Source organism: Mesorhizobium sp. M1342, from assembly GCF_040317955.1.
In the GTDB taxonomy this organism is placed as follows: domain Bacteria; phylum Pseudomonadota; class Alphaproteobacteria; order Rhizobiales; family Rhizobiaceae; genus Mesorhizobium.
On the sequence record NZ_JAMYLI010000017.1, the window covers coordinates 1 to 113,321 of the forward strand.

Annotated in this window: 101 protein-coding genes and 1 pseudogene (1 of these 102 running past the window's edge); 42 read left to right on the forward strand and 60 right to left on the reverse strand. The window is 63.6% G+C overall.

Annotated elements, in window-relative coordinates:
• Positions 1-97: 97 nt before the first annotated feature.
• The 4 genes and pseudogenes from NKH06_RS18450 to nhaA all read left to right on the forward strand — a co-directional run.
• Positions 98-1,123 (forward strand): annotated as a pseudogene (locus NKH06_RS18450) (ATP-dependent helicase C-terminal domain-containing protein); the annotation flags it as partial.
• A 26-nt stretch (positions 1,124-1,149) separates the two neighbouring features.
• Positions 1,150-2,481, forward strand: coding sequence for an ActS/PrrB/RegB family redox-sensitive histidine kinase (locus NKH06_RS18455; RefSeq protein WP_352439741.1), 1,332 nt, complete (start codon positions 1,150-1,152; stop codon positions 2,479-2,481).
• Positions 2,482-2,566: 85 nt separating this feature from the next.
• A complete protein-coding gene (locus NKH06_RS18460; protein ID WP_013528072.1) occupies positions 2,567-3,130 on the forward strand; it encodes an ActR/PrrA/RegA family redox response regulator transcription factor in 564 nt (187 codons plus the stop codon).
• A 63-nt stretch (positions 3,131-3,193) separates the two neighbouring features.
• Positions 3,194-4,402, forward strand: coding sequence for a Na+/H+ antiporter NhaA (gene nhaA / locus NKH06_RS18465; RefSeq protein ID WP_023811625.1), 1,209 nt, complete (start codon positions 3,194-3,196; stop codon positions 4,400-4,402).
• 16 nt (positions 4,403-4,418) lie between these two features.
• Here the strand turns inward: nhaA and NKH06_RS18470 are convergent, their stop codons facing one another.
• From NKH06_RS18470 to cueR, 5 genes are all read right to left on the reverse strand, one after another.
• Positions 4,419-4,919, reverse strand: coding sequence for an MmcB family DNA repair protein (locus NKH06_RS18470; RefSeq protein WP_023811626.1), 501 nt, complete (start codon positions 4,917-4,919; stop codon positions 4,419-4,421).
• Between the two features lie 93 nt (positions 4,920-5,012).
• A complete protein-coding gene (locus NKH06_RS18475) occupies positions 5,013-5,201 on the reverse strand; it encodes a hypothetical protein (RefSeq protein ID WP_127289952.1) in 189 nt (62 codons plus the stop codon).
• Positions 5,202-5,527: 326 nt separating this feature from the next.
• Complete coding sequence (locus NKH06_RS18480; protein WP_352673406.1) at positions 5,528-5,860, reverse strand: SMR family transporter; 333 nt, start codon at positions 5,858-5,860, stop codon at positions 5,528-5,530.
• A 951-nt stretch (positions 5,861-6,811) separates the two neighbouring features.
• The gene (locus NKH06_RS18485) at positions 6,812-7,243 is read right to left on the reverse strand and encodes an OsmC family protein (RefSeq protein WP_352673409.1); all 432 of its coding nucleotides are present in this window, start codon (positions 7,241-7,243) and stop codon (positions 6,812-6,814) included.
• A gap of 57 nt (positions 7,244-7,300) precedes the next feature.
• Positions 7,301-7,723: a Cu(I)-responsive transcriptional regulator gene (gene cueR, locus NKH06_RS18490; RefSeq protein WP_352439737.1), complete on the reverse strand. Its 423-nt coding sequence runs from the start codon at positions 7,721-7,723 to the stop codon at positions 7,301-7,303.
• A gap of 226 nt (positions 7,724-7,949) precedes the next feature.
• Between cueR and NKH06_RS18495 the strand changes: the two genes are divergently transcribed.
• Positions 7,950-8,567: a L,D-transpeptidase gene (locus NKH06_RS18495; RefSeq protein WP_013528066.1), complete on the forward strand. Its 618-nt coding sequence runs from the start codon at positions 7,950-7,952 to the stop codon at positions 8,565-8,567.
• 107 nt (positions 8,568-8,674) lie between these two features.
• On the opposite strand, the gene NKH06_RS18500 is transcribed toward NKH06_RS18495, so the two are convergent.
• The 3 genes from NKH06_RS18500 to trpS form a co-directional block, all read right to left on the reverse strand.
• Positions 8,675-9,244: a NifU family protein gene (locus NKH06_RS18500; RefSeq protein ID WP_352893639.1), complete on the reverse strand. Its 570-nt coding sequence runs from the start codon at positions 9,242-9,244 to the stop codon at positions 8,675-8,677.
• A gap of 156 nt (positions 9,245-9,400) precedes the next feature.
• Positions 9,401-9,892 (reverse strand): universal stress protein, encoded by a 492-nt coding sequence (locus NKH06_RS18505; RefSeq protein ID WP_013528063.1) that lies wholly within the window; start codon positions 9,890-9,892, stop codon positions 9,401-9,403.
• A gap of 93 nt (positions 9,893-9,985) precedes the next feature.
• Positions 9,986-11,053: a tryptophan--tRNA ligase gene (gene trpS, locus NKH06_RS18510; protein WP_352893641.1), complete on the reverse strand. Its 1,068-nt coding sequence runs from the start codon at positions 11,051-11,053 to the stop codon at positions 9,986-9,988.
• A 546-nt stretch (positions 11,054-11,599) separates the two neighbouring features.
• On the opposite strand from trpS, the gene NKH06_RS18515 reads away from it, so the two are divergent.
• A complete protein-coding gene (locus NKH06_RS18515) occupies positions 11,600-11,797 on the forward strand; it encodes a hypothetical protein (protein ID WP_352893643.1) in 198 nt (65 codons plus the stop codon).
• A 61-nt stretch (positions 11,798-11,858) separates the two neighbouring features.
• On the opposite strand, the gene murJ is transcribed toward NKH06_RS18515, so the two are convergent.
• From murJ to NKH06_RS18530, 3 genes are all read right to left on the reverse strand, one after another.
• Entirely contained in the window at positions 11,859-13,457 is a 1,599-nt protein-coding gene (murJ, locus tag NKH06_RS18520) for a murein biosynthesis integral membrane protein MurJ (protein ID WP_023811635.1), read from the reverse strand.
• 46 nt (positions 13,458-13,503) lie between these two features.
• A complete protein-coding gene (locus tag NKH06_RS18525; protein WP_023811636.1) occupies positions 13,504-16,305 on the reverse strand; it encodes a [protein-PII] uridylyltransferase in 2,802 nt (933 codons plus the stop codon).
• Between the two features lie 78 nt (positions 16,306-16,383).
• Positions 16,384-17,202 (reverse strand): glycosyltransferase family 25 protein, encoded by an 819-nt coding sequence (locus tag NKH06_RS18530; RefSeq protein ID WP_128302885.1) that lies wholly within the window; start codon positions 17,200-17,202, stop codon positions 16,384-16,386.
• Positions 17,203-17,389: 187 nt separating this feature from the next.
• Between NKH06_RS18530 and NKH06_RS18535 the strand changes: the two genes are divergently transcribed.
• The 3 genes from NKH06_RS18535 (at position 17,390) to NKH06_RS18545 (ending at position 21,261) form a co-directional block, all read left to right on the forward strand.
• Positions 17,390-19,894: a heavy metal translocating P-type ATPase gene (locus NKH06_RS18535; RefSeq protein WP_128302886.1), complete on the forward strand. Its 2,505-nt coding sequence runs from the start codon at positions 17,390-17,392 to the stop codon at positions 19,892-19,894.
• Positions 19,895-19,936: 42 nt separating this feature from the next.
• Entirely contained in the window at positions 19,937-20,329 is a 393-nt protein-coding gene (gene copM / locus NKH06_RS18540; protein ID WP_128302887.1) for a CopM family metallochaperone, read from the forward strand.
• An 86-nt stretch (positions 20,330-20,415) separates the two neighbouring features.
• The gene (locus tag NKH06_RS18545; RefSeq protein WP_128302888.1) at positions 20,416-21,261 is read left to right on the forward strand and encodes an aldo/keto reductase; all 846 of its coding nucleotides are present in this window, start codon (positions 20,416-20,418) and stop codon (positions 21,259-21,261) included.
• A gap of 205 nt (positions 21,262-21,466) precedes the next feature.
• Here NKH06_RS18545 and mutS read toward each other — a convergent pair whose 3' ends face one another.
• Complete coding sequence (gene mutS / locus NKH06_RS18550) at positions 21,467-24,190, reverse strand: DNA mismatch repair protein MutS (RefSeq protein WP_352893644.1); 2,724 nt, start codon at positions 24,188-24,190, stop codon at positions 21,467-21,469.
• Positions 24,191-24,403: 213 nt separating this feature from the next.
• Here mutS and NKH06_RS18555 point away from each other — a divergent pair, with 213 nt between their 5' ends.
• Positions 24,404-26,683: an NADP-dependent malic enzyme gene (locus NKH06_RS18555; protein WP_352439731.1), complete on the forward strand. Its 2,280-nt coding sequence runs from the start codon at positions 24,404-24,406 to the stop codon at positions 26,681-26,683.
• 33 nt (positions 26,684-26,716) lie between these two features.
• Here NKH06_RS18555 and NKH06_RS18560 read toward each other — a convergent pair whose 3' ends face one another.
• A complete protein-coding gene (locus tag NKH06_RS18560; RefSeq protein ID WP_128304819.1) occupies positions 26,717-27,418 on the reverse strand; it encodes an antitoxin Xre/MbcA/ParS-like domain-containing protein in 702 nt (233 codons plus the stop codon).
• Between the two features lie 337 nt (positions 27,419-27,755).
• Positions 27,756-28,748, reverse strand: a complete 993-nt coding sequence (locus tag NKH06_RS18565) for an adenosine kinase (RefSeq protein ID WP_352893646.1) — start codon at positions 28,746-28,748, stop codon at positions 27,756-27,758.
• A gap of 229 nt (positions 28,749-28,977) precedes the next feature.
• Here NKH06_RS18565 and NKH06_RS18570 point away from each other — a divergent pair, with 229 nt between their 5' ends.
• Together NKH06_RS18570 and NKH06_RS18575 are read left to right on the forward strand one after the other, a co-directional pair.
• Positions 28,978-29,910, forward strand: coding sequence for a DMT family transporter (locus NKH06_RS18570; RefSeq protein WP_352893648.1), 933 nt, complete (start codon positions 28,978-28,980; stop codon positions 29,908-29,910).
• A gap of 170 nt (positions 29,911-30,080) precedes the next feature.
• Positions 30,081-30,791: a sulfate transporter family protein gene (locus tag NKH06_RS18575; protein ID WP_352673434.1), complete on the forward strand. Its 711-nt coding sequence runs from the start codon at positions 30,081-30,083 to the stop codon at positions 30,789-30,791.
• Between the two features lie 9 nt (positions 30,792-30,800).
• Here the strand turns inward: NKH06_RS18575 and NKH06_RS18580 are convergent, their stop codons facing one another.
• The 6 genes from NKH06_RS18580 to NKH06_RS18605 all read right to left on the reverse strand — a co-directional run bounded on the left by NKH06_RS18580 (position 30,801) and on the right by NKH06_RS18605 (position 35,543).
• On the reverse strand, positions 30,801-31,799 hold the full coding sequence (locus tag NKH06_RS18580; RefSeq protein ID WP_352893650.1) for a proline racemase family protein: 999 nt from the start codon (positions 31,797-31,799) through the stop codon (positions 30,801-30,803).
• Between the two features lie 13 nt (positions 31,800-31,812).
• Positions 31,813-32,616: an isocitrate lyase/PEP mutase family protein gene (locus tag NKH06_RS18585; RefSeq protein WP_352893652.1), complete on the reverse strand. Its 804-nt coding sequence runs from the start codon at positions 32,614-32,616 to the stop codon at positions 31,813-31,815.
• A gap of 80 nt (positions 32,617-32,696) precedes the next feature.
• On the reverse strand, positions 32,697-33,551 hold the full coding sequence (locus NKH06_RS18590) for a hypothetical protein (protein WP_352893654.1): 855 nt from the start codon (positions 33,549-33,551) through the stop codon (positions 32,697-32,699).
• Positions 33,552-33,623: 72 nt separating this feature from the next.
• Positions 33,624-34,286 (reverse strand): HAD family hydrolase, encoded by a 663-nt coding sequence (locus tag NKH06_RS18595; RefSeq protein WP_128304824.1) that lies wholly within the window; start codon positions 34,284-34,286, stop codon positions 33,624-33,626.
• Entirely contained in the window at positions 34,286-34,771 is a 486-nt protein-coding gene (dut, locus tag NKH06_RS18600; RefSeq protein WP_128304825.1) for a dUTP diphosphatase, read from the reverse strand. Before dut ends, NKH06_RS18595 begins: the two co-directional genes overlap by 1 nt.
• A gap of 301 nt (positions 34,772-35,072) precedes the next feature.
• A complete protein-coding gene (locus tag NKH06_RS18605) occupies positions 35,073-35,543 on the reverse strand; it encodes an Lrp/AsnC family transcriptional regulator (protein ID WP_023811653.1) in 471 nt (156 codons plus the stop codon).
• A 114-nt stretch (positions 35,544-35,657) separates the two neighbouring features.
• On the opposite strand from NKH06_RS18605, the gene NKH06_RS18610 reads away from it, so the two are divergent.
• The 3 genes from NKH06_RS18610 to NKH06_RS18620 all read left to right on the forward strand — a co-directional run bounded on the left by NKH06_RS18610 (position 35,658) and on the right by NKH06_RS18620 (position 38,424).
• Positions 35,658-35,906 carry a DUF6356 family protein gene (locus NKH06_RS18610; protein WP_023811654.1) on the forward strand — a complete coding sequence of 83 codons (249 nt, stop codon included), beginning with the start codon at positions 35,658-35,660 and terminating at the stop codon, positions 35,904-35,906.
• A gap of 15 nt (positions 35,907-35,921) precedes the next feature.
• On the forward strand, positions 35,922-36,722 hold the full coding sequence (locus NKH06_RS18615; protein ID WP_352439724.1) for a class II glutamine amidotransferase: 801 nt from the start codon (positions 35,922-35,924) through the stop codon (positions 36,720-36,722).
• Positions 36,723-37,050: 328 nt separating this feature from the next.
• Positions 37,051-38,424 (forward strand): amidase, encoded by a 1,374-nt coding sequence (locus tag NKH06_RS18620; protein WP_023811656.1) that lies wholly within the window; start codon positions 37,051-37,053, stop codon positions 38,422-38,424.
• On the opposite strand, the gene NKH06_RS18625 is transcribed toward NKH06_RS18620, so the two are convergent.
• A complete protein-coding gene (locus NKH06_RS18625) occupies positions 38,418-39,491 on the reverse strand; it encodes an NAD(P)/FAD-dependent oxidoreductase (RefSeq protein ID WP_352439723.1) in 1,074 nt (357 codons plus the stop codon). The genes NKH06_RS18620 and NKH06_RS18625 overlap by 7 nt on opposite strands.
• A gap of 237 nt (positions 39,492-39,728) precedes the next feature.
• Between NKH06_RS18625 and NKH06_RS18630 the strand changes: the two genes are divergently transcribed.
• Positions 39,729-41,321: a peptide chain release factor 3 gene (locus tag NKH06_RS18630; RefSeq protein ID WP_352439722.1), complete on the forward strand. Its 1,593-nt coding sequence runs from the start codon at positions 39,729-39,731 to the stop codon at positions 41,319-41,321.
• Between the two features lie 174 nt (positions 41,322-41,495).
• Here the strand turns inward: NKH06_RS18630 and NKH06_RS18635 are convergent, their stop codons facing one another.
• Complete coding sequence (locus NKH06_RS18635; RefSeq protein ID WP_352439721.1) at positions 41,496-41,966, reverse strand: VOC family protein; 471 nt, start codon at positions 41,964-41,966, stop codon at positions 41,496-41,498.
• 250 nt (positions 41,967-42,216) lie between these two features.
• Here NKH06_RS18635 and ilvD point away from each other — a divergent pair, with 250 nt between their 5' ends.
• Complete coding sequence (gene ilvD / locus NKH06_RS18640; protein ID WP_023811662.1) at positions 42,217-44,061, forward strand: dihydroxy-acid dehydratase; 1,845 nt, start codon at positions 42,217-42,219, stop codon at positions 44,059-44,061.
• Positions 44,062-44,220: 159 nt separating this feature from the next.
• Here ilvD and NKH06_RS18645 read toward each other — a convergent pair whose 3' ends face one another.
• Entirely contained in the window at positions 44,221-45,975 is a 1,755-nt protein-coding gene (locus tag NKH06_RS18645; protein ID WP_352439720.1) for an ABC transporter ATP-binding protein, read from the reverse strand.
• Positions 45,976-46,144: 169 nt separating this feature from the next.
• On the opposite strand from NKH06_RS18645, the gene NKH06_RS18650 reads away from it, so the two are divergent.
• Positions 46,145-47,425 (forward strand): amidohydrolase family protein, encoded by a 1,281-nt coding sequence (locus NKH06_RS18650; protein ID WP_352439719.1) that lies wholly within the window; start codon positions 46,145-46,147, stop codon positions 47,423-47,425.
• 106 nt (positions 47,426-47,531) lie between these two features.
• Positions 47,532-48,455 (forward strand): DMT family transporter, encoded by a 924-nt coding sequence (locus tag NKH06_RS18655; protein ID WP_023811665.1) that lies wholly within the window; start codon positions 47,532-47,534, stop codon positions 48,453-48,455.
• A 5-nt stretch (positions 48,456-48,460) separates the two neighbouring features.
• Here the strand turns inward: NKH06_RS18655 and NKH06_RS18660 are convergent, their stop codons facing one another.
• Positions 48,461-49,363 carry a phosphotransferase family protein gene (locus NKH06_RS18660; RefSeq protein WP_023811666.1) on the reverse strand — a complete coding sequence of 301 codons (903 nt, stop codon included), beginning with the start codon at positions 49,361-49,363 and terminating at the stop codon, positions 48,461-48,463.
• Positions 49,364-49,464: 101 nt separating this feature from the next.
• Here NKH06_RS18660 and NKH06_RS18665 point away from each other — a divergent pair, with 101 nt between their 5' ends.
• On the forward strand, positions 49,465-50,097 hold the full coding sequence (locus NKH06_RS18665; protein WP_164893001.1) for a class I SAM-dependent DNA methyltransferase: 633 nt from the start codon (positions 49,465-49,467) through the stop codon (positions 50,095-50,097).
• Between the two features lies 1 nt (position 50,098).
• Here the strand turns inward: NKH06_RS18665 and NKH06_RS18670 are convergent, their stop codons facing one another.
• Positions 50,099-52,552, reverse strand: a complete 2,454-nt coding sequence (locus NKH06_RS18670) for a GcvT family protein (protein ID WP_128304830.1) — start codon at positions 52,550-52,552, stop codon at positions 50,099-50,101.
• Entirely contained in the window at positions 52,549-53,436 is an 888-nt protein-coding gene (locus tag NKH06_RS18675; RefSeq protein ID WP_128304831.1) for a phosphotransferase family protein, read from the reverse strand. Before NKH06_RS18675 ends, NKH06_RS18670 begins: the two co-directional genes overlap by 4 nt.
• 403 nt (positions 53,437-53,839) lie before the next feature.
• Between NKH06_RS18675 and NKH06_RS18680 the strand changes: the two genes are divergently transcribed.
• Positions 53,840-54,616, forward strand: a complete 777-nt coding sequence (locus NKH06_RS18680) for a DeoR/GlpR family DNA-binding transcription regulator (protein WP_127290028.1) — start codon at positions 53,840-53,842, stop codon at positions 54,614-54,616.
• Here the strand turns inward: NKH06_RS18680 and NKH06_RS18685 are convergent.
• Together NKH06_RS18685 and NKH06_RS18690 are read right to left on the reverse strand one after the other, a co-directional pair.
• On the reverse strand, positions 54,613-55,512 hold the full coding sequence (locus NKH06_RS18685; protein WP_128304832.1) for an NAD(P)/FAD-dependent oxidoreductase: 900 nt from the start codon (positions 55,510-55,512) through the stop codon (positions 54,613-54,615). The genes NKH06_RS18680 and NKH06_RS18685 overlap by 4 nt on opposite strands.
• A complete protein-coding gene (locus NKH06_RS18690; RefSeq protein ID WP_128304833.1) occupies positions 55,502-55,951 on the reverse strand; it encodes an RrF2 family transcriptional regulator in 450 nt (149 codons plus the stop codon). The genes NKH06_RS18685 and NKH06_RS18690 overlap by 11 nt, the downstream gene beginning before the upstream one ends.
• An 88-nt stretch (positions 55,952-56,039) precedes the next feature.
• Between NKH06_RS18690 and NKH06_RS18695 the strand changes: the two genes are divergently transcribed.
• The 6 genes from NKH06_RS18695 to NKH06_RS18720 all read left to right on the forward strand — a co-directional run bounded on the left by NKH06_RS18695 (position 56,040) and on the right by NKH06_RS18720 (position 63,021).
• Complete coding sequence (locus NKH06_RS18695) at positions 56,040-56,951, forward strand: LysR family transcriptional regulator (protein ID WP_023811673.1); 912 nt, start codon at positions 56,040-56,042, stop codon at positions 56,949-56,951.
• Between the two features lie 219 nt (positions 56,952-57,170).
• Positions 57,171-58,325, forward strand: a complete 1,155-nt coding sequence (locus NKH06_RS18700; protein ID WP_023811674.1) for an ABC transporter substrate-binding protein — start codon at positions 57,171-57,173, stop codon at positions 58,323-58,325.
• A 172-nt stretch (positions 58,326-58,497) separates the two neighbouring features.
• Positions 58,498-59,508, forward strand: a complete 1,011-nt coding sequence (locus NKH06_RS18705; RefSeq protein WP_352893658.1) for an ABC transporter ATP-binding protein — start codon at positions 58,498-58,500, stop codon at positions 59,506-59,508.
• A gap of 223 nt (positions 59,509-59,731) precedes the next feature.
• Positions 59,732-60,697, forward strand: coding sequence for an ABC transporter permease (locus tag NKH06_RS18710; RefSeq protein WP_023811677.1), 966 nt, complete (start codon positions 59,732-59,734; stop codon positions 60,695-60,697).
• A complete protein-coding gene (locus NKH06_RS18715) occupies positions 60,687-61,502 on the forward strand; it encodes an ABC transporter permease (RefSeq protein WP_127320604.1) in 816 nt (271 codons plus the stop codon). The genes NKH06_RS18710 and NKH06_RS18715 overlap by 11 nt, the downstream gene beginning before the upstream one ends.
• 91 nt (positions 61,503-61,593) lie before the next feature.
• On the forward strand, positions 61,594-63,021 hold the full coding sequence (locus tag NKH06_RS18720) for a gamma-aminobutyraldehyde dehydrogenase (protein WP_128304835.1): 1,428 nt from the start codon (positions 61,594-61,596) through the stop codon (positions 63,019-63,021).
• A gap of 124 nt (positions 63,022-63,145) precedes the next feature.
• On the opposite strand, the gene NKH06_RS18725 is transcribed toward NKH06_RS18720, so the two are convergent.
• The 10 genes from NKH06_RS18725 to NKH06_RS18770 form a co-directional block, all read right to left on the reverse strand.
• Positions 63,146-63,460, reverse strand: coding sequence for a hypothetical protein (locus NKH06_RS18725; RefSeq protein ID WP_127290045.1), 315 nt, complete (start codon positions 63,458-63,460; stop codon positions 63,146-63,148).
• 55 nt (positions 63,461-63,515) lie between these two features.
• Positions 63,516-63,878 carry a nuclear transport factor 2 family protein gene (locus tag NKH06_RS18730; RefSeq protein WP_023811681.1) on the reverse strand — a complete coding sequence of 121 codons (363 nt, stop codon included), beginning with the start codon at positions 63,876-63,878 and terminating at the stop codon, positions 63,516-63,518.
• Between the two features lie 77 nt (positions 63,879-63,955).
• Entirely contained in the window at positions 63,956-64,435 is a 480-nt protein-coding gene (locus tag NKH06_RS18735; RefSeq protein ID WP_352439714.1) for a carboxymuconolactone decarboxylase family protein, read from the reverse strand.
• A 110-nt stretch (positions 64,436-64,545) separates the two neighbouring features.
• Complete coding sequence (locus NKH06_RS18740) at positions 64,546-66,099, reverse strand: alpha/beta fold hydrolase (protein ID WP_352439713.1); 1,554 nt, start codon at positions 66,097-66,099, stop codon at positions 64,546-64,548.
• 111 nt (positions 66,100-66,210) lie between these two features.
• A complete protein-coding gene (locus NKH06_RS18745; protein ID WP_023811684.1) occupies positions 66,211-66,522 on the reverse strand; it encodes a formate dehydrogenase subunit delta in 312 nt (103 codons plus the stop codon).
• Positions 66,512-67,342 (reverse strand): formate dehydrogenase accessory sulfurtransferase FdhD, encoded by an 831-nt coding sequence (gene fdhD / locus NKH06_RS18750; RefSeq protein WP_352439712.1) that lies wholly within the window; start codon positions 67,340-67,342, stop codon positions 66,512-66,514. Before fdhD ends, NKH06_RS18745 begins: the two co-directional genes overlap by 11 nt.
• Before the next feature lie 2 nt (positions 67,343-67,344).
• Positions 67,345-70,257, reverse strand: coding sequence for a formate dehydrogenase subunit alpha (gene fdhF / locus NKH06_RS18755; protein WP_352439711.1), 2,913 nt, complete (start codon positions 70,255-70,257; stop codon positions 67,345-67,347).
• Between the two features lie 10 nt (positions 70,258-70,267).
• A complete protein-coding gene (locus tag NKH06_RS18760) occupies positions 70,268-71,824 on the reverse strand; it encodes a formate dehydrogenase beta subunit (protein ID WP_352751783.1) in 1,557 nt (518 codons plus the stop codon).
• A complete protein-coding gene (locus NKH06_RS18765; RefSeq protein WP_352439709.1) occupies positions 71,821-72,300 on the reverse strand; it encodes a formate dehydrogenase subunit gamma in 480 nt (159 codons plus the stop codon). The genes NKH06_RS18760 and NKH06_RS18765 overlap by 4 nt, the downstream gene beginning before the upstream one ends.
• 176 nt (positions 72,301-72,476) lie before the next feature.
• The gene (locus NKH06_RS18770; protein ID WP_352439708.1) at positions 72,477-73,391 is read right to left on the reverse strand and encodes a LysR family transcriptional regulator; all 915 of its coding nucleotides are present in this window, start codon (positions 73,389-73,391) and stop codon (positions 72,477-72,479) included.
• A 151-nt stretch (positions 73,392-73,542) separates the two neighbouring features.
• Between NKH06_RS18770 and NKH06_RS18775 the strand changes: the two genes are divergently transcribed.
• Positions 73,543-74,184: a DUF47 family protein gene (locus NKH06_RS18775; RefSeq protein ID WP_352439707.1), complete on the forward strand. Its 642-nt coding sequence runs from the start codon at positions 73,543-73,545 to the stop codon at positions 74,182-74,184.
• Between the two features lie 3 nt (positions 74,185-74,187).
• Positions 74,188-75,192 (forward strand): inorganic phosphate transporter, encoded by a 1,005-nt coding sequence (locus NKH06_RS18780; RefSeq protein WP_352439799.1) that lies wholly within the window; start codon positions 74,188-74,190, stop codon positions 75,190-75,192.
• A 3-nt stretch (positions 75,193-75,195) separates the two neighbouring features.
• Here NKH06_RS18780 and NKH06_RS18785 read toward each other — a convergent pair whose 3' ends face one another.
• On the reverse strand, positions 75,196-75,573 hold the full coding sequence (locus NKH06_RS18785) for a VOC family protein (protein WP_352439706.1): 378 nt from the start codon (positions 75,571-75,573) through the stop codon (positions 75,196-75,198).
• Positions 75,574-75,842: 269 nt separating this feature from the next.
• Between NKH06_RS18785 and NKH06_RS18790 the strand changes: the two genes are divergently transcribed.
• Positions 75,843-77,024, forward strand: a complete 1,182-nt coding sequence (locus tag NKH06_RS18790) for an Mrp/NBP35 family ATP-binding protein (RefSeq protein ID WP_352439705.1) — start codon at positions 75,843-75,845, stop codon at positions 77,022-77,024.
• Positions 77,025-77,039: 15 nt separating this feature from the next.
• Here the strand turns inward: NKH06_RS18790 and NKH06_RS18795 are convergent, their stop codons facing one another.
• Positions 77,040-77,489, reverse strand: a complete 450-nt coding sequence (locus tag NKH06_RS18795) for an SRPBCC family protein (RefSeq protein ID WP_023811497.1) — start codon at positions 77,487-77,489, stop codon at positions 77,040-77,042.
• A 146-nt stretch (positions 77,490-77,635) separates the two neighbouring features.
• On the opposite strand from NKH06_RS18795, the gene NKH06_RS18800 reads away from it, so the two are divergent.
• The 4 genes from NKH06_RS18800 (at position 77,636) to NKH06_RS18815 (ending at position 82,357) form a co-directional block, all read left to right on the forward strand.
• On the forward strand, positions 77,636-79,441 hold the full coding sequence (locus NKH06_RS18800) for an IlvD/Edd family dehydratase (RefSeq protein ID WP_352893662.1): 1,806 nt from the start codon (positions 77,636-77,638) through the stop codon (positions 79,439-79,441).
• A 250-nt stretch (positions 79,442-79,691) separates the two neighbouring features.
• The gene (locus NKH06_RS18805; protein ID WP_127290063.1) at positions 79,692-80,510 is read left to right on the forward strand and encodes a chromate resistance protein ChrB domain-containing protein; all 819 of its coding nucleotides are present in this window, start codon (positions 79,692-79,694) and stop codon (positions 80,508-80,510) included.
• Positions 80,507-81,895, forward strand: a complete 1,389-nt coding sequence (chrA, locus tag NKH06_RS18810; RefSeq protein WP_352439703.1) for a chromate efflux transporter — start codon at positions 80,507-80,509, stop codon at positions 81,893-81,895. Before NKH06_RS18805 ends, chrA begins: the two co-directional genes overlap by 4 nt.
• A 63-nt stretch (positions 81,896-81,958) precedes the next feature.
• Positions 81,959-82,357, forward strand: a complete 399-nt coding sequence (locus NKH06_RS18815) for a hypothetical protein (protein ID WP_023811493.1) — start codon at positions 81,959-81,961, stop codon at positions 82,355-82,357.
• A gap of 46 nt (positions 82,358-82,403) precedes the next feature.
• On the opposite strand, the gene NKH06_RS18820 is transcribed toward NKH06_RS18815, so the two are convergent.
• The 3 genes from NKH06_RS18820 to pdxR form a co-directional block, all read right to left on the reverse strand.
• Positions 82,404-83,633 (reverse strand): aromatic ring-hydroxylating oxygenase subunit alpha, encoded by a 1,230-nt coding sequence (locus tag NKH06_RS18820; RefSeq protein WP_023811492.1) that lies wholly within the window; start codon positions 83,631-83,633, stop codon positions 82,404-82,406.
• A gap of 64 nt (positions 83,634-83,697) precedes the next feature.
• Positions 83,698-85,287 (reverse strand): trimethylamine methyltransferase family protein, encoded by a 1,590-nt coding sequence (locus NKH06_RS18825; protein ID WP_352439702.1) that lies wholly within the window; start codon positions 85,285-85,287, stop codon positions 83,698-83,700.
• A 189-nt stretch (positions 85,288-85,476) separates the two neighbouring features.
• Entirely contained in the window at positions 85,477-86,970 is a 1,494-nt protein-coding gene (gene pdxR / locus NKH06_RS18830) for a MocR-like pyridoxine biosynthesis transcription factor PdxR (protein ID WP_352439701.1), read from the reverse strand.
• Positions 86,971-87,240: 270 nt separating this feature from the next.
• Between pdxR and pgi the strand changes: the two genes are divergently transcribed.
• Both pgi and NKH06_RS18840 read left to right on the forward strand, forming a co-directional pair.
• On the forward strand, positions 87,241-88,890 hold the full coding sequence (gene pgi, locus NKH06_RS18835) for a glucose-6-phosphate isomerase (RefSeq protein WP_502895826.1): 1,650 nt from the start codon (positions 87,241-87,243) through the stop codon (positions 88,888-88,890).
• A gap of 5 nt (positions 88,891-88,895) precedes the next feature.
• Entirely contained in the window at positions 88,896-89,618 is a 723-nt protein-coding gene (locus NKH06_RS18840; protein ID WP_128304850.1) for an HAD family hydrolase, read from the forward strand.
• A gap of 26 nt (positions 89,619-89,644) precedes the next feature.
• Here NKH06_RS18840 and NKH06_RS18845 read toward each other — a convergent pair whose 3' ends face one another.
• Entirely contained in the window at positions 89,645-90,373 is a 729-nt protein-coding gene (locus tag NKH06_RS18845; RefSeq protein WP_352439699.1) for a class I SAM-dependent methyltransferase, read from the reverse strand.
• Positions 90,370-92,376 carry a long-chain fatty acid--CoA ligase gene (locus NKH06_RS18850; RefSeq protein WP_352439698.1) on the reverse strand — a complete coding sequence of 669 codons (2,007 nt, stop codon included), beginning with the start codon at positions 92,374-92,376 and terminating at the stop codon, positions 90,370-90,372. The genes NKH06_RS18845 and NKH06_RS18850 overlap by 4 nt, the downstream gene beginning before the upstream one ends.
• Before the next feature lie 454 nt (positions 92,377-92,830).
• Between NKH06_RS18850 and NKH06_RS18855 the strand changes: the two genes are divergently transcribed.
• From NKH06_RS18855 to NKH06_RS18875, 5 genes are all read left to right on the forward strand, one after another.
• Positions 92,831-94,423 carry an ABC transporter substrate-binding protein gene (locus NKH06_RS18855; RefSeq protein ID WP_023811486.1) on the forward strand — a complete coding sequence of 531 codons (1,593 nt, stop codon included), beginning with the start codon at positions 92,831-92,833 and terminating at the stop codon, positions 94,421-94,423.
• Positions 94,424-94,473: 50 nt separating this feature from the next.
• Positions 94,474-95,481 (forward strand): ABC transporter permease subunit, encoded by a 1,008-nt coding sequence (locus tag NKH06_RS18860; RefSeq protein WP_023811485.1) that lies wholly within the window; start codon positions 94,474-94,476, stop codon positions 95,479-95,481.
• A gap of 70 nt (positions 95,482-95,551) precedes the next feature.
• Entirely contained in the window at positions 95,552-96,406 is an 855-nt protein-coding gene (locus NKH06_RS18865) for an ABC transporter permease subunit (RefSeq protein WP_224618710.1), read from the forward strand.
• A 2-nt stretch (positions 96,407-96,408) separates the two neighbouring features.
• A complete protein-coding gene (locus NKH06_RS18870) occupies positions 96,409-97,263 on the forward strand; it encodes an ABC transporter ATP-binding protein (protein ID WP_023811484.1) in 855 nt (284 codons plus the stop codon).
• On the forward strand, positions 97,263-98,093 hold the full coding sequence (locus tag NKH06_RS18875; RefSeq protein WP_023811483.1) for a dipeptide ABC transporter ATP-binding protein: 831 nt from the start codon (positions 97,263-97,265) through the stop codon (positions 98,091-98,093). The genes NKH06_RS18870 and NKH06_RS18875 overlap by 1 nt, the downstream gene beginning before the upstream one ends.
• 34 nt (positions 98,094-98,127) lie before the next feature.
• Here NKH06_RS18875 and NKH06_RS18880 read toward each other — a convergent pair whose 3' ends face one another.
• The 4 genes from NKH06_RS18880 to NKH06_RS18895 form a co-directional block, all read right to left on the reverse strand.
• On the reverse strand, positions 98,128-99,402 hold the full coding sequence (locus tag NKH06_RS18880; RefSeq protein WP_023811482.1) for a cysteine desulfurase-like protein: 1,275 nt from the start codon (positions 99,400-99,402) through the stop codon (positions 98,128-98,130).
• Between the two features lie 46 nt (positions 99,403-99,448).
• Positions 99,449-100,123, reverse strand: coding sequence for an amino acid ABC transporter permease (locus NKH06_RS18885; RefSeq protein WP_023811481.1), 675 nt, complete (start codon positions 100,121-100,123; stop codon positions 99,449-99,451).
• Positions 100,124-100,275: 152 nt separating this feature from the next.
• The gene (locus NKH06_RS18890) at positions 100,276-101,073 is read right to left on the reverse strand and encodes an ABC transporter substrate-binding protein (protein WP_023811480.1); all 798 of its coding nucleotides are present in this window, start codon (positions 101,071-101,073) and stop codon (positions 100,276-100,278) included.
• A 78-nt stretch (positions 101,074-101,151) separates the two neighbouring features.
• The gene (locus tag NKH06_RS18895) at positions 101,152-101,469 is read right to left on the reverse strand and encodes a hypothetical protein (protein ID WP_164893002.1); all 318 of its coding nucleotides are present in this window, start codon (positions 101,467-101,469) and stop codon (positions 101,152-101,154) included.
• Between the two features lie 112 nt (positions 101,470-101,581).
• Here NKH06_RS18895 and NKH06_RS18900 point away from each other — a divergent pair, with 112 nt between their 5' ends.
• Positions 101,582-102,673, forward strand: coding sequence for an LLM class flavin-dependent oxidoreductase (locus tag NKH06_RS18900; protein WP_023811479.1), 1,092 nt, complete (start codon positions 101,582-101,584; stop codon positions 102,671-102,673).
• Positions 102,674-102,957: 284 nt separating this feature from the next.
• On the opposite strand, the gene NKH06_RS18905 is transcribed toward NKH06_RS18900, so the two are convergent.
• The 11 genes from NKH06_RS18905 to NKH06_RS18955 all read right to left on the reverse strand — a co-directional run.
• Positions 102,958-103,353, reverse strand: a complete 396-nt coding sequence (locus tag NKH06_RS18905; protein WP_023811478.1) for a RidA family protein — start codon at positions 103,351-103,353, stop codon at positions 102,958-102,960.
• Positions 103,354-103,417: 64 nt separating this feature from the next.
• A complete protein-coding gene (locus NKH06_RS18910; protein ID WP_352893668.1) occupies positions 103,418-104,566 on the reverse strand; it encodes an acyl-CoA dehydrogenase family protein in 1,149 nt (382 codons plus the stop codon).
• 210 nt (positions 104,567-104,776) lie between these two features.
• A complete protein-coding gene (locus NKH06_RS18915) occupies positions 104,777-105,589 on the reverse strand; it encodes an enoyl-CoA hydratase family protein (protein ID WP_352610795.1) in 813 nt (270 codons plus the stop codon).
• A complete protein-coding gene (locus NKH06_RS18920; RefSeq protein ID WP_023811475.1) occupies positions 105,586-106,056 on the reverse strand; it encodes a MarR family winged helix-turn-helix transcriptional regulator in 471 nt (156 codons plus the stop codon). Before NKH06_RS18920 ends, NKH06_RS18915 begins: the two co-directional genes overlap by 4 nt.
• Positions 106,050-106,808, reverse strand: a complete 759-nt coding sequence (locus NKH06_RS18925) for an SDR family NAD(P)-dependent oxidoreductase (protein ID WP_352893670.1) — start codon at positions 106,806-106,808, stop codon at positions 106,050-106,052. Before NKH06_RS18925 ends, NKH06_RS18920 begins: the two co-directional genes overlap by 7 nt.
• Before the next feature lie 202 nt (positions 106,809-107,010).
• Complete coding sequence (locus NKH06_RS18930) at positions 107,011-109,299, reverse strand: bifunctional salicylyl-CoA 5-hydroxylase/oxidoreductase (protein WP_352893672.1); 2,289 nt, start codon at positions 109,297-109,299, stop codon at positions 107,011-107,013.
• Between the two features lie 141 nt (positions 109,300-109,440).
• Entirely contained in the window at positions 109,441-110,040 is a 600-nt protein-coding gene (locus NKH06_RS18935; RefSeq protein WP_352893673.1) for a VOC family protein, read from the reverse strand.
• A 77-nt stretch (positions 110,041-110,117) separates the two neighbouring features.
• Complete coding sequence (locus tag NKH06_RS18940) at positions 110,118-110,954, reverse strand: ATP-binding cassette domain-containing protein (protein ID WP_128305666.1); 837 nt, start codon at positions 110,952-110,954, stop codon at positions 110,118-110,120.
• A complete protein-coding gene (locus NKH06_RS18945) occupies positions 110,947-111,825 on the reverse strand; it encodes an ABC transporter ATP-binding protein (RefSeq protein ID WP_352893674.1) in 879 nt (292 codons plus the stop codon). The genes NKH06_RS18940 and NKH06_RS18945 overlap by 8 nt, the downstream gene beginning before the upstream one ends.
• A complete protein-coding gene (locus NKH06_RS18950; protein ID WP_352439690.1) occupies positions 111,822-112,670 on the reverse strand; it encodes an ABC transporter permease in 849 nt (282 codons plus the stop codon). The genes NKH06_RS18945 and NKH06_RS18950 overlap by 4 nt, the downstream gene beginning before the upstream one ends.
• On the reverse strand, positions 112,663-113,321 hold the 3' portion of the coding sequence (locus NKH06_RS18955) for an ABC transporter permease (RefSeq protein WP_023811468.1). It continues 349 nt past the right edge of the window; 659 of the gene's 1,008 nt are visible here — the last part of the coding sequence; the start codon falls outside the window, past its right edge — the gene reads right to left on this strand; it ends in the stop codon at positions 112,663-112,665. Before NKH06_RS18955 ends, NKH06_RS18950 begins: the two co-directional genes overlap by 8 nt.

Below are 113,321 nucleotides of genomic sequence, written 5' to 3' on the forward strand. Positions count from 1 at the left end.
CGTCGCGTGGCTCCCTGCCCGGTCGGGGGGGGGGGTGGGGTCGCGGCGGGGGGGGGGGGGGGGGGCGCCCCCCTGGCCGAGCGCTGCACCCCCACCCCGTCTCCCTCGCCTTGCTGCGCAAGGCGCGCTCGCCGACCCTCCCCACAAGGGGGAGGGTAAGTCAGCCGGTTCCCTGCTCGTCCACGCCTGGCCGGATCGGGTGGCGAAGGCGCGTGGCGAGCGTGGCCGTTTCGTGCTGGCCAACGGCTCTGGCGCCGTGCTCGACGCCGCCGATCCGCTGGCGGGCGAGCCGTTTTTGGTCGTCGCCGACTTGCAGGGCAAGGCACAGAATGCGCGCATCACGGCGGCGGCGGCGATCGGCGAGGACGATGTCCGCGCTGCGCTGGCGGACAGGATCGAGGTCCGCCGTGAAACGAGCTTCGACCGCGACAAGCGCGCCGTGCGCGTCCGCGAAACAGTGCGCCTTGGCGCCATCACGCTTGCCGAGCGCATGCTGCCGCCGCCAATCGGTGCTGACGCTGATCGCGCCGTCCTCGATGCGGTGCGCCAGCACGGGCTGTCGCTGCTGAATTGGAGCAAGGAGGCGCAAACGCTGCGCCAGCGGCTTGGCTGGCTGCATCGCGGCCTTGGCGCGCCCTGGCCCGACATGGCGGATGCCGCCCTCATCGAGCGCCTCGACGACTGGCTGCTGCCTTACCTCGCCGGCGCGGCATCGTTTGCCGCCATCGATGCGGGCGTTGTCTCGGCCGGACTGACCAGCCTCGTGCCGCATGATCTGCAGCGCAGGATCGATACGCTGGCGCCGACCCATTTCGATGCCCCGTCGGGCAGCCATGTGCCGATCCGCTATGACGGCGAATGGCCGGTGCTGGCGGTTCGCGTGCAGGAGCTGTTCGGCCTCGACCGCCATCCTTCGATCGCCAATGGCGCCGTGCCGCTGACGCTCGAACTCCTGTCGCCGGCGCACCGGCCAATCCAGACGACGCGCGACCTGCCCGGCTTCTGGCGCGGCTCCTGGGCCGATGTGCGCGCCGACATGCGCGGCCGCTATCCCAAGCATGTCTGGCCGGAAAACCCGCTGCTCGCCGCCGCCACCGCCCGCGCCAAACCGCGCGGGACCTAGCGTTCCTGGTCCTACGGCTGTAATTCATGGCCATGATCAACGTTTTGCGTTCGCCCGATTTCCAGCAGAGCCAGAGACTGCGCCTCAACACGCTGATCCGGTTGCGCTGGCTTGCCATTGTCGGGCAGAGCCTGACGGTGCTCGTCGTCGCCTATGGGCTGAAGTTTCCGCTGCCGGTCAGCCTCTGCTTTGCCCTGATCGCCTGTTCGGCCTGGATGAACCTGTTTCTCGCCTTTCGCTTTCCGGCGGCGCACCGGCTCACGCCGCTTGCGGCCTTCGGCATCCTCATCTTCGACAGCCTGCAGCTTGCCGGCCTGCTCTACATGACCGGCGGCCTCACCAATCCGTTCTCGCTGCTGATGACCGTGCCTGTCGTCATTTCGGCGACATCGCTGCCCCTGCGCCTGACCGCCATCCTCGGCGGGCTGGTCATGTCGGCGGCGACCTTTCTGGTCTTTGTCCGTCTGCCGCTGCCCTGGCATGAGGACGCGCCGCTGGCGATGCCTTTTCTCTATGTCGCCGGCATGTGGATGGCGGTGCTGTCCTCGATCGCCTTCACCGCCATATACGCCTTCCGGGTGGCCGCCGAAGCCCGGCTTCTGGCCAATGCGCTCGCCGCAACCGAGCTGGTGCTGCAGCGCGAGCAGCACCTTTCGGCACTCGACGGGCTGGCCGCCGCGGCCGCGCACGAGCTCGGCACGCCGCTCGCCACCATCGCGCTTGTCGCCAAGGAGATGGAAAAGGCGCTCGGCAAGGATCCGAAATACGGGGAAGACGTGACGCTGTTGCGTTCGCAGAGCGAGCGTTGCCGCGAGATTCTCAAGCGGCTGACCAGCCTGTCGTCCGAGGGTGAAGCGCATCTTTCGCGGCTGCCATTGACCTCACTGGTCGAGGAAGTCACCGCCCCGCACCGCGACTTCGGCATCTCGATCAAACTTCGGCCCGGCGAACGCATCGGCCCCGAGCCGGTCGGGCGCCGCAATCCTGGCGTCATCTACGGCCTCGGCAATCTGGTCGAGAACGCCGTCGATTTCGCCCGCAAGAGCGTCACCGTGCGCTGGAGCTGGGACGAGGCCACCGTCACCTTCTCGATCATCGATGACGGGCCCGGCTTTCCGGCCGAGATCATCGACCGCATCGGCGAGCCCTATATGTCGACGCGCCAGGGCAATGAAGCCGGCGGCGGTCTGGGCCTCGGCCTGTTCATCGCCAAGACCCTGCTCGAACGCTCTGGTGCCGTGCTCGATTTCCGCAATTCGAGCGGCCTGGGCGAGGGCGCCATGGTACAGATATCGTGGCCTCGTGGTGTGTTCCTCAATCCGGAAATCACTTCGGCCAGCATGTTCGACACCGCCTGAGAGCCTTGAAGGACCTCTAAAAATTGGACAAGGAGGCTCAGGAACTATATTTGCGTAAAATTAAGGCAGCAGGAATTTTGAGACTATGACAGGCGACGAGAATATTGGCGCAATGGTTGAAGGCGAGGACACCTCGCTGCTTGTCGTCGATGACGACAAGCCGTTCCTCACGCGTCTGGCCCGCGCCATGGAAGCCAGGGGCTTCGTGGTCGAGACGGCCGAGAGCGTCGAGGAGGCGGTTGCCAAAGCGCGCGCCAATCCACCCGCCTACGCCGTGGTCGACATGCGGCTTGGCGACGGCAACGGCCTCGACGTGGTCGCGGCCATCCGCGAAAAGCGCGAGGATTCCCGCACCATCATCCTGACCGGCTACGGCAACATCGCCACCGCGGTGACCGCGGTGAAGCTCGGTGCGGTCGATTATCTCTCCAAGCCCGCCGACGCCGATGATATCTTCGCGGCACTCACCCGCACCGCCGGCGAGCGCGCGGCGCCGCCGGAAAACCCGATGTCAGCCGACCGCGTTCGATGGGAGCATATCCAGCGCGTCTATGAGATGTGCGAGCGCAACGTCTCCGAGACAGCGCGCCGGCTCAACATGCACCGACGCACCTTGCAGCGCATACTGGCCAAGCGGGCGCCGCGTTAAGGCCGCCGTTTGCCATCTTGCGGGATCGAAGCCCGCCAAAACAGACGGCATGACGGAGGCGACATGCAGGACTTGAAGCATCGGCCGGTTTCCGTCTTCCGCGAATTCCTCGATAGTGAAGCGGCTGGCGGCATCATCCTGATGGTGGCGGCGGCACTGGCCCTGATCGTCGCCAATTCGCCGCTCGCCGAAACCTATTTCTCCGCGCTCCACGCCTATCTCGGCCCGCTCAGCGTCTCGCATTGGGTCAATGATGGGCTGATGGCGGTGTTCTTCCTGCTCGTCGGACTGGAGATCAAGCGCGAGATGCTGGACGGCCAGCTCTCCACCTGGCCCCGGCGCGTGCTGCCCGGCATTGCAGCCGCCGGCGGCATGGTGGTTCCCGCACTCGTCTATGTGGCCGTCAACCGCGACAATGCGGCCGCCCTGTCCGGCTGGGCGATCCCGACCGCCACCGACATCGCTTTCGCGCTCGGCGTGCTGTCGCTGCTCGGCAGCCGCGTGCCGGCTTCGCTGAAGGTGTTCCTCACAGCACTGGCGATCATCGACGACCTCGGTGCCGTCATCATCATCGCCATCTTCTACACCAGCGGCCTGTCGCTGGCTTATCTGGGTGCTGCCTTCGCCGTCATTGCCGCGCTTGTCGTGCTCAACCGCATGCGGGTGATGACGCTGGTTCCCTATCTCGTGCTCGGCGTCATCTTGTGGATGCTGGTGCTGAAATCCGGCGTCCATGCCACGCTCGCCGGCGTGGCGCTGGCGCTGACCATCCCGCTTGAGCGCTCCGCCGGCATCGGCCACGATCTCGACCATTCGCCGCTGCACCGGCTCGAGCACGGCCTGCACAAGATTGTGGCCTTCGTCGTCATCCCGATCTTCGGCTTTGCCAATGCCGGCGTTTCGCTGGCCGGCCTCAGCGTCAGTGCGCTGATCGAGCCGTTGACGCTGGGTGTCGCCGCCGGCCTGGTGGTTGGCAAGCTGGTCGGCGTGTTCGGCTCCTCGGCACTTGCGATCCGGCTCGGTCTTGCCGACCTGCCCGCCAATGCCGGCTGGACGCACATGATCGGCATATCGCTGCTGTGCGGCATCGGCTTCACCATGAGCCTGTTCATCGGCCTGCTCGCCTTCGCCGGCGACGTGGCGCTGCAGGACGCGGTCAAGGTCGGCATCCTCGCCGGCTCCTTCATCGCCGCCATTCTGGGTGCTGCCGTGCTGCTCATGGCGCCCGCCAAGGGTGGCGTGGAGGACGATGAAGAGCAGAGCCGGTCATAGACTGAAGGACGGGCCGTTACTCGCTCTCACCCTCCAGCGCCGGCACCGACACGCCGGCAAGCTCTGCCGCCAGCAGCCGCGAAGCGCCGGCCCGCGCGACCCGCAGCATCAGCGCCTTGCGCGTTGCCGCTGCCATGCGGTGCTCGGGCGCATCGCGCAGGATCTCGGCGCCATAGCCGTCGGAAAGGATGAAGCCGCATTCCTGCGGAAAGATTTCCGAGGGCACGCCGGGATGGGTGGCGAAGAAGAAGCGGTCGGAATGCAGCCGGTAGTCGGGCCATTTGCGGTCGACCCTGAAATCCTCGATCGAGGATTTAATCTCGATGATCCAGATATCGCCCTGCCGGGTCAGCGCGACGAGGTCGGCGCGGCGGCCCGTGGCCAGCGACAGTTCGGGCAACACATGTGCGCCCATATCCATGAGCAGCCGCTGTACGCCGCGCCGCACCAGCATGGCGCGTTCGGACTGGCGGCCGTCGATGAGAGGATTGATGGGGATGGGGGAGATGATCGGCATGCCAGGCACCATGCCAGATTCTGTTCACGGTTTGAACCTGTTTTATGTGGGCGCTTTCAGGTAATCGTCGGGCTTCCACTCTTTCATCGCGGGCTACTTCCGCGCGATCCATTCCGCTAAACCGGGCTCAATGTCGTCGCTATCCGTATACTCCCGGATCAAAAGCTCGGCCTCGGCCCGCCATTTGTCCTCTGGAATGTTCTTCTGGATGACGATTTTTATGAACGCGCTGCGCAAAATATCGCAGTCAAAAGCCGATACCGAGCTATCGAACTGAGACATGGCCAACCTCCCATCCATAAGGGCGGGAGCTTAGCGTTACTCTCAACCACCGGTGCGCCGTTAACCCGTAGCCGGTGACCTTGGGATTTTAATACGCTGTGAGGTGGCTTCAATAAGGATTTACTGTACGTTTTTAACCAAGCGGCTGGGCCTCAATTGCCGGCCAATTCGCGCGCTCTAGCTCCCGGCAGGCGGCAACCCCTCAAAGAAGCCGCAGTGGCCGGCGCGGATCATCATTCATCCGGCAACCTGCGCCGGCCATTTTGGCGTTAGGCCTGTCAAATATATAACCGCCTTTATGTAGGCGATCGTGTAGTTGTCGGACCTCAATGAACGCCCGTTTTGGACAGCAGGTTTAAAACCAGCACTCCAGCCAAGATCAGGCCCATGCCGACAAAACCTGCCACGTCGGGCCGTTGCCCGTAGACAATCCAAGCGACCAGCGCGACCAGAACAATGCCGCCGCCCGCCCATACTGCATAGGCAACGCCGACCGGTATGCGGTCCAGCACCTGGGACAGAAAGAAAAACGCCGTGGCGTAACCGAGCAGCACCAACATCGACGGGCCAAGCCTGGTGAAGCCTTCCGAGGCCTTCATCGCGCTGGTCGCGATGACCTCACCGACAATAGCCAGGGCAAGAATGGCATAAGCAGGCATTTGATGAACCTCCAGTGGCGGGAGGCATCTAATGATCAGAACGCTACGATGGCGTCACGTTCACTTTCCCGTGATCGTGCCTCGCCGCGAGCGGCGCAGGGTCTCGTCGATTGCAAGGGCGCGCGCCTGTCCGATGAGGCCCACCCAGCTACACTCCGGGCTGCGTCGCTCCTGTTAATTAGCTAGAGATAATATAAGTGAAAGGTGATATTTTGGAAGCAGCCGGGGCTCCCCCAATACACCCCGCTCCGGCCAGGCCCGGTGGCGGTCCACCCAAAGGAAGGCTACCGGGCCGATCCCTGCAACCAACCGGTGACCCGCTCGTTGATCCCATGCCGGGTTGATCCCCCGGCACTCCAGGACCTGCCCGCTGCCGAGGGGCGGCGGGCTTTTTTTGCCGATTGGGTTCAAGCCTGCAGCGATAGCGAAGGCGCCGGCGGACTCCGGGACCTTCGCGTTGCAGGTCTCGTCAGAAGTGGATCCAGAAGGATCTGCGGAAACACCTGCGGCGCCAGGAACCGTGGCGCCAATAGCGACGGCAAACCCGCCTCCACCCGCGTCGACGACGGCGGCGGTGCCACCTGCGGTGCCGCACGAACTCGACGCCGTCCTGAACATCGGGACCATCCGGGTCGAGAATGTCGTCGGACGGTTTGTCGAGCTCATCGAGAATGCCGGGCCCCGTATTCGGGATGCCGGCCAAGGCGGTGGCAGGACGCGCGATTGCGACGACGGTCGCGGCCCCTGCCAGCCCAAGCATTCCAGTCAGAAACAATCGCCGATCCATGCCAACCTCCATCGTTGATCATTGCAACAAGGGAAGACATAGCGCGTCAGATTGACGCGCCCAGATGCCGAAGAAAATTGGATCAATCGCTCTGCCGTGCCGGCGGTGGGCCTATTTAGCGATCTCTGACAATCCACGCGGCCAAATGCGCCTGTTCCCGGGGATCATTCCTCCGACAAGCCGGTCGCCGTTGCGTCCGTTTCGATGCTCACCGGCACGCCCTGGCGCAGGGAGTTGCTGACCGTGGAAATCGCCGCGGCCCTTGTGATGATCTCCGCCGGGTCGGAGCCGTCCAGCGTCGTGCAGGAAACCGTCATGGTTGACGAAGTCGCGAGCAAAGGCTTGCCTTCGAGGTTCAGCGTCACGGTCACGGCGATCTTGTTGAGCGTTATGCCCATTTCCTCGGCAACGTAGCGAAGGTCGTTGCAGAAGCAGCCGCCGATCGCCAGGGCGAGCAGCTGGCCGCCATTGAAGCCCAGGCCCATGCCGCCGGCCTTGCCTTCGGGCCGGTCGACGATGATCGTGTGGCCGCCTGCCCAGCCCATGGCCGCCTGCGTGTCCCCAACATTGCGCAGTTCGACGGTCATCGAAACCATTGTGGACGTCCTCCCGGCAGGAGTCGACCGGGCGCGGGCCTCGTCGACGTAGGGTCATTATGCAGGCGCAGAGGTGCCCCTGTCGCTGAGCAACGCCGCTCCCGCCATGTCATCAAGGATCGGACAATCCGGCCTTTCGTCGCCGTGGCAGGCATGGATCAGTTTCTGCAGCGTTGAGCGCATCGACTGCAACTCGCGCACTTTCTCCTCGATCGCCGTGACATGGGCGGCGGCGATTTCGCGCACGTTGTGGCTGGCGCGGCTGCGATCCTGGTAAAGCGCCATCAACTGGCGGCAATCGTCGATGGAAAAGCCGAGATTGCGCGCGCGGCGCAGGAAGGCCAGCCGATGGATGTCGTCTCCGGAATAATCGCGGTAGCCGTTGGCGGCGCGCGCCGGGGCGATCAGGCCGATCTCTTCATAGTAGCGGATAGTCTTGGCCGGCAGGCCGGAGCGGTGGGCGGCGTCACCGACATTCATGACGGTTCTCCTCGATTTCCAAGAGCCCATGGAGCAGGCCCCTTGAATTTGCTTCACAATCCTGTGAGTCCTGTTGCCAAAATGCCATAGTGATACGCTTACCGGTACTTCAAGGCAGGCATATAGGCATCGCGCGCTTGGCAAGCAAAGCAAATGCCAGCATGAATGATGATGAGAGAGCGGCCGACTCGTGCCGCCGAAGTTGGGCGGGGCACCGGATCACCTGATGCGCATGAAGTCATTTGCAATCATCGCCGCACTGGCGCTCTCCACTGCTATCGCCGGTTGCAGCACCATCGGCTCGCAGATCTTCTCCAACGACTACGGCGCGGTCACCGACGCCGGTTATCAGCTGCCGCGCATCCCGATCGAGAAAGTGCCGATGAAGTACCATCGGCAGGAAGTGAACTACGACAGCCCGGAAAAGCCGGGCACGATCATCGTCGATACGCAGAACAAGTTCCTCTACTTCATCGAGGGCGACGGCAGGGCCATTCGCTACGGCATCGGCGTCGGCCGCGAGGGCTTCGAGTGGCATGGCACCGCCCACATTGCGCTCAAGCGCGAATGGCCGACCTGGACGCCGCCGAGGCAGATGATCCAGCGCCAGCCGGAATTGGAAAAGTTTGCCGGCGGCATGGAGCCGGGCCTGAAGAACCCGCTCGGCGCGCGCGCCATGTACCTGTTCAACAAGGGCGGTGATTCAGGCTATCGCCTGCATGGCAGCCCGGAGTGGAATTCGATCGGCAAGGCTATGTCGTCTGGCTGCATCCGCCTGATGAATCAGGACATTATCGACCTCTATGACCGCGCCTCGGTCGGCGCCAAGGTCATCGTTCTCTAGATTTCGTACGCGGACCGTCTAGGCAACAACGGACGTCCCAAGCAGAAAACCGGGCAATTCGGCCCGGTTTTTTGTTGTTTGCCTCTAATGCCTCGAGAAGGAGGTTTCTACGAGACCTGCTCGACCTGCTGCACTTCCGGCACGAAATGGCGCAGAAGGTTCTGGATGCCGTGCTTCAGCGTCGCCGTCGAGGACGGGCAGCCGGCGCAGGCGCCCTTCATGTGCAGGAACACCGTGCCGTTCTCGAAGCCGCGGAAGGTGATGTCGCCGCCATCCTGGGCGACCGCGGGGCGCACCCGTGTATCGAGCAGTTCCTTGATGGTGATGACCAGATCCTCGTCGGCCTTGTCGTAGAACTCACCGGTCTGGCTGGTCTCGGCGGCCGGGCCGGCCTTGGCCATGACGGGCGCGCCGGACATGAAATGCTCCATGATGGCGCCGAGGATCGCCGGCTTCAAATGCTGCCAGTCGGGGCCATCCTTGGTCACGGTGATGAAGTCATAGCCGAAGAAAACGCCGGTGACGCCAGGAATTTCGAACAGCCGGCCGGCCAGCGGCGAGGCGACGGCGGCGCTGTCGGCATCGCGGAAATCGGCGGTGCCTTCCAGAAGCACTTCCTTGCCGGGCAGGAATTTCAGCGTCGCCGGGTTTGGCGTCGATTCGGTCTGGATGAACATGGCCGTCTCCGTGCCCGTTTGGGCATCTAGTTTGGAACAATTCTAAATAGGCTCAATTGGATGGACATTCAAGCGAAACGCATCGCCGGAACGGCTGGCTGGCGGAATGTTTTTTCGCGCCCAAAATCGGAGCGGCATCACCTGAAGAGCAAAATCTCAGGCCAGGCTGTCTATTTCCTCGTCCGACAGGTTCTGCGGCACGACAGTCACCGGGATCGGGAAGGCGGCACCCTTGCCGGCCACGGCGCCGACCAGCGGCCCCGGGCCTTCCTTGCCCGCACCGGCGGCCAGCACCAGGATGGCGATGTCCTGGTCTTCCTCGATCAATTTGTGGATCTCTTCCGTCGGCTTGCCTTCGCGCACCACCATCTCGGGCTCGATGCCGAGCTTCTGGCGCACCTTGTTGGCATAGCTGTCGAGTGCGGCGCGCGCCGTGGCGTTGGCTTCCTCGCGCATGATCTTCTCGACACCCAGCCAATGCTGGAAATCGTCCGGCACGATGACATAGAGCAGCACCAGCGTGCCGCTGGTGCTCTGCGCCCGTTTCGAGGCATAGGCGACGGCGCGCTCGCATTCCGGCGTGTCGTCGATGATCGTCAGGAATTTCCTGCGATGGCCGGCTTCGCGGCTGAGGCGTTTGGAGACCATGTCTATCTACTCGGTGTCGTGCGGCCGCAATCTGCCACTGCGGGGGACCGGCGGCAAGCCGCCGGCCTTGTGCCAGTGCACCCGATGTCGCGATCAGCCCTGCAGCAGGCCGATAATGTCGCGCACCGTCTTCATCGTCGCTTCGGCCAGCACGCCGGCGCGCTCGCCGCCATCCTTGAGCACCGCGTCGACATAGGCGCGGTCATCCGAAATGCGGCGCATCTCGCTGGCGATCGGCGCCAGTTTTTCCACTGCAAGATCGGCCAAGGCCGGCTTGAACACGGAAAACTGCTGGCCGGCGAATTCCTTGAGTACATCCGCCTTCGACATCTCGGCGAGACCCGCATAGATGCCGACCAGGTTCTCCGCCTCGGGCCGGCCGGCCAGGCCGTCCAGCTCGCTCGGCAACGCTTCCGGGTCGGTTTTGGCCTTGCGAATCTTCTTCGAGATGTCATCGGCATCGTCGGTCAGGTTGATGCGCGACAAATCCGACGGGTCCGATTTGGACATTTTCTTGGAGCCGTCGCGCAGCGACATGATGCGCGCCGCCGGCCCGCCGATGACCGGTTCGGTCAGCGGGAAATAGCCGTTCACGGTCTCTTGGCCGACCTGCATCTCGACGCCGACACCAAGGGCCGCGATGCGGTCGGAGAAGTCGTTGTTGAATTTCTGCGCGATGTCGCGTGTGAGTTCCAGATGCTGCTTTTGGTCCTCGCCCACCGGCACGTGGGTGGCACGGTAGAGCAGGATGTCGGCAGCCATCAGCGAAGGATAGGCTAGCAGGCCGAGCGACGCGTTCTCGCGGTCCTTACCGGCCTTGTCCTTGAACTGCGTCATACGGTTCATCCAGCCGATGCGCGCCACGCAATTGAAGATCCAGGCAAGCTCGGCGTGCTGCATGACCCGCGACTGATTGAAGACGATGTGCTTCTTCGGGTCGATGCCCGAGGCCAGGAACGCAGCGGTGATCGACCGCGTCTGGTCGGCTAGGTCTTCATAAACGAGTTGGGCTGTCAGCGAATGCAGGTCGACGACGCAATAGATGCAATCGGAGGTGTCCTGCAGGGCGACGAATTTCTTGATGGCGCCGAGATAGTTGCCGAGGTGCAGATTGCCGGTCGGCTGGACACCGGAAAAGACGAGTGGCTTGAAGGCGGTCATGATTGTCCTCATGGCTTGTGGAGGGCCGTATAAGCGTGATTCCGAAAAGTTGCAGACTTTTCGGAGCCAATCACGCGGCTGGAAACCGCGCGCGGCGAAAGTCTTGCGACGGCGCGCTTATGGACGAGAGCGGTGAGAGGATCAAGAGGCCATTGGGCCTTGGAGCAGACTATAAGGAACAGGGACAAGAAACCGGGAGTGTCTCGGTTTGAAATTTGAAATATGCGAAAGCACCTATATGCTTCGCGGAAAGCAGGGGCCGGAGACTTGGCGCGAGTTTGGAAGATTGTACGCCACGGGGCGCCCGATCAATGGGAGGATTCCATCCCAGAGAAGTCGCTGGCCGAAGGGCAATTAGTCGTGCTTCTATCGCGGCTAGCCGCGAGCCATCTGCCACCCGTCGCCACGACCCCATTGCCACGAAACGCTCCGCGGTTCACTACGTCGCTCACTGTCAAAAACGACCGCTTTGGCAACAAGCACTTCATCATGTACGCGAGCGGCAGCCGGGTGCATTACATAGCGACCTTGGAGGAGACGCCTTGAATGCCCAGCGGATCTGAAGGTCAGAAGCGCCCCGCCGGCGTGGTCGGTATGCAAGAGGCACTGCAGCGCAGGCGCAGCCGCGAGACGCCGCTGGAGACCGCGGCACGGCTTCGGGCCGAACTCGGAATTGAACTGAGGGGGCGGGCGCGCAACACCTTGCCACCCTCCGTCTACGACGAATTGTCTGGAGAAGACTAATGTTTGTCGAAGCAGCCGCTATCGTCGCAATGAGGGGTGGGACATTGCAATAAATTCCGGCTCACGGATCTGGAGACTGTTCCCTAGTCGGCGGCGATCCTTTCCGTCCGACATTGCGCCGGATCATCCCGAAATCGGCGCCGCCGGTGGCAAACGCGGTGATGAAATAAAGCAGCGCCCCACCGGCAACCAGCGACAGCAGCGTCGCCGCCTTGACCACCAGCGGCGAGCCCGGCCCAAGCCTGATGGCGAACCAGTGTTCGGCAAAATAGAGCGCAGCGCCCATCACCACGGCGGACAGCACCAGACGTGGAATGCGCTTCATCAGCGGTACGTCGCGGCCCCAATGGCCGCGCCGGATCAAGACGCCGAGCAGCATCACCGCGTTGACCCAGCCGGCGACGGCCGAGGCCACCGCAATGCCGGGCGCCCCCATCCGTGGAAACAGCGTCAGCGCCGTGGTGACGTTCACCGCCACCGAGATGGCGGCAAAGATCATCGGCGTGCGCGTATCCTCACGGGCGAAATAGCCTGGGGTGAACGCCTTGATCAGCACGAAGGCCGGCAGGCCGAGGCCGAAGATGGCCAGGATCGCCGCCACCGTCGGCGTCGATCCGTTGGCGGCGAACGCGCCGCGCTCATAGACCAGCCGCACGATCGGTTCCGACATCACCCAGAGTGCCGCGGCTGCCGGCAAGGTCAGGAACAGCGTGAACTCGACCGAGCGGTTCTGCAGATTGGCCGCCTCGATCAGATTGCCCGACTTCAGCGCCCGCGACAGTTCGGGCAACAGCACGATCGCCACCGCAACGCCGACCACGCCGAGCGGCAACTGGTAGATGCGGTCGGCGTAGGCGAGCGAGGACACCGCGCTGTTCTGCGCCGAGGCGATCGCCGTACCGATCAGTTGGTTGATCTGGGTGATGCCGCCGGTGATGGCCGCCGGCAGCGCCAGGATCAGCAGCCGCTTGACCGCGGGCGTCATTTTGGGACGGCGAAAGCCGATCGAGATGCCGGCATGGCGCACCGCCACCCAGACGATCGCCAACTGCACCAGTCCGGCGGCAAGCACGCCCCAGGACAGCCCGTAGCCGACTGTCAGGGCATCCGAGCCCTTGTACCAGGCATAGGCGAGCACGCCGATCAGGATGATGTTGAGGAACACCGGTGCCACCGCGGCGGCGAAATAGCGGCGCAGCGAATTCAGCATGCCCGCCATCATCGCGCCCAGCGACATGCAGATCAGATAGGGAAACATGATCGTCGCCAGCGTCACCGTGGTGTCGAACTTCCCCGGCGTGCCGGCAAAACCCGGCGCCACCAGATAGCGGACGATCAGCGGCATCGACAGTTCCATGATGATCGTCAGCGCCAGCAGCGCCGTGAACAGCACGCCGAACACTTCCTCGGAAAAGCGCTTGGCGCCTTCGGTACCGTGGGTCTCGATCTCCTTGGCGAACAGCGGCACGAAGGCGGCGTTGAAGGCCCCCTCGGCAAACAGCCGGCGAAAGGTGTTGGGAAACTGGAAAGCGGCGTTGAAGGCATCGGCAACCGGTCCGGTACCGAGTGCAGCAGCCATCAGCATCTCGCGGCCGAAACCGAGCGCGCGGCTCATCAGCGTGCCGGAAGCGACCGTTGCGAATTTCTTGACGAGGCTCATGCTTTTGGGAACTGCCTGCGCAATTGGGACAAAGTGATGGTCGTTGTCACTCGGCCGCCGCCCTGGGCTTGCCGCCGCGTTCGGGCACGATGCCTTCGAGCGTTGCCATCAGCCGATTGCGGATGGTGGCGATGCGGGCCGGGCTATCTATCTTCTGGCCAGTGAGATCGGTGACATAGAAAGTGTCGATGACCTTTTCGCCGAAGGTGGTGATGTGGGCCGATGCGATGTCGAGCGACAGGTCGGAAAGCGTTCCGGTGATCTCTGACAGCAGTCCCGGCCGGTCGAGGCCCTCGACCTCGATGACCGAAAAACGGTTCGACAGCGTGTTGCGGATTTCGGCACGCGGTGGGATCTTGAACACCTTGGAGCCGCGCCGCGGCTTGGTGCGCTTCTCGATCATTTCCGGCAGCCAGCTCTTGCCCGACAGCACGTCCTCGATCAGCCGGCCGACACGTTCGGCGCGCCGGCGCTCGTCCTCGTCGCGATCGAATTCTCTGCTGATCAGGATCGTGTCGAGCGCGCGGCCATCCGACGTCGTGAAGATCTGCGCGTCGACAATGTTGCCGCCGGCTCCGGCGCAAGCCCCGGCGATGACAGAGAGCAGGCGGGGGTGGTCCTGCGCCAGCACGGTGATTTCGGTCACCGCCTCGAACTGGTGGGTCTTGACCATGGTGGCAAGCTTGTTGCCTGACACGTCCGCTTCGCGGATGAACTCGGCATGGCGCAACTGGTCTGCGAGATCGACGGTCAAAAGGTAATTCTCGTAGTGTTGGCCGACATAGCGCTTGCGGGCCTTGTCCGGCCAGTCGGCAAGCGCCTCGGCCAGGCGCTCGCGCGCCGCCGCCGTGCGCTGCGCGCGCGACACTTCCGAAAACCCGCCGGTCAGCAGCAATTCGGTCTCGTAGTAGAGCGTGCGCAGCAGCTGGCCCTTCCAGCCGTTCCAGACACCGGGTCCGACGCCCCTGATGTCGCAGACGGTGAGGATCAAAAGCAGCTTCAGCCGCTCGACCGACTGCACGATCGCGGCAAAATCCTCGATGGTCTTGCGGTCGTTGAGGTCGCGGGTCTGCGCCGTCATCGACATCACGAGGTGGTTCTCGACCAGCCAGGCCACGGTTTCGGTATCGGCAGGCGACAGCCCCATATGCGGGCAGATCCGACGGGCGATCCTGGCCCCCGCCTCGGAATGGTCCTCCGGCCTGCCCTTGGCGATGTCGTGCAGCAGTACGGCGACATAGAGCGCTTCGCGGCTCTTCTTCAGGCTCGGCATCAGCGTGTGCGAGAGGGGGTGGACCTTTTCGCCGTCGCCGCGCTCGATCTCGGCCAGCACGCCGATGCAGCGGATCAGATGCTCGTCCACCGTGTAGTGGTGGTACATCGAGAACTGCATCATGGCGACGATCTTGCCGAAATCCGGGATCAGCTTGCCGAGCAGTCCGGCTTCGTTCATGCGACGCAGATTGAGTTCGGCATTGCGATCCGAGGTCAATATGTCGAGGAACAGCCGGTTGGCCTCCTCGTCGCGCCGCAGCGACTTGTTGACCAGGCCGAGCGAACGGGTCAGCAGCTTGAGCGCGTCAGGGTGGAATTCCAGACCGTGCTTGTCGGCGAACCAGAACAGCCTGAGCAGATTGACCGGATCGCGCTCGAACACCTGGTCGTCGGCGATGTTGATGCGGTGGTTGTCGACAATGAAATCGGAGGTGCCGGCCAGCTTGCGTTTGCGCCTGGAGAAAGTCAGGAAGATGCGGTTGAAGCCAGGAACGTGCTTGGCCTGCTCCTCCTCGAGCGCCGCGCAGAAGATGCGGGTCAGGTCGCCGACGTCCTTGGCAACGAGGAAGTAGTGCTTCATGAAGCGCTCGACCGCCGACAGGCCGGGGTGTGTGGTGTAGCCGAGCCGTTCGGCGATCTCGCGCTGGATGTCGAAATGCAACCGCTCTTCGGCCTTGCCGGTGAGGAAATGCATGTGGCAGCGTACCGCCCACAGGAAATCCTCCGCCTTCTGGAACTCGCGGTATTCGCCCTCGGTGAAGACGCCCTTGTCGACCAGTTCCTCGCCGGTACGCACCCGATAGAAATATTTGCCGATCCAGAACAGCGTCTGCAGGTCGCGCAGGCCGCCCTTGCCGTCCTTGACGTTGGGCTCGACCAGATAGCGGCTTTCGCCGGCCTTGGCATGGCGGTCATCGCGTTCGGCAAGCTTGGCCTGGACATATTCGGGGCCGGTCGTGCGCACCACCTCATGATCGAACCGCAGCATCAGTTCATCATAGAGCTTTTCCTCGCCCCACAGGAAACGTGCTTCGAGGATCGAGGTGCGAATGGTGACATCGGTGCGCGACAGGCGCAGGCATTCGTCGATGTTACGGGTGGCGTGGCCGACCTTCAGCCCCAGGTCCCACAGCATGTAGAGCATGTATTCGACTGTCTGTTCGCCCCACGGCGTCTGCTTGTAGGGCAGCAGGAACAGAAGGTCGATGTCGGATCCGGGCGCCAGCGTTCCACGGCCGTAGCCGCCGACAGCGACGACGGCCATGCGCTCCGCCGAGGACGGGTTCTTGACCCGGTAGACATGGGTGACGGCGAAATCGTAAAGCGCCCGGATGATCTCGTCCATGAGATGCGACAGCCGCGCCGCGCAGGCGCTGCCGCCGCCATCGTCCATCAGCATTCGTTCGGCAATGGCGCGCCCTTCCGCCAGTCGTCCCTTGAGCAGTTGGAGCACGCCATTGCGCGCGGCCTGCCCTGAGCCATCATCCGCCGTGGCCGCGGTCAGCGCGGTCATCTCGCGGCGCAAGGCTTCGCCGTCGATCAATTCGTCGAGCTTCAGGGAGATTCTTGCCATATATCCAGTCGGCCTTGCCGTTCGGCGGCGTCTATAGCGCGTTTTCGTGGCGCTGGGTATGGGGCGTTGAAAGCCGGTTCAAGACCCGGTTGAGCTTTGGCTCGGATAAGTAAATGGAATAACCATTCTCCGCTTCAGTCGACAGAAATCGACAATGCGCTTGCCTATCCGCCGAGCCTCGGCTTTGACCTTCGCTATGGCTGTCTTTCTGCGTTTCCCGGTCCCGGCGGCGCACTGGATATCCCGCTTTTCCCTGAGCAGGCTTGGCAATTGGAGCGCCCTGTCGCCAAGGAACTGATCTTGCGCGCAGAGCGCAGGAACAAGCTGATAGATTGTCTCGCCTCGCAAAACCGAAAACTCGGGGTTGAAGACAAGGTCGTCGACAGCGATGCCGATCTCCTCGGTGGCCTTGATCAGGTCGAGCGCGGTTTGCCTGGAGATGATGTAGCCGGCGGTTCCTATATGTCCAGCGTCGAGTTTGGATGTGGAAAAGCCGTGACCGATGTCAATGCGCTTGCGTCGGATCACGGTCTTGCAAAAATAGCTTTCGAGCTTGACGACTTCGGCATCGGCTGGAATCCAGTTGCTGTCGCGAAGCAATGCGCCGGCTTTCGCGGCAAAGACGATGTCGTCCTCGAAGATTGCCCCGTAGCGAGCGTCGCCTTGCGCTATGGCGGCCCAGCAGGCCCGGTGACTGAGCAGGCAGGCGATCTCGCCGTCAGTCAATGGCAGCCTGTTCCGATATCCGACATTTTGCGGCAGCTGGTCCAGGTCCGGCCGATCCCGTGCGTCGATGGCCTGAACGCGTTCGAACGGGACGCCGATGCGGGCAAACTCCGCCGTCACACGGGCAAGGCGATCGGGAGACCGATCGAGATTGATGACCAGACGCTTCATTGCCAAAGAAAATCTCACCCCCGGGACGCTCGCTCTCTAGCAGGCGTGGTGTTGCCGCGTGAGACTTTTTCTGGGGGAGGATGGACGCGCCGTGGACCGGAGAAGAAAAGTCGAAACAGCCCTTGACCTTCCAGTTACTGGAAGCCCTATCTCCACGTCACACGCCGATAAATCAAGGCATTTTCGAATGACGCATTCCGATCACGATCATCACGCGCATAGTAGCTGCTGCTCGACAAAAGGCGCCGTGCCCACCACGAAGAGCGTCGTCCGCGATCCGGTCTGCGGCATGACTGTCGATCCGGTCGCCGGCAAGCCGACGACCGAGCATGATGGCCATCCCTATCATTTCTGCAGCCAGGGCTGCCGCACGAAATTCGTCGCCGAGCCGGAAAAATTCCTGACGGCCACCGATCCGGTCTGCGGTATGAGCGTCGATCGCGCGACAGCCAGGCACTTTGCCCGCCACGAAGGCCAGGGCTTTTACTTCTGCTCGGCCGCCTGCCAGGCGAAATTCGAGGCGGAGCCGCAAAAATATCTCGGCGACAGGCCGGCACCGCAGCCGATGCCCAAAGGCACGCAATACACCTGCCCGATGCATCCCGAAATCATCCGCGACAAGCCAGGATCCTGCCCGATCTGTGGCATGGCGCTGGAGCCGATGGGCGTGCCGACGGGCGATGAAGGGCCAAATCCCGAGCTGGTCGATTTCACCAGGCGGTTTTGGGTGAGCGCTGTCCTTTCGGTCCCCCTTCTGATCATCGCAATGGCGCCCATGATCGGCTTGATGTTTGAAGGCCTGGTCGAGGACCGGACAAAGGTCTGGATCGAACTGGTCCTGGCAAGTCCGGTGGTGCTTTGGGCCGCCTTTCCCTTCTTCCACCGCGGCTGGGACTCGCTGGTCAACCGCAGCCCCAACATGTGGACGCTGATCTCGCTCGGCGTTGGCGCTGCCTATCTCTACAGCGTCGTCGCCACGCTGTTTCCGGACATTTTCCCGCATCAGTTCCGCGGCCATGGCGGTGCGGTGCCCGTCTATTTCGAGGCTGCCGCCGTCATCGTTGCGCTGGTCTTCCTTGGTCAGGTGCTGGAGCTGCGCGCCCGTGAAAAGACCGGTTCGGCGATCCGCGCCTTGCTCGATCTGGCGCCGAAGACCGCGCGGCTGATTGCCGCCGATGGTTCCGAAAACGACGTGCCCCTCGACGCCGTCAAGGCCGGCGATCGCCTGCGCATACGCCCCGGTGACGCCGTGCCGGTCGATGGCACGGTGCTGGAAGGGCGGTCCTCGATCGACGAATCGATGATCACGGGCGAGCCGTTGCCGGTCGAGAAGGTCGAGGGCGATGCGCTGACCGGCGGCACGCTCAACAAGAATGGTGCGCTGATCATGCGCGCTGAGAAGGTTGGCGCCGAGACGACGCTGGCGCGCATCGTCGAGCTCGTCGCCAAGGCGCAGCGCTCGCGCGCCCCGATTCAAGGGTTGGCCGATCGCGTTTCTTTCTACTTTGTCCCGGCCGTCGTCCTTGTCGCGATTGTCGCTTTCACCGCCTGGGCCGTGTTTGGACCCGAGCCCAGCCTGATCTTTGCCATCGTCTCGGCGGTGTCGGTGCTGATTATCGCTTGCCCCTGTGCGCTCGGCCTTGCCACGCCGATGTCGATCATGACCGCCACCGGGCGCGGAGCGCATGCCGGTGTGCTGATCAAGGAGGCCGCAGCACTCGAACGCTTCGCTTCCGTCGACACGCTGATCGTCGACAAGACGGGGACGCTGACCGAAGGCCGGCCGAAGCTGACCGATGTCGTTGCGGCAAACGGTTTTTCCGAGGAGGAATTGCTGGCGCTTGCCGCCGGTCTGGAGAAGGGGTCGGAGCATCCGCTGGCTGAAGCCATCGTCGACGGCGCCGCTACGCGCGGCGTGACAGTTGCCGAGGCCAGCGCCTTCGAGGCGGTCACCGGCAAGGGCGTGTCCGGTTCGGTCTCGGGAAAGACGGTCGCGCTCGGCAATGCCGCGATGATGGCCGACCTTGGCGTCGACATCGCATCCATCTCGGCCAAGGCCGAGGCGTTGCAACTCGAAGGCAAGACGGCGATGTTCGTCGCTGTCGACAAAAAACTGGCCGGCATCGTCGCCGTCGCCGACCCTATCAAGGCAACGACGGCCGAGGCGATCAAGGCGCTGCATGAAAGCGGCTTGCGGATCATCATGGCAACCGGCGACAATGAACGCACGGCCAACGCGATCGCCAGAAGCCTCGGCATCGACGAGGTCCGCGCCGGCCTGCTGCCGGAACAGAAGGCAGCCCTTGTCGAGGAACTGCGCGCAAAAGGCGCCGGCGTTGCCATGGCCGGGGACGGCGTCAACGACGCACCGGCCCTTGCCGCCGCCGATGTCGGCATCGCCATGGGCACCGGCGCCGATGTCGCCGTCGAAAGCGCCGGTATCACTCTGGTCAAGGGCGACCTCAACGGTATCGTGCGCGCCCGCACGCTGGCGCAGGCGACGATCCGCAACATCCGTCAGAATCTGTTCTTCGCCTTCCTCTACAATGTGCTGGGCGTGCCGGTCGCCGCCGGCGTGCTCTATCCGCTCACCGGCACGCTTCTGTCGCCGATGCTGGCGGCCGCGGCGATGAGTCTGTCTTCGGTGTCGGTGATCGCAAACGCATTGCGGCTGAGAACATTGAAACTCTGATCCAAGCCCCCAAATACGAAACCACTCAACAGGAGACCATGAATGACCTTGGCCAAAAAACTCGTGCTGCTGCTGATGGCGGCCGGAATGCTGGTTGCCGTCTTCCTCGAAAGCGTTCCGGCGCAGAGTGAGGAAATGAAACACGACATGGGCGCTATGGCGGCGGATGCGACCAGCCCTTCGACCGAAGGCTACAAGGCGGCGATGGACAAGATGCATGCCGACATGATGGCGTCCGACTATACCGGCAATGCCGACGTCGATTTCGTCAGAGGCATGATCCCGCACCATCAGGGTGCGATCGACATGGCCAAGGTCGAACTTGCCAATGGCAAGGACCCGGAAATCCGCAAGCTCGCCGAAGGCGTCATCGCCGCGCAGGAAGCCGAGATCAAGCAGATGCAGGCCTGGCTCGCCGCCCATCCGGTGAAGTAAGTCTTCAGCCATCGCCAGCGCGGCGAGAACGCCTCTGGATTTCTCGTCCAGCCTATGATGCGATCCAGCCCCAACTGGAGCCCGCCATGCCATCGACCATCAGAACCACCAAACTGCCCTCTGGCGAAGCAGTTCAGGTGCTTGGCCAGGGCACATGGAAGATGGGCGAGAATAACAATCGCCGCACCTCTGAGGTCAACGCCCTCAAGCTCGGCCTCGACCTCGGCATCACACTGATCGACACCGCCGAAATGTATGCCAGCGGCGGCGCCGAGGAGGTGGTGGCCGAAGCCATTGCCGGGCGCCGCGACGAGACCTTCCTGGTTTCGAAAGTTCTGCCATCAAATGCTTCGCGCGCGGGCGTGCAGCGCGCCTGCGAAAACAGCCTGAAACGCCTGCGCACCGACCGCATCGATCTCTATCTGCTGCATTGGCCCGGCAGCGTGCCATTGACGGAAACCGTCGCGGCCTTCGAGGCCCTGAAAAAGGCCGGCAAGATCCGCCACTGGGGCGTCAGCAATTTCGACACCGACGAGATGGAAGAGCTGACCTCCTTGCCCGATGGCGGCAGTGTCCAGGCCAACCAGGTGCTCTACAATCTGGTCCGGCGTGGCCTCGAATTCGACCTGGCGCGTTGGAGCCGGCAGCGCAACATTCCCTTGATGGCCTATTCGCCGGTCGAGCAGGGCGCGCTGGCGCGCAATGCCAGGCTCGACGCCGTCGCCGCCCGCCACAACGCCACGGCCGCCCAGATCGCCTTGGCCTGGGTGATGCATCAGGCCGGCGTCATCGCCATTCCGAAGGCCAGCAGCCAGGAGCACGTCCGCCAGAATGTCGCCGCGCTCGACATCAAGCTTACGCCTCAGGACATCGCCGATCTCGACCGTGGCTTTCCGCCACCGACGCGCAAACGCGGGCTGGAGATGATTTAGGCGCGCAGATAGCGAAGGCCCGTTCCGTCACACCCCCCTCTGTCCTGCCGGACATCTCCCCCGCAAGGGGGGAGATAGGCAGCTTCCGCGCTCCGCTCTCCTTGCATGGTGATTGGCGAAAGCCAAGGTGACGTCCGATCTCCCCCCTTGCGGGGGAGATGCCCGGTAGGGCAGAGGGGGGTGCTGTCCCGCCGACCTTTACTGGCTACGCCAGTCCCTTAAGCCGGTAAAGCGCCTCCAGCGCCTCGCGCGGCGTCATCTCGTCGGGATTGATCGCGCCGAGCGCGTCGCCGAGCGCATCGTTTTTCGCCGGCTTTGGCGCTTCGCGCTTCACCGCCACCGAAAACAGCGGCAGGTCATCCACCAGCCGGTTGGTCTTGCCGGAGACTTCGCCTTCTTCGAGCTGATGCAGCACTTCCTTAGCCCGGTCGACCACCGCCTCCGGCAGGCCGGCCAGCCGCGCCACCTGCACGCCGTAGGAGCGGTCGGCGGCACCCTTGCCGACCTCGTGCAGGAAGACGACGTCGTTTTCCCATTCCTTGACCCGCATGGTGACGTTGGAGAGCCGCGCCAGCTTGCCGGCCAGCGAGGTCATTTCGTGAAAGTGAGTAGCGAAGATCGCCCGGCAGCGGTTCTTCTCGTGCAGGTATTCGACCGCCGCCCAGGCGATCGACAGGCCGTCGAAAGTGGCGGTGCCGCGGCCGATCTCGTCGAGGATCACCAGCGCGCGTTCGCCGGCCTGGTTGAGGATCGCCGCCGTCTCGACCATCTCGACCATGAAGGTCGAGCGGCCGCGCGCCAGATCGTCCGAGGCGCCGACACGCGAGAACAGCCGGTCGACGACGCCGATATGGGCCGATGTCGCCGGCACGAACGAGCCGGTCTGGGCGAGGATGGCGATCAGTGCGTTCTGCCTGAGGAACGTCGACTTGCCGCCCATATTGGGGCCGGTCAGAAGCCAGATCGCGCCATTCTTGGCGCTGCCCTCCGGCGACAGGTCGCAATCATTGGCGACGAACGGGCCTTCGCCCGAACGGCGCAAGGCCTGCTCGACCACCGGATGCCGGCCCCCCAAAATGTCGAAAGCAAGGCTCGAATCCACCACCGGCCGGCACCAGGCTTCGCTTTCCGAGAGAAGCGCAAGTGCCGCCGAGACATCGAGCACGGCCAGCGCGTCCGCACCGGCGCGGATCTTCTCCGCTTCGCCGACCGCTTCCGCCGTCAGCGCGTCGAAGGCGGCAAGCTCGATGCTGAGCGCCCGGTCGGCGGCATTGGCGATCTTGGTCTCGAGTTCGGCAAGCTCGGTCGTGGTGAAGCGCATGGCGTTTGCCATGGTCTGGCGGTGGATGAAGCGCGCCTTGGCGCCGTCGCTGCCGGTCATCACCGCATGATGGTTGGCGGTCACCTCGATATAGTAGCCAAGCACATTGTTGTGCCGGATTTTCAGCGAGCGGATGCCGGTCTCATCGATTAGCGAGCGTTCCAGCCCGGCGATCACCTTTCGCGATTCGTCGCGCAGCGCCCGCATCTCGTCGAGATCGGCATGGTAGCCGCCGCGCACGAAGCCGCCGTCACGCTTGAGCAGCGGCAGCTCGTCGCCGAGCGCCTGCGTCAGATGCTGCGAAAGCGCTTGGGGCAGTGCATGGATGGCGGCGAGTGCGGCCGTCAATTCCTGCGGCAGGGCGGTCGCGGCGAAAATCTCGGCGATCGCGCCTGCCGCCTCGAAGCCGGCGCGCAGCGCGCTGAGGTCGCGCGGCCCGCCCCGGTTGAGCGCCAGCCTAGACAGCGCGCGCGGCATGTCGGCGACGCTCTTCAGGCTCGACCGCACCGCCTGGCAGAGCCGGGTCTCGGAACGGAAGAACGACACCGAATCCAGCCTGGCGCCTATCGCCACCGGGTCGGTCAGCGGCGCCATCAGCCGGTCGGCGAGCAGCCTTGCGCCGCCGCCGGTGACCGTGCGGTCGATCGCCTTGAACAGCGAGCCTTCGCGGCTGCCCGACAGCGTGCGTAAGAGTTCGAGATTGCCGCGTGTTGCCGGGTCGATGAACAGGGTCGATCCCTGCTCCTCGCGCTCCGGCCGCGACAGCGGCGGACGCTCGGCTTTCTGCGTCTTCTCGACATAGGCGATGGCGCCCGAGATCGCCGATAGCTCGGCGCGCGAAAAGGCGCCAAAGCTATCCGGCGTCGCCACATCGAAGAAACGGGCGATGCGTCCCGTGGCCGAGGCCGAATCGAACAGTGACGGCGGTTGCGGGCTGGCGACGCGGCCGAGCACGTCGAACACCGGCTTCAGCTCCGGATCATGGAACACCGGCTCGGCGACGATCAGCTCGCGCGGATCGACGCGGAAAATGTCGGCCAAAAGCCGGTCGGCGGTGGTGTCGGTGACGCGGAAGGCGCCGGTCGAGATGTCGATCCAGGCCAGCGCAAAGGAGTGGTCCGCTCCGCCTTTCACCCGCCCCAGCGCCATCAGGAAGCTCGATTCCGACGGCGCCAGCAATTTGTCCTCGGTGATGGTGCCCGGTGTCACCAGCCGCACGACGTCGCGGCGCACCACCGATTTGCCGCCGCGTTTCTTGGCCTCGGCCGGATCCTCGATCTGCTCGCAGACGGCAACGCGAAAACCCTGGCCGATCAGCTTCTGCAGATAGTCGTCGGCCGCATGCACCGGCACGCCGCACATCGGAATGTCCAGCCCTTGATACTTGCCGCGCTTGGTCAGCACGATGCCCAGCGCCCGGCTTGCCTTCTCGGCATCGTCGAAGAACAATTCGTAGAAATCGCCCATGCGATAAAACAGCAACGAATCGGGGTTCGCCGCCTTGATCTCGATAAATTGCTCGATCATCGGCGTGGCGCCGGAGTGGACGGTCGGCGCCGGCGTCATCGCCTCGGGGGCGTCCGGCTCGTTCGGGCTATGCATGTTCATGCGCGGCACGCTAGCAGATGTGATCGCGCGGTTTAATGCCGCGGCTTCGAAAAACAGGGGACGACCGGGACGGCAGCTTGTCCGCAATGGCCATGCGAACAGCGATTCCAGCGCGCTGGCGGTTTACACGCGGCGGCGCGTGGTCTTAATTCGAACCGACACAAAGCGCCCGCTTCAACGAGGTGCTGCACCGGCGAGGAAATCAAGAACATCATGGCCAGGAAAACCGAGAACAGCGGTCCGTCCGTCAGCGCGCAGGAAGCGCTCGAATTCCACGCCATGGGGCGCCCCGGCAAGCTGGAGGTCGTCGCCACCAAGCCGATGGCGACGCAACGCGACCTCAGCCTCGCCTATTCGCCTGGCGTCGCGGTTCCTGTCCTGGCCATCGCCGAAGACCCCAGCCGTGCCTTCGACTACACGACGCGCGGCAACATGGTCGCCGTCATCTCCAACGGCACGGCCATCCTCGGTCTCGGCAATCTCGGCGCGCTGGCCTCAAAGCCGGTAATGGAGGGCAAGGCGGTGCTGTTCAAGCGCTTCGCCGATGTCGATTCCATCGACCTCGAGGTCGATACCGAGGACGCCGACGAGTTCATCAACTGTGTGCGTTTCCTCGGGCCCTCTTTCGGCGGCATCAATCTCGAGGACATCAAGGCGCCGGAATGCTTCATCATCGAACAGCGCCTGCGTGAATTGATGGACATCCCGGTCTTCCATGACGACCAGCACGGCACCGCCATCATCTCGGCGGCCGGCCTGATCAACGCGCTGGAGATCACCGGCCGCGACATGAAGACCACAAAAATGGTCTGCAACGGCGCTGGCGCCGCCGGCATCGCCTGTATCGAGCTGATGAAGGCGATGGGTTTTGCCCCCGAAAACATCACTTTGTGCGACACCAAGGGTGTGGTGTTCCAGGGCCGCACCGAAGGCATGAACCAGTGGAAGTCGGCGCATGCGGTCAAGACCGAGGCGCGCAGCCTCGCCGAGGCGCTCGACGGCGCCGACGTCTTCCTCGGCCTCTCCGCCAAGGGCGCGCTGACCACCGCCATGGTGCAGTCGATGGCCAAGAACCCGATCATCTTCGCCATGGCCAATCCCGATCCGGAAATCACGCCGGAGGAGGTCGCCGAAATCCGCACCGACGCCATCATGGCCACAGGGCGTTCTGATTACCCCAATCAGGTCAACAACGTGCTCGGCTTCCCCTATATCTTTCGCGGTGCGCTGGATGTGCGGGCAACCACCATCAATGACGACATGAAGATCGCCGCCGCGCAGGCGCTGGCGGCATTGGCACGCCAGGATGTGCCCGACGACGTCGCCGCCGCCTATCAGGGCAACCGGCCGAAATTCGGCCCCAACTACATCATCCCGGTGCCGTTCGACCCGCGCCTGATCTCGGCCATCCCGATCGCGGTCGCCAAGGCGGCGATGGACTCAGGCGTCGCCCGCAAGCCGATCCTCGATCTCGACCGTTATGCGCAGGAGCTGTCGGCCCGCCGCGACCCGATCGCCTCGACCCTGCAGCGCATCTACGACCGCGTGCGCCGCCAGCCCAAGCGCATCGTCTTCGCTGAGGGCGAGGAGGAGCAGGTCATGCGTGCCGCCGTCTCCTATGTGAACCAGCGGCTCGGCACCGCCATCCTGCTCGGACGCGACGACGTCATCAAGGAAAACGCCAAGCACGCCGGCATCGACCTCAACAAGCAAGGCATCGAGATCATCAATGCCAGGCTGTCGCGCCGCAACGGCATCTACACCGACTATCTCTACGAGCGCATGCAGCGCAAAGGCTTCCTGTTCCGCGACTGCCAGCGCCTGATCAACAACGACCGCAACCATTTTGCCGCCTGCATGGTGGCGCTGGGTGACGCCGACGGCATCGTCACCGGTGTGACCCGCAACTATTCCACCGCACTCGACGACATCCGCCGCGTCATCGACGCCAAGCCCGGCCACCGCGTCATCGGCGTCTCGATCGTGCTGGCGCGGGGCAAGACCGTGCTCGTCGCCGACACCGCCGTGCACGATATGCCCAATGCCGAGCAGATCGCCGACATCGCCGAGGAGGCCGCAGGCTTTGCCCGCCGCATGGGCTATGAGCCACGCCTTGCCATGCTCGCCTATTCCACCTTCGGCCATCCGCAGGGCGAGCGCTCCGAACGCGTCCAGGAAGCCGTGCGCATCCTCGACAAGCGCCGCGTCGACTTCGAGTATGACGGCGAAATGGCCGCCGACGTCGCCCTCAACGCCCGCGCCATGGCGCAATATCCGTTCATAAGGCTGACCGGCCCGGCCAATGTGTTGATCATGCCGGCGTTCCACTCGGCCTCGATCTCGACCAAGATGCTGCAGGAACTCGGCGGCTCCACGGTCATCGGTCCTCTGCTGGTCGGCCTGAACAAGCCGGTTCAGATCGTGTCGCTCAACGCCAAGGACAGCGACATCGTCAACATGGCGGCGATCGCGGCGTATACGGCGGGGACTTGAGGGGCGAGCCTGAGCGGTGAGGTCGCGAGGCGTTCAGCGCGGCGCGAATACGCGCGCGGCCTCAACGACCTCGTCGACCTGATCCTGCCGAAGCAGGTCGACGGGAATGCGGCCGTCGAGCTGCGCCGAGGGCCGCGTCAGCCACAGCCATGCGAGCCTTGGATTGGTGATCAGCGACAGCACGTCGCGAATGCCTGCAACCGGCCGGCCGTCGACGAACTGCGCCAGCGGGAAGACATGTTTGCGGCCGCCCTTGCGCAAGGCGATGACCTCACCCCGTCTCTGCCAACGGTGCAGGGTCGAGCGGGCGATGCGCAAATGCTCTTCCAGATAGGTCGAGCCGGCGACGCGGCCCGCCCAGTCCTCGATCAGCATCGATTCGAGATCGTCGGACTTTGGCAGCGAGGGGGGCTCGACATCGGTCAACGGGGTCATCGGCGGATTGATCACGCCGGCAATACCGGCTTCGCTGCGGCGCGCGGCTTCCGCCGCCAGCGCGCGCACGAATTTCGAGGCCAGGCCGGGCAGGTCGGCATGGATGGCGTCGATGGCGCGCTGGTGCTTCGGCGACAGCAAGGTGACGGCGGACGCTATGCTGCCGGCGATCTTGCCGACCGAGACCATGGTTGGCTTGTTGATGGCCTCATCATAGTGGGCAAGCGCGCGTTCGACCTCCTCCGCGACCATCTCCGCGAAGTCGTCCTGCCTGAGGGCCTGGATCTGAAATCTGTTCATGCATCTGTCTTCCGGGCCGCGCTCCCCTCAGCTGCGGCCGATTGTTGAATCTCTAGAGCGGAAAGCGGAAATCGCGGCGGCAATGAATCCGGCCGCCCGACAGCATGCTGTCTAGCATTTCTTGACACCCCAACGGACTGAGGGCGCACCGAAATGTCAGTCGCGGGACGCCCGGATTGCGTGTAGGTGCGATGTATGACAGCCGCGCGACGGTGAGAAGCGGTCCGCGCAGCGGACGAAAAGCCAATTGCTTGGCTTTTCGAGCTTCGAACGCCCTGAGCCTGCGAAGGGCAGCGGCGCGACCGGCCGCCTACGGCACAAGCGCCGGGCTTTAAGGTTACAGCAACCCCGCCTGCTCAGCCTCGCGGCGCAAATTCTGCCGCGGTCTGGGGCCGATCTGCTGGATCACCAATCCGGCCGCCAGTGAGCCAAGGTCGCCGCAGGTCTGCAGGTCGCGGCCTTGCGTGTAGCCATGCAGGAACCCGGCGGCATAGAGATCGCCGGCACCTGTCGTGTCGACCAGTTCCTTGATCGCGGTCGCCTTGATGACCACGGTCTCGTCGCCGCGCACGATGACCGAGCCCTTTTCCGAGCGGGTGACGGCGGCGATCCGGCAATCCTTGCGGATCTGCGCCAGCGCTTCGTGGAACGACGATGTCTGGTAGAGCGACTTGATCTCGTGGCTGTTGGCAAAGACGATATCGACCGTGCCCGAACGCATCAGCTCAAGGAATTCGTCTCGGTAGCGGTCGACGCAGAACGAATCCGACAGTGTCATGGAGACTTCGCGGCCCGCCGCGTGCGCCAGCTTGGCCGTCTGCCGGATCGCTTCCTTGGCGCGCGGCGGATCCCACAGATAGCCTTCGAAATAGGTGACCTTGGCACCGGACGCCTTGTCGGCCTCGACATCCTCAGGGCCAAGCTCGACGCAGGCGCCGAGATAGGTGTTCATCGAGCGCTCGCCGTCGGGGGTGACGAAGATCATCGAGCGCGCTGTCGGCGGCTCGCCCTTGAGCGGCCTGGTGTCGAAGGCGACACCCTGCGCATGGATGTCGTGGGCATAGATTTCGCCCAGCGCATCGTTGGAGACCTTGCCGAAGAAGGCGGCGCGGCCGCCGAAACTGGCGACGCCGGCCGCCGTGTTGCCTGCGCTACCGCCGGAGGCTTCGATCGCCGGCCCCATGCGGCTGTAGAGCAGTTCGGCGCGCTTTGTGTCGATGAGGTTCATCGCGCCCTTGATGATGCCGTTGGTCTCGAGGAATTCCTCGTCGCACTGGGCGATGATGTCGACAATGGCATTGCCGATGCAAAGCACGTCATAATCCGGCATCAAAATCTCCGCCAAAAACCCGAGCCGGCTTCTTGCCACGCCGGCCCGGCGCGGGTCTAGCGATTTGAAACCGGTTTGCCTAGGGCGAGACACGCAACTTTGGCGGAACAGGCAAAAGGCGCCTCAGCCGCGAGGCGCTATGACAATTCGACCGTGGCCGAAGCATTTCTTCGCCGCACCGCCTACAAGCCTGGTTCAGCCGATCCCGTTTCGAAGGCGAGCCAGCCCCATGTCTACAAAGAAGATCTCGACAAAGAACGAGCCTGCAAAGAACGACATGACCACCGACCTGGCACTGCTCGCCGTGCTGGCAGTGCTTTGGGGCGCCTCATACACCTTCATCAAGATCGGCGTCGAGACAATCCCGCCGGTCACCTTCATTGCCGCCCGCACCCTGATCGCCGGTGGCATCCTGTTTGCCATCATCCGCTGGCGCGGGCTCGCCATGCCTGGCGATGCGGCAAGCTGGCGCCGCTTTGCCTTCCAGGCATGCCTCAACAGCGTCATACCGTTCACCCTGATCGCCGCGGCCGAGCGCTCGGTCGATGCAGGCCTCGCCACCATCCTGAACGCGACCTCGCCGATCTTCACCTTCCTGTTCACCGCGCTCATCACCCGCCATGAGCCGGTCACGGTGCGCAAGCTGATTGGCGTCGGCGCCGGTATAGCTGGAATATGCCTGATCATCGGAACCCAGGCGCTTGATGGCATCGGTCACCAATTGTGGGCGCAGCTTGCCATCGTCGCAGCGACAATCTGCTATGCCGGTGCGGCCATTTTCGGCCGTGGCTTCAAGGGCCTCGACCCGATGCTGCCGGCCGCCGGATCGATGCTGTGCGGCGCAATCATCCTGGTGCCGCTCAGTCTTGTGTTCGACCAGCCGTGGACGCTGGCGCCGTCGACCGCATCGATCCTGGCCTTGCTCGGCCTGTCGGTGTTTTCGACCGCACTGGCTTTCGTCATCTATTTCCGCCTCATCCACACGCTGGGCTCGGTCGGCACCACTTCGCAGGCCTATCTGCGCGTGCCGATCGGCGTCGGCATCGGCGCCGTCTTCCTCGGTGAAAGCCTTGGTTCGACGGCATGGCTGGGCATGGCGTTTGTCGTGGCTGGGGTCGCTGCCATGGCCATCCCGGTTCGCAGGCCGGCGCTTGCGCGGTAGAGCAATTCCAGGAAAAGTGTGAAGCGGTTTTCCCGGGAAAAGCGCATAGCGCTTTCCCTTGGGAATTGCGTCAAAGCAAAGAACCAGCCCGCTTGTGCTCATGGCCTGCGCTGCCTATCTCGGAAGCATCCGCCTTTTAGGCGGCGTCCGCTAACCGGGGGTGTGACAAGGTGATTTTCGACGCTGCCCGCACTGCGGCCCTCGAGCTGCTCTCGCCTCCCTTTCGGGCCGTGTTCCTCAAGACATTGGGTCTGACGCTGCTGGCGCTTGTCGCCTTGTGGTTCGGCCTGACCAGCCTCGTCGAGTGGCTCGCCCTGCCGTGGCTGCAGACGCTGTTGCCCGGCATACCGTCCTGGGCGGGCTGGCTGGGTGGCATCATCGCCGCGATAGCGCTTGCCTTCGGCATGGCGCTGCTCATCGCGCCGGTGACGGCTGTTGTCGCCGGCCTGTTCCTCGACGATATCGCCGAAGTGGTCGAGCGCACCGACTATCCCGGCGATCCGACCGGCCGCGCCATGCCGGCGCTGCGCTCGCTGGTGCTGTCGGCGCGATTCCTCGGCGTCGTCATTCTTGGCAACATCGTCGCCCTGCTGCTTCTCTTGGTGCCGGGCGTCAACATCGCCGCCTTCTTCATCGTCAATGGCTATCTGCTCGGGCGCGAGTTTTTCGAATTCGCCGCCATGCGCTTTCGCGGGGAAGACGAGGCCAGGGTCTTGCGCAGGCACTATGCCGGCACGGTGTTTCTCGCCGGGCTGCTCATCGCGGCTTTCCTCGCCGTGCCGTTGCTCAACCTGCTGACGCCGCTGTTCGCCGCCGCCATGATGGTGCATCTGCACAAGGCGATCTCGATGCGGGAAGCGGCTCGCTCCTCGCGCCACTGAGCATTTTCTTCAGAGCAACAGGAATCCGCGTCCGAGCTCGTCGTCCGCTTCGACGATAAACTCAGTCCTGCCACTATAATAGGCGCGGCCGCCGACGCGGGCGATGATCGCCTCATGCGGGCCAGCCTTCGCCGTCCGCACCACGGCTCCCGAAAAACGCGAGCCGGCAATGCTTTCGAATGTGCGCGTCTGTCCGATCGCGATCTCGCCCTTGGCATGCATGGCCGCCAGCCTTGCGGTGACGCCGGAGCCGGTCGGCGAGCGGTCGACCTCTGCCTCGGCGAAGACGCAGATGTTTTTAGTCACCTCGCTGGAAAACGCATCGCGGCCATCGGTCAGGATGGTGCCGTAGAGGAAGGCTAGGTCGGCATGGTCGGGATGCGACAGCGGCAATTCGGCCTTGAGCCTGTCCGTCAGCGCGGTTGCCGCATCGACGAAATCGCGCACCCGGCTTCTGCCGAATTCAAGCCCGAATTGGTGACAATCGGCCAGCGCGTAGAAGGCGCCGCCATAGGCGACGTCGAAGCCGATCGTGCCATGGCCCGCCAGCTCTATCGTCTGCCCGCCGGCGAACAGGAAGGCCGGCACGCTTTCGAACGACACCGCACCGGCCTTGCCGTCCCTGACCTCGACCGAGGCGACGACCAGCCCGCACGGCGCCTCGATATTGACTGTCGTGATTGGTTCCTGTTTCGCCACCAATCCCTCATCTACGGCGTAGCGGCCGAGCGCGACGATGGCGTGCCCGCACATCGTCGAGTAACCCTCATTGTGCATGAACAGCACGGCGAGGTCGGCGCCGGGCAGGTCCGGCTCGACCAGCAAGGCGCCATACATGTCGTAATGGCCGCGCGGCTCGAACATCAGGATTTTCCTGAGATGATCGAGATGGTCGCGCACATAGGCGCGCTTTTCTAGGATCGTGCCCTTGGGAATACCGGGATAGCCGCCGGTGACGATCCTGAGCGGCTCGCCGCCTGTATGCATATCGACGACGGTCAGCGTCATGCGACGGGCCCCATTAATCCGAAGATTTGCCGAAGAGGGCCTGCAATTTGCCGAACGGCATGGCGGCGCGGGTGAAGCCGAAGGTGCCGTCCTGCTGGATCTCGCGTGCCGCCGTTTCCAGCATGCCATAGGCGAAATTGGTCAGCCACGGCCCGAGCGAGATGCGCTTGACGCCGGCCATGGCGAGGTCGGCGATGGTGAAGCCAGGCTTTGCCATGACATTGACCGGCTTGCTGACCGCCGAGCAGAGCGTGCGGATCATCTCGACGTCGCCGATGCCTGGCGCATAGAGCACGTCGGCGCCGGCCTTCTCGAACGCCTGCAGCCGCTTGATGGTATCGTCGAGGTCGGACTTGCCCCACAGGAAATTCTCGGCCCGCGCCGTGAAGACGAAATCGCGCTTCAGCGCCCGCGCCGCCTCCACCGCCGCCGCAACGCGCTCGACAGCGTGCGCGAAATCATAGATTGGCTTGTCGGGGTCGCCGGTGTGGTCTTCGATCGAGCAGCCGGCAAGACCGGCCGCTTCGGCCGCGAAGATGGTTTCGGCGGCCTGCTCGGCGCTGTCGCCCTTGCCTTTCTCGAGGTCGGCCGAGACCGGCAGGCTGGTCGCCCCCGACACCTCGCGGCAATGGTGGATCATCTGGTCGAAGGTCACCGCGCCGTCCGGCAAGCCGCGCGAAAAGGCAAAGCCGGCGCTGGTTGTCGCCAGCGCCGTGAAGCCGAACGAGCCGAGCAGCTTCGTCGTGCCGATATCCCAGGGATTGGGCATGACGAAGGTCGAGGCATGCAGGTCGCGGAAGATCTTGCCCTTGTCCATGGTAGTACCCCCATCATATGCGGTGTGGCTAAGTGGATTTTATCCTGCCCCATTTGGCCGGGCAAACGAATGCGGTTGGTTCAGAAGCGTTTGGCGTTCTCTCCTGCCAATTTGTCCAGCGTGTCGGAATCCTTGATGTAGTGCGATGTCTTCTTGTCCCAGTGATAGATGACGGAAATCGCGTGGGACTCTGGTCGGGGCGGAGTGTCGTCGCAGCTTTCGCCGTTGAGCACCGTGGCATCCGTCACGGTCACCTTGATGGCGGCATAAAGTTGGCCGTCGGCGATGGTCTCGAAAGCCACGTCCTGCTTGCGGCTGTAGGCGCACAGGTTCTCATCGAACGTAAAGATCATGTCGATCAGTTCGAATCTGTCGTTGCGGATCATGATCAGTGGCGTGATCACATAGTTCTGGCTTGAATTGAAATGCGCGCTCATGGTGATGAGAACGTCATCGTTGGTGCCGACGGAAAGCTTGCCCGGTTCGCGGAAGTAGGTGCCGCGGTCGAGCGCGACATTGACGGCGTCGAGCAATTTTGGCTTGGCCGTGACGTCGTAGAGCGCCAGCACGGCATAGCCTTCGGCGCTGTCGGGAGAGTCACCGAGGTCGAACAGCATGGCCAGCCGGTCCTTGCCGCCGGCCTTGATCGCAAGCACCGCGGCATTGGAAAAGCCCGAAGTTTCGGGCGGCGAACCGCCGCCGTCCGGTCGCTCGATATGTCGCATCTCGATCGGTAACCCGCCCCTGTAGAAGCCGTCCTGGTCCGCGGCGAGATCTGGAATGACCATCCTCGCGAGGTCGAGATAGGTGGCATCCGTGCGGCCGGGCAAAGCACTGCCGAGTTCCGGGAAGCCGACGGCTTGCGCGCCGGCCGCAGTCCACAAAAACGGCAGCAGCGTCAAGGTAAGGAAGAAGCGGAACAGGGCGGGTTTCATGCGTGGCCTCGAATTGGCGGGGCCAAGCTAGCACGGACGATCGAGGCGTACAGCCGCGGGCTGCAGATCAGCTTAGTGGATCGGCACCAGCCCGGCCAGTTCGCGCATGTCGTCGAACAGGATGCCGCCGGCCTGGATCAGGCCAGCGCGGTCGGAATAGGGATCGGCATGATAGGAAAACACCCGCATGCCGGCGGCGATCCCGGCCTGCGTGCCGGCGACGCTGTCCTCGATGACGATGCAGTCGGCGGGCGCGAAGCCCATGGTCTTGACCGCATGCAGGAACAGGTCCGGGAACGGCTTGCCACGGCTGACCATGGTCGAGGAAAACATCGCGTGTTCGAACAGCGGCAACAGCCCGGTCTGGCCGAGCGTGATGTGCATCTTCGACACTCGGGCCGAGGTGGCGACGCAATAGGCGATACCGGCTGAACGCACGGCTTCGACGAACTCGCGGACGTAGGGGATCGCTTCGACGCCGTGGGCAAACAGATCCGGCAGGCCGGCGTTCCAGCGATCGACGAAATCGACGCCGAGCCTGACGCTGGTCTCTGCTTCGATCTCTTTCTGCACCGACGCCATGCTGCGGCCGGAGAAATTCTTGCGGCAATATTCGAAGCTTGTCGGATAGCCGGCAGCGGTCAGCCATTCGGCGAGGCGCCGATTGGCGAGGTTCTCGGTGTCGACCAGGATCCCGTCGCAGTCGAAGATGACAAGTTTAGGCAGTTCAGGCATCAGGCGGTGCCGGTCGACCCGAACCCGCCCGCGCCGCGCGCCGTGCCGCCAGCTAGGTTGCGCTCTTCCACGGCGGCTTGCGTCACCGCGGCAAAAACGATCTGGGCGATGCGCATGCCGCGCGTCACCGCGAAGTCCTCGTCGCCGAGATTGATCAGCAGCACCTTCACCTCGCCGCGATAATCGCTGTCGATGGTGCCGGGCGTGTTGAGGACAGTCAGGCCGTGCTTGAAAGCAAGTCCGGAGCGCGGCCGCACCTGGCCCTCCATGCCTTCCGGAATTTCCAGGATCAGCCCGGTCGGCACCAAAGTACGCTTGCCAGGCAGGATCAGCAGCGGCCGGTCGTCGGGCACGGCGGCGCGCAGATCCATGCCGGCAGCACCGGTGCTTTCATAAGCAGGAAGGGGAAGTCCTTCAGCATGCGGCAACCTGACGAAGCCGACGGTCGGACCGATGACGGAGGGAGTTTGAAGGGCTGCGCGCATAAAATCGATCCTATCGGCGCGAACGGCGATTCGGTCAACTCGACTGTAATTCTATCAACGGCTTTCTTTTGGGCGGCACTGTGACCACCCAACGCTTCGTCATCCACGGGCGAAGCAAGGAGCGAAGCGACGCAGCGCAGAACATAGGATCCATGCCGCGACTTTAAAGCGTTGCTGCGGTGCAGAATTCTGCTCCGCTGCACTCCTCGGCCAAGGTCACGGCATGGATCCTCGGGTCTTCGCGACGGAACTTCGCTCCTGCTCCGCCCGTGGACGACGAAGTTGGGAGGCTTCAGCTAATCTACCTCAGTTCCATCGGAACGACGGTGGTCTCCTTGATCTCCTCCATCACGAAGGACGCGGACACATCCGACAGCGCCACCTTGGCGATCAGCCGCTGGTAGAGCCGGTCATAGGCCTTCACGTCGGCGACGCGGGCGCGCAAGACATAGTCGAGGTCGCCCGACATGCGGTAGACGCCGGTGATCTCGGGAAAGCCGGTCACTGCCGCGCGGAATTTCTGCAGCCACTCCGGGTCGTGGTTGGACGTGCGGATCAGGATGAAGACGGAAAGGCCAAGTCCGAGCTTTTCGGCATCGACCAGCGCCACGCGGCCGGTGATGACGCCATCCTCCTCCAGCCGCTTCACCCGGCGCCAGCAGGCATTGCGCGACAGCGCCACCCGTTCCGACAGCTGGTCGACCGACAGCGTGCCGTCGCGTTGCAATTCGGCAAGCAATTTCCGGTCGATTTCGTCGATTTCCAACGCCATGTGGGATGTTTGTCCCATCAACGGGTCAAATACAAGGATATTTTGAGACCGATGAACCGGCGAAGCGTGTCAGGATACTCATATCAGGAACTTCAAGCGCTGAAGGGGACCAGCATGTCGGTCGCAAGGATTTTCACCTCTCATCCGGCCAAGGTCGGCGAAACCTATTTCACTCATATGGCCTTTGCCGGCTGGTTCTCGTCGCGGCTGCTGATGGCGGCTGGCGCCGCGCTCGTTCACGCTTTCTTGCCATTTCTGTTTGAGACTACCGCCAGCCGAATCGTTCGTGAGCTTTACGAGCGGACGCACAACAGAGGCACACACGCGATCAAGGAGCCTGCGGCTCTTATGGATCGCGCCTAGAGGGCGACAGAAGCGATGTGCCGGTGGGCGGCCTATCTCGGTGAAGCAGTCTTTCTCGAAGACATGCTCACCGCGCCCTGTCACTCGCTGATCGCCCAGAGCCATTGCGCCCAGGAAGCGAAATCGCCGACCAATGGTGACGGTTTTGGCCTTGCCTGGTATGGCGACCGCCCGGAGCCGGGTCTCTACCGAGACATCCTGCCGGCATGGTCGGATCCCAATCTGAAGAGCCTGTGCCGGCAGATCAAATCCGGCCTGTTCCTCGCCCATGTGCGGGCGTCCACCGGCGGCGCCACCAGCCGCATGAATTGCCATCCGTTCATCTCCAGCTCTTGGTCGTTCATGCACAACGGCCAGATCGGCGGCTTCGAAAAAATCCGCCGCGCGCTGGAGAATTCGCTGTCCGACGCTGTCTTCGACCAGCGCGAAGGCACCACCGATTCCGAATTGTTTTTCCTGCTGATGATCGACGAGGGATTGACCGGCGATCCGCAAGGCGCCGTCTCCCGCGCCACCAGCCGCGTGCTCGAAGCCTCGCGCCGCGCCGGCCTCGAACCGGCGCTGAAACTCACCGCCGCCTTCTCCGACGGGCAGGCGCTGCATGCGGTGCGCTACGCCACCGACGCTCACGCACCGACGCTCTACACGTCTGTCCTGCGCAAGGGCGGCGGCCGCTGCATCGTTTCCGAGCCGTTCGACCGCGAGGGCGGCGACTGGCAGGCGATCCCGCCGTCGAATTTTGTGACGATCACTGGCGATGGCATGGTCATTCGCCCTTTCGCACCCGCATCGGCCAGGCTGGCACTGGCCGTCTAGTTGCAAAAGTGCGGCAACGCCGCGGGACAGCCCCCCCTCTGTCCTGCCGGACATCTCCCCCACACGGGGGGAGATTGGCACCTGCGACTGCCGCGCTATTCCTTGCAACGTCCGAGATTGGCGAAAGCTGTCGTGACATCCAATCTCCCCACCTGTGGGGGAGATGTCCGGCAGGACAGAGGGGGGCGCCGTAGAGTGCAGACTTGGACAGTCCAGTCTGCACAATTTCGATCAAACGCAGCCAATCCTCGAATGCTCAACTCCATTTGAAGCAGCGCCGCTGTCCGCCATCCGATCAGGCGAACGCGGCCAAGCCGGAGCATTGTCAATGGACCTCGTCTTTTCCTCAACCATCGAGCTGGCCACTGCCATCGCCGCGCGGAAGATCTCCGCCGTCGAGGCACTCGACGCGCATCTGGCGCAGATCGATGCGCACAACGATGCGGTCAACGCCGTCATCTCGCTCGACAGGGAAGGGGCTCGCGAGTGCGCCAAGAAGGCCGACGCGGCCCAGGCGCGCGGCGAGGCCCTCGGCCCGCTGCACGGCGTACCGTTCACGCTGAAGGACATGCACGATACATCCGGCATGAAGACCACGGTCGGCTTTCCGCCCTTTGCCGACTATGTCGCCAAACAGGACAGTCCGGTCGTCGCCCGCTTGCGTGCGGCTGGCGGCGTGCTGATGGCCAAGACCAATGTCGCGACCATGCTTTCGGACTGGCAGTCGAACAATCCGCTGTTTGGTCGCACCAGCAATCCCTGGAATCTCCAGCGCACGGCGGGCGGTTCCAGCGGCGGCGCGGCGGCTGCACTTTGCTCGGGGATGACGCCGTTCGATGTCGGCACCGACATGCAGGACTCAATCCGGCTGCCGGCCAGTTTCTGCGGTGTCTATGGCCTGAAGCCGACGGAGCACCGCGTCTCGCTGGCCGGCGTCTTTCCCGATCCCGGCGGTACTGCGCGCAGCGTGCGGCTGATGTCCTGCCTTGGGCCGCTGGCGCGCAGTGTGGAAGATTTGGCGCTGATCTATCAAATCATTGCCGGTCCTAATGGAAGCGACACCGATCTTGCGCCGGTGCCGGTCGAGGATATGCCAAGCCTCGACCTCAAGACATTGCGCATTGCCTTCGCGCCGTTCTTTCCCGGGTTTCCAGTGGCGGGCGACGTCAGCGCCGCGGTCGAAAGTCTCGCAAGGCAGTTACAATCCGCAGGAGCGGTCGTCGAAGAAGCAAAACTGCCGAAACTCGACCTGCATGACGATCTGGAGCAGGGCGGCGCGCTGATCGGCATGATGCTGGAGGCCGCTCAGCCTGAGCCGCCGGAGGAACCGACACCGGTCTCGCGCTGGTTCGAGGCACTCGCCCGCCGCGACAAATCCATTCTCGCCTGGGACCGGTTTTTCGAGGCCTACGACGCGTTGATCTGCCCGGTCGCCATGACCACCGCCTTCCCGCATTGCGAGCCGGGCACGCCGATCAAGGTCGACGGCAAGGAGCAGAGCTACTGGATGCTGCCGGCCTATGGCGCCGTGTTCAACTACAGCGGCCATCCAGCGCTTTCCATGCCGTGCGGACTGGACAGCACCGGCCTGCCGATCGGCCTGCAACTGGTCGGCAAACGCTGGTCGGAGTCACGGCTGCTCGGCATCGCCAAGGCAATCGAACCACTCACCGGCGGCTTTCGCCGTCCGCCCGCCTATTGAGCGAAGCGCGACAATCCATAAGGGGCAAGTAAGGGGTCGCGCTCGCCGTCGAGAATTTCCCTTGTGGCGAACAGGCTGACGGCCGGCGCCAGCGTGATGCCGGAATGCATAACGGCGACATAGACACCGTCCACGCCCTCGGCGCGGCTGATGATCGGAAAGCCGTCGATCGGCGTCGGCCGGTAGCCGACCGTGTGGAAATCGAGTTCCAACCCGTCGCTGTCGCGCAGCATGGCTTTCATGGCCGCAAACAGCGCGTGGGCGGTGGCTTCGGCATTCATACCCGGATCGGCGCCGCCAAAATCCGAGCCGGCGATGATGCGGCCTTCCGCCGTCTGGCGCATGTGCAGCCGCTCGGCCAGAACCAGACCGTTGAGCAGCTTTTTGTAAGGCCGTGAGTGGACGATCAGGCCGGGCGGCGTTTCGATCGGCAGGTTGATCCCGGCGGTCGCGGCGATCTCCGGCGAGCCGACGCCGGCCGCGACCACCACCTCGTCTGATGCAATCAATCCGTGCGAAGTGTCGACACCGGTGATCCTGCCGCCGGTCTGGACCAGGGCCGTCACCGTGCTGGAGATGGTCTTCGCGCCATGTCGCTTCGCGTCTGCCAATAGGGCATGGGCGGCGGCCACGGGCTCTGCGACACCTTCCTCAGCCACATGCAGGGCAAAGTCGGGAAGCTCGGCGAGATTGGGCTCGATGCGCGCGGCACCGGCGCGGTCGACGCGTTCGATGCCGTAGCCCCAGGCGGAATGCTCCGTGGCGTAGATTTCCATGTCGGTGGCCGACAGATCCCAGCACAGGCCACCGCACCAGCTGAGCGGCAGGCCGGGTAGGTCCTGCGCCAGCCGCGACCATTCGGCCATCGCGCGGGTGCGCAGCCGGAAATAGGGCTCCGGATTGCCCCAGCTGGCATTGATCCAGGCAAACGAGTTTGGGGTGGCGATTCCACCGACGGGGCTGTCGGAAATGACCGTGACCTGTGCTCCCGCCTTGCTCAGATGCCAGGCGATGGACGCGCCGATGATGCCGGCGCCGATGACGATCACTTGTTTCGCCGCAGTCATGTCTTGCTCCTCTGCCTCGCCATCCGGAGGGATGTTCATCCAGTGCCATCCCGGCAGCCGCTTGCCAACATCGCGCAGCGCAAAATATGCGGCAATGCACTGGCCGGAGCCACAGCACGACTGAGCTGTATGCTCTGATGGTGAGGCGGCGATCAGCAGCTTCCGAGCCGTCGGACCGGTCGACAGCCCGGCACTGCGCTGCTAGAAGCCCGGCCTGTCACACGGAAATCCCAGAGAATGCCCGAAGCAATAGAAGAAGAAGTGGCGCGCCGCCGCACCTTCGCGATCATCGCGCACCCGGACGCCGGCAAGACCACGCTCACCGAAAAGCTGCTGCTGTTCGGCGGCGCCATCCAGCTTGCCGGCGAGGTCAAGGCCAAGAAGGACAAGATTCAGACGCGGTCCGACTGGATGAAGATCGAGCGTGAGCGCGGCATCTCGGTCGTCACCTCGGTGATGACCTTCGAGTATGAAGACAATGTCTTCAACCTGCTCGACACGCCCGGCCACGAGGATTTCGCCGACGACACCTACCGCACGCTGTCGGCGGTCGACTCGGCGGTCATGGTCATCGATGCCGCCAAGGGCATCGAGCCGCGCACACTGAAGCTGTTCGAAGTCTGCCGGCTGCGCGACATTCCGATCATCACCTTCATCAACAAGATGGACCGCGAAAGCCGCGATCCGTTCGAGATTTTGGACGAGATCGAGCAGAAGCTGGCGCTGGATACTGCCCCCGTCACCTGGCCGATCGGCCGCGGCAAGAATTTTGCCGGCACCTATCATCTGGCGCTGAATGCCGTGCGCAGGGGCGACGCGGAGAAAGAACGCACGCCGGTTAATGGTCCCGATTCCAACCGCGTTGCTGGCCTTTTGCCAGAAAACGAACGCGAAGCCTTCATCGAGGAACTGGAGCTCGCGCGGGAAGCGTGCAGACCCCTTGATATAGAAGCCTTCCGAGAGGGCCATCTGACGCCGGTCTATTTCGGCTCGGCGCTGCGCAATTATGGCGTGCGCGACCTGATCGAGGCGCTTGGCGCTTTTGGACCGCCGCCGCGCGCGCAGGAGGCCGACACCCGCAAGGTCGAGGCAACCGAGGAGAAGATGACGTCCTTCGTCTTCAAGATCCAGGCCAACATGGATCCCAACCACCGCGACCGCATTGCCTTCGTCCGCGTCTGTTCGGGCAAGCTCGAGCGCGGCATGAAGGCCAAGCTGGTGCGTACGGGAAAGCCTATGTCGCTGTCGGCGCCGCAATTCTTCTTTGCCCGCACCCGCGTCACCGCCGACGAGGCGTTCGCCGGCGATGTCGTCGGCATTCCCAACCACGGCACGCTGCGTATTGGCGATACGCTGACCGAGGGCGAGGAAATCCTGTTCCGCGGCGTGCCGAATTTCGCACCGGAAATCCTGCGCCGCGTTCGCCTCGGCGACGCGATGAAAGCGAAAAAACTCAAGGAAGCGCTGCACCAGATGGCCGAAGAGGGCGTCGTGCAGCTGTTTTCGCCGGAGGACGGCTCGCCTGCCATCGTCGGCGTCGTCGGCGCCCTGCAGCTCGACGTGTTGAAGGAGCGGCTGAACTTCGAATACACGCTGCCGGTCGAATTCGAGATGTCGCGGTTTTCGGTCTGCCGCTGGATATCGGCCGACGACAAAGCCGAGACGCTTCGCTTCATCGAGGCGCATCGCGGCGACATCGCCCGCGACCTCGACAATGATCCAGTGTTCCTCGCCCAGCACGCTTTCTCGCTGAACTACGAAGCGGAACGCTGGAAGGCGATCAGATTTGCCACGATCAAGGACTATCAGGTCCGCGACAGAGCGGCGTAAGTCGCGCTTTTTCCTCCTCTCCGCTCACGGGGAGAAGGTGCCCGAAGGACGGATGAGGGGCGGCGCGACCTGGGGCTGATAGACTCCAACTTCCCCCGGCCCGTCGCAGGCTCCGGGCGTTCGAAGCTCGAAAAGCCAAGCATTTGGCTTTCCGTCCGCTACGCGGACCGCTTCTCACCCTCTGGCCGCTTCCTCGATCCTTGCGATGTCGATCTTGCTCATCTGCATCATCGCCGACATCACGCGGCCGGCCTTGGCCCGGTCCGGATCCAGCAGCAGGTGCGGCAGCTGCTCCGGCACAACTTGCCAGGAGACGCCGAATTTATCCTTCAGCCAGCTGCATTGCGACGGTTGGCCGCCACCTTCGATGAGCTTGTCCCAGAAGTCATCCACCTCTTCCTGCGTCTTGCAGTCGATCGACTGCGACATCGCCTCGGTGTGCTTGAACTGCGGTCCACCATTGAGCGCCTGGAACTGCACCCCGTCGAGTTCGAACGTGGTCACCAGCACCTTGCCTTCATCGGCGTGGCCTTCGGGCCAGCGCATTACGCTCAGCACCTTCGAATTCTTGAAGATGGAGACGTAGAAATTCATGGCCTCTTCGGCCTGGCCGTCGAACCACAGGCAGGTGGTGATCTTTTGCATGTCGTGCTCCTCGGGTTGTTTTGGTTGCGTTACGGCGAAACGGCTGACTCCGAACGCGGTGCCATTTCCATGCCGTCTGCCCAAGGACGGGCATGCAGTGCGCCATCCGACAGTGCCACGCATTTTTTTGAGAGAATCTGGCGCATTGCAAAATTGTGGCCAGACCGAGCTTGCGCGTCTATAACGCCTGCGGTCCGAATTCAGCTCCGCCGCGCCATGCCTGGCTGTGGCCAGCCACCAAGGAAAAAACATGCCTGCCTATCGCTCCCGCACCACCACCCATGGCCGCAACATGGCCGGCGCTCGCGGCCTCTGGCGCGCCACCGGCATGAAGGACAGCGATTTCGGCAAGCCGATCATCGCGGTGGTCAACTCCTTCACCCAGTTCGTGCCGGGCCATGTCCATCTGAAGGATCTCGGCCAGTTGGTCGCGCGCGAGATCGAGAAGGCCGGCGGCGTCGCCAAGGAATTCAACACCATCGCCGTCGACGACGGCATCGCCATGGGCCATGACGGCATGCTCTATTCGCTGCCGTCGCGCGAGCTGATCGCCGATTCCGTCGAATACATGGTCAACGCTCACTGTGCCGACGCCATGGTCTGCATCTCCAATTGCGACAAGATCACGCCCGGCATGCTGATGGCATCGTTGCGCCTCAACATCCCTACCGTCTTCGTTTCCGGCGGCCCGATGGAAGCCGGCAAGGTGGTGCTCGCCGGCAAGACGCAGGCTCTCGACCTGGTCGATGCCATGGTGGCGGCCGCCGACGACAGAATTTCCGACGAGGACGTCAAGGTCATCGAGCGCTCGGCCTGCCCGACCTGCGGCTCCTGCTCGGGCATGTTCACCGCCAATTCGATGAATTGCCTGACCGAGGCGCTTGGCCTTTCATTGCCCGGCAACGGCTCGACGCTGGCCACGCATGCCGACCGCAAGCGGCTGTTCGTCGAGGCCGGCCACCTGATCGTCGATCTCGCCCAGCGCTATTACGAGCAGGACGACGAAACCGCGCTGCCACGCAACATCGCCTCCAAAGGTGCGTTCGAGAACGCTATGACGCTCGACATCGCCATGGGCGGCTCGACCAACACCGTGCTGCACATTCTCGCCGCCGCGCATGAGGGCGAAATCGATTTCGATCAGGACGACATCGACGCGCTGTCGCGCAAGGTGCCGGTGCTGTGCAAGGTTGCTCCGGCCAAGTCCGACGTGCACATGGAAGACGTGCACCGCGCCGGCGGCATCATGGCCATCCTCGGCCAGCTCGACAATGCCGGCCTGCTCAACCGCGACCTGCCGACGGTGCACACGCGAACGCTGGGCGAAGCGCTCGACCATTGGGATATTTCTCGCACGACCAGCCAGAGTGTGCGCGATTTCTTCCTCGCCGCCCCTGGTGGCGTGCCGACACAGGTCGCTTTCAGCCAGGACCGCCGCTGGGACGAACTCGATCTCGACCGCGAGAAAGGCGTCATCCGCTCGACCGAACATCCCTTTTCCAAGGATGGCGGCCTCGCCGTGCTGAAAGGCAATCTGGCGCTCGACGGCTGCATCGTGAAGACGGCCGGCGTCGATGAATCGATCCTGAAGTTCACCGGCCCGGCCCGCGTGTTCGAAAGCCAGGATTCCAGCGTCAAGGCGATCCTGTCGAACGAGATCAAGGCCGGCGATGTGGTCGTCATCCGCTATGAAGGGCCGCGCGGCGGCCCAGGCATGCAGGAAATGCTTTATCCAACCAGCTATCTGAAGTCGAAAGGGCTCGGCAAGGCCTGCGCTCTGGTCACCGACGGCCGCTTCTCCGGCGGCACCTCGGGCCTGTCGATCGGCCACGCATCGCCGGAAGCCGCCGAAGGCGGGCTGATCGGGCTCGTGCAGGAGGGCGATACGATCGAGATCGACATCCCCAACCGCAGCATCCGCCTGGCTGTCGACGATGCCGAACTGGCAGCGCGCCGTGCTGCTATGGAGGCCAGGGGCGCCCTGGCCTGGAAGCCCGAGGAAAAGCGCAAGCGCAAGGTGACGACCGCCTTGCGCGCCTATGCCGCGATGGCGACCAGCGCGGCCAAGGGCGCGGTCAGGTTTGTGCCGGAATAAGGTTCGCGCCCAGGCCCCCTCATCCGGCCGCTACGCGGCCACCTTCTCCCCGCAGGGGAGAAGAGGCTGGCGCCGGCGCTGACGATCTCTTCTCCCCTCGGGGAGAAGGTGGCCCGAAGGGCCGGATAAGGGGGGCTGGCTCCAACATCCGGAACACCATCACGGCATCAACTGATACTCATAAAGCTTCTGGTAAAGCCCGCCCTGCTTGAGCAAGGTCTTGTGCGGGCCGCTTTCCACCACCTTGCCGGCTTCGAGCACCACGATCGTGTCTGCCTGGTGCACGGTTGACAGACGGTGCGCGATAACGACCGTCGTGCGGCCTTCCGTCAATTGCTGCAGCGCGTCTCGGAACAGTGCTTCCGATTCGGCATCGAGCGCGCTGGTCGCTTCGTCCAGAAGCAGGATCTCGGCATTGCGCAGCATGGCGCGTGCGATCGAGATCCGTTGGCGTTGGCCGCCCGACAGCAGGCCGCCATTCTCGCCGACATCCGTCTCGTAGCCTTTCGCCTGCGCGCTGATGAAGTCATGGGCGTTGGCCGCCTTGGCGGCGGCGATCACCTCTTCGTCGGTCGCACCCTCGCGCCCAAGCCGGATGTTGTGCATGATGGTGCCGGCAAACAGGAACGTGTCCTGGCTGACATAGGCGATCTTTTCCCGCAGCGATGCGAGCGTCGCATGGGAAATATCCTGACCATCGAACAGCACCTTGCCGCTCTTCGGGTCGTACATGCGCATGATCAGGTTTAGAATCGTCGACTTGCCGCCGCCGGAAGGCCCGACCAGCGCCGTCATCTTGCCGGGCGCAAGCGTCAGATCGAACCTGTCCAGCACCGGCGGCCCGTTCTGATAAGCGAAGTCGACGGCGTCGAACCGGATCTCGCCCGGTCCGGCCAGAAGCGGCTTCGCGTCCGGCTTCTCGACCAGAGTCAGCGGCTGGTCGGCGAGCTCGAACATCATGCGCACGCCGACAATGCCGCTTTCCAGCGATATGCGCACGCGCGCAAGGCGCTTTGCCGGCTCATAGGCGAACAGGAGCGCCCCGATGAAGGCCATGATGTTTCCAGGCATCTGGCCGCCTTGCAAGACCAGGAAGCCGCTGACGAAGATGGCCCCGGCAATTGCCAGTCCGGCCAGCGTCTCCATCACCGGGCTTGTCGCAGCCTCCAGCGTCGCGATGTTGTTGGCCCGGTTCTCGACGTCCGACACGGCCTTGTACATGCGGTTGCGCATTGCGCCTTCGAGGTTGAAGGATTTGACGACGCGCACGCCGATTGCCGTTTCCTGCATCACCTGCACGATCTGGCCGACCGAGCGAAACTCCATCGCGGCGAACTTGCGAACACGTTTGAGGATGCGGTTGACCCCGTAGATAGCCAAGGGGCCGACGACAAAGCAGATTATGGACAAGGCTGGCTGCTGCCAGACCATGACTCCTACCAGGACAACCAGCGACAACAGGTCGCGCACATAGGACGTGACAACGAGGTCGAGCACGTTGCGCGCAGCCTGCGCATTGTTGGTCATGCGTGTGATCAGGTCGGACGACGAGGTCGAATGGTAGAATTCGATGCCTTGCGCCAGGATGCGGTCGTAGATCTTGCGCTGGCGATCGGCGATAATGGCGTTGCCGACCCGGCTCATGAAATAAGCCTGGATGAAGTTGGCGAGACCCTTGAGAATGAAGATCGTGGCGACCCCCGCCGCAATCAGGTTGACGCGGTCAATCCGCTTGAAGACCACGAATTCGTCGGTGATCTCTTTGAGAATCCAGGCGCTGGCGCCGGTCGTGGCGGCCACCACAAGCATCGACAAGATCGCGGCGCCGTAGCCAAACCTGTGCTGGTAAAAGGATTCCCGGATCAACCTCGCAACGAGGCGCTGGTTTTCCGTCGAGCGGAAGAAACGAAACAAACGGCGGATCCTTGAAACCGGGACAACGAAGGCGGCTTATAGAGGGAGTTGCGGCCGGATGGAACCATCCGCGGCCGCTGCGGACAAACCGCTGTTGCAAGCGGCATCGACGGGATGCGATTTTCAGCCTCGGCTATATCAGATGATTCTTTTGACGGGATGACGACAGATGGATTTCGACCTTATCGTTCGCGGCGGCACGCTGCCTGATGGCAGGGTTGCCGACATAGGCATCAGCGGTGAGACGATCGCAGCGATCGAGCCCGTTATGCAGGGTTCCGCGCGAACCGAGATCGACGCCCGTGGCAATCTGGTCTCGCCGCCCTTCGTCGATCCGCATTTCCACATGGACGCGACGCTCTCATACGGCATTCCGCGCATCAACGCGTCGGGTACGCTGCTCGAAGGCATTTCGCTATGGGGCGAGTTGAAGCCGCTTTTGACGCATGAGGCGGTGCGTGATCGCGCATTGGCCTATTGCGACTGGGCGGTGTCGATGGGCCTGCTCGCAATCCGCACCCATGTCGATGTCTGCGATGACAGGCTGCTGGCGGTCGAGGCGCTGCTCGAGGTCAAGAAGACGGTCGCCCCCTATATCGACCTGCAACTGGTCGCCTTCCCGCAGGACGGGTTCTACCGCTCGCCGACGGCACGTGAGAACACCATCCGCGCATTGGACATGGGCGTCGACATTGTCGGCGGCATCCCCCATTTCGAGCGCACCATGGCCGACGGCACGCGTTCGGTAACGGAGCTGTGCGAGATCGCGGCCAAACGCGGCCTGATGGTCGACCTGCATTGCGACGAGACCGACGACCCGCTGTCGCGTCACATCGAACAGCTTGCCTATGAGACGCAGCGCCTTGGTCTGCAAAACAGGGTGGCCGGCTCGCATCTCACATCGATGCATTCGATGGACAATTACTACGTCTCGAAGCTGCTGCCGCTGATCGCCGAGGCCGGCGTCTCGGTCATTCCCAATCCGCTGATCAACATCATGCTGCAGGGCCGCCACGACACCTTCCCGAAGCGCCGCGGCCTGACTCGGGTCAAGGAGATGCTGGCGCTCGGCATTCGCGTCGGCTGGGGCCAGGATTGCGTGCTCGATCCCTGGTATTCGCTTGGCACCGCCGACATGCTCGATGTCGCCTTCATGGGTCTGCACGTTGCTCAGATGTCGAGCCCGGCCGAGATGGCGCGCTGCTTCGACATGGTCACCAACGTCAATGCCGCGATCATGGGCCTCGATCATCTCGGCCTGGCGGTCGGCAAGCGCGCCAGCCTTGTCGTCCTCGATGCCGGCAATCCGGTCGAAGCCCTGCGCTTGCGCGCCGAGCGCCTGTGCGTCATCGCCAGGGGCAAGGTGGTGGCGGAGCGGACGAAGCAGGAAACCAGGCTGTCCATCGACGGAAGGCCGGGAATGGTGAACCGGCGGCACATATCCAGCTAGATACAGCCGATTCCTGGCGCTGGTCTTACCCATTGCCCGAATTCTCCTCGTCAAAGCCGCCGCTTCCGTCTACGACGCGGCTTACCAGGGAGGAATCGGGATCGGCATGACGCAGCCCGTGGCGCAGAATTCGACGATCAGGAATGTGCTTCTGGCCGGCATTCTGCTGATGCTGGCCGGCGACTTCCTGTTTGCGCTGAACGACGCCATGGGCAAGTGGCTGGTCGCCAGCTTCTCCGTCGGTCAGGTGGTGCTGATCCGCTCCATCGGCGCCTTTTTCGTGCTTGGCCCGATGATTGCCCATCAAGGCACGGCCAAGCTGTTTCGCATGGAGCGCTTGGAGCTGCAGCTGCTGCGCGTTGTCATGACCACGCTCGACACCGCGCTCTTTTATGCCGCCGTGGTCTATCTGCCGCTTGCCGATGTCATGAGTTTCTACATGGCCGGGCCGATCTACGTTGCGGCGCTCTCGCACCTCTTGCTTGGCGAAAAGGTCGGTTGGCGCCGCTGGATGGCGATCCTGCTCGGCTTCTGCGGCGTTTTGATCATGCTGAAACCGTCCTCGGCGGCGTTCTCGCTGTCGTCGGGCTTTGCGCTGGTGGGCAGCATCTCCTTCGCCTTCGCCATCATCCTCAACCGCCGGCTGCGCGGCACCAGCGACACCAATCTGGTGACATGGCAGACTATCGGCACGCTGCTGGTCGGGGGTGTGCTGACCATCGGCGCCTGGCAGACGCCGTCGGCGCTCGATCTCGGCGCCATGCTGCTGCTCGGCATCGTCTCCTGCGGCGCGCATCTGATGATCACCAGGGCGCTCAAGCTGGCGCCGGCTTCGACATTGGCGCCGCTGCACTACACGCTGCTGCTGTGGGCGGTGGTGTTCGGACTGGCATTCTTCGGCGACGTGCCAGGCCCGCGCATACTGATCGGCTCGGGCATCGTCGTTCTGGCCGGCCTGTTCATCTTCCACCGCCAGAAAGTGGTCGAGACTGCGGTGCCGCCCGAAAACGTGCCGAAGGGCGTGAATTAGTAGGCTCAGCCCTGACGTATCGCCGCCAGGTGCCGTGAAAACTCCGTCGTCTCCATCAGCGCCTTGCAGCGCGCGAACCGACCGTCGGCATAGGCGCGAAAATCATCGACCGGATTGTTGTTGGCGAGCTGGATCAGCCCCCACAGCGTCCACAACAGGTCGCACATCGCCTTGTAGATGACGATGCGGCCGCGCTCCGCCGGCTTGGCCTCGCCGCCGAAATAGGCGCGCATCATCTCCTCATCCTGCCCCGTGTCGAATTTGCCTTCCACGCTGAGGTCGCCAAGGTCCCAGAGTGGGTCATTCATGCCCGAATACTCCCAGTCGACGATCCACATCCGCTCGCCGGTATCGAGAAAGTTCTCGCACAGCGGATCGCAGTGGCAGGCAACGAGCGGCAGCGGATAGGCGGCCAGCGCCGAGCGCACGCTCTCGGCGTCGCGCACCACGTCATGATAACCGGCGGGCAGGGCGACCTCCTTGGTGGACAGCACCTTGAGGTAATCGTCGATCATCGCGAACAATTCGAAGCGGAAGGGAAACACCGCGCCTGAATCGTGCAGCTTGCGAAAGGCCTCGCCGGCGCGGGCCGGACTGCCCGGACGTGTCCGGAATTTCTCCGGCGACATCGTTTCGGCGCCGGCGATGTAGCGTGTCACCATCACCCCGGTGCCGGGGTCGACATGCAGCACCTCGGGACTGACCCCTGCCTTTGCCGCTTCGCGTGCAGCCACTGCTTCGTTGGCCCGGTTGATGTATTCCTCGGTGCCCTTGCCGGGAATGCGCAGGCAGAAGTCGCCGGCCTTGAAGACGAGGTTGGTGAGGCCGCCCAGCCGTTCCAGCGGCCCGCTGTAGCCGGCCAGCATGGGAATGGCGTCCAGTGCCGCACGCGCCTCGTCAGTCACCATGCCTGCGCCCCCACGCCGTTATTTGTCGCAGCGACGGTTCCACAATTTTCGCGCTTTGGCTATCATCACTGCGAGATCAAAAATTGGCGGACTGGATAAAAGTGGCGGACAGCAAACATCATGGCGCGCTCGGCGCGGCCTACGCGGCAAAGCGGCCCGAAGAGGTGGCCGCACTCTATGATCGCTGGTCGGAAACCTATGACGCCGACATGTCGGCCGCCGGCTATCGCCATCCGACGATCTGCCTTGCCTTGCTGGCCCGCCATCTGCCGCGCGGTTCAGCACCGCTGCTCGATGCCGGGGCCGGCACCGGGCTCATCGGCGAATGGCTTGATATTGCTGGTTACCCGCAAGTCGAGGCACTCGATATTTCACAAGGCATGCTGGATCAGGCGGCCCGCAAGGGCGTCTATTCCGCGCTCCATTGCCTGGCGCTCGGCGGTCATCTGCCCTTTGCCGATGATGCCTATGCCGGGATCATCTCGGCCGGCGTCTTCACCTCGGGCCATGTCGGCGTCGAGGGGCTGGACGAGCTAATCCGCATCTGCCGCCCGGGCGGCGTGATCGTGCTGACGGTCAAGAACACGCTGTGGGATGCCGGCTTTGCCACGCGTGTCGGCGAGATCGAGGCGCAAGGCCTCGTCACCCGCGTCGAGGAAACGCGCCCTTACGTCTCCATGCCGGGCGAAGCCGACACCGTGCCCAGCCGCGGTCTCGCACTGCGCGTGACCTGACCTACGCTTTGACCCTGGCGCCTGCCGGGTCGTACATCGGCTCGAGATGGATCTTGGCCGGTGTCCTCTCCATCGCAACCACCAGTTCATAGTCGCCCGAGACTAGAAAATCGTCGCTCACCCCGTCGGCGTTGCGCACATAGCCGTAGCCGATGGTCTTGCCCAGCGTGTAGCCATAACCACCGCTGCTGAGATAACCGACCGGATCGCCATTGCGCAGTATGGTTTCGCGACCGAGCAGCACGATCTCGGGGTCGTCGACCGTGAAGCCGGCAAAGCGTTTCTTCAGTGCCGCGCCGCTGGTCTTCTCCAGCGCGCGCCGTCCAACGAAATCGGTGTTCTTGCGCAGCTTGACCGCCCAACCGAGCCCGGCTTCCTGCGGCGTGTCGTTGGGGGTGATGTCGGAGCCCCAGGCGCGATAGCCTTTTTCCAGCCTTAGCGATTCCAGCGCCCGATAGCCGACCGGGCGGATGTCATGCTTCTCGCCTGCCGCCAGCAGCGCGTCGAAGACTTCGCCGGTGGCCGCGATCGGCACATGCAGTTCCCAGCCGAGTTCGCCGACATAGGTGACGCGCAGCGCCCGAACCGTGTGGCCGGCGATGGCAATCTCATGCACATGGCCGAACGGGAAGCCGGCATTCGACACGTCGGTTCCGGTCGCCGCCGAGAGCACGTCGCGCGCCCGAGGACCCATCAGCGACAGCGTGCCGAAATCCTCGGTGACGTCGACAAGCCTGGCGTCGAGCCCTTCGCCGATATGATCGCTGATCCATGAGAAATCATGCGTGCGGAAACCTGTGCCGGTGACGATGTAGAATTTCTCCTCGGCCAGCCTCGCCACAGTGAGATCAGCCTCGATACCGCCGCGCGTGTTGAGAAGCTGCGTGTAGGTCAGCCGGCCGACCGGTTTGCTGACGTCGTTGGCGCAGATCCAGTCCAGCGCCTTCAGCGCATCGGGCCCGCTCAACTCGTATTTGGCGAAGGAGGATTGATCGAATATGCCAACCTTTTCGCGCACATGACGGTGTTCGTCGCCGACCGCCGCGAACCAGTTCTGCTGGCCCATCGAATAGATGTCCTGCGGCTCGACGCCTTCGGGCGCGAACCAGTTCGGCCGCTCCCAGCCGAGCTTCGAGCCGAACACAGCATTATGCTGTTTCAGCCTGTCGTAGAGCGGCGAGAGGATACGGGGCCTCCCGCTGGCATACTCCTCATGCGGGAAGCCGATCGTATAGTGCTTGCCATAGGCCTCCAGCGTGCGGTCGCGGACCCACTGACGGTCGCGGTGCAGGTTGGAAAAGCGCCTGATGTCGACCACCCAAAGGTCGAGCGGCGCTTCGCCGTCGACCACCCACTGCGCCAGCACCCAGCCGGCGCCGCCGCCCGAGGCGATGCCGAAGGCGTTGAAGCCGGCGCCGACGAACATGTTGGCACATTCGGGCGCTGTGCCGAGAATGAAATTGCCGTCCGGCGTAAAACTCTCCGGCCCGTTGATCATCTGCTTGACGCCGACGGTTTCCAGCGCCGGCACGCGCGCGATCGCTTGGCTCATGTGCTGCTCGAAATGGTCGTAGTCGTCGTCGAACAGCCTGAACTCCCAATCATTGGGTACGTCGCCGCCGGGGAGACCAGTCGCCCAGGCCTGCGGGTTCGGCTCATAGCCGCCCATCACCAGCCCGCCGACTTCCTCCTTGAAATAGGTGCGTCGGTCAGGGTCGCGGATGGTCGGCGCGTCGGTCGCCAGACCGTCGATCTTCTCGGTGATGATGTACTGGTGCTTCACCGGCTGAAGCGGCACGTTGATGCCGGCCATGGCCCCCACTTGCCGCGCCCATTGGCCCGCACAGTTGACCACCTTGTCGCAGGCGATGTCGCCCTTGCTGGTCTTCACCGCCGTGATGCGGCCGTCCTTCATTTCGAAGCCGGTGACACGGACATCCTCGAACAGTTTGGCGCCATGCATGCGCGCGCCCTTGGCCAGCGACTGCGTGATGTCGGAGGGGCTCGCCTGGCCATCGGTCGGCAGCCAGGAGGCGCCGACGAGATCGCCGGTCTCCAGCAGCGGCCACATTCTTTTCACCTCGTCCGGCGACAGCAATTGCATGTCCATGCCGAAGCTTTTTGCTGTTGTCGCCAGCCTTTTGTACTCCGTCCAGCGGTCGGCATTGGTGGCGAGCCTGAGGCAGCCGGTCATCTTCCAGCCGGTGGCGAGACCGGTCTCGGCCTCCAGTCCCTTGTAGAGGTCGACGGAGTATTTCAGCACGCGGGTGATAGACGCCGACGAGCGCAATTGCCCGACAAGGCCGGCCGCATGCCAGGTCGAACCCGAGGTCAGCTTGCCCTGCTCCAGCAGCACCACGTCAGCCTTATGGTCGCGCGCCAGATGATAGGCCGTCGAACAGCCGATGATGCCGCCGCCGATGACGACGATGGCGGCCTGGCTCGGCAATGTCATGATTTCTGTATCCCGTATTTTGTCCGGTAGTTTTCAAGTGCCGCGTCGAGCCGGACGAGGTTTTCCTCGGTGTAGGCGACGTAGTCGATGCCTGGCGCGTCGAGATAGAGCTCGGAGACCATGCTCCACATCGCCTCGCGCAGCAGCGAGGCGCATTGCATGGCCGCGTGCGAACGGCGGATCGCATCGTCCGGCTCCTTCATGAAGTAGGCTGTCAGGAAGGCGAAGGATTCCTCGTCGCTCATGCCGGCGTTGGAGGCGGCGCCTGCGAGGTCGAACATCGCCGTGTTGAAACCGGCATATTCGAAGTCGATCAGCCACAGCCTGTTGCCGTCATCGAGAATGTTGGCCGGCAGCAGATCATTGTGGCCAAAGACGATCGGCAGCAGCTTCTGCGCGCGCTCCAGTTCGTCGGCCAGTGTCAAAAGGCGCGGCAAGTCGCTGCGCTTGCGGCTCCCGCCCTCTTCAAGCGTGCGCGCATAGTCGCGGATGACATGGAACACCCAGAACATGAAGCCGGCGCCGGAAACGTGATTGGGCATCTCCCGGTGGAAGGCGCGCATCAGAGCCGCGACGCGGCCGAGATTGGCGCGCACGTCTTCCGCCAGATAGGTTTTCGCACCGAGAAATTCCGTTACCAGTATGCCCGGTTCGGCATGGTGGACGGCTGGCGCGAAACCGGCGGCATGCGCCGCCCGCGCGGTCATAACCTCGCGCTCGCGAAAGACATGGTGGAACGGATAGTCCTTGCCGAAGCGCACGACATGTCGTCCGGCCGCGTCCGTGACCACATAATTCGCGTTGCTCAGGCCGCCGGGCAGCGGTGCGATCTCGATGCCACCGGTCCAGCAGGGCAGGGCGCGGATGCGATCTTCGGCGGTCACGGAATCATCCCTGGTTTGCTGGGCTTCGACAAGGCGCCGTGAACAGCGCAACGACGGCGGGGAGAAACGTAAATACTCTCGTCGGTGCGGGACGCCAGGATCGGTATCCCGCACCGCACCGACGAGCCCCTTGGCCAGGTTTTTGAGCCCGGCATCCGCCCCCGCGGATCTGAAAATTCCTTGTACAGGCACGTTCCAAACGGCCTGACCACTGAGTTGCGTCTCTGCCCCCAGTCGCAGATCTGAAGCCTGTTGATGTCTTTGATTTCACGCCCGGGTTGCCCGCTTGTCAATAAAAAGGTGTGACTTTTTTTGGGTATTTTGCCCGAAAGCATAAGGTAGTTCCTTTAAAAGCACTTGAATTACCTTAGAATCGGTCAGGAGCATCAGTTCGGGAAACCAGATGGCCCAGTCCAAACGACACGGCGAGATCCTGCGTCTCCTGCAGGAAGAGGGCACCGTCACCATCGCCAGTCTGGCCGACCGGCTGGGCGTGTCGCTCGAGACAGTGCGCCGCGACGTCAAGCCACTGACTGGTGATGGCTCTGTCCTCAAGATGCATGGCGCCATCGGCCTGCCGTCGATGATCGGCGAAGCGCCGTTCGAGCGGCGTATGCGTGAGAACGCCGACGCCAAGCGCGTCATTGCCCGCATGGTCGCCGCCACCATACGCGACGGCGAATCGATCATGCTCGACACCGGCACGACGACCTCGTTCCTTGCGCGTGAACTGCTTGGCCACCGGCGCCTGACGGTCGTCACCAATTCCTCGGATATTGCCCGCACGCTGGCCACCATCAACGGCAACAAGGTCTATATGGCGGGCGGCGAGCTGCGCAGCGATTCCGGCGCTGCTTTCGGCGCCTCGGCAATCGATTTTGTCAGTCGTTTTTCGGTCAGCCACGCCATCATTTCCACCGGCGGCGTCGACGCGGTGATGGGCGTCATGGATTTTGATCTGGATGAAGCCGAGTTCGCCCGCATGGTGCTGTCGCGCGGCCAGCGGTCCCTGGTCATCACCGATCACTCGAAATTCGGCCGTCTTGGTCTGGTCCAGGTCTGCGGCTTCGACAGCTTTTCCGAACTCGCCACCGATCGCTCGCCGCCGCACGACCTGGCCGCCGCCCTTGCGCAGGCCGGCGCGCGGCTTAGCATCGCCGACGAGGAAGCCGGGTTTTAGCTAAACACCAGCGACTGGTGGGCGCAGACGCCCGCAAAGGTGCCAGCCGATACCGCAAAGGCGATGTTGTGCATCGAACGTGCCGCGTCGCCGGCGGCGTAGACGCCGGGCACGGTCGTCTGCTGCCTGTCATCGACGGTGATTATCGGACCGAGAAGGCCTTCGGTGAAGCCGCAGCCGAGCTGTTCGGCCAGCGGGCTGGCCATGGTGTTGCGCGGCGCGGTGAACATCGCCCTGACGCCGGCCTTTCGGCTATCGTCGAGGTGGACGATCAACCCGCCGGAGCCGTCTTCCCGCAGCTCGGCAACGCTGGTGGGCTCAAACCGCACCTTTCGGCTCTCCAGCGCGCGCATCTGCTCTGTGTCAGGCTCGAACAGGCCGTTGCCGAACAGCGTGACATCGCCCCAATCGGCGATCAATTGCGCCTGATGCAGGGACATCGGGCCGGTTGCGAGCACGCCGAGCGGCCCGCCGGAAACCTCGTAGCCGTGGCAATAGGGGCAGTGCAGCACTTTTCTGCCCCAGAGCTCGGCAAGACCGGCAACCTCCGGCAGGATATCGCGCACCCCGGTGGCCAGCACCAGCCGTGTGGCGCCGAATGTCTCGCCGCCGTCGGTGGCGATTTCGAAATCGCTGCTGTCAGCAGCAACGGCCTTGTCCGCACGCCTGTCGACAACCCTGGCTGTCGGATAGGCCAGCAGCTGCCGCCTTGCGTCATCCAGGATTGCGCCGGGCGCGCGCCCGTCATGTCCGAGGAAGCCGTGCGAATGCTCGGCAAAGCGGTTGCGCGGCTGGCCGGCGTCGATCACCAGCACCTTGCGTCCAGCGCGCGCCACCTGGATGGCGGCGGACAGGCCGGCAAAGCTGCCGCCGACGACGGCAAGATCATACTGCATGGCTGGAGACTCCAATGAGGTCAAAACGGCGGCGGAAATCGGCGGTCAGGTCGGCCAGCGTGATGCGGCTCAGTTTCTCCGCCAGCAGCTTTTCGGCGGCGATGCGAAAATCGTCGAGCACGGCGATCACCGCCTGCTCGACGAGGCAGCCGGGGCTTTCCGGCTCGGTGCTGAACGGCAGCAGCGTCTCGCCAAGCGCTGCGCTGATCTCGGCCAGGGAGATTTTCTCGGGCGCCCGTCCGAGCAGCCAGCCGCCACCGTGCCCGCGTGACGAGGTGACGATGCCGGCATCGCGCAAGCCTGCGATGGTGCGGCGGACCACGACCGGATTGGTGTGGATGAAGGTGGCAAGCTGCTCGGAGGTCAGCGCCTGTTCGGGCTTCTCGGCCATGTGGACGAGAATGTGCAAGGTCGAGGACAGTCGGCTGTTGCGCTTCATGTAACTTAGTTAGTTACGATTGGCGAAGCCGTCAAGTGTTCGCCGGTTGCCACTTCCCAGCATCGCGTCCGCCGTGTTTAGTCCGGCCATGGCTTTCACCATCCGCCAGTTGCAGTTCTTCATCGCCGTCGCCGAGCAAGGCACGGTCTCGGGCGCCGCGCAGAACCTGTCAATCTCGCAATCGTCGGTCACCGAAGCGATCAAGGAGCTCGAAAGCGATCTCGGCGTCGAACTGTTCGAACGCCATCCGCGTGGCCTCAACATCACCCACAAGGGCCACCAGTTCCTGCGCCACGCGACGAAGATTCTCGCGGACGTTTCCGACGCGCGCCGCTCTTTCTCGGGCGAGCAGACGGTGGCGGCCGGCCGGCTGCAGCTCGGCGTCACCTCACTGGTCGCCGGCTATGTGCTGTCGGATCTGCTCGCCCGCTACCGCCGCGCCTATCCCGGTGTCGAGGTCTCTGCCATCGAGGACAATGGCGATTATCTCGAACACCTCCTGATCGGCGGCAAGCTCGACATTGCCGTCATGGTCACCTCCAATTTGCGCGACCGCACCGCGTTGCAGTCGGAAATCCTCGAAGTCTCGGCCTATCGGCTGTGGCTGCCGCTCGGTCATCCGCTCGTCGGCGCCGACATCATCGGCATTGGCGACATTGCCTCCGAAACGCTGATCATGCTGACCGTCGACGAGATCGAGGAGAATACCGGCAAGCTGCTGACGGCGATCGGCGCCAAGCCGCATGTCGCCTTCCGCACCCGTTCCGTGGAGGCCGTGCGCAGTCTGGTCGCCACCGGCGCCGGTGTGGCGCTGCTGCCCGACCTCGTCTACCGGCCCTGGTCGCTGGAAGGCGACCGCATCGAATCGCGCGACATTTCCGGCTCCTTGCCGGTGGTCCAGGTCGGCATGGTCTGGCGGCGCGGCTCCGGTCTGCCGCAGGCGGCGCGCGATTTCATCGGCCTTGCCCAGTCGCAACGGACGGTCCGCCAGCGTCCCTGAGAGATCGACTGCCCACCTATCGGAAAAACCGATATCGCCCTTCTGATAAATGAATTTGCGAAACCGGAGTTTTCAAAGCACTTTCGGTCCAGGGACCAAAGCCGCCATCAGAGCGGCATCAAGCCCAACGGACGAACTGACAGTTTTCAGTCCGCGCGTGACCCCTAGCGAAGACCGAAACCGGCTTTCAGGGTCAGGCGCCTAAATGGGAGATCGACAATGAATTCATTCCTGAAGTCATGCACTGCTCTGACGGTCGCGCTGACCTTTTCCGGTCAGGCCGTCGCCCAGGTCAAGGAACTTGGCAAGGGCGAAGGCCAGGTCAACATCGTTGCCTGGCCGGGCTATATCGAGCGCGGCGAAACCGACAAGGGCTATGACTGGGTGACCTCCTTCGAGAAGGAGACCGGCTGCAAGGTCAACGTCAAGACCGCCAACACCTCCGACGAGATGGTCTCGCTGATGAATGAGGGCGGCTTCGACCTCGTCACCGCTTCAGGCGATGCCTCGCTGCGCCTCGTTGCCGGCAAGCGCGTGCAGCCGATCAACACCGATCTCATCCCGAGCTGGAAGACGGTCGACGAGCGCCTCAAGGACGCGCCGTGGTTCACCGTCGGCGGCGCCCATTACGGCGTTCCTTACCAGTGGGGCCCGAACGTCCTCATGTACAACACCGACGTGTTCAAGGAGGCTCCCAAGAGCTGGAACATCGTCTTCGAGGAAATGAAGCTGCCTGACGGCAAGTCCAACAAGGGCCGCGTCCAAGCCTATGACGGGCCGATCCACATCGCGGATGCCGCCAACTATCTGATGTTCCACAAGCCGGAACTCGGCATCAAGGACCCCTACGAACTGAACGAGGATCAGTACAAGGCTGCGCTGGAATTGCTGCGCGTCCAGCGCACGCTGGTCGGCCGCTATTGGCACGACGCCGCCATTCAGGTCGACGATTTCCAGAACGAAGGCGTCGTCGCTTCCGGCTCGTGGCCGTATCAGGTCAACACGCTGGTCGCCGCAAAGAAGCCGGTCGCGTCCACCATCCCGGAGGAGGGCGCCACCGGTTGGGCCGACACCACGATGATGGAAGCCGATTCGGCCAACCCAAACTGCGCCTATATGTGGATGGAACATTCGCTGTCGCCCAAGGTGCAGGGCGATGTCTCGGCCTGGTTCGGTTCGCTGCCCGTCGTGCCCGCCGCCTGCAAGGGCAACGAGCTTTTGACCGACGAAGGCTGCAAGACCAACGGCTACGAGAATTTCGACAAGATCAAGTTCTGGAAGACGCCGGTGTCGAAATGCACCACCCAGAACGACCAGTGCGTGCCCTACTACCGCTGGGTGTCGGACTATATCGGCGTCATCGGCGGGCGGTGATTTTTCTTACCCTCCCTCTCGTGGGGAGGGTCGACGCATAGCGTCGGGGTGGGGTCGGCTCGGCGTTTTTCGAGGCACCCCCACCCGCGGCTTCGCCGCGACCTCTCCATAAGGGGGGAGGTAGGACGTCGCGCGACATCAGCACACCAAACCGGCAACGGACTGACAGCCCATGACCTCCGCCGTCTCCTTCCAGAAAGCCTCGCGCCATTTCGGCAGCGTGCGCGCCGTCGACGCGGTCGATCTCGATATCGCGCCGGGGGAATTCTTCGCCATGCTCGGGCCGTCCGGTTCCGGCAAGACCACTTGCCTGCGCCTCATCGCCGGCTTCGAGCAGCCGACATCGGGCTCGATCTCGATCTTCGGCGAACGCGCCGAGGGCGTTCCGCCCTATCGCCGCAACGTCAACACCGTGTTTCAGGACTATGCGCTGTTCCCGCATCTGAACGTGCTCGACAACGTCGCCTACGGGCTGATGGTCAAGGGCGTCGGCAAGGCTCAGCGGCACAAGGCGGCGGAAGAGGCGCTGTCACTGGTGCGGCTGCCCGGCTATGGCGCCCGCCGCCCCGGCCAGCTTTCCGGCGGCCAGCGCCAGCGCGTCGCGCTCGCCCGTGCGCTGGTCAACCAGCCAAAGGTGCTGCTGCTCGACGAGCCGCTCGGCGCGCTCGACCTCAAATTGCGCGAGAACATGCAGGAGGAGCTGAAGTCGCTGCAGAAGGCGCTCGGCATCACCTTCGTCTTCGTCACCCACGACCAGGGCGAAGCACTGTCGATGGCCGACCGCGTCGCCGTTTTCAACGACGGCAAGATCATGCAGATCGGCACGCCGGAGGATATCTACCAGCGGCCGAAGACGCGTTTTGTTGCCGATTTTGTCGGCTCATCGAATGTACTGCCACCGGATTTCGTCCAGCGTTATTCCGGCCAGCATCGCTGGGGGAGTCTCCGCCCTGAATCCATTCGCGTCGGCCGCGCGGCCAGCGGGGGCACAAGTGGTGAAGGCGTGTCCGCCCGCCTCGTCTCGACCAACTATCTCGGCGCCACGACAAAACTGGCGCTCGACGCCGACGGCCTTCGACTGCACGCCATCATGCCGGCCGGCACGGCCTTGCCTGGGGAAGGCGAGGCGGTCGTGCTGACTTTCAACCGCGAGCACCTGCATCTGATGGACGAGCCGGCATGATGAAGGTTTGCGCATTGCACCCCCCTCTGTCCTGCCGGACATCTCCCCCGCAAGGGGGGAGATTGGCTGTTACCACTGGCTTCGCCAGCTTCCAACGCTGCAGAGCCGGTGAGGCGGACAAGCTGCTGATCTCCCCCCTTGCGGGGGAGATGTCCGGCAGGACAGAGGGGGGTGTGAAGGATCTCGGCCTCTCATACATCCTCCATGAGTACAGAGCTCCATCATGACGACCGCCGCGCTCAGCTCCAATCCCGCGCCCGCCATCCTGCCGGGCAGCGGCGGCCTGCGTGGCGCGCTGTCGGACCTTTTCTGGCGCAAGCCGAAGGTCCTGCTGTTGCTCATGCTGCTGCCGCCGGTGCTTTGGCTGGGCATCGTCTATATCGGCTCGCTGTTTGCGCTCCTGGCGCAGAGCTTTTTCTCCATCGACGAGTTTTCCGGTCTCATCAACCGTGAGTTCACGCTCAAGACCTATGGTGACCTGTTTCAGGCCGCCAATCTCGATATCATCCTGCGCACGGTGACGATGGCGGCTCTGGTCACGCTGGCCTCGGCCGTCATCGCTTTCCCCATCGCCTACTACGCGGCGCGCTATGCGCGCGGTCGCTGGAAGGCCTTGTTCTATCTCGGCATCATGCTGCCGCTGTGGTCGAGCTATCTGGTCAAGATCTACGCCTGGAAGCTCATCCTGGCCAAGGAAGGCATCCTCACCTGGCTCCTCGCCAAGCTGCATTTGTTGTGGGTGCTCGACGCCTGGCTGTCGCTGCCGATCGTCGGCGGCAATTCGCTGTCGGTATCGTTCACCGGCACCTTCATCGTCTTCGTCTATGTCTGGCTACCGTTCATGATCCTGCCGGTACAGGCGGCGCTCGAGCGCGTGCCCGGCAATCTCGTCGAGGCCTCGTCCGATTTGGGCGCTTCGCCCGGCCAGACCTTCCGCAACGTGCTGTTCCCGCTGGCGCTGCCGGGCATCGTCGCCGGTTCGATCTTCACCTTCTCGCTGACGCTCGGCGACTATATCATTCCGCAGATCATCGGCACCTCGCGGCTGTTCATCGGCCAAGCCGTCTATTCGCAGCAAGGCACCGCCGGCAACATCCCGCTCGCCGCCGCCTTCACCGTGGTGCCGATCGTCATCATGGGCTTCTATCTCTGGGGCGCCAAGCGCATGGGGGCCTTCGATGCGCTCTGATGGTTCCCAGTCGGCGCCGCTCGGCCTGAAGATCGCCGCCGCCTGCGGCCTGCTGTTCCTGCATCTGCCGATCCTGCTGATCTTCGTCTATGCCTTCACCACCGAGGAGAAGAGTTTTGTCTGGCCGCCGCCAGGGCTGACGACGCAATGGTTCGCCGTGACCTGGAACCGGCCGGATGTCTGGCAGGCGCTGTCGCTATCGGTCAGGGTTGCCTCGATCTCGACTGCGATTGCTTTGGTCCTCGGGACGCTCTGTTCGGCGGCGGTGTCGCGGACAAAATTCTTCGGCCGCGAAACCATCTCGCTGCTGGTCATCCTGCCGATCGCGCTGCCCGGCATCATCACCGGCATCGCGCTGCGCTCGGCCTTTTCGCTGGCAGATATCCCGTTCTCGTTCTGGACGATCGTGCTTGGCCACGCCACCTTCTGCGTCGTTGTCGTCTACAACAACGCCGTCGCCCGTTTCCGCCGCACCTCCGGATCGATGATCGAGGCATCGATGGATCTCGGCGCCGACGGTTTCCAGACCTTCCGTCATGTCGTGCTGCCCAACATCGCCACGGCACTGCTTGCCGGCGGCATGCTGGCCTTCGCGCTGTCCTTCGACGAGGTCATCGTCACCACCTTCACCGCCGGACAGCAGCAGACGCTGCCGATCTGGATGCTGGAAGAGCTGATCCGCCCGCGCCAGCGCCCGGTCACCAATGTCGTCGCCATGGTCGTCATGCTGGTGACGCTGCTGCCGATCCTTGCCGCCTATTACCTCACCCGCGACGGCGACCAGATCGCCGGAAGCGGGAAATGAAAAACAGCGAATAGCGAGTAGCGAATAGGGAATTTCGGCGGTCAAACCCTACTCGCTACTCCCTATTCGCTCCTGTTAAGGGAGAAACCTTATGGACACCCAGATGCTGATCGGCTCGAAATTCGAGAAGGGCACCGAAACCGAGGAGCCGATCCTCAATCCAAAGACCGGGGCGACCATCCTCAGCCTGCCCGAGGCCAGCCAGGCACAGATTGAGGCGGCGATCACTGCCGCCGAACAAGCGTTCGTCTTGTGGTCGCGCACCACGCCGGCGCAGCGCTCCGGCTATTTGCTGAAGATCGCCGACCGCATCGAGGCCGATGCCAAGGAATTCGCCACGCTCGAGGCGCTCAATTGCGGCAAGCCGATCAACGCCGTGCTCAATGACGAAATCCCGGCGATCGTCGACTGCTACCGCTTCTTCGCCGGAGCCGTCCGTTCGATGCCGGGCGTCGTCGCCGGCGAATACATTCCCGGCCATACTTCGATGGTCCGCCGCGACGCCATCGGCATCGTCGCTTCCATCGCGCCGTGGAACTATCCGCTGATGATGATGGCCTGGAAGCTGGCGCCGGCGATCGCCGGCGGCAACACCGTCGTCTTCAAACCGTCCGAGCAGACACCGCTGACGGCGCTGAAGCTGGCGAAAATCCTTGCGGACATCTTGCCCGAAGGCGTGGTCAATGTCGTGCTCGGCCGCGGCGACAGCGTCGGCAACACGCTGATCAACCATCCCAAGGTCAACATGATCTCGATCACCGGCGATGTCGCCACCGGCAAGAAGGTGCTGCAGGCAGCTGCCAAGTCGGTCAAGCGCACGCATCTCGAACTCGGCGGCAAGGCGCCGGTCATCGTCTTCGACGACGCCGATCTTGGCGCCGTGGTCAACGGGCTGCGCGCCTTCGGCTATTACAATGCCGGCCAGGACTGCACCGCCGCCTGCCGCATCTACGCCGGCAGGAAGATCTATGACAAGCTCGTCGCCGATCTCTCCTCGGCCGTCTCGACCATCAAGTACAATCGTCCCGACGACACTGAAAACGAGATCGGCCCGCTCATCTCCCGCCGCCAGCGCGACCGCGTCTCCAGCTTCGTCGAGCGCGCCTCGGAACTGAACCACATCGAGATCACCACCGGCGGCAAGCCGGGCGAGGGTTCCGGCTTCTACTACCAGCCGACCGTCGTCGCCGGCGCGCTGCAGGAAGACGAGATCGTCCGCCGCGAAGTGTTCGGCCCGGTCGTCTCGGTTACTCGTTTTTCGGAGGTCGACGAGGCGGTGAACTGGGCCAATGACAGCGACTACGGCCTGGCGTCCTCGGTATGGACCAAGGATGTCTCGCGCGCCATGGCGACGGCCGCCCGCCTGCAATATGGCTGCACATGGATCAACACCCACTTCATGCTGACCAACGAGATGCCGCATGGCGGGCTGAAGCAGTCCGGCTACGGCAAGGATATGTCGCTCTATGCGCTGGAGGACTACACCGCCGTGCGGCATGTGATGGTGGCGCATGGTTGAGAAGTGGTCCGCGTAGCAAACGAAAAGCCAATTGCTTGGCTTTTCGAGCTTCGAACGCCCTGCGCCTGCGAAGGGCCGGGCGTGGCTATTTTCTCTTCTCCCCGTTTTACGGGGAGAAGAGTCGCTACTCCACAACGCGATAAATATTCCATAGGCTGGTGCCCGACACGACATAGGGCTCGATCTCCTTGCCCCATTTCGCGTGCGCGTCGATCTTGCCGATCTTGGCGAAGAACGCCTCCAACTGGGCCAGGCTTTCGACCTGGTGATGGGACTCGACGGTCGCCTCCCGCGCGCCGATAGAACCGGTCATGATCTGGAACTCCAGCTCGGCGAGGCCGACCTGCGAGCCGATCTCGCGTTCCCATTTCTTCAACAGGTCGAGCACGGTCTGCTTGTGCCCGAACTTGGCGTCGATCTGCCATCTGGCGCTGAACATCGTCTTCTCCTCCAGGTTTGCGGCCCAGGCTGCGATTGATCCACCGGCTGTTGGTCTACTCGTCCCAGGCCTGCACGACGGTCTGCCTTGCGATCCGCCCGTCCTTCAGCTCCAGCATCGCCGCGCAGAACACCTTGGTGCCGTCCGGATAGGCGCAGGCCTGGGTGAAGGCGAGACTGTCGCCGTCGGCGATGGTGGTATCGACCTTGTGGGTCATCGCGCGGCTGCAGATGTCGTCCCAGAATGTGGTGATCGCGGCGCGTCCGCGGATCTCGCGCGGCTTGCTCGGCGGGTTGTTGCGGTCGATCACCCGCACCAGCGCGTCATCGGCATAGAAGCTCGACAGCATCTTGCCGTCACGGGTCTCGATGGCCTTCTTGATCGCCGCGCCATCCACTGTTTGGGTCTTGGTCAGCATTTCATCCTCCATTGGCCCGTCTTCCGGGCGGTTGATGGTCGAAGTGCTGCCCGGCGCTTGTCGCCAGGCAGTGGTTTTTACTGCGACTTCGCCTTGACGGCCGCGAACACGTCGTCGGCCTGCTTCTTGAAGGTCGTCAGATCGACCTGGCTGCCGTTGAGCATCGTCGACCAGTGGCGCACGATCGCGGACATCGCCACCGCCTCCTTGATCTCCTCGTCGCTGGCGCCGTTGAGCCTGGCCGCCTCGGTGTGGAAATAGATGCAATACTGGCACGGGATCTGCGCCGCGACGGCGAGGCCCAGCAGTTCCTTGGTCTTGCCGTCAAGCGCCGTCTTCGGGTTGAGCTGCACGCCCTTGATCTCGGCCCAGGCGCCGGCGACGGCCACATCCGGCAACGTCTTGAACATGTCCGGCACCGAGCCGAGCGTCGCCTCAATGTCCTTGTAGGTCGCCGCCGCGGACGCGTCCTCGGCCTTTGCCGGAGCGATGGCGAACAGCGCGCCCACGCTTGCAGCGATCACAAGCAATTTGAGTGTCCGGTTCGACTTCAGCATTTCCTCCTCCGTTCGCAGCACCTTTTCCGGCGACATCCGCCTGGCCTGCATGGAGAACACTGATACCGCTTACCCGCCTTTGGCCGCTTCCCCCGAAAGCGCCATGGCTCTCATGGCCCGTGCGGGCCAGGGTGCCTGACTGAGAACGCCGCCGCCGCCGCCCGCGACGGCAGGTCCAGCTTGAGCAGTATGTTGGCGACATGGCGCTTGACCGTATGTTCGCTCAGCCTCAATTCGGCGGCGATCGCGGCATTGCTCTTGCCATCGGCGACGAGGCTCACCACCTGGCTTTCGCGCGCCGTCAATGCGGCCGGCTCGGCAGCCTTGGGTTTGGGCCGGCCGGCGGGTTCCAGATGTTGTTCGGACGTCGCATGGACCAGCGCCAGCGGCTCCTCCAACTCGTCGACGCTGACGCGCCCGGCGTCGGTGAAATGCAGGCCCGACCCAGCCGCCAGGTCGGCGATCAGACGCGACGCGATAATGTCGCCGCGCCCGGCATGGGCGGCCAGTTGCATCGCCACCCGCGCCGTCATCCCGACGGGCGGACCGCGCACTTCGATCTCGCCGACATGCGCCCCTTGCGCGCTTGCCACGCCGATTTCCTGCGCCGCCTCGCGCAGCGCCGCCGCGCAGCGTATGGCGCGTGCCGGGCCGTCGAAGCGCGAAATCATCAACTCGCCATGCAGGCCCGCCGAACGCCCGCCATGGCGCCCGACCAGCAGCCGCCAGGTTTCCTGGAAGCGCTGGCTGCGTTCGCTCCACATGCGGTCGCCGAGCCGAGCCGTGTCGTAGATACGTGTCACCAGAACTGCCGCCAGCACGCGGTCCACTTCGCCCACGGCGCGCTCGCCGGTCAGGAATTCCTCTATCAGGTCGGCCACCCCTTCGACATCGCCGGTCCAGATCGGATGGTCGCGTCCGGGAATCTCGACGAGCCGGGCACCGGGGATCTTCTGTGCAAGGAAGCGGCTGGCATCGGGATCGACCCGCGCATCGTTGCGGCGATGTATCACAAGCGTCGGCGCGCTGATCACGCTCAGGATATGGCGGATGTCGACGTCGGCGTTCATGCGCGCCAGCGCCGCCGCCGCCGTCGGGCTCGCCGATAATCGGTCGAAACGTGCCCACCACTGGGCGAAATGCGCGTCGTCGACCCGGCTCGGCGCGAAATGGGGCAGCGTGGCGCCGGTGCCCCAGGCTGTCTCCGCCATCTCGATGAAAGCGTCGAGGCGTTCGCGCGACATCACCCATTTGTGGAAATGCGCATAGCCGCCATAGAGCGCCAGGGCTCGCGTCCGCTCCGGATAGGTGGCGGCGAACAGCATCGCCATCGGCGCGCCTTCGGAGGAGCCGAGCAGCGCTGCACGGCCGCTGCCGGCGGCGTCCATAACCGCGCGCACATCGTCCATCCGCGTTTCGAGACTGGGCAGGTTATGCGCGTCGACGCGGTCGGACAGGCCGGTGCCGCGTTTGTCGAACAGGATCAGCCGCGAGAATGCCGAAAGCCGCTTCAAGAGCCTGGTATAGCCCTCGTCTTCCCAGTGCAGGTCGAGGTTCGAAATGAAGCCCGGCACGAAGACGAGATCGAACGATCCCTGCCCGACCACCTGATAGGCGATCCGCACATCGCCGCTACGGGCGTATCGCGTCTCGATCGGCCTCACGAGATTTCCACCCCGGCCTGACGATTCTGGTCGTCAAACCATAGCAGAACAGCGCAGATTGCGGCAGCTAAACTTTAGCGATGGCGAATATAAGCAGGCGCGGCTTGGCGACTATTCCTGCGAGGCGGCGACGTCGGCAGGGGAGGGCTCGAGTCCGAGTTTGAGGTCGGCCGCAGCCGGCGTGATCGGCCGCCTGATCCTGGCGGAGGCGGCCACCACCAACTCGTTGAAGTTCCCGGTGCCGTCGTCCAGCATTTCGAAGAACTGCCGCCGCATCCTCGGCTCCCAGAACTTGTTGATGTGCTCGGCGACGCCGGCAATGCCTTCCTCGCGCGGCTTGGAATGGAAGAAATCGGCGATCTGGTTTGCCATGCGCACCAGCTTCTCGGCGGTGCTCATAATGTGTTCTTCGTCATGCGACATGCTGGGCAACTCCGCAAACCACCCGGTCGGGGTGGGTGAAAATATCAAAATCCTCGCCGCGAACCAGCGCCACCAGCGTCATGCCAGCCTCTTGCGCCGTGCGGATGGCAAGTGCGGTCGGCGCCGAGACGGCGATGATGAAGGCCGAGCCGATAGAAGCCGTCTTCTGCACCATTTCAACCGAAACCCTGGATGTCACCACGACAGCACCGGATGCGCCATCGATGCCGGCTTTGGCCAGCGCGCCGGCCAGCTTGTCGAGCGCATTGTGACGGCCGACATCTTCGCGCGCCATGACGATGCCCTTGCCAGGTACATAGAAGCCGGCGGCGTGCACGGCTCCGGTCTCGGTATGCAGCGGCTGCACTTTCGACAGAAGCTTGACCGAACGGACAATGTCGTCGGCATCAAGCGTAAGCTTTGAAGCACCAACCGCGTCGACCGAGCGCATCGCCTCCTCAATCGACTCGATGCCGCAGAGCCCGCAGCCGACCGGGCCAGCCAGTCGTCTACGTCGCGCCTCGAAACGTGTATTGGCTCGATCCTTCAGCCGGATCTGGATATCGATGCCGGCGCCATGATCCTCGACCTCGATGGCTTCGATCTCCTCCGGCGCAGCAACAATGCCCTCGGTCAGCGAGAAGCCAAGCGCGAAATCCTCGAAATCGGCCGGGCTTGCCATCATCACCGCATGGGTGGTGCCGGCGAAGGAGAACGCCACCGGCGTCTCTTCCGGCACCATCCGGTCGGCAGCCGTCGTCCCAACCGCGCGGTGCGCCAGCCGCGATACCTGCGTCGTGGCTTTGCGGCGCGCGCTCAAGACTACTCCGCCGCCTGCAAAGACGCGATGCGCCGGCTCTGCTTGGCCTGCTCGTCATAGTCGCGCTGCCATTCCGACGGTCCGTTGGAGGCGCCGACCTGCACCGCCGTCACCTTGTATTCCGGACAGTTCGTCGCCCAGTCGGAGAAGTCGGTGGTGATGACGTTGGCCTGCGTGTCCGGATGATGGAACGTCGTGTAGACCACACCGGGCGACACCCGGTCGGTGATCAGCGCGCGCAGCGTCGTTTCGCCCGAGCGGCTCGTCAGCCGGACCCAGTCGCCGTCGCGCAAGCCGCGGTTCTCGGCATCGTGCGGGTGGATCTCTAGCCGGTCCTCCGAGTGCCACATGCTGTTGTCGGTGCGCCTGGTCTGCGCGCCGACATTGTACTGCGACAGGATGCGGCCGGTGGTGAGCAGCAGCGGGAAGCGCGGCCCCGTCCTTTCGTCCGTCGCCACATATTCGGTCCGGATGAACTTGCCCTTGCCGCGCACGAACGCATCGATGTGCATGATCGGGGTGCCGAGCGGCGCCTTCTCGTTGCAGGGCCATTGCACGGATCCTACGCGGTCGAGCAACTCGAAGGAGACGCCGGCAAAGCTCGGCGTCGTCATCGCGATCTCGTCCATGATCTCCGAGGGATGCTGATAGTTCCAGTCCAGCCCGATCGCGCGGGCAAGCTCCTGCGTCGCCTCCCAATCGGCGTAGCGCGCCTTCGGCTCAAGAACCTTGCGCACCATATTGATGCGGCGCTCGGCGTTGGTGAAGGTGCCGTCCTTCTCCAGGAAAGTCGAGCCCGGCAGGAAGACATGCGCATAGTTTGCGGTCTCGTTGAGGAACAGGTCGTGCACGACGACGCATTCCATCGCGGCAAGGCCGGCGGCGACATGCTTGGTGTCGGGATCGGACTGCAGAATGTCTTCGCCCTGGATGTAGATGCCCTTGAAGCTGCCGTCGACGGCGGCGTCCAGCATGTTGGGGATGCGCAGGCCGGGTTCGTCGTCCAGCTTCACGCCCCACAAGGTCTCATAGATATCGCGCACGGCTTCGCCGGAGATGTGGCGGTAGCCGGGCAGTTCGTGCGGGAAGGAGCCCATGTCGCAGGAGCCCTGCACGTTGTTCTGGCCGCGCAGCGGGTTCACGCCGACGCCGGGCCGGCCGATATTGCCGGTGGCCATGGCGAGATTGGCGATTGCCATCACAGTGGTCGAACCCTGGCTGTGTTCCGTCACGCCGAGGCCGTAATAGATCGCACCGTTGCCGCCGGTGGCGTAGAGGCGGGCGGCCCCCCGGATCAGTTCGGGATCGACGCCGGACAATTTGCCGACGGTTTCGGGGCTGTTTTCCGGCAAGGCGACGAACGATGCCCAATCCTGGAACTCCGTCCAGTCGCAGCGTTCGCGGATGAAGGCTTCGTCGAACAGGCCCTCGGTGACGATCACATGCGCCAGCGCCGTCAGCACGGCCACATTGGTGCCGGGCTTCAGCGGCAGGTGGTAATCCGCTTCGATATGGGCCGACTTGACCATCTCGGTGCGGCGCGGATCGAGCACGATCAGCTTGGCGCCCTGGCGCAGCCGCTTCTTCAGCCGCGAGGCGAACACCGGGTGAGCGGAAGCCGGGTTGGCGCCGATGATGACGGCGACGTCGGTGAAGTCGACGGAATCGAAATCCTGCGTGCCGGCCGAGGTGCCATAGGTCTGGCCGAGCCCGTAGCCCGTCGGCGAATGGCAGACTCGTGCGCAGGTGTCGACATTGTTGTTGCGGAAACCTTGCCGCACCATCTTCTGGACTAGGTAAGTTTCCTCATTGGTGCAGCGCGAGGAGGTTATGCCGCCGATCGAGGTGCGTCCATACTGGTACTGGATGCGGCGGAATTCCTTGGCCGTATGGGCGATCGCCTCTTCCCAACTCACCTCGCGCCACGGGTCGGTGACCTTTTCCCGGATCATCGGCGACAGGACGCGGTCCTTGTGGGTGGCATAGCCATAGGCGAAACGGCCCTTGACGCAGGAATGGCCGTGGTTCGCCTTGCCCTCCTTATAGGGCATCATGCGAACGACTTCGTCACCCTTCACCTCGGCCTTGAATGAGCAGCCGACGCCGCAATAGGCACAGGTGGTGACGGCGGAGCGCTCCGGCAGGCCCTTGGCAAGCACCGTCTTCTCACGCAGCGCATCGGTTGGACAGGCCTGGACGCAGGCGCCGCAGGACACGCATTCCGAATCGATGAACGCCTCGTGCATCCCCGCCGAAACCCGGGATTCGAAGCCTCGTCCCTCGATGGTCAGCGCGAAGGTGCCCTGCACCTCTTCGCAGGCCCGCACGCAGCGCGAGCAGACGATGCATTGCGAGGCATCATAGGTGAAATAGGGGTTGGACTCGTCGCGGGCGATGTAGTCGACCGCCAGCGAGCCATGGCCGGGCGCCACGCCACCTTCCGGCTTGACGTGGTTGCGACCTTCGATGCCGTAGCGGTTCTCGATCAGGCCGATCGACTTCGCCACTGCATCGAACTCGCTGGCGCCGGTTCCGGCCTGTTCGTTCCAGCCGGTCGGATGGTCGGAGACGTAGAGTTCCATGACGCCTCGGCGAATGGCGTCGAGCCGCTCGGTCTGCGTGCGCACGATCATGCCTTCGCCGACGGGCGTCGTGCAGGACGCCGGCGTGCCGCCACGTCCTTCGATCTCGACAAGGCAGACACGGCACGACCCGAAGGAGTCCAGCATGTCGGTGGCGCAAAGCTTCGGGATCTCGACCCCGCCCTCCATGGCCGCACGCATGATCGAGGTGCCTTCCGGCACGGTGATGCTGCGCCCGTCGACGTTCAGCGTGACCTGCTTCTGCGCCTTCGATTGGGGGGTTCCGTAGTCGATCTCTTCGACGAGGGAGGGGAAGTCGGCCTTGATGTTCATCTGCCAGCTCCTATTCGGCAGCCACGCGCACGGGCGCTGGCTTGAAGTCGTCGGGGAAATGGGTGATCGAGCTCATCACGGGATAGGGCGTGAAGCCGCCCAGCGCGCAGAGCGAACCAAACTTCATCGTGTTGCAGAGATCGGTGACCAGAGCGAGGTTCTTCTCCGGCTCAATGCCCGCAACTATTCTGTCGATGGTCTCAACCCCGCGCGTCGAGCCGATGCGGCAGGGCGTGCATTTGCCACAGCTTTCGATGGCGCAGAACTCCATGGCGAAGCGCGCCTGTTTCAGCATGTCGGCGGTGTCGTCGAACACCACGATGCCGGCATGGCCGATCAGCCCGTCCTTGGCGGCGAAGGCTTCATAATCGAATGGCGTGTCGAACAGCGCGCGCGGGAAATAGGCGCCGAGCGGCCCGCCGACCTGCACGGCCTTGACGGGGCGCCCCGTGGCCGTGCCGCCGCCGATCTCGTCGACGATCTCGCCCAGCGTCATGCCGAAAGCGGCTTCGAACAGACCGGCATATTTGACGTTGCCGGCGATCTGGATCGGGATCGTGCCGCGCGAGCGGCCCATGCCGAAATCCTTGTAGTAGGCCGCACCCTTGTCCATGATGACAGGCACGGAGGCCAGCGAGATGACGTTGTTGATCACCGTCGGCTTGCCGAACAGCCCTTTGTGAGCCGGCAGCGGTGGCTTTGCCCGAACCATGCCGCGCTTGCCCTCGAGCGAATCGAGCAGCGCCGTCTCCTCGCCGCAGACATAGGCGCCGGCGCCGACCCGGATCTCCATGTCGAAAGCGTAGGGTGAGCCCAGCACGCTGGCGCCAAGAACGCCAGCCTTGCGGGCGATCTCGACGGCCTTGTTCATCATCGCCACCGCATGCGGATATTCCGAGCGGACATAGACGAAGCCCTTCGTCGCGCCCGTGGCTATACCGGCGATCGTCATGCCTTCGATCAGCACGAAGGGATCGCCCTCCATGATCATGCGATCGGCGAAGGTGCCCGAATCGCCTTCGTCGGCGTTGCAGACGATGTATTTGCGGTCGCCTGCGGCATCGAGCACCGTTTTCCACTTGATGCCGGTCGGGAAGCCGGCGCCGCCGCGCCCGCGCAGGCCCGACTCGGTAACCTGGGCGACGATGGCGGCAGGCGTCAGCGCCAGCGCGTTCGTCAGTCCGTTCAACCCGCCATGCTTCTTGTAGGATTCGAGCGAAAGCGGATCCGTGACGCCGCAGCGCGCGAAGGTCAGCCGCGTCTGCTTGGCCAGGAAGGGGATCTTGTCCGGCGTGCCCAGCCAGCGTTTGTGGTGGCCGCCGGTGAGAAAGCCGCCGTCGAACAGGCCTTTGACGTCGGATGGTTTGACCGGCCCATAGGCGACGCGGCCATTGGCTGTCGCGACTTCGACCATAGGCTCGAGGAAATAGGCGCCGCGCGAACCGTTACGCACGATCTTGGCTTCGATGCCGCGCTCGGCGAGTTCGCCGGCGATCGCCTTGGCGACCTTTTCGGCGCCCAGCGCCAGCGCACCGGAATCGCCTGGAATGTAGATACGCGGGATCATGAGCGCACCTCTGCAACGATCTCGTCGAGCTTCTCGTCATCGAGCCGCCCGATCACCTCGCCATCCAGCATTGCGGCGGGCGAACAGGCGCACAGGCCCAGACAATAGACCGGCTCCAGCGTCACCGAACCGTCGCGGGTCGTCTCATGGAAGCCGATGCCCAGCAATTGCTTCAGCTTGGCGGCGATGGCGTCCGAACCCATCGACTGGCAGGATTCCGCCTGGCAGAGCTTCAGCACATGGCGGCCTGCCGGGTGGCTGCGGTAATCGTGATAAAAGCTGACGACGCCGTACACCTCGGCCCTGGAAATGTTCAGCGCCTCGGCGATGACCGGCAGCGCATCCTTGGGCACATGGCCGAACTCTTCCTGGATGCCGTGAAGGATCGGCAGCAATGGGCCTTCGAGGCCCTTCATCTCCTGGATGATCGCGGCCGTGCGCGACGTAATCTCGGTACTTGCAGGCTGCATTGTCATGCAGCGCCCTCCCTATAGTAGCGACCCATGCATATCGGCCAAAAGCATCAAGCTGTTTTGGAACAACGACATGCGCGTGCCGCTTTATCGCTAAGTGCTTAAGAAATCAGAGAAAACCTCTGAAATCAATAAAGCGGTTTCGTTGTACGATAGAAATTTTCTATCGTTCCGTTTGACTAACCCTGTCTAGCGGAACGGTTGGCATGGAAATCGTCCGCCAGCGCCATTGCCTCGTCCAGCAGCGCCGAGACCAAAGGTGTGTGCGGTTCGCGCGGTGTCGCCACCAGGCCGACCGTGTGGCTGGCATCTGGCTCGATGATCGGAATGGCCCGGATCGGCTCGGCAAAGCCGAATGTTTCCGCAAGGTTGAGCGGCATGATCGACGACCATTTGCCGGTGCGGATGTGCGAAAACAGCACGATCATCGAATTGGATTCCAGCGTCGGTCGCACCTGCACGCCGGCTTCGGCCAGATGCTGATCGATGATGCGGCGGTTCTGCATGTCCGGCGTCAACAGACACAGCGGCAGGCTCGAGAGCTCCGCCCATGTCACTTTGTCGCGGTCGGAATAGGGATTCCCCATCGCGGTGATCAGTTGGTAGCGCTCGTCATAGAGCGGCACGCTGGTCACCCGCCCCAGCGGCTCGTTGTCGAGATAGGTGATCCCGGCATCGATGTCGAAATTGCCGAGCAGCGACAGCACCTCGATCGAGGTCCGCGACAGCACCGAAAAGGTGACGCCGGGATGCTTTTCGCGAAACGGCGTCGTCAGCCGCGGCAGCATGGCGAGCGCCGTCGGGATGGCGGCGATGCGGATACGGCCCGAAAGTCCGTGGCGCGCTGCGCGCATTTCCTCGCGCATGGTTCTGGTGTCGCCGACGATGCGGCGTGCCCACACCAGCACCTGTTTTCCCTCCGGCGTCAGCCCCTGGAAGCGTGAGCCGCGCAGAACCAGCATGACGCCAAGCTGGCCTTCCAACTGCTTGATGCCGGCCGAGAGCGTCGGTTGGGTGACGCCGCATACCTCCGCCGCCCGGCCGAAATGCTCCTCCCTGGCGAGCGCGATGAAGAATTCCAGCTTGTCGATCATGCGATCTTTCCGGTCGTTCGCTGCAAGGTCGGGGAAATTGTGCTCTACCGCAAGCACCACGCACAAATGCCCGGCATCCACACCTTTAAGCCGGCTACCTGTTTCCCGCGGCGCAATGCGGCGCTATGTGGATGAAACTGGGAGATCGACCATGCTGGGCTGGTTCCGCAAGCTTTTGCCGCGCGAAGATCGCTTCTTCGAACTGTTCGAACGACATTCGCGCACCGTGGTCGGCGGCGCCGAGGCGCTGGAGCAGCTTCTCCAGGGCAGGGATATCGACCTCTGGTGCCAGAAAATCATCGATCTCGAAGATGAGGCCGACCACATCACCGCGGAAGTCCTGCTGGCGGTGCGGCGCTCCTTCATCACGCCTTTCGATCGCGGCGACATCAAGGACCTGATCCAGTCGATGGATGATGCCATCGACATGATGCACAAGACGGTCAAGACGGTGAAGCTGTTCGAGCGCAAGGAGTTCGATCCGCTGATGCAGGAAATGGGTGGCGTCATCGTCGCCGCCGCCAAGCTTGTGGCTGAGGCGATCCCGCTGCTCAACAAGGTCGCGACGCATACTGTGCGCCTCAACGCCATCGCCGAGGAGGTCATGCGCGTCGAAAGCCGGGCCGACGACCTGCACGAGCAAGGGCTGAAGGATCTCTTCAGGAAGCACGGCAGCAGCGATCCGATGGCCTACATGATCGGCTCAGAGATTTATGGCCAACTGGAAAAGGTGGTCGACCGCTTCGAGGACGTCGCCAACGAGATCAGCGGCATCGTCATTGAGAATGTCTAGGTGATGGAAGCAACCATCGCCTTTCCGGTACTGGTCGGCCTCGTCGGCGTTGCGCTGTTCTTCGACTTTCTCAATGGCCTGCACGATGCCGCCAATTCCATCGCCACCATCGTTTCCACCCGCGTGCTGCGGCCACAATACGCGGTATTGTGGGCGGCTTTCTTCAACTTCATCGCCTTCATGTTCTTCGGCCTCCACGTCGCCGAGACAGTGGGCAAGGGTATCGTCGACGTCAGCATCGTCACCCCGGCGGTGATCTTTGCAGCCCTCGTCGGCGCCATCGTCTGGAACATCGTCACCTGGATCGCCGGCATCCCTTCGAGCAGCTCGCACGCGCTGATCGGCGGCCTGGTCGGCGCCGGTGTGGCAAAGGCAGGCGTGGGCGCCATCGTCTGGACAGGGCTTGGCAAGACGGTTGCGGCAATCGTCGTGTCGCCGGCGACCGGCTTTGTCCTGGCTCTTGTCCTGATCCTTGCCGTTTCCTGGCTCTTCGTGCGCCAGACGCCGTTTGCGGTCGACAGCACCTTTCGCGTCATGCAGTTCTTTTCCGCCTCGCTCTATTCGCTCGGGCACGGCGGCAACGACGCCCAGAAAACCATGGGCATCATCGCCGTGCTGCTCTATTCGCAAGGCATGCTCGGCGAAGAATTCTACGTGCCGCTGTGGGTCGTGCTCACCTGTCAGACGGCGCTGGCGCTCGGTACGTTGTTCGGCGGCTGGCGCATCGTCCACACCATGGGCTCGAAGATCACCCGGCTGAACCCGATGCAGGGCTTTTGCGCCGAGACCGGTGGGGCGATCACGCTGTTTGCCGCGACCTGGCTCGGCGTTCCCGTATCGACCACGCACACCATCACCGGCGCCATCATCGGCGTCGGCGCCGCCCGCCGCGTCTCGGCCGTGCGCTGGGGCATTGCCGGCAACATCGTCATTGCCTGGATCGTCACCTTGCCGGCCACCGCTTTGATTTCGGCGCTCACCTACCTCGCGGTTGGCCTGGCGAGGTGACATCTACCTGTCCACAAGGTTCAGGATGTTGCCGTCTGGATCCTTGAACCAGGCGACCTTCATTCCGTAACCGACGTGGATATCGCCCTCCAGCGTCAAGCCCGGCATCTGATAGTGCTCGAAGGCGACGCCCTTCGACTTCAGCTCCTTGACGATGTTGCCGATCTCGTCGCCAACCATCCAGGTCACCGCTGTCGCCTTGTTGGTTCCGGCAAATTGGGAATGATAGACGTTGAGGGTGGTATCGCCACTTTTGTAGACGATCAGTTCGCCGCCCTCATCGTGCACCTGTTGCAGGCCAAGCGTTCCCTCGTAGAAAGCCTTGGCCTTTGCCAGGTCGCTTACCGCCAGATTTGCCGTTGCGTTGCTGTTTGCGAGCATGATCGCCTCCTTCTCTGATTGTCGGTCGCGTGCTGGTCACCGAAATAGGTCGCCGCGATCGTTTGACGACTGTCGCTTGACCTGATTGTTGGCCGCATCGGCGCTCGATTATCTGGAAGACGTTTGGAGCGGATGAAATCCGACAGGACCCGCCGCTTTTTCAGGCACGCCAAGACAGCCATTGCTCCACGGCTTGGTTCTGTCCGGAAACTGCATTATCTCAGGTGCAAGCTGCATCTCAGGCGCAAGCTGCGTAAGGAAAAACTGCCATGTCCGTCACCAAGGAAATTGTCACCGAGCGTCTGAAGACGGTCAACGGGCCGGATTTCACCGGCAACATCGTCGACCTCGGCATGGTTTCGGAGATTTTCATCGCCGACGGGAAGGTCTTCTTCTCGATTACCGTTCCCGCCGCTCGTGCCCAGGAAATGGAGCCGCTGCGCGCCGCCGCCGAGCGTGTCGTCAAGGCAATCCCCGGGATCGCCGGCGCGGTCGTCGCGCTGACGGCCGAAAAGAAGGGCGGCGGCATGGAGGCGCCGGTTCCGTCGCGCCCCGCACCGAGGCCCGTTCCGCCGGCTGCGCCCGCTGCCGCCGCGCCGCGTGCGGCTCCGCACGCGCCCGCCTCGCACAGTTCGGGCAAGCGTGGCGTGCCCGGTATCGAGGCAATCATCGCGGTTGCGTCCGGCAAGGGCGGCGTCGGCAAGTCGACCACTGCCGTCAATATCGCGCTCGGCCTCGCCGCCAACGGCCTGCGCGTCGGCGTGCTGGATGCCGACATCTACGGACCGTCCATGCCCAGGCTGCTCAACATCCACGGACGGCCGCAGACCGTCGACGGCAAGATCTTGAAACCGATGGAGAATTACGGCCTGAAGGTGATGTCGATGGGTTTCCTCGTCGACGAGGAAACGCCGATGATCTGGCGCGGCCCGATGGTGATGTCGGCGCTGACGCAGATGCTGCGCGAGGTCGAATGGGGCCGTCTCGACGTGCTCGTCGTCGACATGCCGCCCGGTACCGGCGACGCGCAACTGACCATGGCCCAGCAGGTGCCGCTGGCCGGCGCTGTCATCGTCTCGACGCCCCAGGATCTGGCCCTGATCGACGCGCGAAAAGGCCTCAACATGTTCAAGAAGGTCGACGTGCCGTTGCTCGGCATCGTCGAGAACATGAGCTATTTCATCGCCCCGGACACCGGCAAGCGCTACGATATCTTCGGTCATGGCGGCGCGCGCCGCGAGGCCGAGCGTCTCGGCGTCACCTTCCTTGGCGAAGTGCCGCTCGAGATGGGCATTCGCGAAAGCTCGGATGCCGGCACGCCGGTTGTCGTCTCGAAGCCCGACGGCGCCGAGGCGAAAATCTATCGCGACATCGCTTCGAAGGTCTGGGACCGGGTCAATGAAGAGCGTGGCGCGGCGGCAGCGGCGGTGCCGAGTATTGTGTTCGAGTGATGCCCGCTTGAGGGCTCAGCCGCCGACCTTTTCGCCGAACGACGAAAAAAACTGTCCGGCCAGTTTCTTCGAGGTCGATTCGATCAGGCGGCTGCCGAGCTGGGCGATCTTGCCGCCGACATCGGCCTTGGCCGCGTAGTTCAATACCGTGGCGTCAGGTCCATCTGCCGTCAGCGTCACGTCGGCGCCACCCTTGGCGAAGCCGGCAATGCCGCCCTTGCCTTCGCCCTGGATGGTGTAGGAGTGCGGCGGCTTCAGGTTCTTCAGCGTCACTTCGCCGTTGAATGTCGCCTTGATCGGTCCGATCTTCACCACCACGGTTGCCGCCATCTCGGTCGGCGACTTCATCTCCAGGCTCTGGCAGCCGGGAATGGTCGCCTTCAAGACCTCGGGATCGTTCAGCGCTTCCCACACTTTTTGCAGCGGTGCGGCAATGCGCTCCTCGCCTTCGATCACCAAAGCCATGAAAACCTCCCGGACAAGACTGTCGGAACCCGTAACGCACGGCTTGGTGCGTGTCTATCGCACCAAAGTCCGGTTGCGACCGCACGCCCTCTTGCCTGCTCCCGCGCGTTGCCATATCGATTTGTCTTACAAATACGGAGACCATGATGGCAGGCGCCCCCACCCACAAGAAAAAATTTCGCTCGCAGGAGTGGTTCGACAATCCCGACAATCCGGGCATGACGGCGCTCTATCTCGAGCGCTATCTCAATTACGGCCTGACGCGCGCCGAACTGATGTCCGGCAAGCCGCTGATCGGCATCGCACAGACCGGCTCGGATCTGTCGCCTTGCAACCGTCACCATATCGAACTCGCCAAGCGTGTGCGCGAAGGCATCGTCTCGATGGGCGGCATTCCTTTCGAATTCCCCTGCCATCCGATCCAGGAGACCGGCAAGCGCCCCACCGCGGCACTTGACCGCAACCTTGCCTATCTCAGCCTTGTCGAAGTGCTCTACGGCTATCCGCTCGATGGCGTCGTGCTCACCATCGGTTGCGACAAGACGACGCCGGCGCTGCTGATGGCGGCGGCCACCGTCAACATCCCGGCGATCGCGCTGTCGGTCGGGCCGATGCTCAATGGCTGGCACAAGGGCAAGCGCACCGGCTCCGGCACCATCGTCTGGGAATCGCGCCAGCGCCTGTCGGCCGGCGAGATCGATTATGACGAGTTCATGGACATCGTCGCCTCGTCGGCGCCGTCCACCGGTTATTGCAACACCATGGGCACCGCCACCACGATGAACTCGCTGGCCGAAGCGCTTGGCATGCAGTTGCCGGGCTCGGCCGCGATTCCCGCGCCCTACCGCGAGCGCGGCCAGATTTCCTATGAGACCGGAAAGCGCATCGTCGAGATGGTGCATGAGGATCTGAAGCCGTCCGACATCATGACGAGAGAAGCTTTCGAGAACGCTATCGTCGTCAATTCGGCCATTGGCGGCTCGACCAACGCGCCGATCCATCTCAACGCCATCGCGCGCCACCTCGGAGTCAAGCTCGACAATAACGACTGGCAGACGGTCGGCCTCAATGTGCCGCTACTGGTCAATTTGCAGCCGACGGGCGAATACCTTGGCGAGGACTACCACCATGCCGGCGGCGTGCCGGCGGTCATCGCCGAACTGATGAAGGGCGGGCTGTTGCCGCATCCCGGCGCGCGCACCGTCAACGGCAAGTCGATCGGTGAGAATAGCGAGGGCGTCGCCAACGAAAATCCCGACGTCATCCGCTCTGTCGCCAAGCCGCTGAAGGCCAATGCCGGCTTCATCAATCTTCGGGGCAATCTGTTCGATTCGGCGATCATGAAGACCAGCGGCATCTCGCCGGAATTCCGCGAACGCTATCTCTCCAACCCCAAGGATCCCGAGGCTTTCGAAGGCAACGCCATGGTTTTCGATGGGCCGGAGGATTACCACGCCCGCATCGACGACCCGGCGCAAGGCATCGACGAACACACCATCCTGTTCATGCGCGGCGCCGGCCCGGTCGGCTATCCCGGCGGTGCCGAGGTCGTCAACATGCAGCCGCCGGCCTATCTCATCAAGAAGGGCATCCACGCGCTCGCTTGCATCGGTGACGGCCGCCAGTCGGGCACGTCGGGTTCGCCGTCGATCCTCAACGCCTCGCCGGAAGCCGCGATCGGCGGCGGACTGGCGCTGCTCAAGACGGGCGACCGGGTCCGCATCGACTTGCGCAAGGGCACGGCCGACATCCTCGTCACCGACGACGAGATCACCCGGCGCCGCGCCGAGTTGCAGAACAATGGCGGCTTCCACTATCCCAAGCACCAGACGCCCTGGCAGGAGATCCAGCGCGGCATGGTCGCGCAGTTCTCGGAGGGAATGGTGCTGAAGCCGGCGGTGAAATACCAGGATGTCGCGCACACCAGCGGTGTCCCCAGAGACAATCACTGATTGCTCCGGGGACAATCACTGATTGCTCCGGGGACAATCATTGATTCTGGATCGACGGATGGCGGCTTGATCAAATCAAGCCGCCGTCGGTTTTCCGGTCAGCGTGTTGCCGGGTAGGTCGAGAACGGTCACCGTCCTTGACAAGCGCGCCCAACAAATCCACCATCATGACAAGGGGTGCATCGCGACGACCCCGTGAGGCGTCAGCCCAACGTTCGCGTCCAAGCTTCTCTTCCAGGAGGTGGACGCCATGCCGTCAACAACCGCTATCACTGTATCGCAACTGTCCCGGCTCATCGGTCTGCCGGGCGCGCCTGTCATTATCGATGTTCGCATCGATGACGATTTCGACGCCGACCCGCGCCTGTTGCCGGCTTCGTGCCGGCGCGATTTCAAAACCGTTTCGACCTGGGCGGCCGCATTCGCCGGCAAGCCGGTGGCCGTCGTATGCCAGAAGGGGCAAAAGCTCTCGCAAGGCGTCGTTGCATGGCTGCGCCATGAGGGGATATCAGCCGAATCCCTTGAAAGCGGGTTTGAGGCCTGGCGCGATGCCGGGGGACTTCTGGTCCGCACCGCCAAAATGCCGCCGCGCAATGAAAAGGGCGCCACCGTCTGGGTGACGCGATCGCGCCCGAAGGTCGACCGCATCGCTTGCCCATGGCTGATCCGGCGTTTCCTCGACCCCGACGCGGTGTTCCTGTTTGTCGAGCCCGCTGAAGTATTGGCTGTTGCCGACCGCTTTCAGGCCGTGCCGTTCGACATCGACAATGTGTTCTGGAGCCATCGTGGCGAACGCTGCACCTTCGACACGATGATCGAGGAGTTCGGGTTGGAATCCGAGGCGCTCGATCGCCTCGCCGTAATCGTGCGCGCGGCCGACACCGCAAGCCTCGACTTGGTGCCCCAGGCGGCCGGTTTTCTGGCTGCCTCGCTGGGTCTGTCGCGTATGTACCGCGACGATCTGGAACAACTGGAAGCAGGCATGCTGCTCTACGACGCGTTCTTCCGCTGGTGTCGCGACGCCACCGAAGAAACGCACAACTGGCCCGCTGCGGGTAAGCCGTCATGACCATTCTTGTCCCCGACAACAAGGCGGTGGCCGTCGAGCCGCCGGCTGCGCCGACCTTCGCGGAAGCCACGAAGGTCTGGGCGAGGATCGGATTGCTCAGCTTCGGCGGACCTGCCGGGCAGATCGCGCTGATGCACAAGGAGCTGGTCGAGGACCGGCGCTGGATCGGTGAACAGCGCTTCCTGCATGCGTTGAACTACTGCATGTTGCTGCCTGGCCCGGAAGCCCAGCAACTCGCCATCTATGTCGGCTGGCTGCTGCACAGGACGATCGGCGGCCTTGTCGCCGGCATCCTGTTCGTCGTGCCGGGCGCGCTGGTCATGCTCGTCTTGAGCAGCCTTTACATGCTCTACGGCGACATGCCACTCGTCGCGGCGCTGTTTTTCGGGGTGAAGGCGGCGGTGCTTGCCATCGTCATCGAGGCGGTGATCCGGATCGGACGGCGCGCCCTCAAGAACCGGGTCATGGTGTCGATCGCGGTCGCGGCGTTCATCGCCATCTATGCGTTGAATGTGCCGTTTCCGCTCATCGTCTTGTTCGCCGGCCTGACGGGATGGCTGGGGGATCGCATTGCTCCCGGCCTGTTTTCCGGCTCGGCCCATGGCAAGGACGATGTTGCCGACTTCAAGGGAGCGGTCGACCTGATGTTCGAACGCGGCGAACTCGCCCATGTCAAACCGACCAAATGGCATGCGCCGCGCACCGTCGCCATCTGGCTGCCGCTCTGGCTCGGGCCTGTTCTTTTGATCTGGTGGTTCACCGGCTCTGCAAGCGTCTGGACCGAGATAGGCCGGTTCTTCAGTCTCATGGCTGTCGTCACCTTCGGTGGCGCCTATGCGGTGCTTGCCTATGTCGCGCAGGCAGCCGTCCAGTCCTTCGGCTGGCTGGCCCCTGGTGAAATGGTTGATGGCCTTGGGCTTGCCGAAACGACGCCGGGGCCGCTCATCCTGGTGCTGCAGTTCGTCGGCTTCATCGCCGCGTTCCGCCACTCCGGCTCGCTGGACCCGTTGCTTGCCGGATCGCTGGGGGCGTTGCTCACCCTGTGGGTGACGTTCACGCCCTGCTTTTTCTGGATATTCCTCGGGGCGCCCTACATCGAGGCGTTGCGCGGCAACAAAGCACTGTCGGCCGCACTGGGCGCGATCACCGCCGCAATTGTCGGGGTGATTATGAATCTGGCCCTATGGTTTGGCTTGCACGTCATCTTCCGTGAGGTGCATGCGACGGGTCTTGGCATGAATGTGCCGGTGCTTTCGTCGATCGACTGGCGTGCGGCCTTGCTTTCGGGTGCCGCCATGATCGCCATCCTGAAGCTGAAGATCGGCATGCTGCCGACACTCGCGCTATCCGCCCTTGCAGGGGTCTTGCTGGCGGCGGCTGGTTAGATAGCACCGCCTTTGTAATTCGCTTGCCCACCACCTAAGTGGGCTGGAACGGAAGGAAACATCATGGCCGGACGGCGCTCTTCCCTCGGCTTCCTCGGAATGTTCGGCCGCTCGGGCGACTTGAGGCAGCTCGACGATGCATTGCGCGGCGCGGATCTGCATCCAGCCCTTGTGCCGGAGGGCGTGAAGCTTACCCTGGTCAATCTCATGAAGGATCGCTGGCCCGACGAGCCGCCACGGGGTACCTATGCGTCGGTGGCACAATTATGCAGCTATTGCATCGCGGGTCCCGAAACCTTCGAGCAAGCCAATGGCCATCAGCGGACGCTGGAAGCCGAGCGCCGCATCGAGGCGGCGCTTGAAACCGGCGACAGCCTCGACGCGCAGATCGTGCTGATGACACTGCATGCCAAGCTCATCAACCCCGAAGTCGTCGACCGATACGGGCTCAGCGCGGAATGACGCGAAAGGCAAGATCTGCCTGATCCTCCTAAGGCAGCCGAACCGTTCAGGCCCGGCTGATCTCCTCGAGATACCAGCCGATGTAGCGCAGTTCGTTGTATTCCATCGGCGCGATAGGTCCGGGCACGAAATAGTGCGAGCGCACGCCGCGCGCGGTGTGCTCGATGATCTTCTTGTCTTCGTCGGTGGTGACCTTCCATAGCCAGGTCAGCTTCTCCAGATCGTAATCCTGACCCTCGACCGCGTCGCCGCGCACCAGCCAGATCAGTTCCATCTCGCATGTACCAGCCGTTTTCGGGATGAATCGGTAGATCATGCCGTGATCGGGATAGCAGACGAGAAAGGTCGTGCCGCCGAGATGGATGGAAGTGACGCCACCGTCATAGTCGGTGAAGCGGCCCATCAGCGGGGCCACCGGAGAGCCGTCCTGGCTGCCGCTCGAAACGCCGTCATAGAGCGCGTAGCGGAAGGTGTCGATTGCTTCCTGACCGGCCGCCGAGTTCTGCCAGCGGTTGGCGCTGCCGATCTCGATGCCGAGCGCGCAGGTGCGCTGCTCCATCGCCGCATTGAGCTGCTCGATCATCTCGGCCGGTTTTTCCAGCGCATGCGTCTGCGAATATTCCGGATGCGCCGGTCCGCAATGGTAGCATTCGACATAGTTCTCGACGGCGAGCTTCCAGTTGGCGTCGAGCGGATAGGACTGACGATACGCCACCTTGGCGTCGCCCCAGCCATATTGGCCGCAACTCGTGCGCAGCGACTGTTCGATCGGATCGAAATCGAGCGGCGTCTCGGCGAAGGAAATGAAGACCAGCCCGGAGGCGACGCGGACATGAAGCTTCTTCAGCCCGTGCGCCGAGCGGTCGAAATCCTTCGGCATCAGGCGGGCAGCGCGCAATGAGCCGTCATTGGAATAGCTCCAGGCGTGGTAGGGGCACACGAACATCTTCGCGTTGCCCTTTTCCTTGGTGCAGACCTCGGCGCCGCGGTGGCGGCAGACATTGAGCATGGCATGCACGGTGCCATCCATGCCGCGTGTCAGGATGACCGCCTCGTCGCCCAGTTTGAACAACTCGAAATCGCCCGGGTTCGCGATGACGCTGGCATGGGCCAGGCAGTGCCAGTGGCGGCGAAAGACACGTTCCATGTCGCGCTCGAAGATTGCCTGGTCATGATAGAAGGCACGCACCAGGCCGTGACCTGGCCGATGAGATGCCACCAGCCGATCGATCGCGTCGCCGTCTGTGTGGGCTTGCTGGATAGGATGCACACTCATTTGTCGTTCTGCCCGATGGTTGATCCTGGGTGGTGGCTGCATGGCTGCACGAACTCGTCTCCGGTCAGCCGCCCATTTGCGTGCGCGGCAGGTGGATCAGGTTGCCGAAACGGGCACGCAATCTGTCGTCGACCTGTTTTGGCACATGGCGCGGAAATCGTTCGGCAAGAATGCGTTTCTTCTCGGTGATCGCACGCAGCAATATATCAGGCCGGCCCTTTTCGTTCCATTCCTTCGGCGAGGAACGATCGCCGAGGGCGGGATAGAAGTGCTCGGTCTGCATCAGCTTGAGCGTTTGTTCGTTGTCGAGATAGTGGCCCGGACCCTTGAGGCAGACCTCGGCGATGCTGTCGATCGACAGGGCCTCGTCGGTCACGTCGATGCCACGCGCGCAGCCCAGGCAATGACCGAGCATGTCGTTGTCGATGACCAGGCTCTCCAGGCAGAAGCCGAGCAGCGAGGCATGCATGCCGGCCGCCTCGTAGACGAGGTTGAGGCCGGAGAGGCCGGCCATCACATTGGTGATGCCTTTTTCGTAGCCGGACTGAATATCGGGCAATTTCGAATCAGTCATGCCGGCGGCGGAGCCGCCGGGCAGGTCGTAGAATTGCGCCATCTGGGCACAGGCCGCCGTTGCCACCGACTGCTCGGCCGACCCGCCCGCCATGGCGCCGGTGCGCAGGTCCGACATGAACGGCCAGGCGCCGAAGATCGCCGGATGGCCGGGCTTGAGCGCGTTGACATAGACCAGGCCGGCCAGCACTTCGGCCACCGCCTGCACGACGGCGCCGGCCATCGCCGCGGGTGCCGTGGTGCCGGACTGGCCGGTCGACAGCAGCAGGATCGGGATGCCGCCTTCAACGCAGGCCTCAAGCACGCCGCAGGCATCCTCGGCGAATTTCATCGGCGGCACGACGAATGAGTTGGAGTTGGAAACGAATGGCCGGGCGCGGAAATTCTCCTCGCCGCCGGCGATGGCGTACAGCATTTCAAGCGCAGGCTTCACGTTCTCACGCACGGTGAAGGATGTTCCGACGTGCTTCGATGTTCCCATCACACAGGCATAAAGCGTGTTGAAATCCATCTCGAGCGGATCGGCGATGTCGCGCGCCACCATCGGCCGCTGGAAGAAATGGATGTTGTCCAGCCCATCGACGATGCGGGCGGCATCATAAATATCCTGCAGCTTGGACTCGCGGTACTCGCGCTTTTCGATATCCACCAGGTGCACGGCGATGCCTGCCGTGCCGTAGTGCACGCGCTTGCCCTGGACCACCATGTCGTGCCTGGGGGCCTGGCCATGAAGTGTGAAATGTCGTGCCGCCCGCTTGATGGTGTCGAGCACGAGCGCGCGCGGAAAGCGGACCCGGCCATCGTCGCCATGGACCGCCCCCACCTTGGTCAGTACCTTTATGCAGGAAGGAATGGCGTTGGCGAAACCCACTGTCTCCAGAAGCGTCAGCACGCCTTCGTGGATACGCTCGCGGTCATCCCCGCGCAGCGGCCCGTAGCCGCCGCCCTCGATGGCCTTGTGCTGTGGTCTGGTATCCTCCACTAGGGGAGATGATCGCATGGCATGTCCTGTTTCGCGAAGACCGGAGCGTTGTGGACGACGGTTCGCCGGCGTGTCCTGCTGTTCGACAGCCACTGGCATGGAAGCACTCCACCTTCGTCGGCAGGAACTCGTGGCGGTTGGTCCACCATCGGCCTGCTTCTTCCCCTGACGCCGACTATGCCGCCGGCACTGGCCCATCCTATGGGCCAGCTGGCCCAGTTCCATGTGCCAGAACTAAAATACCGGAGCCGCTGCGAGCGGCTCCGGTCACGAGAGATCAACGATGGATCAGGCGGCTGCGGGTCTGCGTCCGGCGGCCGTGGCCAGTTCGCGAATGCCTGGCTCGATGTGCTGCAGTGCGATCGACGAGATGCCCAGCCGCATGAAACGCGAAGGCTTTTCAGTGCGATCGAAGAAACGGTCGCCTGGCTCGATGATGACGCTGCGCGAGGCCGCTGCCTCGGCCAGCCCGCGCGAATCGGTGCCGCGCGGCCCTTCGAGCCACAGCGACGTGCCGCCGGCCGAATCGGTCGAGCGCCATTCCGGCAGGAAGGCGGAAATCGCATGGACCAGCCGCTTGCGCCGTTCGTCGAAGGCCGACGACAGCCGCCGCACCAGCGCCTCGTGGTGGCCGAGCGACAGGAACAGCGCGACGGCGCGCTGGTTGTTCGCCGGCGGATGACGCAGCATGAAGCGGCGCAGCGCCCTGAGTTCCGCGACCAGTCCCGCGGACGCCACGATGTAGCCGAGCCGCAGGCCGGGAGCCAGCGTCTTGGACATCGAGCCGACATAGACCACGCGGCCGGAGCGATCGAGGCTCTTCAGCGCTTGCTGCGGTGCCTCGTCGAGAAGCTGGCTGTCATAGCCATCCTCGATGATGATCTGGTTGTAGCGGTTGGCTCGCGCCAGAAGATCCTGCCGCCGCTCAGCCGACAACGGCACCATGGTCGGGCAATGATGGCTGGGCGTGACGAAGACGAAGCCGGAATCATTGGGAATAGAAGCGGTTACGATGCCGGACTGGTCGACCGGCACCGGCTGTATCTCCGCGCCCGCAAGGCGGAAGATCGAGCGGGCGTCGGGGTAGCCGGGGTCCTCCATCGCCACCTTGGAGCCTTTGGACATCAGCAGCGTCGCCAGCATGTAGAGCGCGTTCTGGGCGCCCAACGTGACGATGATCTCGTCGGGATTGGCGAAGATGCCGCGCCGGGGCAGGAGCCGCGCCTGGATCTGCTCGATCAGCAGCGGATCGTCACGGTCGACCATGTCGGACGCCCAGTTGCGGATTTCCAACACCGCCAGCGCCATGCGGTTGCACTCGCGCCATTCGGCGGTAGGGAACAGCGCCGGATCGAACTGGCCGTAGACGAAGGGGTAGGACGACTTGATCCAGTTCTCGTGCTTGGCCGGCGGCGGCATGTCGCTGGCGAAGATCTTGCGGCGTGCCTTCCAGTCGATCTCGTTGGCCTGGTCGGGCGCCTTCTGGTGCGGCTTGGCCGGTGTCGCCAGCACATCGGGATTGACGAAATGTCCACGCCGCTCGCGCGCCACCAGGAAACCCTGGTCGACGAGCTGCTGGAACGCCAGCACCACGGTTCCGCGCGCCACGCCAAGTTTTTCGGCCAGGATCCGGCAGGAAGGAAGCGGCATCGAAGCGGCGATCTGGCGGTCCAGAATGGCGGCCACGATGGCTTGGCGGATCTGCGCTTGCAGGGTTTGGCCGGATTCAGCCGAAATCCGGAACAGGCCGGACCATATCGCCGTGTCGTTTCGCTGTGGCATGGGAGATTTCCTCGATGGCCAGCCTTTTTCGCTTGGCTGGACCAGCCGAACGTAACCGTGGCACAAGGGGTTGCGCCAATCAATTTTTCTGATCGTTGGGATTTATGCCAGTGATCCTTCACGCCATTTTGATGCTGCGCCGCGGCATAGTTGCGTGACTCTGTGCGTCATCGCTGCGCATTGAAACGGGTGGAGTTCGGCCCGATAGATTGTCGCGACGACACGCGCCGGAAACATCCGGTCCGTAATGATGGCTCGAGGTCTCGGAGTTTGGCAGTGGATCAATCGTCCTTTCAAAAACAGCTCGCCGCCTTGCGCGATCACCGCGCTGCAGCGCCCGCCAGCATGCGCCAGGCCTTCGCCGCCGATCCCAAGCGGTTCGTGGAATTCTCCGCCACCGATGGCGATCTGCTGCTCGACTGGTCGAAATGCGCGGTCGATGCGACCGCCATGGAACTGCTGGAAAAGCTCGCCCTGGCCGCCGATCTCGAAGCTCGTCGCGCCGCCATGTTCGCCGGCAAGAAGATCAACGTCACCGAGGACCGTGCCGTGCTGCACACGGCGCTGCGCAACCTGACCGGCAAGGGCGTCACCGTCGATGGCCAGGATGTCAAGGCTGACGTCATCGCCGTGCTCGACGCCATGGGCGCCTTTGCCGATGCCGTGCGCTCCGGCAAGGCGGCCGGCGCCACCGGCAAGAAGATCACCGACATCGTCAACATCGGCATCGGCGGTTCCGATCTCGGCCCGGCCATGGCGACGCTGGCGCTGGCGCCCTATCATGACGGGCCGCGCGCGCATTACGTTTCCAACATCGACGGCGCCCATATCCACGACACGCTGAAGGGGCTGTCCGCCGAGACCACGCTTTTCATCATCGCTTCCAAGACCTTCACCACCGTCGAGACGATGACCAATGCGCAGACGGCGCGCGACTGGGTGCAGAAGGCGCTCGGCAAGGAAGCGGTCGGCAAGCACTTCGCCGCCGTGTCCACTGCGCTCGATCTGGTCGCCAAGTTCGGCATCGCGCCCGATCGCGTCTTCGGCTTCTGGGATTGGGTCGGCGGCCGCTATTCGCTCTGGGGCGCCATCGGCCTGCCGGTGATGATCGCTGTCGGCCCGCGGAATTTTCGCGCCTTCCTCGATGGCGCGCATGAGATGGACGAGCATTTCCGTACCGCACCGGTGCAGGAGAACCTGCCGGCGCTGCTGGGGCTGGTCGGCTGGTGGCATCGCGTCATCTGCGGTTACCCGGCGCGCGCCGTCATCCCTTACGACCAGCGCCTGTCCAGATTGCCCGCCTATCTGCAGCAGCTCGACATGGAATCGAACGGCAAGAGCGTCACCCTCGAAGGCACGGCGGCAACGACGCCGACCGGACCGCTTGTCTGGGGCGAACCCGGCACCAACGGCCAGCATGCCTTCTTCCAGCTGCTGCACCAGGGCACCGATTTCATCCCGGTCGAGTTCCTCGCCGCGGCCGTCGGCCACGAGCCCGATCTCAAGCACCAGCACGATCTGCTGCTCGCCAACTGCCTGGCGCAGTCGGAAGCGCTGATGAAGGGCCGCACGCTGGACGAAGCCCGCGCCCAGATGCTGGCCAAGGGCATGAAGCCGGCCGAGGTCGACAAGATAGCCCCGCACCGCGTCTTCTCCGGCAATCGCCCCTCGGTGACCATCCTTTACCGCAAACTCGACCCGCGCACCTTCGGCCGGCTGATCGCGCTCTACGAGCACCGCGTCTTCGTCGAGGGCACGCTGTTCAACATCAACTCCTTCGACCAGTGGGGCGTCGAACTCGGCAAGGAACTGGCCACCGGCCTTCTGCCTGTCGTAGAGGGCAAGGAAAGTGCCGCCAAGCGGGACGCATCGACCGCAGGCCTTGTGGGATTCATCCACCATTTGCGTGGCTCGGAGTGAAAAGCTTGGCAGACATCAAGGGAATATTGTTCGACAAGGACGGCACGCTTGTCGACTTCAACGCCACCTGGCTCGGCGTTGCCGACTTCATGGCCATGGATGCGTCCGAAGGCGATCGCTGGAAAGCCGACAGGCTGCTGGCCGCCGCCGGCTTCGATTTCGCCAACAAGCGCTTTAAGCCTGACTCGATATTTGCCTCCGGCACCAATCTCGACGTCGTCGAATTGTGGTTTCCGCGCCTCTCCAACGAGGATCAGATGCTGGCGGTCGCCCGCTTCAACGAGATCACCTCGGTGCAAGGCTCGGCGATGGCCGTGGCGCTGCCGGGCATCGTCGACACGCTGACGGCACTGCACAGGAAGTCCTACCGGCTTGGCGTCGCCACCAACGATTCGACCAGCGGCGCGGAAAAGACGCTTGTCACGCTCGGCGTCGCCCAATTGTTCGACGCGGCCTATGGCTACGACGCGGTGGCCAATCCGAAGCCGGCGCCCGACACGATCCTGGCCTTCAGCGATCTCACCGGCCTCAGGCCGGCGGAAATCGCCATGGTCGGCGACAACCGCCACGACCTCGAAATGGCGCGTGCCGGCGGCTGCGGGCTGGCGGTCGGCGTGCTCTCCGGCACCGGAACCCGCGAATCGCTGGCCGGCATTGCCGACGCCATCCTGGATTCCGTTGCCGATCTGCCGGATTTTCTCTCGGCGCGGGTCAAGGAGACGATCTGATCCCGTCGGTAGACGCGGCCGCCTCGTCAGCCTTCGAAGCGAAAGACGCCGCTTGGCTGCAGCGCGCTGTCTTTCGCCTGGCCGAAATCCGGCACCTTATGTTCGGCGAGCAGGCGCAGCCGTGATCGTGGCAGATAGGCGCGGTTAGGATCGCCGACCAGGACCTCGATGCCGGCATTCAGGCAGCGTTCGAAAAAAGGCATGACGCGGTCGGCGACGCCTTGGCTGTAGAAGACATCGCCTGCAAGCACGAGGTCGACGGCCGGCGGCGGACCCCTGGTGATGTCGTCTCCGATCACGGTGATGGCGACACCGTTGGCCGCCGCGTTTAGAGCGAGCGCGGCAACGCCGTTGCGGTCGATCTCTGCGGCGATGACTTCGCGTGCCCCAGCCTTGGCGGCGGCAATGCCGACAAGACCCGAACCGGCGCCGAGGTCGAGCACGCGGCGGCCGGCTACCGTTTGCGGATGATCCAGTATGTGGCGCGCAATCACCGCGCCGCCGGCCCACACATAAGCCCAGTAAGGCGGCTGCGGCTCGGGTCCATCGTTGTCCGCCTCGATCGTGTCGTCATCGTCGCCAGCGCTTTGGTGCGGATCTATGAGCCGTCTCAGGCCACTGGCCGGATGCGGTGTATAAAGCTGGATCTCAGGCACCGACGGCACCGGGGCGAGGCGCATGTTCGTTCTGATGAATTCTGCCGGGTCAGGACGGCAAGGTGCATTTACGGCATCCGCGCCGCCGGCTGCAATCATTCGCGCAGTGCTCGCCGCAGGATCTTGCCGACCGGCGTCTTCGGCAACTCGGTCCTGAATTCTATGTATTTGGGCCGCTTGTAGCCGGTCAGGTTCTCGCGGCAGAAGGCGGTGAGCGTCTCCGCGGTCAGCGCCGGATCCTTCTTGACCACGAACAGTTTCGGCACCTCGCCCGAATGCTCGTCCGGCACGCCGACCGCCGCCACTTCGAGCACGCCCGGATGCATCGCCACGACTTCCTCGAGCTCGTTCGGATAGACATTGAAGCCCGAAACCAGGATCATGTCCTTCTTGCGGTCGACGATCTTGGTGTAGCCGCGCTCGTCCATGAAGCCCATGTCGCCGGATTTGAAGTAGCCATCCTTGGTCATCACCTTGGCGGTCTCATCGGGCCGGTTCCAGTAGCCCGCCATCACTTGCGGTCCTCGGATGCAGACCTCGCCGACCTCGCCGAGCGGCAAATTGTTGCCGTCGTCGTCGCGGATGGCGATCTCGGTCGAGGGCAGCGGCAAGCCGATGGTGCCGGTGAAGTCGCCGGCGGTGAACTTGTTGGCGGTGGCCACCGGCGAGGTTTCCGAGAGGCCGTAGCCTTCGGTGACCGAACAACCGGTCAGCGTCTTCCAGCGTTCGGCGACGCCCTTCTGCACCGCCATGCCGCCGCCCAGCGTCAGCACCAGCGGCTTGAAGTCGAGCTTGCGGAAATCCTCATTGTTGAGCAGCGCGTTGAAAAGCGTGTTGAGGCCGGGAAAGATGTGCACCGGATATTTCTGCAATTCCTTGACGAAGCCGGGAATGTCGCGCGGGTTGGGAATGAGCACATTGCGGGCGCCTTGCTGCATGCCCATCAGCGCGTTCACGGTCAGCGCGAAAATATGATAGAGCGGCAGCGCGCAGATGAAGTTGGGGTGCGCCGGTTTCGGCTTGATCGTGTAGGCATCCTCCATCCACTGCGCGTTCTGCGCAACGTTGGCGAGCACGTTTCTGTGCAGCAGTGTGGCGCCCTTCGACACGCCCGTGGTGCCGCCCGTATATTGCAGGAAGGCGACATCGTCGGCTTCCACCTTGGCCGGCTTGAAGCCCATGCCGGCGCCGGCCTTCATGGCGGCATTGAACTTGACATGGCCGGGCAAGGACCATGCCGGCACCATCTTCTTCACGCGGCGCACGACGAAATTGACGATCGTGCCCTTCAGGCCGCCAAGCATGTCGCCCATCGCGGCGACCACCACATGCTTGACCGTGGTCCTGGCGATCACCGCCTGCAAGGTGTTGGCGAAGTTCTCCAGGATGACGATGGCTTGCGCACCGGAATCCTTCAACTGGTGTTCGAGCTCGCGCGGCGTGTAGAGCGGATTGATGTTCACCACCACATAACCCGCTCGCAAGATCGCCATCATCGCCACCGGATATTGCAGCACGTTCGGCATCATCAGCGCGACGCGCGCGCCTTTCCGCAGGCCTTTCGATTGCAGGTAGGCGCCGAAGGCCGCCGACAGCCGCTCGACATCGGTGTAGCTGATGGACTTGTCCATGCAGGTGAAGGCCGGCTGCGCGGAAAACTGCTTGCAGGCGGCGACGAGGAAATCGCCGATCGAGCTGTAGGGCAGGGCGCCGATCTCGGCCTGCACGTTTTTCGGATAGCTCTTGAGCCACGGCTTTTCCGGCAAGCCGGCGGCCAGCGCCGTCAGCGTTTTCGGCAATCGGTTGGCGGTGGCGTCGGCCGGCCTTGCCGCCGGTGGGGTCTTCATCGCCGCGGCGGCTTTCGATGCCGGCCTGGCAGCGGGCTTTGCCGCCCCCGCTTTATTTCCCGACGCCGTCTTTCCGGCCGCAGCCTTGGCCGGGGCTTTCACCACTGGCCTTGTGCTTGCCCTTACGGGCGCCGCGGCCGCCTTCGGCGTGGCGGCTTTGGAAACGGGTGCTTTCGGCTTGGCAGTACCGGCTGCTTTCGACGGCGCCTTGGCTCCCGCTTTCACCGGCGCCGTCGTCCTTGATGCTTTTGCCAACCGTTCCTCCCTGGACAAGTCTTGTTCATCCGCGCCGCGCTCGCCCCTGAATTGACAAGGACGCCCTCCGCTGCGGCCGCTACACCCTATGTATTGCCTCCGTTGGTGACCGTGCAAGTCTTGCCCTTGCGGCAACATGGCGAAAGATTTGCCGTCGAAAGTCTTTGCCGCCGCCAGCGCTCCCAGGCGGTGTCCTGGCGTATCCCTCGGCCGCTCGGAAGCGCCGGGAACATTTATATCGTCAGCTTGGCGATCAATAAAAAAATTCGGTTGTTAATAATCTCGTGAATGGAAAAAACTGCTAATTTTTTCTGCAATTTGGCAAAATAGCGGATTTTTTTCCTGCTTCCCGCGGGGTAAGCAAACGGGGTGTTCCAAAGCCGGAAAAACGGTGCTTATATGCGCGCTTCGCGAGCCTGATAGAGGGGCTTGGAAGAACATCAGGGAGTGCTCAATGAATAAGAAGCTGACTTTTGCAGCCGCGTTGCTGGCTGCAAGCGTCCTGAGCGGCATGGCCAATGCGAAAACTCTGGTCTACTGCGCGGAAGCTTCGCCGGAAGGTTTCGATCCGGCGCCGTATACCGCAGGCCAGACGTTCGACGCGTCATCGCGCACCGTCTTCAACCGCCTTGTCGAATTCGATCACGGCAAGACGACGACCTCGCCGGGCCTGGCCGAGAGCTGGACGATCTCCGACGATGGCAAGGAATATGTCTTCAAGCTGCGCAAGGGCGTCAAGTTCGCCGCAACCGACTATTTCACCCCGACGCGCGACTTCAACGCCGACGACGTGGTGTTCTCGTTCGAACGCCAGGTCGACAAGAACGGCCCCTGGTTCCAGTACATTCCGGGCATTGCCTACCAGTATTACAATGACCAGTTCGGCGACAACATTACCAAGGTCGAGAAGGTCGATGACCTGACGGTGAAGTTCACCCTCAAGGAGCCGGCGATCACCTTCATTCCGACGCTGGGCATGGATTTCGCCTCGGTCGTCTCCAAGGAATATGCCGACAAGCTGCAGGCCGACAAGACGCCTGAGCTGTTCAACCAGAAGCCGATCGGCACCGGCCCGTTCATCTTCGTCGACTATCAGACCGACGCCGCCATCCGCTACAAGGCCAACCCGGACTATTGGGGCGGCAAGCAGAAGATCGACGATCTGGTCTTCGCCATCACCACCGATCCGGCGGTGCGCGCGCAGAAGCTCAAGGCCGGCGAATGCAACATCATGTCGTACCCGGCACCGGCCGACATCGCCGGCCTGCAGGCCGATGCGAACCTGAAGGTCGAGGAGCAGGAAGGCCTCAATGTCGGCGCGCTGATGTACAACACCCAGCAGAAGCCGTTCGACGACGTGCGCGTTCGCAAGGCGCTCAACATGGCCATCAACAAGAAGGCCATCATCGATGCCGTCTTCCAGGGCGCCGGCCAGGTGGCGATCAATCCGATCCCGCCGACCATGTGGTCCTACAACAAGGAAGTGAAGGACGATCCTTACGATCCGGATGCAGCCAAGAAGCTGCTTGAAGAAGCCGGCGTCAAGGACCTCAAGATGAACGTCTGGGCCATGCCGGTGTCGCGCCCCTACATGCCGAATGCGCGTCGCACCGCCGAGCTGATCCAGGCGGACTTCGCCAAGGTCGGCGTCACCGTCGAGATCGTCAGCTACGATTGGGGTGAATACCTTAAGCGCGCTTCCGCGGTCGATCACGACGGCGCCGTCATCGTCGGCTGGACCGGCGACAATGGCGATCCGGACAACTTCCTCGGCGTGCTCCTGAGCTGCGCTTCCGTCGGTTCGAACAACCGCGCGGAATGGTGCAACAAGGACTTCGATGCGCTCATCAACAAGGCTAAGACCGTTTCGGACCAGGCCGAGCGCACCAAGCTCTATGAACAGGCACAGGTCATCTTCAAGGAACAGGCACCCTGGGCGACGCTCGCTCACTCCAAGGTGTTCATGCCGATGCAGAAGACCGTCACCGGCTTTGCGATGGATCCGCTCGGTATCCACCGCTTCGACGGCGTCGATATCGCCGAATAAGGTTGCGAAACGGGGGCGCCACCATGTGGTGACGCCCCCACTCGCCCGCCATGCTGCGTTATATCCTCGGCAAGCTCGCCCTCATCATCCCGACCTTCATCGGGATAACCATCCTCGCCTTTGGCTTCGTGCGCATCCTGCCCGGTGATCCGGTGCTGGTGCTTGCGGGCGAACGCGGCCTGTCGCCCGAACGCCACACGGCGCTGATGCACCAGTTCGGTTTCGATCTGCCGATTTGGCAACAATACCTGACCTATCTGACGAATGTCCTGAGCGGCGATTTCGGCACCTCGTTTTCAACCAAGACGCCGGTGCTCAAGGATTTCCTGGTGCGCTTCCCGGCAACGGTCGAACTCGCCATCTTCGCCATGATCTTTGCCGTTGTCCTGGGTGTCGCCGCCGGCATCTTCGCCGCCATCCGCCGCGGCTCCTGGTTCGATCAGCTGACGATGGGCACGGCGCTGGCGGGCTATTCCATGCCGATCTTCTGGTGGGGCCTGCTGCTGATCATCGTCTTCTCCGGCACGCTGCACTGGACGCCGGTTTCCGGCCGCATCGACCTTCTCTATTTCTTCAAGCCGGTGACCGGCTTCATGACCATCGATTCGCTGATCTCGGGGCAGAAGGGCGCATTCCGCTCGGCGCTGTCGCACCTGATCTTGCCGACCATCGTGCTCGGCACTATCCCGCTCGCAGTCATCGCCAGGCAGACGCGCTCGGCGATGCTCGAAGTGCTGGGTGAGGACTATGTCCGCACCGCGCGCGCCAAGGGCCTGGCGCCGCGCCGCGTCATCGGCCTGCATGCCTTCCGCAACGCGCTGATCCCGGTCGTCACCACCATCGGTCTGCAGGTCGGCACGCTTTTGACCGGCGCCATCCTGACCGAGAGCATCTTCTCCTGGCCCGGCATCGGCAAATGGATGATCGACGCCATCTCCAAGCGCGACTATTTCACCGTGCAGGGCGGCTTGCTTTTGATCGCGCTGATCGTCATGTCGGTCAACCTCATCGTCGACGTGCTCTACGCCGTCATCAACCCACGCATCCGGGCCAACTGACATGAGCAATGAAGGCCCAGCCACCATCGAAGCCGCGACCGTCGTCAAGCCGCAGGATGCCAGGCTGCAGATGTTCGGCGAGTTCTGGCACTACTTCTCCGTCAACAAGGGCGCGGTGATCGGGCTCTTCGTCTTTGCGCTGCTGATCCTGATCGCCATCTTCGCGCCGCTGCTGGCGCCGCATTCGCCGGACGATCAGTTCCGCGACTTCTTCCTGACGCCGCCGGCCTGGCAGGAGGGCGGCAACGCGCAGTTCCTGCTCGGCACCGACGCTGTCGGCCGCGATATGCTGTCGCGCCTGATCTACGGCTCGCGGTTCTCGCTCGCCATCGGCTTCGTCGTCGTCACGTCAGCGCTGATTTCAGGCGTCATTCTCGGCCTACTCGCCGGCTACTGCCGCGGCTGGGTCGACACGCTGATCATGCGCATCATGGACATCATCCTGGCCTTCCCGTCGCTGCTATTGGCCCTGGTGCTGGTCGCGGTGCTTGGCCCCGGCCTCGTCAACGCCATGATCGCCATCGCCTTCGTGCTGCAGCCGCATTTCGCCCGGCTCACCCGCGCCGCCGTGATGGCCGAGAAGACCCGCGAATATGTCGTCTCCGCCAAGGTCGCCGGCGCCAGTCATCTCAGGCTGATGCTGGTCACCATCCTGCCCAACTGCATCGCGCCGTTGATCGTGCAGGCGACGCTGTCCTTCTCCAACGCCATCCTCGAGGCGGCGGCCCTTGGCTTCCTCGGCATGGGCGCGCAGCCGCCGACGCCGGAGTGGGGCACCATGCTGGCCGAGGCGCGCGAGTTCATCCTGCGTGCCTGGTGGGTGGTTACTTTCCCGGGTCTCGCCATCCTGATCACCGTCTTCGCCATCAACCTGATCGGCGACGGCCTGCGCGACGCGCTCGACCCCAAGCTGAAGAGGTCGTGAGCATGCCTCTGCTCGAGATCAAGAACCTCACCGTTTCCTTCGACACCGCGGCCGGACCGTTCATGGCCGTGCAAGGCATCGACCTCTCGATCGAGCCGCGCGAAGTGCTGGCGATCGTCGGCGAGTCCGGTTCCGGCAAGTCTGTGGCGATGCTCGCGGTAATGGGCCTGTTGCCCAACACCGCAACCGTCAAGGCAGACCGCATGGCCTTCGACGGCGTCGATCTCCTGAAGCTCAGCCCGTCCGAACGCCGCAAGATCGTCGGCAAGGACATCTCGATGATCTTCCAGGAGCCGATCGCCAGCCTCAATCCGTGCTTCACCGTCGGCTTCCAGATCGAGGAGGTGCTGCGCTTCCATATGGGTATGGATCGCGCTCAGCGGCGCGCGCGGGCCATCGAGTTGATGAAGCTGGTCGGCATCGCCGATCCGGAAGAACGGCTTAGCTCGTTTCCGCACCAGATGTCGGGCGGCCAATGCCAGCGCGTCATGATCGCCATCGCCATCGCCTGCAATCCGAAGCTGCTGATCGCCGACGAGCCGACGACGGCGCTCGACGTCACCATCCAGAAGCAGATCCTCGATCTGCTGGTTTCGCTGCAGGCCAAATACGGTATGGGCCTGATCATGATCACCCACAATATGGGCGTGGTGGCCGAGACCGCCGACCGTGTCATCGTCCAGTACAAGGGCCGCAAGATGGAAGAGGCCGACGTGCTGTCGCTGTTTGAATCGCCGAAGAGCAATTACACGCGGGCGCTTTTGTCGGCGCTGCCGGAGAACGCCGTCGGCGACCGGCTGCCTACCGTTTCCGACATGATGTTCGAGCCGGCGCCTTCGGCAGTTGGAGCCGCCTGATGAGCACCACGGTCCTCGAAGGCAAGAACATCGTCCGCGACTACCATATCGGTGGTGGCCTGTTCACCGGGCCGCGCACAGTGCACGCGGTCAAGGGCGTCTCGTTCAAGGTCGACAAGGGCAAGACGCTGGCCATCGTCGGCGAAAGCGGCTGCGGCAAGTCCACGCTCGCCCGCATCATCACGCTGATCGATCCGGCGACGTCAGGCGACCTGTTCATCGACGGCAACAAGGTCGACATCGCCAAGGGCGGATTGACCAAAGAGATGCGCCGCAAGGTGCAGATCGTCTTCCAGAACCCCTATGGATCGCTCAATCCGCGCCAGAAGATCGGCGACGTGCTGGGCGAGCCCCTGCTGATCAACACCGACAAGCCGGCGGCCGAGCGGCGCGACCTGGCGATGAAGATGCTGAAGAAGGTCGGCCTCGGTCACGAGCACTACAACCGCTACCCGCACATGTTCTCGGGCGGCCAGCGCCAGCGCATTGCCATTGCCCGTGCGCTGATGCTCAACCCAAGCCTGCTGGTGCTGGACGAGCCGGTCTCGGCGCTCGATCTTTCCGTGCAGGCACAGGTGCTCAACCTGCTCGCCGACCTGCAGGACGAGTTCCAGCTGACCTATGTCTTCATCAGCCACGATCTGTCCGTGGTGCGCTACATCGCCGACGATGTGATGGTGATGTATTTCGGCGAAGCGGTCGAATACGGCTCGCGCGACGAGGTCTTCGCCGACCCCAAGCACAGCTACACCAGGACGCTGTTCGCGGCGACCCCGCGCGCCGACGTCGCCTCGATCAAGGCGAGGCTAGCGAAGAAGAAAGCCGCCTGACGCCGCGGCGTCAGGCTGTAGCAATTCAGCTCGCTCAGGACAGCTTGGCGATGATGCTGCGTAGCGCTTCGCCGAAGCGCCGGACTTCCTCGACTGTGTTGTAGTGGACCAGTGAGGCGCGGATGGCGCCGCTGTCCATCGATAGGTTGAGGCGCTTCATCAGCCGCGGCGCATACATGTGGCCGTCGCGGATGCCGATCTGCATCTCGGCCATCTCTTCGACGATCCGCTGCGGCGACAGTGTGCCGATGTTGAAGCAGAACGTCGGCACGCGTTCGGTGATGCGGGCCTCGTCTGCGACGCCATAGATGGTCGCGCCGCAACCTTTCAGCACCGCAAGCATCTCGCGCGCCAGCACCAATTCGTAGTCGCGGATGGCGCCCATGCCGGCAACGATGTTGTCGCGCCGCGAGCGGTTGTTGGAGGGTGCGAGATTGCGGCCGATCAGTTCCAGGTACTGCACGGCGGCATCCATGCCGGAGACGTTCTCGTAGATGAACGTGCCTGCCTCGACCTTGTAGGGCGGCTCGTTGGGGATGAAATCCTCGCGGAAGGTCGGCAGCCGTTTCAGCGTTTCGAAACGACCCCAGAGGAAGCCCATATGCGGCGAGAAATTCTTGTAGCCGGAGCAGACGAGATAGTCGCAGTCCCAGGCCTGCACGTCGATCAGCCCGTGCGGTCCGTAATGCACGCAGTCGAGGAACACTTCGGCGCCGGCCGCGTGCGCGATCTTGGCCACCGCGGCGACATCGACGATCGAGCCGATCGAGTGCGCGGTGACCGTGCAGGCGACGAGACGGGTGCGGTCGGAAACCAGCGGGCGCAGATCGTCGACATGCAGATTACCGTCCTCGCGCATCCGCCACCATTTGAATTTCGCACCGGCGGATTCCAGCGCCAGCCAGGTCGCGATGTTGGCGTCGTGGTCCATGTCGGTGATGACGATCTCGTCACGCTCCTGAAGCATCTGACCGATACCGAGGCTGACCAGGCGGATGAACGAGGTGGCGTTCATGCCGAAGCAGATTTCCGCCGGGCTATAGGCGTTGATGAGCAGCGCTACGCTTGTCCGAGCATCGGCGACCGACTGGTCGACGGTGACGCTGCGGCCATAGCGGCCGCCGCGCTGCACATTGTGCGAAACCAGATGGTTGGTCACCGCGTCGAGCACGCTTTGCGGGATCTGCGCGCCGGCGGCGTTGTCCAAAAAGATGAAGTCGCCAGCCCGCTGCAAGGCTGGAAACATGGCGCGGATGGCGTCGACGGGGAACGCGGTGGCGTTTGCATTGTCGGTTTGATGCTTGTTCACGGGTAGGCTCCTGCAAAGGACTTGAGCGGGGATCAGGTAGTGGAGGTCAGCGCTTCTTTTCGGTCTTGAAGCGCTCTTCAAGCAGGCTGACGAGGCGGACCATCGGCCAGAGGAAGATGAGGTAGACAAGCGCTGCGCCGATCAGCGGCGAGGGGTTGGCGTAGAGCGACTGCGCGTTGGTCGCTTCCTTCAAGAGTTCCGGCAGCGCCACGGTGGAGGCGAGCGAAGTGTCCTTGAACATCGAGACGCAGTTGCTGGTCATCGGCGGGATGACGACGCGGATCGCTTGCGGCAGCACCACCTTGCGCAAGGTCAGCAGGAACGGCAGGCCAAGCGCCTGCGACGCCTCGAACTGGCCGCGCGGGATGCTCTCGATGCCGGAGCGGAACACCTCCGCCGAGTAGGCCGACATGATGAAGGCGAAAGCAGTCACGGCGGAGGCCCAGGACGACAGGCGTATGCCGAGGAACGGCAGTGCATAGTAGATCAGGATCAGCACGACCAGCACCGGCAGGGCGCGGAAGATGTCGGTGTAGCCGACCGCCAGCCACCGCAGCGGCTTCGGCGCATAGAGCCGCACCAGGCTGATCCCCAGGCCGATGGGGATGCCGATGCCGATGCTCAAAATGCCGAGCAGCAGCGTGTTCAGGAAGCCGCGCAGCAGCGCCGGCAGGCTGGACATGATGACATCGGGATTGAAGAAGGTATCCAGCAGCGACATGGGAGCGTTCCCGAACCCGAGAGCAAGGATGCTCAGGTTAAAACCAATCGACCTCGCCAATGGCGAGACGGTCTGCGCGGAAGCCGGCGCTGGCGCATGAAATGAATCGTGCCGGCCTGGAAAGCCGGCACGATGTCAGCGCAGCTTTCAGCTCAGGCCTTCGGCAGCGGCATTTCCTTCATGGTCGAAGAGTCGGCGGGCGCGTCGCTGCCGAACCACTTCTTGTGGATGGCGGCCAGCGTGCCGTCCTTCTTCATAGCGCTCAGCGCGTCGTTCAGCTTGCCGAGCAGCGGGTGGTCCTTGCTCATCATCAGGCCGTATTGTTCGCCGGTCTTGATGCGCTCCTTGACGACCAGGTCCTTCATCTTGGTGAAGGAATACTCCATGCCTGGAATGTCGCTGACGGCGGCATCGACGCGGCCGGCGCTGAGGTCGAGCAGCAAATTCTGCTGCGTGTCGTAACCCTTCACGTCGCTGAAGCCGCCGGCTTCCTGATGTGCCTTGACCCAGGTTTCACCGGTCGAGCCGGACAGCACGCCGACGATCTTGCCCTTGAGGTCGGCCTCGGCCTTGATCGGGCTGTCGGCCTTGGTGGCAATGCCCATGTCGGAATCATAATAGGGCTGCGTGAACGACTGCGACTTCAGCCGCTCGGCCGTGATGGTGATCGACGAGATGGCGACGTCGATGCGCTTCGACGTGGTGGCGGCAAACAGCGCCTGGAAGCCGAGATCGGCGATGTCGGTGGTCATGCCGATGCGCTTGGCGGCTTCGTTGACGATGTCGACTTCAAAGCCTTCGAAGGTGCCGCTCTCGTTCTTGAATTCGAAGGGCGGGTTGGTCGGATAGGCGCCGACATTGAGCACATCGGCGGCATAGGCGGTGGCGGGGCCGGCGGCGATGCCGACGGCGGCGGCAAGAAGAAGCAATTTGCGGCGCGTGAAGCTCATTTGTGTTCCCTCTGTTGTTGATCGGGCGGGTTGCTCCCGCACGGTTTTTTGCCGCCCCGCTTCACGCAGGACGTCAATTCATGGCAGCGACCATGCGGTCATGGTTGGCGACGTTTTGTGTTGCAGATCGCGGATCTGCGCGCGCACTTCATCGAAGGCATGGCGCGCATTGGATGATGACTGGGGCAGTATGAACGACAAGAACTGAGACTCCCACCCGGAGCACCCACGATGGACTGGCCGGCACGATGAACTGGTCTGCACGATGGACTGGCCGGCAAGCCCGTCCGGCACGGCAATCGCCATCGACTCTGGAATGCTTATCCAAAGTGCGGCGCTTTTCAAGGCGAAAGTTTTAAGCTTAAAAAGCTGCGGTGTCCGTTGCGTGGCCGACACGGTGCGGCCCGCTGGAACCGATACCCGCGAGCGATGGCGACGCGAAGCTATTTCAGGCTTGAAATATCTCCGCGCGGGCCTAGCGTGTGCTCTCTCGCCGGGAGGTCGCGACATGAACAAACCACACCCCTTGCACGGCCCGAACAGATTGAAGCTGGGGGTCTTTTCGACCAATGCCGATGGCGGGCTGGCCATAACCGATGTGCCTGAACGCTGGACGGCAAGCTGGCAGGACAATCTGACCGCAGCCCAGATCGCCGACCGTGCCGGGCTGGAGTTCATGCTGCCGATCGCCCGCTGGCGCGGTTTTGGCGGCCGCAACAAGGTGCGGGAATGGTCGTTCGAGACCTTCACCTGGGCGGCGGCCCTTGCCATGGCCACCGAGCAGATCGGCCTGTTCATGACCGTGCATGTGCCGCTGGTGCATCCGCTCTATGCCGCCAAGGCGCTGGCGACGGTCGACCACATCAGCCAGGGTCGCGCCGGCCTGAATATCGTCTGCGGCTGGAATCCGAAGGAATTCGGCATGTTCGGCACGCCTCTGGTCGAGAAGGGCTACGACCAGGCAGCGGAATGGATCGAAATCCTCGAAAAGCTTTATGCCTCGCCCGACCCGCTCGACTATGAGGGCACCTACTACCGCCTCAAGGAAGCCGTCAGCCGTCCGGCCAGTCTGCAGGTGCCGCGCCCGGTGACCATGAACGCCGCTTTCGGCGGGCCCGGCCGCGATTTCGCCGCTGCGAGATGCGACTATCTGTTCACGACCTTTTCCGAAATGGGCGATGCCGGCAAACATGTCGCCGACATCAGCGAGCGGGCAGACAAGGTGGGCCGTGATGTCGGCGTCTACACCGTGGCGCATGTCGTCTGCCGCCCGACGATGGAAGAGGCGCGGGCATATTACACGCGCTATGCGGTCCATATGGCCGACCACGACGCCGTCGATGCCCACATGGCCGGCAAGAAGGAATTCTCGCAGTCGCACGACCCGCACGCCTATGACCGCTACCGGCAGCGTTTCGCCGGCGGCGCCGGCACCTACCCGCTGATCGGAACGCCGGAAACGATCGCCGCCGACATGGTCGCCATTGCCGGGCATGGCTACCAGGGCATCGCGCTGTCCTTCGTCAATTACACCAGGGAGTTGCCCTATTTCTGCGATCACGTGCTGCCGATTTTGCGGAAGGCGGGGCTTCGCGCATAGTAGTGGTGATCAGTTGCGGTGGATCATCGCGGATATTCGGAATTAGCCGAAGCCCTCCCCAACGTCGTCATCCCTGGGCGAAGCAGGAGCGCAGCTCCGTCGCGGAGACCCTGGGATCCATGCCGCGACTTCGGCCGTGGAGTGTGCAGCGGTGCAGAATTCTGGACCGTGGTGACGCTTTGGAGTCCCGGCATGGATCCTCGGGTCTGCGCCGCGTCGCTTCGCTCCTTGCTTCGCCCGTGGATGACGAAGTAATGGGCGTTTACTCCGGACGAACGAATTCCCTATTCCGGAATAACGGCAGTCGCCTGGATCTCCACCTTGGCCCGGTCTTCGACCAGCGCCACCACCTGCATGGCGGCCATCGCCGGAAAATGCCGGCCGATGACCTCGCGATAGGCCTCGCCGATGCCCCTGAGGTTGGCTAGGTATTCGGCCTTGTCGGTAAAATACCAGGTCATCGAGGTGATGTGCTGCGGTCCGGCACCGGCCTCGGCCAGCACCGCCACGATGTTCTGAAGCGTTTGCCGCACCTGGCCGACAAAATCGTCGGTCTCGAACTGGCATTGCCCGTTCCAGCCGACCTGTCCGCCGACGAAGACGAGCTGCCCGCGCGCGGCGACGCCATTGGCGTAGCCGACAGGTTTTGCCCAGCCTTCGGGCTGCAGAATCCTGTGCATTCAAAACCTCCCGGTATTCCAAAACCCAATTTTCAAAATCGAACGCTCGTCAAAATCTCTGCCGTCAGGCCGCGCCCATCACCTGCCGCGCGATCACCACCTTCTGCACGTCGGAGGCACCCTCGTAGATGCGCAGCGCGCGGATCTCGCGATACAGGCTTTCGATGATGTGGCCCTTGCGGACACCGTCGCCGCCATGCAGCTGCACAGCCTTGTCGATCACCTCTTGCGCCTTGTCGGTGGCAAACAGCTTGGCCATCGCCGCCTCGCGTGTGACCCGCGCGGCCCCCATGTCCTTGGTCCACGCAGCGCGGTAGACCAGAAGCGCCGCCGCATCGACGTCGAGCGCCATATCGGCGATATGCCCCTGCACCATCTGCAATTCGGCCATCGGGGCGCCGAACAGTTTGCGCTCCGCCACGCGTTTGATGCTCTCGTCCAGTGCGCGGCGGGCAAAGCCAAGCGCCGCCGCGCCGACGGTCGAACGGAACACGTCGAGCACCGACATGGCGATGCGGAAGCCATCGCCCGGTTTGCCGATCAGTGCGGCGGCCGGCAGGCGGACCTGGTCGAAAGACAGCCGCGCCAGCGGATGCGGCGCGATTACTTCCAGCCGTTCGGCGATGCCAAGGCACCTGGCGTCGCCAGGCACGAGGAAGGCGGAAAGCCCCTTGGCGCCCGGCGCCTCGCCGGTGCGGGCAAAGACGACATAGAGGTCGGCGATGCCGCCATTGGAGATCCACGTCTTCTCGCCGGACAAGACGTAGCTGTCGCCGTCGCGGATCGCCGTCATCTCCGTGTTGGCCACATCCGATCCCGAGCGCGGCTCCGACAGGGCAAAGGCTGATATCGCCTTGCCAGCGCGCGTCTTCGAAAGCCATTGCTGCTGTTGCGGCGTGCCGAACAGGCTGAGCGCGCCGGTGCCGAGCCCCTGCATGGCGAAGGCGAAATCGGCCAGCCCGTCATGACGGGCGAGTGTCTCGCGCGTGATGCACAAAGTGCGGACGTCGAGGGGGCCAGGATTGTCCGTGTCGAGCGCCGTCGGCTTCAGCCAGCCGTCTCGCCCGAGCTTGCTGACCAGCTCGCGGCAGGCGGCGTCGACATCATGGTGATCGACCGGCAGGTTTTTAGCGCACCATGCGTCGAGTTGTTCGGCCCACTCGCGATGGCGGTCTTCGAAGAACGGCCAGGAGAGGAAGGAGCGGTCAGGCATGGGTGCCTCCTTCCGCGCAGCGATCCTTCACACCCCCCTCTGCCCTGCCGGGCATCTCCCCCGCAAAGGGGGAGATCGGACGTTGTTTTGGCTTTCGCCAATCTCCAAAATTGCAGTATGGGCGCTGCCAACGAAACCGCTGATCTCCCCCCTTGCGGGGGAGATGCCCGGCAGGGCAGAGGGGGGTGCCTGGGCGCAAACCGCTCATCCTCAATCCCCCTCGAACACCGGCTTTTTCTTGGCCACGAACGCCTTGTAGGCGCGCTCGAAGTCGCGGGTCTGCATGCAGATCGCTTGCGCCTGCGCTTCCGCCTCGATCGCCTGGTCGAGACCCATCGACCATTCCTGGTTGAGCTGCGTCTTGGTGATGCCGTGCGCAAAGGTCGGGCCGGAGACGATGCGCGCCGCCATATCGAGCGCGTCGGCCTCCAGCGAGGCGGCATCGACCAGCCGGTTGTAGAAACCCCAGCGTTCGCCTTCCGCCGCCGTCATGGTACGGCCGGTGTAGAGCAGTTCGGCGGCGCGGCCCTGGCCGATGATGCGCGGCAGGATCGCGCAGGCGCCCATGTCGCAGCCGGCGAGGCCGACGCGGGTGAACAGGAACGCGGTCTTGGCTTCCGGCGTGGCGATGCGGATATCGGAGCTCATCGCAATGATGGCACCGGCGCCGACCGCGACGCCGTCGACCGCCGCAATGATCGGCTTGCCGCAATTCAGCATCGCCTTGACGAAATCGCCGGTCATGCGGGTGAAGGCGAGAAGCTGCTTCATGTCCATCTTGACCAGCGGGCCGATGATGTCGTGGACATCGCCGCCGGAGCAGAAATTGCCGCCATTGGACAGGAACACCACGGCGTCGACGTCATCGGCATAGACCAGGTCGCGGAATGTGTCGCGGAGTTCCGCATAGCTGTCGAAGGTCAGCGGGTTCTTGCGCTCGGGCCGGTCGAGCCGGACCTTTGCGATCCTGCCCTCGACCTCCCAGAGGAAATGCTTCGGCTTGCGTCCGGCCATTGCGGTCATTCGCGTCCCTCCCAGTTGCTGCGGAACGAGGTCAGCATGCCGGTCAGCCGGCGCGCGTCGTCCTCGCTGACCTTGCCCAGCAATTCACCGATCCAGCCTTCATGCGCCGCGGCGATGGTGGCGAAGGCCTGCGTGCCTTCCTCGGTCAGCCGCACCATCGACGTGCGGCGGTCGCCATTGCGCCTCGCGCGGGCGACAAGTCCTTCCGAAACCAGCCGGTCGACGATGCCCGTGACATTGCCGTTGGAGACCAGCAGGAACCGCGACAGATCGCTCATCAGCATGCCTTCCGGCGCGCGATAGAGGGCGGCCATCACGTCGAAGCGCGGCAGCGTCGTGTTGAATTCCTTCTTCAGCCGCTCGCGCAGCTCGGCCTCGATCGTGCGCGAGGCGCGCAGCAGCCTGATCCACAGCCGCAAGCGGTCCTTGCCGGGTCCCGACGGCGCGGGCAGGGGGCCGGCTACCATGTTTCGCCTCCTGAGATGGAAATCGCCTGTCCCGTTATCGACTGGGCGGCGTCGCCGCAGAGCCACAGCACAGCCGCGGCGACCTCATCCGGCTGGATGAAGCGGCCTTGCGGGTTGGTCGAGGCGAGGCTTGACCGCGCTTGCTCGACCGAGCGGCCGGTCTTCTCGATGATGCGCTGGATGGACTCTTCCAGCATTTCGGTTTCCACAAAGCCTGGGCACACGGCGTTGACGGTGACGCCCGATTTCACTGTTTCGGCGGCAAGAGCCCGCATCAGGCCGATGACGCCATGCTTGGCGGCGACGTAAGACGCGACGTAGGCGTAGCCTTTCAGGCCGGCGGTCGAGGCGATGAAAACAATTCGTCCCGTTTTCCGCGCGGCCATGCCGGCCAGCGCCGGCTTCACGGTCAGGAAGGCGCCGGTCAGATTGACGTCGAGCGTCCGCTGCCAGTCGCTGAGCGCGGTTTTGTGCGCCGGGGCGCTGCCGGCCATGCCGGCATTGGCGACGACGATGTCGAAGGGGCCACGCGCGGCTTGCGCCCTCTCGTAGAGCGCCGCCATTGCCGCCTCGTCGGTGACATCGGCGACAACGCCGAAGATGCGGTCGTTCTCGCCGGCCACCTCAGTGAGCTCCGCTTCCCGGCGGCCGCAGATGGTCACGTCGATGCCGGCAGCAGCCAGCGCCAGCGCAACGGCCCGGCCGACACCGGACCCACCGCCTGTGACCAGCGCATGCTTGCCCGCGATCATGCGCCAATCCTCGAAACTTGGCGCCAAGTGCCCCCACCCCTAACCCTCCCCACAAGGGGGAGGGAGAAGGAGAAGGCTACGACAGCGCCCATCCATTGCAAACTTCTGCGGTTCCAGAGCCGATTGCGACTTGGTCCCCTTCCCCCTTGTGGGGAGGGGCTAGGGGTGGGGGTATAGCGCTGACGTGGCAAATGAAAAACAATCATACTTTCAGCCCCGCTGCCGCGTCGCGCTCGGCCAGACGGTAGAGCTGGTCGCGCCCGGGCAGATAGGGATCTGGCCATTTGACGCCACGGTCGCCGAGCGTGACGGCGGCATGTAGCGTCCAGTAGGGATCGGCGAGATGCGGCCGTGCCAGCGCCACCAGATCGGCGCGGCCGGCCATCAGGATCGAGTTGACATGGTCCGGCTCGTAGATGTTGCCGACCGCCATGGTGGCCATGCCGACCTCGTTGCGGATGCGGTCGGAAAACGGCGTCTGGAACATGCGGCCATAGACCGGCTTCGCCAGTGCCGAGGTCTGGCCGGCCGAGACGTCGCAAATGTCGACGCCGGCCTCATGCAGCAGCCGGGCGATCTCGACCGCATCGGCTGGCGTCACACCTTCGATGCCGACCCAGTCATTGGCCGAAATGCGCATCGAGATCGGTTTTTCCGCCGGCCAGGCGGCGCGCACCGCGCGGAAGATTTCGAGGGGATAGCGCATGCGGTTCTCCAGCGAACCGCCATAGGCATCCGTGCGCCGGTTGGTGACCGGGGTGATGAAGGACGACAAGAGATAGCCGTGCGCGGCGTGGATCTCGAGCATGTCGAAGCCGCAGCGACCGGCCATTTCCGCCGAAGCCACGAATTCGTCACGCACCCGGTCCATGTCGGCACGGTCCATCGCCCTCGGCACCTGGTTCTCAGGCGACCAGGCAACGGCCGAGGCCGCCATGATAGGCCAGTTGCCGGAGGTCAGCGGCACGTCGGTGCCCTCCCAGCCAAGCCGGGTCGAGCCCTTGGCGCCGGAATGGCCGATCTGGGCGCAGATCTTCGCTTCGGTCTCGGTGTGGACGAAGTCGACCAGCCGCTTCCACGCCACCTCATGTTCGGGCGCGTAGAAACCGGGACAACCGGGCGTGATCCGCCCTTCCGGACTGACGCAGGTCATCTCGATATAGATGAGCCCGGCGCCGCCCTTGGCCCGCTCGGCATAGTGGGTGAAATGCCAGTCGGTCGGACAGCCGTCGACGGCCTTGTACTGCGCCATCGGCGAGACGACGACGCGGTTCTGCAGCCTCATGTCGCGCAGCTTGAACGGGGCGAACATCGGCGCGCGGCGCATGCCGCCGGCACCCGCCTGGCGCTGGAACCATTCCTCCGCCCCGCCCAGCCATTCGGCATCGCGCAGCCGCAAATTCTCGTGGCTGATGCGTTGCGAGCGGGTCAGCAGCGAATAGTTGAACTGCACCGGATCGAGGCCGAGATAGCGCTCGACCTCCTCGAACCATTCCAGCGAATTGCGCGCCGCCGATTGCAGCTTCAGCACCTCGGTGCGGCGAGCATCCTCATATCTACGAAACGCCGCGTCGAGGTCCGGCTCGGACTCGACATATTCGGCCAGCGCCACGGCGCTTTCCAAGGCGAGTTTAGTGCCGGAGCCGATCGAGAAATGGGCTGACGCGGCCGCATCGCCCATCAGCGCCAGATTCTTGTAGGACCAGCGCTCGCACAGCACGCGCGGAAAATTGATCCAGGCGGAACCACGGATATGGTTGGCATTGGTCATCAGCGCGTGGCCGCCGAGATGTTTTTCGAAGATCCGCTCACAAACGGCGATCGATTCCTGCTGCGACATCGCGCCGAAGCCGAAAGCAGTCCAGGTCTGTTCGCTGCACTCGACGATGAAGGTCGCGGTGTCGCTGTCGAACTGGTAGGCGTGCGCCCACACCCAGCCATGCTCGGTCTTCTCGAAGATAAAGGTGAAGGCGTCGTCGAACTTCTGGTTGGTGCCGAGCCAGACGAACTTGCATTTGCGAGTGTCGATGTCGGGCTTGAAGATGTCGACGAAACTGTTGCGCGCCCTGGAGTTCAGGCCGTCGGCCGCGACGACCAGATCATGCGTCTCCATGTAGGGCTTGGGATCTGCAATGTCGGTCTCGAACATCAGCTTGACGCCGAGTTCGCGCGCCCGGCGCTGCAGCAGGACCAGCAGCCGCTTGCGGCCGATGCCGCAGAAACCGTGCCCTGACGAGACCGTGCGCACGCCGTCATGGATGACGGCGATGTCGTCCCAGTAGGCAAAGTGCTTCTTGATCCAGACGGCGCTGACCGGGTCGTTTTTCGACAGATTGTCGAGCGTCTCGGCCGAAAGCACGACGCCCCAGCCGAACGTGTCGTCGGCGCGGTTGCGCTCGAACACCGTCACATCGTGCGCGGCGTCCCTCAGCTTCATCGAAATGGCAAAGTAGAGGCCGGCTGGTCCGCCGCCGAGAACCGCAACCTTCATGTCTGCGATCTCCTATTCGCTTGCTGGAGTTCAGTATCGCGCCGGCGACAAGATATTTCAAGCTTAAAGTTTTATATCAAAACGATTGTCCTGACATGGCGAAAGCGCGCCTGCGTGTCATCACGCAAGCGCGCTGCCGGATCAATTTTCCGGGTTCTTCGGGCTCCACAGCACCGTCTCGGCGTCCTTCTCATAGGCCATTCCGTCGGGATAACTGATCGCTTCCAGTTGCAGCCCCCACGGCGCCTGGAAATAGAGGATGGTCTGGCCGGCGGCCGGCCCTTCCTTGACCGGCAGCGGCCCCATCCGCGTCTTGACGCCCTTGCCTTCGAGATAGGCTTTGGCGGCAGCGACGTCGTCGACATAGAAGGCTATGTGGAAGCCGCCAATGTCGCTGTTCTTCGGCGTCAGGTCCTTCTGGTCCGGTGCTGTGTATTTGAACAGCTCTATGTTCGATCCATAGCCGCAGCGGACCATGGTGACCTCTTCGATCACCGCCTTCGGGTCGACGCCCAGGAGATCCTGCATGAAGGTGCCCTTGTCGTCGGCGAACGGACCGAACGACATCGCCTTCTTGCAGCCGACCACTTCGGTGAAGAAGTCGACCGCTTGCTTCATGTCGGGAACGGTGATGCCGGTGTGGTCGTGGCCGCGCATGCCCGGGATCGAATCCGCCGAGGCCATGCCGGCGCTGCCGAACATCGCGGCGGCCAGCGTTGCAATTGCGATAGTGGTCTTCATGTCAGTCCTCTCCATTTGGCGGGACTTGGGTCTTTTGGTCGCACGCCCGAGGCCCGCTCTTCGGCGTGCGTATGCATTCATGTCGGCGCCTTGGCGGCGGAAGGAATGTCCAGCCAGCTCGCATCGATCTCGGGCAGCGGAATGGCCGCGATGAGATCGCGCGTGTAGGCCTGCTGCGGCTTGTCGAACAAGGCGTCGGTGGCGCTCGCTTCGACGATCACGCCTTCGCGCATGACGATCACTTGCCGGCACAGCCGCCGAATGACCGACAGATCGTGGCTGATGAAAGCGACGGTCAGCCCCATTTCCGCCGCCAGCTTTTCCAGCAGCGTCAGGATCTGCGCTTGCGTCGACACGTCGAGCCCTGAGACGATCTCGTCGGCCAGCACGAATTTCGGCGACAGCGCCAGCGCCCGCGCAATGCCGACGCGCTGGCGCTGGCCGCCCGACAATTCGTGGCGATAGCGGCTGGCGAAACTTTGCGGCAGGCCGACACGCTGCAGCGCCTCAGCGACGCGCGCCTTGAGATTGTCGCCGAGGCCATTTTGCTTGAGTGGCGCGGCGATAATGCTTGCAATGGTGCGGCGCGGGTTGAGCGACGACATCGGATCTTGGAAAATCATCTGCAGATTGCGCCGCAGTGGCCGCAGTTCCGCCTCCGGCAGATGCGTGATGTCGCGGCCCTCGAAAGTTATGCTGCCGGCGCTCGGTTCCAGCAACCGCACCAGAGCACGGCCGAGCGTCGATTTGCCGGATCCGGATTCGCCGACGATGCCGGTCACCGAGCCCCTGGGCAGGTCGAAATCCAGGCCCTTCAGGATTTCGACCAAGGGCGCGCGGCCGATCAGCGGCTTGCGCGTCATGTCGGGCAGCGCGACCTTCAGCCCGCGCACGGAGAACAGTGGTTCAACCATGCGACCGCCTCCAGGCCTGGTCTGCGGCAGCGATCTCCGAAGCAAGCCCGGCCAGCACCGCCTCGTCCACCGGCTTCAGCGAGGCGAAAGGATCGGTGTAGCGTGGCGTCGCCGCCATTAGCGCTCGCGTGTAGGGATGCTGCGGTGCTGCGAAGAGGGCAGCCGTGTCGGCCTCCTCCACCACCTTGCCGGCATAAAGCACCGAGACCCTCTGGCTGATCTTGGCGACGACGCCGAGGTCATGGGTGACGAACAGGATCGCCGTGCCGTGCTCGCGCTGCAACTGCACGATCAGCCGCAGGATCTGTTTTTGTACGGTCACATCGAGAGCCGTGGTCGGCTCGTCGGCGACGATCAGCCTTGGCTCCGCGGCGAAGGCGGCGGCGATCAGCACGCGCTGGCGCATGCCGCCTGACAGTTCGTGCGGATAGCTTTTCAGCACACGGTCGGGATCGCGGATTTGCACCTCGTCCAGCAATTGCCGAATGCGGGTATCGGCCCTCTCGCCACTCCAGCCGAGGATGCGCACCAGCCGGTCAGTCATCTGCGAGCCGACCCGGCGCGACGGGTTAAGCGCTGTCAGCGGGTCCTGCGGGATCAGCGCCGTGCGTGCCCCGATCAGCGTGCGCCGTGCCTTGGGCGGAAGCTTGCCGAGGTCTTCGCCTTCAAGCCGCATGTCGCCTTCGACAATGCGCACACTCGAAGGCAGGACGCCGAGCACCGCCTTGCCGATCATCGTCTTGCCGGCGCCGCTTTCGCCGACCAGCGCGCGGACTTCACCGGGCTGGACCGCAAGCGACACCGATCGCAGCACGCGCTGGCCGTTGGGCAGCACCGCGCTCAGATCCCTGATGTCGAGACAGCCGCTCATCGCAGCACCGGATCGAAACGCGTCTTCAGCGCCTCGCCGAACTGGCTGAACGACAGCACGGTCAGGATCAGCGTGATCAGCGGGAACACCAGCACCCACCAGGCCTGATGGATCGACAGCCGGCCCTCGGCGATGATGCCGCCCCAGGTCGGATCGTCGGTCGAGATCGACAGATTGACGAAGGACAGGATCGCCTCGACGATGACGGCGATGCCCATTTCCAGCGACAGCAATGCGACGATCGACGGCACCACATTGGGCAGCACTTCGCGCAGCATGATGCCGATGCGGCCATAGCCGGCGATGCGGGCGTTCTCGACATAGTCCATGCGCGACTGACCCATCGTCTCGGCACGGATCACCCGGCAAAAACGCGTCCAGTCGATGATGGCGATGGCCAGGATGACGGAACTCAAGCCCGTGCCAAGCACCGCCACGAGCAATATGGCGAACAGCACCGGCGGAAACGCCATCCAGACATCGACGACGCGCGAGATGATGCGGTCGGCCCAACCGCCGAAATAGCCTGCGATCAGGCCGAGCGTCGAACCGACCAGGCACGCAGCGATGGCTGCGGAAAAGGCGACGATGAAGGCGATGCGGCCGCCGAAGATCAGCCTCGACAACAGATCGCGGCCGAGGCTGTCGGTGCCGAGCCAGTAGCCGGGTTCGGCGCCATTCATCCAGAATGGCGGCAGCCGTTCCAGCATCAAATCCTGCGCCAGTGGGTCCTGCGGCCCGACCAGCGGTGCGAAGATCGCGGCCAGCAGCGCCAGCAGCAGCCAGCCGCCGGCAAGCCACAAACGTGGCGACACACCTCGCCTTTGAGCACGACCCTCATCCATGGCGTAGCCTCGGATTGAGCAGCGCGTACATCATGTCGACGCTGAGGTTGATCAGCACGAACAGCAGCGCGAAGACCAGCACGATGCCTTGAATCAAAGGCAGGTCGCGGTTGATGACGGCGTCGATCGCCATGTTGCCGAGGCCTTCATAAGAAAACAGCCGTTCGACGATGACCGTGCCGCCAATGAGAAAGGTGAACTGCACACCGACCAGCGTCAGCGTTGGCAGCGCGGCGTTCTTCAGCGCCTCGCGCAGGATGACCTGCGTTTCCGAGAACCCCTTCACCCGAGCCAGCACGACATAGTCGAGGTCGAGCACTTCCTTCAGCGACTGTTTCAACAGCTGCGAGATGATTGCCGCCAGCGGCAGCGCCAGCGCCACCGCCGGCATCAGCATGTGCTTCAGGAGGTCCCAGGTCAGGTCGAGGCGCAGGCGCAACAGGCTCTCGAACAGATAGAACTGGGTGACGAAAGGCAGGTCGAGCTGCGGCGACACCCGGCCGGAAATGTCGAAGATCGGCACCAGCACGCCGAACAGCAGGATCAGCACCAGGCCCCACAGGAAGTCGGGAATGGAGAGCGCCGCGCCGCTGGCGATGTCGATGCCGGCCTCGACCGCCGTGCCGCGCTCGCGCGCGCCGATGATTGCCG

Excerpts from the sequence above, each read along its gene's own strand:
- NKH06_RS18455 (WP_352439741.1), top strand. The coding sequence starts at position 1,150 with ATGGCCATGATCAACGTTTTGCGTTCGCCCGATTTCCAGCAGAGCCAG.
- NKH06_RS18460 (WP_013528072.1), top strand. The coding sequence starts at position 2,567 with ATGACAGGCGACGAGAATATTGGCGCAATGGTTGAAGGCGAGGACACC.
- nhaA (WP_023811625.1), top strand. The coding sequence starts at position 3,194 with ATGCAGGACTTGAAGCATCGGCCGGTTTCCGTCTTCCGCGAATTCCTC.
- NKH06_RS18470 (WP_023811626.1), bottom strand. The coding sequence starts at position 4,919 with ATGCCGATCATCTCCCCCATCCCCATCAATCCTCTCATCGACGGCCGC.
- NKH06_RS18475 (WP_127289952.1), bottom strand. The coding sequence starts at position 5,201 with ATGTCTCAGTTCGATAGCTCGGTATCGGCTTTTGACTGCGATATTTTG.
- NKH06_RS18480 (WP_352673406.1), bottom strand. The coding sequence starts at position 5,860 with ATGCCTGCTTATGCCATTCTTGCCCTGGCTATTGTCGGTGAGGTCATC.
- NKH06_RS18485 (WP_352673409.1), bottom strand. The coding sequence starts at position 7,243 with ATGGTTTCGATGACCGTCGAACTGCGCAATGTTGGGGACACGCAGGCG.
- cueR (WP_352439737.1), bottom strand. The coding sequence starts at position 7,723 with ATGAATGTCGGTGACGCCGCCCACCGCTCCGGCCTGCCGGCCAAGACT.
- NKH06_RS18495 (WP_013528066.1), top strand. The coding sequence starts at position 7,950 with ATGCGCATGAAGTCATTTGCAATCATCGCCGCACTGGCGCTCTCCACT.
- NKH06_RS18500 (WP_352893639.1), bottom strand. The coding sequence starts at position 9,244 with ATGTTCATCCAGACCGAATCGACGCCAAACCCGGCGACGCTGAAATTC.
- NKH06_RS18505 (WP_013528063.1), bottom strand. The coding sequence starts at position 9,892 with ATGGTCTCCAAACGCCTCAGCCGCGAAGCCGGCCATCGCAGGAAATTC.
- trpS (WP_352893641.1), bottom strand. The coding sequence starts at position 11,053 with ATGACCGCCTTCAAGCCACTCGTCTTTTCCGGTGTCCAGCCGACCGGC.
- NKH06_RS18515 (WP_352893643.1), top strand. The coding sequence starts at position 11,600 with ATGCCCAGCGGATCTGAAGGTCAGAAGCGCCCCGCCGGCGTGGTCGGT.
- murJ (WP_023811635.1), bottom strand. The coding sequence starts at position 13,457 with ATGAGCCTCGTCAAGAAATTCGCAACGGTCGCTTCCGGCACGCTGATG.
- NKH06_RS18525 (WP_023811636.1), bottom strand. The coding sequence starts at position 16,305 with ATGGCAAGAATCTCCCTGAAGCTCGACGAATTGATCGACGGCGAAGCC.
- NKH06_RS18530 (WP_128302885.1), bottom strand. The coding sequence starts at position 17,202 with ATGAAGCGTCTGGTCATCAATCTCGATCGGTCTCCCGATCGCCTTGCC.
- NKH06_RS18535 (WP_128302886.1), top strand. The coding sequence starts at position 17,390 with ATGACGCATTCCGATCACGATCATCACGCGCATAGTAGCTGCTGCTCG.
- copM (WP_128302887.1), top strand. The coding sequence starts at position 19,937 with ATGACCTTGGCCAAAAAACTCGTGCTGCTGCTGATGGCGGCCGGAATG.
- NKH06_RS18545 (WP_128302888.1), top strand. The coding sequence starts at position 20,416 with ATGCCATCGACCATCAGAACCACCAAACTGCCCTCTGGCGAAGCAGTT.
- mutS (WP_352893644.1), bottom strand. The coding sequence starts at position 24,190 with ATGAACATGCATAGCCCGAACGAGCCGGACGCCCCCGAGGCGATGACG.
- NKH06_RS18555 (WP_352439731.1), top strand. The coding sequence starts at position 24,404 with ATGGCCAGGAAAACCGAGAACAGCGGTCCGTCCGTCAGCGCGCAGGAA.
- NKH06_RS18560 (WP_128304819.1), bottom strand. The coding sequence starts at position 27,418 with ATGAACAGATTTCAGATCCAGGCCCTCAGGCAGGACGACTTCGCGGAG.
- NKH06_RS18565 (WP_352893646.1), bottom strand. The coding sequence starts at position 28,748 with ATGCCGGATTATGACGTGCTTTGCATCGGCAATGCCATTGTCGACATC.
- NKH06_RS18570 (WP_352893648.1), top strand. The coding sequence starts at position 28,978 with ATGTCTACAAAGAAGATCTCGACAAAGAACGAGCCTGCAAAGAACGAC.
- NKH06_RS18580 (WP_352893650.1), bottom strand. The coding sequence starts at position 31,799 with ATGACGCTGACCGTCGTCGATATGCATACAGGCGGCGAGCCGCTCAGG.
- NKH06_RS18585 (WP_352893652.1), bottom strand. The coding sequence starts at position 32,616 with ATGGACAAGGGCAAGATCTTCCGCGACCTGCATGCCTCGACCTTCGTC.
- NKH06_RS18590 (WP_352893654.1), bottom strand. The coding sequence starts at position 33,551 with ATGAAACCCGCCCTGTTCCGCTTCTTCCTTACCTTGACGCTGCTGCCG.
- NKH06_RS18595 (WP_128304824.1), bottom strand. The coding sequence starts at position 34,286 with ATGCCTGAACTGCCTAAACTTGTCATCTTCGACTGCGACGGGATCCTG.
- dut (WP_128304825.1), bottom strand. The coding sequence starts at position 34,771 with ATGCGCGCAGCCCTTCAAACTCCCTCCGTCATCGGTCCGACCGTCGGC.
- NKH06_RS18605 (WP_023811653.1), bottom strand. The coding sequence starts at position 35,543 with ATGGCGTTGGAAATCGACGAAATCGACCGGAAATTGCTTGCCGAATTG.
- NKH06_RS18610 (WP_023811654.1), top strand. The coding sequence starts at position 35,658 with ATGTCGGTCGCAAGGATTTTCACCTCTCATCCGGCCAAGGTCGGCGAA.
- NKH06_RS18615 (WP_352439724.1), top strand. The coding sequence starts at position 35,922 with ATGTGCCGGTGGGCGGCCTATCTCGGTGAAGCAGTCTTTCTCGAAGAC.
- NKH06_RS18620 (WP_023811656.1), top strand. The coding sequence starts at position 37,051 with ATGGACCTCGTCTTTTCCTCAACCATCGAGCTGGCCACTGCCATCGCC.
- NKH06_RS18625 (WP_352439723.1), bottom strand. The coding sequence starts at position 39,491 with ATGACTGCGGCGAAACAAGTGATCGTCATCGGCGCCGGCATCATCGGC.
- NKH06_RS18630 (WP_352439722.1), top strand. The coding sequence starts at position 39,729 with ATGCCCGAAGCAATAGAAGAAGAAGTGGCGCGCCGCCGCACCTTCGCG.
- NKH06_RS18635 (WP_352439721.1), bottom strand. The coding sequence starts at position 41,966 with ATGCAAAAGATCACCACCTGCCTGTGGTTCGACGGCCAGGCCGAAGAG.
- ilvD (WP_023811662.1), top strand. The coding sequence starts at position 42,217 with ATGCCTGCCTATCGCTCCCGCACCACCACCCATGGCCGCAACATGGCC.
- NKH06_RS18650 (WP_352439719.1), top strand. The coding sequence starts at position 46,145 with ATGGATTTCGACCTTATCGTTCGCGGCGGCACGCTGCCTGATGGCAGG.
- NKH06_RS18655 (WP_023811665.1), top strand. The coding sequence starts at position 47,532 with ATGACGCAGCCCGTGGCGCAGAATTCGACGATCAGGAATGTGCTTCTG.
- NKH06_RS18660 (WP_023811666.1), bottom strand. The coding sequence starts at position 49,363 with ATGGTGACTGACGAGGCGCGTGCGGCACTGGACGCCATTCCCATGCTG.
- NKH06_RS18670 (WP_128304830.1), bottom strand. The coding sequence starts at position 52,552 with ATGACATTGCCGAGCCAGGCCGCCATCGTCGTCATCGGCGGCGGCATC.
- NKH06_RS18680 (WP_127290028.1), top strand. The coding sequence starts at position 53,840 with ATGGCCCAGTCCAAACGACACGGCGAGATCCTGCGTCTCCTGCAGGAA.
- NKH06_RS18685 (WP_128304832.1), bottom strand. The coding sequence starts at position 55,512 with ATGCAGTATGATCTTGCCGTCGTCGGCGGCAGCTTTGCCGGCCTGTCC.
- NKH06_RS18690 (WP_128304833.1), bottom strand. The coding sequence starts at position 55,951 with ATGAAGCGCAACAGCCGACTGTCCTCGACCTTGCACATTCTCGTCCAC.
- NKH06_RS18695 (WP_023811673.1), top strand. The coding sequence starts at position 56,040 with ATGGCTTTCACCATCCGCCAGTTGCAGTTCTTCATCGCCGTCGCCGAG.
- NKH06_RS18700 (WP_023811674.1), top strand. The coding sequence starts at position 57,171 with ATGAATTCATTCCTGAAGTCATGCACTGCTCTGACGGTCGCGCTGACC.
- NKH06_RS18705 (WP_352893658.1), top strand. The coding sequence starts at position 58,498 with ATGACCTCCGCCGTCTCCTTCCAGAAAGCCTCGCGCCATTTCGGCAGC.
- NKH06_RS18710 (WP_023811677.1), top strand. The coding sequence starts at position 59,732 with ATGACGACCGCCGCGCTCAGCTCCAATCCCGCGCCCGCCATCCTGCCG.
- NKH06_RS18715 (WP_127320604.1), top strand. The coding sequence starts at position 60,687 with ATGCGCTCTGATGGTTCCCAGTCGGCGCCGCTCGGCCTGAAGATCGCC.
- NKH06_RS18720 (WP_128304835.1), top strand. The coding sequence starts at position 61,594 with ATGGACACCCAGATGCTGATCGGCTCGAAATTCGAGAAGGGCACCGAA.
- NKH06_RS18725 (WP_127290045.1), bottom strand. The coding sequence starts at position 63,460 with ATGTTCAGCGCCAGATGGCAGATCGACGCCAAGTTCGGGCACAAGCAG.
- NKH06_RS18730 (WP_023811681.1), bottom strand. The coding sequence starts at position 63,878 with ATGCTGACCAAGACCCAAACAGTGGATGGCGCGGCGATCAAGAAGGCC.
- NKH06_RS18735 (WP_352439714.1), bottom strand. The coding sequence starts at position 64,435 with ATGCTGAAGTCGAACCGGACACTCAAATTGCTTGTGATCGCTGCAAGC.
- NKH06_RS18745 (WP_023811684.1), bottom strand. The coding sequence starts at position 66,522 with ATGTCGCATGACGAAGAACACATTATGAGCACCGCCGAGAAGCTGGTG.
- fdhF (WP_352439711.1), bottom strand. The coding sequence starts at position 70,257 with ATGAACATCAAGGCCGACTTCCCCTCCCTCGTCGAAGAGATCGACTAC.
- NKH06_RS18760 (WP_352751783.1), bottom strand. The coding sequence starts at position 71,824 with ATGATCCCGCGTATCTACATTCCAGGCGATTCCGGTGCGCTGGCGCTG.
- NKH06_RS18765 (WP_352439709.1), bottom strand. The coding sequence starts at position 72,300 with ATGACAATGCAGCCTGCAAGTACCGAGATTACGTCGCGCACGGCCGCG.
- NKH06_RS18770 (WP_352439708.1), bottom strand. The coding sequence starts at position 73,391 with ATGATCGACAAGCTGGAATTCTTCATCGCGCTCGCCAGGGAGGAGCAT.
- NKH06_RS18775 (WP_352439707.1), top strand. The coding sequence starts at position 73,543 with ATGCTGGGCTGGTTCCGCAAGCTTTTGCCGCGCGAAGATCGCTTCTTC.
- NKH06_RS18780 (WP_352439799.1), top strand. The coding sequence starts at position 74,188 with ATGGAAGCAACCATCGCCTTTCCGGTACTGGTCGGCCTCGTCGGCGTT.
- NKH06_RS18785 (WP_352439706.1), bottom strand. The coding sequence starts at position 75,573 with ATGCTCGCAAACAGCAACGCAACGGCAAATCTGGCGGTAAGCGACCTG.
- NKH06_RS18790 (WP_352439705.1), top strand. The coding sequence starts at position 75,843 with ATGTCCGTCACCAAGGAAATTGTCACCGAGCGTCTGAAGACGGTCAAC.
- NKH06_RS18795 (WP_023811497.1), bottom strand. The coding sequence starts at position 77,489 with ATGGCTTTGGTGATCGAAGGCGAGGAGCGCATTGCCGCACCGCTGCAA.
- NKH06_RS18800 (WP_352893662.1), top strand. The coding sequence starts at position 77,636 with ATGGCAGGCGCCCCCACCCACAAGAAAAAATTTCGCTCGCAGGAGTGG.
- NKH06_RS18805 (WP_127290063.1), top strand. The coding sequence starts at position 79,692 with ATGCCGTCAACAACCGCTATCACTGTATCGCAACTGTCCCGGCTCATC.
- chrA (WP_352439703.1), top strand. The coding sequence starts at position 80,507 with ATGACCATTCTTGTCCCCGACAACAAGGCGGTGGCCGTCGAGCCGCCG.
- NKH06_RS18815 (WP_023811493.1), top strand. The coding sequence starts at position 81,959 with ATGGCCGGACGGCGCTCTTCCCTCGGCTTCCTCGGAATGTTCGGCCGC.
- NKH06_RS18820 (WP_023811492.1), bottom strand. The coding sequence starts at position 83,633 with ATGAGTGTGCATCCTATCCAGCAAGCCCACACAGACGGCGACGCGATC.
- NKH06_RS18825 (WP_352439702.1), bottom strand. The coding sequence starts at position 85,287 with ATGCCAGTGGCTGTCGAACAGCAGGACACGCCGGCGAACCGTCGTCCA.
- pdxR (WP_352439701.1), bottom strand. The coding sequence starts at position 86,970 with ATGCCACAGCGAAACGACACGGCGATATGGTCCGGCCTGTTCCGGATT.
- NKH06_RS18845 (WP_352439699.1), bottom strand. The coding sequence starts at position 90,373 with ATGATTGCAGCCGGCGGCGCGGATGCCGTAAATGCACCTTGCCGTCCT.
- NKH06_RS18855 (WP_023811486.1), top strand. The coding sequence starts at position 92,831 with ATGAATAAGAAGCTGACTTTTGCAGCCGCGTTGCTGGCTGCAAGCGTC.
- NKH06_RS18860 (WP_023811485.1), top strand. The coding sequence starts at position 94,474 with ATGCTGCGTTATATCCTCGGCAAGCTCGCCCTCATCATCCCGACCTTC.
- NKH06_RS18865 (WP_224618710.1), top strand. The coding sequence starts at position 95,552 with ATGTTCGGCGAGTTCTGGCACTACTTCTCCGTCAACAAGGGCGCGGTG.
- NKH06_RS18870 (WP_023811484.1), top strand. The coding sequence starts at position 96,409 with ATGCCTCTGCTCGAGATCAAGAACCTCACCGTTTCCTTCGACACCGCG.
- NKH06_RS18875 (WP_023811483.1), top strand. The coding sequence starts at position 97,263 with ATGAGCACCACGGTCCTCGAAGGCAAGAACATCGTCCGCGACTACCAT.
- NKH06_RS18885 (WP_023811481.1), bottom strand. The coding sequence starts at position 100,123 with ATGTCGCTGCTGGATACCTTCTTCAATCCCGATGTCATCATGTCCAGC.
- NKH06_RS18890 (WP_023811480.1), bottom strand. The coding sequence starts at position 101,073 with ATGAGCTTCACGCGCCGCAAATTGCTTCTTCTTGCCGCCGCCGTCGGC.
- NKH06_RS18900 (WP_023811479.1), top strand. The coding sequence starts at position 101,582 with ATGAACAAACCACACCCCTTGCACGGCCCGAACAGATTGAAGCTGGGG.
- NKH06_RS18905 (WP_023811478.1), bottom strand. The coding sequence starts at position 103,353 with ATGCACAGGATTCTGCAGCCCGAAGGCTGGGCAAAACCTGTCGGCTAC.
- NKH06_RS18910 (WP_352893668.1), bottom strand. The coding sequence starts at position 104,566 with ATGCCTGACCGCTCCTTCCTCTCCTGGCCGTTCTTCGAAGACCGCCAT.
- NKH06_RS18915 (WP_352610795.1), bottom strand. The coding sequence starts at position 105,589 with ATGACCGCAATGGCCGGACGCAAGCCGAAGCATTTCCTCTGGGAGGTC.
- NKH06_RS18920 (WP_023811475.1), bottom strand. The coding sequence starts at position 106,056 with ATGGTAGCCGGCCCCCTGCCCGCGCCGTCGGGACCCGGCAAGGACCGC.
- NKH06_RS18925 (WP_352893670.1), bottom strand. The coding sequence starts at position 106,808 with ATGATCGCGGGCAAGCATGCGCTGGTCACAGGCGGTGGGTCCGGTGTC.
- NKH06_RS18930 (WP_352893672.1), bottom strand. The coding sequence starts at position 109,299 with ATGAAGGTTGCGGTTCTCGGCGGCGGACCAGCCGGCCTCTACTTTGCC.
- NKH06_RS18935 (WP_352893673.1), bottom strand. The coding sequence starts at position 110,040 with ATGAAGACCACTATCGCAATTGCAACGCTGGCCGCCGCGATGTTCGGC.
- NKH06_RS18940 (WP_128305666.1), bottom strand. The coding sequence starts at position 110,954 with ATGGTTGAACCACTGTTCTCCGTGCGCGGGCTGAAGGTCGCGCTGCCC.
- NKH06_RS18945 (WP_352893674.1), bottom strand. The coding sequence starts at position 111,825 with ATGAGCGGCTGTCTCGACATCAGGGATCTGAGCGCGGTGCTGCCCAAC.
- NKH06_RS18950 (WP_352439690.1), bottom strand. The coding sequence starts at position 112,670 with ATGGATGAGGGTCGTGCTCAAAGGCGAGGTGTGTCGCCACGTTTGTGG.